General features: G+C 30.8%; 107 protein-coding genes and 1 tRNA gene (2 of these 108 cut by a window edge). 74 read left to right on the top strand and 34 right to left on the bottom strand.

Features of this window, described 5'->3' with window-relative positions:
• Positions 1-1,214: the 5' end (the start) of a hypothetical protein gene (locus tag LPB87_RS15175; protein WP_230728442.1), read on the bottom strand. 1,909 nt of this gene lie to the left of the window's left edge; only the first 1,214 of its 3,123 coding nucleotides appear in the window; its start codon is at positions 1,212-1,214; the stop codon falls past the left edge of the window.
• Between the two features lie 327 nt (positions 1,215-1,541).
• Here LPB87_RS15175 and LPB87_RS15170 point away from each other — a divergent pair, with 327 nt between their 5' ends.
• The 10 genes from LPB87_RS15170 to LPB87_RS15125 all read left to right on the top strand — a co-directional run bounded on the left by LPB87_RS15170 (position 1,542) and on the right by LPB87_RS15125 (position 8,460).
• Positions 1,542-1,766, top strand: a complete 225-nt coding sequence (locus tag LPB87_RS15170) for a hypothetical protein (protein ID WP_230728441.1) — start codon at positions 1,542-1,544, stop codon at positions 1,764-1,766.
• Positions 1,767-1,870: 104 nt separating this feature from the next.
• On the top strand, positions 1,871-2,062 hold the full coding sequence (locus tag LPB87_RS15165) for a hypothetical protein (RefSeq protein ID WP_230728440.1): 192 nt from the start codon (positions 1,871-1,873) through the stop codon (positions 2,060-2,062).
• A 459-nt stretch (positions 2,063-2,521) separates the two neighbouring features.
• Positions 2,522-2,716 carry a hypothetical protein gene (locus tag LPB87_RS15160; RefSeq protein ID WP_230728439.1) on the top strand — a complete coding sequence of 65 codons (195 nt, stop codon included), beginning with the start codon at positions 2,522-2,524 and terminating at the stop codon, positions 2,714-2,716.
• A 71-nt stretch (positions 2,717-2,787) separates the two neighbouring features.
• Positions 2,788-3,258 (top strand): hypothetical protein, encoded by a 471-nt coding sequence (locus LPB87_RS15155; RefSeq protein WP_230728438.1) that lies wholly within the window; start codon positions 2,788-2,790, stop codon positions 3,256-3,258.
• 18 nt (positions 3,259-3,276) lie between these two features.
• Positions 3,277-3,834 carry a DUF6046 domain-containing protein gene (locus tag LPB87_RS15150; RefSeq protein ID WP_230728437.1) on the top strand — a complete coding sequence of 186 codons (558 nt, stop codon included), beginning with the start codon at positions 3,277-3,279 and terminating at the stop codon, positions 3,832-3,834.
• A complete protein-coding gene (locus LPB87_RS15145) occupies positions 3,827-5,128 on the top strand; it encodes a hypothetical protein (RefSeq protein ID WP_230728436.1) in 1,302 nt (433 codons plus the stop codon). Before LPB87_RS15150 ends, LPB87_RS15145 begins: the two co-directional genes overlap by 8 nt.
• A gap of 9 nt (positions 5,129-5,137) precedes the next feature.
• Positions 5,138-6,136 (top strand): hypothetical protein, encoded by a 999-nt coding sequence (locus tag LPB87_RS15140; protein WP_207209604.1) that lies wholly within the window; start codon positions 5,138-5,140, stop codon positions 6,134-6,136.
• A gap of 3 nt (positions 6,137-6,139) precedes the next feature.
• Positions 6,140-6,772 carry a DUF4280 domain-containing protein gene (locus tag LPB87_RS15135; RefSeq protein WP_129540312.1) on the top strand — a complete coding sequence of 211 codons (633 nt, stop codon included), beginning with the start codon at positions 6,140-6,142 and terminating at the stop codon, positions 6,770-6,772.
• A 10-nt stretch (positions 6,773-6,782) separates the two neighbouring features.
• Complete coding sequence (locus tag LPB87_RS15130; RefSeq protein ID WP_129540313.1) at positions 6,783-7,739, top strand: hypothetical protein; 957 nt, start codon at positions 6,783-6,785, stop codon at positions 7,737-7,739.
• Complete coding sequence (locus tag LPB87_RS15125; protein ID WP_129540314.1) at positions 7,690-8,460, top strand: hypothetical protein; 771 nt, start codon at positions 7,690-7,692, stop codon at positions 8,458-8,460. The genes LPB87_RS15130 and LPB87_RS15125 overlap by 50 nt, the downstream gene beginning before the upstream one ends.
• Positions 8,461-8,559: 99 nt before the next feature.
• Here LPB87_RS15125 and LPB87_RS15120 read toward each other — a convergent pair whose 3' ends face one another.
• On the bottom strand, positions 8,560-9,360 hold the full coding sequence (locus LPB87_RS15120) for a S24 family peptidase (protein ID WP_230728435.1): 801 nt from the start codon (positions 9,358-9,360) through the stop codon (positions 8,560-8,562).
• 283 nt (positions 9,361-9,643) lie between these two features.
• Between LPB87_RS15120 and LPB87_RS15115 the strand changes: the two genes are divergently transcribed.
• The 21 genes from LPB87_RS15115 (at position 9,644) to LPB87_RS15015 (ending at position 31,290) form a co-directional block, all read left to right on the top strand.
• Positions 9,644-10,219, top strand: a complete 576-nt coding sequence (locus LPB87_RS15115) for a hypothetical protein (protein ID WP_129540316.1) — start codon at positions 9,644-9,646, stop codon at positions 10,217-10,219.
• Positions 10,220-10,332: 113 nt separating this feature from the next.
• Complete coding sequence (locus LPB87_RS15110) at positions 10,333-10,512, top strand: hypothetical protein (protein ID WP_129540317.1); 180 nt, start codon at positions 10,333-10,335, stop codon at positions 10,510-10,512.
• A gap of 299 nt (positions 10,513-10,811) precedes the next feature.
• Complete coding sequence (locus LPB87_RS15105) at positions 10,812-11,987, top strand: DUF2586 domain-containing protein (protein ID WP_230728434.1); 1,176 nt, start codon at positions 10,812-10,814, stop codon at positions 11,985-11,987.
• 126 nt (positions 11,988-12,113) lie between these two features.
• The gene (locus LPB87_RS15100) at positions 12,114-12,539 is read left to right on the top strand and encodes a hypothetical protein (protein ID WP_035684757.1); all 426 of its coding nucleotides are present in this window, start codon (positions 12,114-12,116) and stop codon (positions 12,537-12,539) included.
• Between the two features lie 421 nt (positions 12,540-12,960).
• Positions 12,961-13,305 (top strand): hypothetical protein, encoded by a 345-nt coding sequence (locus tag LPB87_RS15095; RefSeq protein ID WP_129540319.1) that lies wholly within the window; start codon positions 12,961-12,963, stop codon positions 13,303-13,305.
• 39 nt (positions 13,306-13,344) lie between these two features.
• Entirely contained in the window at positions 13,345-15,645 is a 2,301-nt protein-coding gene (locus tag LPB87_RS15090; RefSeq protein WP_230728433.1) for a nucleic acid/nucleotide deaminase domain-containing protein, read from the top strand.
• Positions 15,645-16,166, top strand: coding sequence for a hypothetical protein (locus tag LPB87_RS15085; protein WP_230728432.1), 522 nt, complete (start codon positions 15,645-15,647; stop codon positions 16,164-16,166). Before LPB87_RS15090 ends, LPB87_RS15085 begins: the two co-directional genes overlap by 1 nt.
• 435 nt (positions 16,167-16,601) lie before the next feature.
• A complete protein-coding gene (locus LPB87_RS15080) occupies positions 16,602-17,084 on the top strand; it encodes a M15 family metallopeptidase (protein ID WP_230728431.1) in 483 nt (160 codons plus the stop codon).
• Between the two features lie 3 nt (positions 17,085-17,087).
• On the top strand, positions 17,088-17,552 hold the full coding sequence (locus tag LPB87_RS15075; protein WP_230728430.1) for a hypothetical protein: 465 nt from the start codon (positions 17,088-17,090) through the stop codon (positions 17,550-17,552).
• A gap of 4 nt (positions 17,553-17,556) precedes the next feature.
• A complete protein-coding gene (locus LPB87_RS15070; RefSeq protein WP_230728429.1) occupies positions 17,557-17,889 on the top strand; it encodes a hypothetical protein in 333 nt (110 codons plus the stop codon).
• A gap of 225 nt (positions 17,890-18,114) precedes the next feature.
• The gene (locus LPB87_RS15065) at positions 18,115-18,402 is read left to right on the top strand and encodes a hypothetical protein (RefSeq protein WP_129540325.1); all 288 of its coding nucleotides are present in this window, start codon (positions 18,115-18,117) and stop codon (positions 18,400-18,402) included.
• Complete coding sequence (locus tag LPB87_RS15060; RefSeq protein ID WP_230728428.1) at positions 18,389-18,691, top strand: hypothetical protein; 303 nt, start codon at positions 18,389-18,391, stop codon at positions 18,689-18,691. Before LPB87_RS15065 ends, LPB87_RS15060 begins: the two co-directional genes overlap by 14 nt.
• 202 nt (positions 18,692-18,893) lie before the next feature.
• Positions 18,894-19,997, top strand: coding sequence for a hypothetical protein (locus LPB87_RS15055; RefSeq protein WP_230728427.1), 1,104 nt, complete (start codon positions 18,894-18,896; stop codon positions 19,995-19,997).
• 18 nt (positions 19,998-20,015) lie between these two features.
• Positions 20,016-20,663: a hypothetical protein gene (locus LPB87_RS15050; RefSeq protein ID WP_230728426.1), complete on the top strand. Its 648-nt coding sequence runs from the start codon at positions 20,016-20,018 to the stop codon at positions 20,661-20,663.
• A gap of 26 nt (positions 20,664-20,689) precedes the next feature.
• Positions 20,690-23,035 carry a fibronectin type III domain-containing protein gene (locus LPB87_RS15045; RefSeq protein ID WP_230728425.1) on the top strand — a complete coding sequence of 782 codons (2,346 nt, stop codon included), beginning with the start codon at positions 20,690-20,692 and terminating at the stop codon, positions 23,033-23,035.
• Positions 23,036-23,157: 122 nt separating this feature from the next.
• Positions 23,158-23,628, top strand: coding sequence for a phage holin family protein (locus LPB87_RS15040; protein ID WP_129540331.1), 471 nt, complete (start codon positions 23,158-23,160; stop codon positions 23,626-23,628).
• A 179-nt stretch (positions 23,629-23,807) separates the two neighbouring features.
• Positions 23,808-25,283: a hypothetical protein gene (locus LPB87_RS15035; RefSeq protein WP_230728424.1), complete on the top strand. Its 1,476-nt coding sequence runs from the start codon at positions 23,808-23,810 to the stop codon at positions 25,281-25,283.
• A 223-nt stretch (positions 25,284-25,506) separates the two neighbouring features.
• Entirely contained in the window at positions 25,507-25,893 is a 387-nt protein-coding gene (locus LPB87_RS15030) for a hypothetical protein (RefSeq protein WP_129540333.1), read from the top strand.
• 180 nt (positions 25,894-26,073) lie between these two features.
• A complete protein-coding gene (locus tag LPB87_RS15025) occupies positions 26,074-28,566 on the top strand; it encodes a hypothetical protein (protein ID WP_230728423.1) in 2,493 nt (830 codons plus the stop codon).
• Positions 28,567-28,571: 5 nt separating this feature from the next.
• Positions 28,572-28,808, top strand: coding sequence for a hypothetical protein (locus LPB87_RS15020; protein WP_230728422.1), 237 nt, complete (start codon positions 28,572-28,574; stop codon positions 28,806-28,808).
• Positions 28,809-29,838: 1,030 nt separating this feature from the next.
• Positions 29,839-31,290 carry a hypothetical protein gene (locus LPB87_RS15015; RefSeq protein ID WP_230728421.1) on the top strand — a complete coding sequence of 484 codons (1,452 nt, stop codon included), beginning with the start codon at positions 29,839-29,841 and terminating at the stop codon, positions 31,288-31,290.
• A 419-nt stretch (positions 31,291-31,709) separates the two neighbouring features.
• Here LPB87_RS15015 and LPB87_RS15010 read toward each other — a convergent pair whose 3' ends face one another.
• From LPB87_RS15010 to LPB87_RS14980, 7 genes are all read right to left on the bottom strand, one after another.
• The gene (locus LPB87_RS15010) at positions 31,710-33,977 is read right to left on the bottom strand and encodes a helix-turn-helix domain-containing protein (RefSeq protein ID WP_230728420.1); all 2,268 of its coding nucleotides are present in this window, start codon (positions 33,975-33,977) and stop codon (positions 31,710-31,712) included.
• A 161-nt stretch (positions 33,978-34,138) separates the two neighbouring features.
• Positions 34,139-34,726, bottom strand: coding sequence for an OmpH family outer membrane protein (locus tag LPB87_RS15005; RefSeq protein ID WP_129540337.1), 588 nt, complete (start codon positions 34,724-34,726; stop codon positions 34,139-34,141).
• 674 nt (positions 34,727-35,400) lie between these two features.
• Entirely contained in the window at positions 35,401-36,249 is an 849-nt protein-coding gene (locus tag LPB87_RS15000) for a class I SAM-dependent methyltransferase (RefSeq protein WP_129540338.1), read from the bottom strand.
• Positions 36,250-36,346: 97 nt separating this feature from the next.
• Complete coding sequence (locus tag LPB87_RS14995; protein WP_230728419.1) at positions 36,347-36,811, bottom strand: GNAT family N-acetyltransferase; 465 nt, start codon at positions 36,809-36,811, stop codon at positions 36,347-36,349.
• 588 nt (positions 36,812-37,399) lie between these two features.
• Positions 37,400-39,271, bottom strand: a complete 1,872-nt coding sequence (gene mnmG / locus LPB87_RS14990; RefSeq protein WP_230728418.1) for a tRNA uridine-5-carboxymethylaminomethyl(34) synthesis enzyme MnmG — start codon at positions 39,269-39,271, stop codon at positions 37,400-37,402.
• A gap of 185 nt (positions 39,272-39,456) precedes the next feature.
• Positions 39,457-39,876 (bottom strand): rRNA maturation RNase YbeY, encoded by a 420-nt coding sequence (gene ybeY / locus LPB87_RS14985; RefSeq protein ID WP_129540341.1) that lies wholly within the window; start codon positions 39,874-39,876, stop codon positions 39,457-39,459.
• Positions 39,873-43,184 (bottom strand): hypothetical protein, encoded by a 3,312-nt coding sequence (locus LPB87_RS14980; protein ID WP_230728417.1) that lies wholly within the window; start codon positions 43,182-43,184, stop codon positions 39,873-39,875. The genes ybeY and LPB87_RS14980 overlap by 4 nt, the downstream gene beginning before the upstream one ends.
• Positions 43,185-43,348: 164 nt before the next feature.
• On the opposite strand from LPB87_RS14980, the gene gltX reads away from it, so the two are divergent.
• Both gltX and LPB87_RS14970 read left to right on the top strand, forming a co-directional pair.
• Positions 43,349-44,854 (top strand): glutamate--tRNA ligase, encoded by a 1,506-nt coding sequence (gene gltX, locus LPB87_RS14975; RefSeq protein ID WP_129540343.1) that lies wholly within the window; start codon positions 43,349-43,351, stop codon positions 44,852-44,854.
• 147 nt (positions 44,855-45,001) lie between these two features.
• Positions 45,002-45,979: an SPFH domain-containing protein gene (locus tag LPB87_RS14970; RefSeq protein WP_129540344.1), complete on the top strand. Its 978-nt coding sequence runs from the start codon at positions 45,002-45,004 to the stop codon at positions 45,977-45,979.
• Between the two features lie 26 nt (positions 45,980-46,005).
• On the opposite strand, the gene LPB87_RS14965 is transcribed toward LPB87_RS14970, so the two are convergent.
• The 5 genes from LPB87_RS14965 to LPB87_RS14945 all read right to left on the bottom strand — a co-directional run bounded on the left by LPB87_RS14965 (position 46,006) and on the right by LPB87_RS14945 (position 51,216).
• Positions 46,006-46,260, bottom strand: coding sequence for a DUF6327 family protein (locus LPB87_RS14965; RefSeq protein WP_129540345.1), 255 nt, complete (start codon positions 46,258-46,260; stop codon positions 46,006-46,008).
• A 3-nt stretch (positions 46,261-46,263) separates the two neighbouring features.
• Positions 46,264-46,614, bottom strand: coding sequence for a competence protein (locus LPB87_RS14960; RefSeq protein WP_129540346.1), 351 nt, complete (start codon positions 46,612-46,614; stop codon positions 46,264-46,266).
• A 145-nt stretch (positions 46,615-46,759) separates the two neighbouring features.
• Positions 46,760-47,089, bottom strand: a complete 330-nt coding sequence (locus LPB87_RS14955; RefSeq protein ID WP_129540347.1) for a YtxH domain-containing protein — start codon at positions 47,087-47,089, stop codon at positions 46,760-46,762.
• Positions 47,090-47,171: 82 nt separating this feature from the next.
• Positions 47,172-47,651: a hypothetical protein gene (locus LPB87_RS14950; protein ID WP_230728416.1), complete on the bottom strand. Its 480-nt coding sequence runs from the start codon at positions 47,649-47,651 to the stop codon at positions 47,172-47,174.
• 1,447 nt (positions 47,652-49,098) lie between these two features.
• Positions 49,099-51,216 carry a glutamine--tRNA ligase/YqeY domain fusion protein gene (locus LPB87_RS14945; RefSeq protein ID WP_230728415.1) on the bottom strand — a complete coding sequence of 706 codons (2,118 nt, stop codon included), beginning with the start codon at positions 51,214-51,216 and terminating at the stop codon, positions 49,099-49,101.
• Between the two features lie 118 nt (positions 51,217-51,334).
• Between LPB87_RS14945 and folB the strand changes: the two genes are divergently transcribed.
• Together folB and LPB87_RS14935 are read left to right on the top strand one after the other, a co-directional pair.
• Complete coding sequence (folB, locus tag LPB87_RS14940) at positions 51,335-51,697, top strand: dihydroneopterin aldolase (RefSeq protein WP_230728414.1); 363 nt, start codon at positions 51,335-51,337, stop codon at positions 51,695-51,697.
• 102 nt (positions 51,698-51,799) lie between these two features.
• Positions 51,800-51,870 (top strand) — tRNA-Cys (locus tag LPB87_RS14935).
• A gap of 419 nt (positions 51,871-52,289) precedes the next feature.
• Here LPB87_RS14935 and LPB87_RS14930 read toward each other — a convergent pair.
• Genes LPB87_RS14930 through rnr form a run of 3 tightly spaced genes read right to left on the bottom strand, consistent with a single transcriptional unit; the run spans position 52,290 to position 55,860 of the window.
• Positions 52,290-52,967 (bottom strand): LysE family transporter, encoded by a 678-nt coding sequence (locus tag LPB87_RS14930; protein ID WP_129540351.1) that lies wholly within the window; start codon positions 52,965-52,967, stop codon positions 52,290-52,292.
• Positions 52,968-52,984: 17 nt separating this feature from the next.
• Positions 52,985-53,653, bottom strand: a complete 669-nt coding sequence (locus LPB87_RS14925; protein WP_129540352.1) for a head GIN domain-containing protein — start codon at positions 53,651-53,653, stop codon at positions 52,985-52,987.
• Positions 53,654-53,679: 26 nt separating this feature from the next.
• A complete protein-coding gene (gene rnr / locus LPB87_RS14920; RefSeq protein ID WP_230728413.1) occupies positions 53,680-55,860 on the bottom strand; it encodes a ribonuclease R in 2,181 nt (726 codons plus the stop codon).
• A gap of 197 nt (positions 55,861-56,057) precedes the next feature.
• Here rnr and LPB87_RS14915 point away from each other — a divergent pair, with 197 nt between their 5' ends.
• Both LPB87_RS14915 and rpiB read left to right on the top strand, forming a co-directional pair.
• On the top strand, positions 56,058-56,291 hold the full coding sequence (locus tag LPB87_RS14915) for a DUF2007 domain-containing protein (protein ID WP_129540354.1): 234 nt from the start codon (positions 56,058-56,060) through the stop codon (positions 56,289-56,291).
• 765 nt (positions 56,292-57,056) lie between these two features.
• Entirely contained in the window at positions 57,057-57,488 is a 432-nt protein-coding gene (gene rpiB / locus LPB87_RS14910; protein WP_129540355.1) for a ribose 5-phosphate isomerase B, read from the top strand.
• 1,139 nt (positions 57,489-58,627) lie between these two features.
• Here rpiB and LPB87_RS14905 read toward each other — a convergent pair.
• Positions 58,628-58,939 (bottom strand): DUF1294 domain-containing protein, encoded by a 312-nt coding sequence (locus LPB87_RS14905; protein WP_129540356.1) that lies wholly within the window; start codon positions 58,937-58,939, stop codon positions 58,628-58,630.
• A 116-nt stretch (positions 58,940-59,055) separates the two neighbouring features.
• On the opposite strand from LPB87_RS14905, the gene LPB87_RS14900 reads away from it, so the two are divergent.
• Positions 59,056-61,179, top strand: coding sequence for a Tex family protein (locus tag LPB87_RS14900; RefSeq protein ID WP_230728412.1), 2,124 nt, complete (start codon positions 59,056-59,058; stop codon positions 61,177-61,179).
• A gap of 74 nt (positions 61,180-61,253) precedes the next feature.
• On the opposite strand, the gene tatA is transcribed toward LPB87_RS14900, so the two are convergent.
• Positions 61,254-61,439: a twin-arginine translocase TatA/TatE family subunit gene (tatA, locus tag LPB87_RS14895; RefSeq protein WP_129540358.1), complete on the bottom strand. Its 186-nt coding sequence runs from the start codon at positions 61,437-61,439 to the stop codon at positions 61,254-61,256.
• Between the two features lie 208 nt (positions 61,440-61,647).
• Between tatA and LPB87_RS14890 the strand changes: the two genes are divergently transcribed.
• The 6 genes from LPB87_RS14890 (at position 61,648) to LPB87_RS14865 (ending at position 68,609) form a co-directional block, all read left to right on the top strand.
• On the top strand, positions 61,648-62,166 hold the full coding sequence (locus tag LPB87_RS14890; RefSeq protein ID WP_129540359.1) for a peptidase: 519 nt from the start codon (positions 61,648-61,650) through the stop codon (positions 62,164-62,166).
• Between the two features lie 3 nt (positions 62,167-62,169).
• Entirely contained in the window at positions 62,170-63,657 is a 1,488-nt protein-coding gene (locus LPB87_RS14885; protein WP_230728411.1) for a GH3 auxin-responsive promoter family protein, read from the top strand.
• A 29-nt stretch (positions 63,658-63,686) separates the two neighbouring features.
• Positions 63,687-65,363, top strand: coding sequence for a hypothetical protein (locus LPB87_RS14880; RefSeq protein ID WP_129540361.1), 1,677 nt, complete (start codon positions 63,687-63,689; stop codon positions 65,361-65,363).
• 145 nt (positions 65,364-65,508) lie between these two features.
• A complete protein-coding gene (locus LPB87_RS14875; protein ID WP_129540362.1) occupies positions 65,509-66,492 on the top strand; it encodes a UDP-glucuronic acid decarboxylase family protein in 984 nt (327 codons plus the stop codon).
• On the top strand, positions 66,493-67,845 hold the full coding sequence (locus tag LPB87_RS14870) for an exopolysaccharide biosynthesis polyprenyl glycosylphosphotransferase (protein WP_129540363.1): 1,353 nt from the start codon (positions 66,493-66,495) through the stop codon (positions 67,843-67,845).
• Positions 67,845-68,609, top strand: coding sequence for a glycosyltransferase family 2 protein (locus tag LPB87_RS14865; protein WP_230728410.1), 765 nt, complete (start codon positions 67,845-67,847; stop codon positions 68,607-68,609). The genes LPB87_RS14870 and LPB87_RS14865 overlap by 1 nt, the downstream gene beginning before the upstream one ends.
• 129 nt (positions 68,610-68,738) lie before the next feature.
• On the opposite strand, the gene LPB87_RS14860 is transcribed toward LPB87_RS14865, so the two are convergent.
• Together LPB87_RS14860 and LPB87_RS14855 are read right to left on the bottom strand one after the other, a co-directional pair.
• Positions 68,739-69,176: an ORF6N domain-containing protein gene (locus LPB87_RS14860; protein ID WP_255673256.1), complete on the bottom strand. Its 438-nt coding sequence runs from the start codon at positions 69,174-69,176 to the stop codon at positions 68,739-68,741.
• Between the two features lie 39 nt (positions 69,177-69,215).
• On the bottom strand, positions 69,216-70,526 hold the full coding sequence (locus LPB87_RS14855) for a phenylacetate--CoA ligase family protein (protein ID WP_230728409.1): 1,311 nt from the start codon (positions 70,524-70,526) through the stop codon (positions 69,216-69,218).
• Between the two features lie 133 nt (positions 70,527-70,659).
• Here LPB87_RS14855 and purD point away from each other — a divergent pair, with 133 nt between their 5' ends.
• Positions 70,660-71,934 (top strand): phosphoribosylamine--glycine ligase, encoded by a 1,275-nt coding sequence (gene purD, locus LPB87_RS14850; RefSeq protein WP_129540366.1) that lies wholly within the window; start codon positions 70,660-70,662, stop codon positions 71,932-71,934.
• Here the strand turns inward: purD and LPB87_RS14845 are convergent.
• The gene (locus LPB87_RS14845) at positions 71,926-72,156 is read right to left on the bottom strand and encodes a uracil phosphoribosyltransferase (protein ID WP_129540367.1); all 231 of its coding nucleotides are present in this window, start codon (positions 72,154-72,156) and stop codon (positions 71,926-71,928) included. The genes purD and LPB87_RS14845 overlap by 9 nt on opposite strands.
• A 143-nt stretch (positions 72,157-72,299) precedes the next feature.
• On the opposite strand from LPB87_RS14845, the gene LPB87_RS14840 reads away from it, so the two are divergent.
• Positions 72,300-73,229 (top strand): DUF6427 family protein, encoded by a 930-nt coding sequence (locus LPB87_RS14840; RefSeq protein WP_230728408.1) that lies wholly within the window; start codon positions 72,300-72,302, stop codon positions 73,227-73,229.
• Here the strand turns inward: LPB87_RS14840 and upp are convergent.
• Positions 73,224-73,877, bottom strand: a complete 654-nt coding sequence (gene upp / locus LPB87_RS14835) for a uracil phosphoribosyltransferase (RefSeq protein ID WP_129540368.1) — start codon at positions 73,875-73,877, stop codon at positions 73,224-73,226. The two genes, LPB87_RS14840 and upp, sit on opposite strands and share 6 nt — an antisense overlap.
• A gap of 112 nt (positions 73,878-73,989) precedes the next feature.
• Here upp and LPB87_RS14830 point away from each other — a divergent pair, with 112 nt between their 5' ends.
• Together LPB87_RS14830 and LPB87_RS14825 are read left to right on the top strand one after the other, a co-directional pair.
• Positions 73,990-74,595, top strand: coding sequence for a DUF4254 domain-containing protein (locus LPB87_RS14830; RefSeq protein ID WP_129540369.1), 606 nt, complete (start codon positions 73,990-73,992; stop codon positions 74,593-74,595).
• Positions 74,596-74,634: 39 nt separating this feature from the next.
• Complete coding sequence (locus LPB87_RS14825) at positions 74,635-75,642, top strand: glycosyltransferase family 9 protein (RefSeq protein WP_230728407.1); 1,008 nt, start codon at positions 74,635-74,637, stop codon at positions 75,640-75,642.
• 172 nt (positions 75,643-75,814) lie between these two features.
• Here the strand turns inward: LPB87_RS14825 and LPB87_RS14820 are convergent, their stop codons facing one another.
• A complete protein-coding gene (locus LPB87_RS14820; RefSeq protein WP_129540371.1) occupies positions 75,815-76,867 on the bottom strand; it encodes a ferredoxin--NADP reductase in 1,053 nt (350 codons plus the stop codon).
• A 125-nt stretch (positions 76,868-76,992) separates the two neighbouring features.
• On the opposite strand from LPB87_RS14820, the gene LPB87_RS14815 reads away from it, so the two are divergent.
• From LPB87_RS14815 to atpG, 13 genes are all read left to right on the top strand, one after another.
• The gene (locus LPB87_RS14815; protein ID WP_230728406.1) at positions 76,993-78,462 is read left to right on the top strand and encodes a DUF5687 family protein; all 1,470 of its coding nucleotides are present in this window, start codon (positions 76,993-76,995) and stop codon (positions 78,460-78,462) included.
• Positions 78,463-78,531: 69 nt separating this feature from the next.
• A complete protein-coding gene (locus LPB87_RS14810; protein WP_230728405.1) occupies positions 78,532-79,227 on the top strand; it encodes an ABC transporter ATP-binding protein in 696 nt (231 codons plus the stop codon).
• Positions 79,228-79,398: 171 nt separating this feature from the next.
• Positions 79,399-81,933 carry a gliding motility protein gene (locus LPB87_RS14805; RefSeq protein ID WP_347349799.1) on the top strand — a complete coding sequence of 845 codons (2,535 nt, stop codon included), beginning with the start codon at positions 79,399-79,401 and terminating at the stop codon, positions 81,931-81,933.
• Between the two features lie 2 nt (positions 81,934-81,935).
• Complete coding sequence (locus LPB87_RS14800) at positions 81,936-82,328, top strand: polymer-forming cytoskeletal protein (protein ID WP_230728403.1); 393 nt, start codon at positions 81,936-81,938, stop codon at positions 82,326-82,328.
• Positions 82,306-82,533 carry an AtpZ/AtpI family protein gene (locus LPB87_RS14795; RefSeq protein WP_129540376.1) on the top strand — a complete coding sequence of 76 codons (228 nt, stop codon included), beginning with the start codon at positions 82,306-82,308 and terminating at the stop codon, positions 82,531-82,533. Before LPB87_RS14800 ends, LPB87_RS14795 begins: the two co-directional genes overlap by 23 nt.
• Positions 82,533-82,916, top strand: coding sequence for a hypothetical protein (locus LPB87_RS14790; RefSeq protein WP_230728402.1), 384 nt, complete (start codon positions 82,533-82,535; stop codon positions 82,914-82,916). Before LPB87_RS14795 ends, LPB87_RS14790 begins: the two co-directional genes overlap by 1 nt.
• A 133-nt stretch (positions 82,917-83,049) precedes the next feature.
• Positions 83,050-84,213 carry a F0F1 ATP synthase subunit A gene (gene atpB, locus LPB87_RS14785; protein ID WP_230728401.1) on the top strand — a complete coding sequence of 388 codons (1,164 nt, stop codon included), beginning with the start codon at positions 83,050-83,052 and terminating at the stop codon, positions 84,211-84,213.
• A gap of 40 nt (positions 84,214-84,253) precedes the next feature.
• Entirely contained in the window at positions 84,254-84,457 is a 204-nt protein-coding gene (gene atpE / locus LPB87_RS14780) for an ATP synthase F0 subunit C (protein WP_039113322.1), read from the top strand.
• Positions 84,458-84,539: 82 nt separating this feature from the next.
• On the top strand, positions 84,540-85,031 hold the full coding sequence (locus LPB87_RS14775; protein WP_129540379.1) for a F0F1 ATP synthase subunit B: 492 nt from the start codon (positions 84,540-84,542) through the stop codon (positions 85,029-85,031).
• A 4-nt stretch (positions 85,032-85,035) separates the two neighbouring features.
• Complete coding sequence (gene atpH / locus LPB87_RS14770; RefSeq protein ID WP_230728400.1) at positions 85,036-85,572, top strand: ATP synthase F1 subunit delta; 537 nt, start codon at positions 85,036-85,038, stop codon at positions 85,570-85,572.
• A 9-nt stretch (positions 85,573-85,581) separates the two neighbouring features.
• Positions 85,582-87,111, top strand: coding sequence for a hypothetical protein (locus tag LPB87_RS14765; RefSeq protein WP_230728399.1), 1,530 nt, complete (start codon positions 85,582-85,584; stop codon positions 87,109-87,111).
• 28 nt (positions 87,112-87,139) lie between these two features.
• Entirely contained in the window at positions 87,140-88,717 is a 1,578-nt protein-coding gene (gene atpA / locus LPB87_RS14760; RefSeq protein ID WP_230728398.1) for a F0F1 ATP synthase subunit alpha, read from the top strand.
• Positions 88,718-88,808: 91 nt separating this feature from the next.
• Positions 88,809-89,669: an ATP synthase F1 subunit gamma gene (gene atpG, locus LPB87_RS14755; protein ID WP_129540383.1), complete on the top strand. Its 861-nt coding sequence runs from the start codon at positions 88,809-88,811 to the stop codon at positions 89,667-89,669.
• 139 nt (positions 89,670-89,808) lie between these two features.
• Here atpG and LPB87_RS14750 read toward each other — a convergent pair whose 3' ends face one another.
• The 4 genes from LPB87_RS14750 to LPB87_RS14735 form a co-directional block, all read right to left on the bottom strand.
• Positions 89,809-90,444 carry an ATP-binding cassette domain-containing protein gene (locus LPB87_RS14750; RefSeq protein ID WP_230728397.1) on the bottom strand — a complete coding sequence of 212 codons (636 nt, stop codon included), beginning with the start codon at positions 90,442-90,444 and terminating at the stop codon, positions 89,809-89,811.
• Positions 90,431-91,333, bottom strand: a complete 903-nt coding sequence (locus LPB87_RS14745; protein ID WP_230728396.1) for a hypothetical protein — start codon at positions 91,331-91,333, stop codon at positions 90,431-90,433. Before LPB87_RS14745 ends, LPB87_RS14750 begins: the two co-directional genes overlap by 14 nt.
• Before the next feature lie 175 nt (positions 91,334-91,508).
• Complete coding sequence (locus LPB87_RS14740; RefSeq protein ID WP_230728395.1) at positions 91,509-91,718, bottom strand: hypothetical protein; 210 nt, start codon at positions 91,716-91,718, stop codon at positions 91,509-91,511.
• 884 nt (positions 91,719-92,602) lie between these two features.
• Positions 92,603-92,992 (bottom strand): hypothetical protein, encoded by a 390-nt coding sequence (locus LPB87_RS14735; protein WP_230728394.1) that lies wholly within the window; start codon positions 92,990-92,992, stop codon positions 92,603-92,605.
• A 440-nt stretch (positions 92,993-93,432) separates the two neighbouring features.
• On the opposite strand from LPB87_RS14735, the gene LPB87_RS14730 reads away from it, so the two are divergent.
• From LPB87_RS14730 to LPB87_RS14695, 8 genes are all read left to right on the top strand, one after another.
• The gene (locus LPB87_RS14730) at positions 93,433-93,876 is read left to right on the top strand and encodes a GNAT family N-acetyltransferase (RefSeq protein ID WP_230728393.1); all 444 of its coding nucleotides are present in this window, start codon (positions 93,433-93,435) and stop codon (positions 93,874-93,876) included.
• 99 nt (positions 93,877-93,975) lie between these two features.
• Positions 93,976-95,436 carry an oligosaccharide flippase family protein gene (locus LPB87_RS14725; protein ID WP_230728392.1) on the top strand — a complete coding sequence of 487 codons (1,461 nt, stop codon included), beginning with the start codon at positions 93,976-93,978 and terminating at the stop codon, positions 95,434-95,436.
• Between the two features lie 38 nt (positions 95,437-95,474).
• Entirely contained in the window at positions 95,475-95,909 is a 435-nt protein-coding gene (dut, locus tag LPB87_RS14720; protein ID WP_129540394.1) for a dUTP diphosphatase, read from the top strand.
• 89 nt (positions 95,910-95,998) lie between these two features.
• The gene (locus LPB87_RS14715) at positions 95,999-96,361 is read left to right on the top strand and encodes a four helix bundle protein (protein WP_129540395.1); all 363 of its coding nucleotides are present in this window, start codon (positions 95,999-96,001) and stop codon (positions 96,359-96,361) included.
• 53 nt (positions 96,362-96,414) lie between these two features.
• The gene (locus LPB87_RS14710; RefSeq protein ID WP_230728391.1) at positions 96,415-97,431 is read left to right on the top strand and encodes a sugar phosphate nucleotidyltransferase; all 1,017 of its coding nucleotides are present in this window, start codon (positions 96,415-96,417) and stop codon (positions 97,429-97,431) included.
• Positions 97,432-97,478: 47 nt separating this feature from the next.
• Entirely contained in the window at positions 97,479-98,828 is a 1,350-nt protein-coding gene (locus LPB87_RS14705; protein ID WP_230728390.1) for a tetratricopeptide repeat protein, read from the top strand.
• A 6-nt stretch (positions 98,829-98,834) separates the two neighbouring features.
• On the top strand, positions 98,835-99,614 hold the full coding sequence (locus LPB87_RS14700) for a DUF4292 domain-containing protein (RefSeq protein WP_230728389.1): 780 nt from the start codon (positions 98,835-98,837) through the stop codon (positions 99,612-99,614).
• A 23-nt stretch (positions 99,615-99,637) separates the two neighbouring features.
• Positions 99,638-100,885, top strand: a complete 1,248-nt coding sequence (locus LPB87_RS14695; protein WP_129540399.1) for a peptidoglycan DD-metalloendopeptidase family protein — start codon at positions 99,638-99,640, stop codon at positions 100,883-100,885.
• Positions 100,886-100,930: 45 nt separating this feature from the next.
• Here the strand turns inward: LPB87_RS14695 and LPB87_RS14690 are convergent, their stop codons facing one another.
• The gene (locus LPB87_RS14690; RefSeq protein WP_230728388.1) at positions 100,931-101,350 is read right to left on the bottom strand and encodes a CBS domain-containing protein; all 420 of its coding nucleotides are present in this window, start codon (positions 101,348-101,350) and stop codon (positions 100,931-100,933) included.
• Between the two features lie 229 nt (positions 101,351-101,579).
• On the opposite strand from LPB87_RS14690, the gene rbfA reads away from it, so the two are divergent.
• From rbfA to LPB87_RS14665, 5 genes are all read left to right on the top strand, one after another.
• Positions 101,580-101,972 (top strand): 30S ribosome-binding factor RbfA, encoded by a 393-nt coding sequence (rbfA, locus tag LPB87_RS14685; protein ID WP_129540401.1) that lies wholly within the window; start codon positions 101,580-101,582, stop codon positions 101,970-101,972.
• 1 nt (position 101,973) lies between these two features.
• Positions 101,974-103,173: an FtsX-like permease family protein gene (locus tag LPB87_RS14680; protein ID WP_230728387.1), complete on the top strand. Its 1,200-nt coding sequence runs from the start codon at positions 101,974-101,976 to the stop codon at positions 103,171-103,173.
• Positions 103,174-103,546: 373 nt separating this feature from the next.
• Positions 103,547-104,554 (top strand): OmpA family protein, encoded by a 1,008-nt coding sequence (locus tag LPB87_RS14675; protein ID WP_230728386.1) that lies wholly within the window; start codon positions 103,547-103,549, stop codon positions 104,552-104,554.
• Between the two features lie 708 nt (positions 104,555-105,262).
• The gene (locus LPB87_RS14670) at positions 105,263-106,690 is read left to right on the top strand and encodes an MATE family efflux transporter (RefSeq protein WP_230728385.1); all 1,428 of its coding nucleotides are present in this window, start codon (positions 105,263-105,265) and stop codon (positions 106,688-106,690) included.
• Positions 106,691-106,760: 70 nt separating this feature from the next.
• Entirely contained in the window at positions 106,761-107,366 is a 606-nt protein-coding gene (locus tag LPB87_RS14665) for an N-acetylmuramoyl-L-alanine amidase (RefSeq protein WP_230728384.1), read from the top strand.
• Positions 107,367-107,462: 96 nt separating this feature from the next.
• Here the strand turns inward: LPB87_RS14665 and dusB are convergent, their stop codons facing one another.
• From dusB to LPB87_RS14640, 5 genes are all read right to left on the bottom strand, one after another.
• Entirely contained in the window at positions 107,463-108,455 is a 993-nt protein-coding gene (gene dusB / locus LPB87_RS14660; RefSeq protein ID WP_230728383.1) for a tRNA dihydrouridine synthase DusB, read from the bottom strand.
• Positions 108,456-108,604: 149 nt separating this feature from the next.
• Positions 108,605-109,897: an AMP-binding protein gene (locus LPB87_RS14655; protein WP_230728382.1), complete on the bottom strand. Its 1,293-nt coding sequence runs from the start codon at positions 109,895-109,897 to the stop codon at positions 108,605-108,607.
• On the bottom strand, positions 109,894-111,564 hold the full coding sequence (locus tag LPB87_RS14650; protein ID WP_230728381.1) for a C45 family peptidase: 1,671 nt from the start codon (positions 111,562-111,564) through the stop codon (positions 109,894-109,896). Before LPB87_RS14650 ends, LPB87_RS14655 begins: the two co-directional genes overlap by 4 nt.
• 8 nt (positions 111,565-111,572) lie before the next feature.
• Positions 111,573-113,090 carry an NAD(P)/FAD-dependent oxidoreductase gene (locus LPB87_RS14645; RefSeq protein ID WP_230728380.1) on the bottom strand — a complete coding sequence of 506 codons (1,518 nt, stop codon included), beginning with the start codon at positions 113,088-113,090 and terminating at the stop codon, positions 111,573-111,575.
• A gap of 1 nt (position 113,091) precedes the next feature.
• Positions 113,092-115,343, bottom strand: the 3' portion of a protein-coding gene (locus LPB87_RS14640; protein WP_230728379.1) for a 1-acyl-sn-glycerol-3-phosphate acyltransferase. It continues 1,432 nt past the right edge of the window; the window shows 2,252 of its 3,684 coding nt (coding positions 1,433-3,684); the start codon falls outside the window, past its right edge; its stop codon occupies positions 113,092-113,094.

The following is a 115,343-nucleotide window of genomic DNA, read 5'->3' as shown; positions in this document are numbered from 1 at the left end:
TTTAAATCACGATATTGACCGTTTTCGTCTTTTAGTATTTCTCCTTTACCATTTTTAATTACTACTTCATCTAATTGAGTTTCTGACCAAATAAAATACATGTTTTTTACTCCAAGGTCAGGATACATTTTTTGAGGACTTAGATCTGGATAACTTCCTTTTTGGGTTTGAATTGTTATCTTAGCTGGTAAATGGGGGAAAATTGACTTTAATAATAAAAATAACTCATCATGTTCTGAAAAGAGTTGTGGGATATTTATAGCCGGATTTCTAATTTCTTTAATCAATTTGTTATAATATCTAACTAGCCTATCTTCTTTTTCTTCTTTGGATAATTGCGATAATTTGAAGATCATTGACTCACTTACTTCTCCCCAATTTACGTTATTAATTGTAGTCTCATCAATTGTTGCCAAACGCCACTTTTGTAATCCAAAATACATTTCTGTAAAACGTTCTTGATCCTTTTTACCATCAAAATCCTGAGCTGTAGCTCCTTCATCAAAGGCGTTGGAAATACCTCTCCAATATTCAATCTCGACACTATTATTTACGGTAATGGCTAGATCTAATCTCTTTTTAATTCCTGCTTTGACAACTTCTATAGTTGGTTCACTGCTATTTTCCTGAAGCATTTGAGGCACCGTAAGCGTTTGTTGTGTTGCCACACTCGCGTACGTCTGAGTTGTTAGACCGTTGCTAAAGTTTAGCGTATTATTATCTGCTCCTATTATCGGAGGAGTAGTGTTGTCTGATACGGTAGAACTAACTATTGTTCTGCCATTGGTATCAGCAACGCCTCCTCCGATTAGAGCATTTGGAGTTCCTGTTTTCTCTGATGAAATAATACTTGTTAAGGCATTATGATTTGCTATTGATCCCTCAAAAACCGAAGAAATAGTACTCTCAGATAACCCAGTTTTTCTGATTGTTTCAATACTGGTATCTATAGCACCTCCTTCGGGTAAGACACTAGAATTGTTTGTAATAGTAGTATTTAAAGCATTTTGCTCCTGCCATACCTGTACTATATCTTTTTGCTGGCTCATTTCTTTTGAAACTTTGGCTAATTCTTTTATGACTGCTTCAGTTAAATCTTCAGAACTATTTATAGCAGTACTATTTTTGATTGAAAGATTGAAATTATGGATTGCATTTTTATTCATCGCTAGGGTATTTTTTCTTGGTGTAAAAGTAATTGCAAAAAGAATCATTTTAAAATTACAAATCACTTGTATTCAGTAGTTTCAGTAAGTTTTGTTTCTACTGAAACTACTGAATATAGTCCCTTTTTTTGTGGTTGTTTTCTATTCTTTGATACTACTTTTGCATCATTAAGAATCGAATAGTACTGGTCAAATTATAAATATCAATACGTCAACTTTCCGTTTTTTTTTCAAAAACTTCCACTTAAAAAACTGAGTCTATAAAAATTTAATTCACAATTTAATTTTATAATCAACCCCTATCTAATATTACAACAAATAGCAACCCTATTCTAATCTGGTTTAAAACTGGGAAAAACCAGCACAAGCGCAATTTTGGGCTTCCTGGCAGAGTTTTGGCACAAGAATGAAACAATACCTCAAGACAGCATAAATAGCCCTGTAAACACATTAAATACTAAAGCAGAGAAAGCTCAAAAAAGCGTTGCTGATGGGTATGCAAATAACATACTTGGACGAACTTTTACCGATGTTATAAAGCAGAATTTGAAATTAGTAACCACAAGCCCTTATTATGACATTGCAAATGCCAAGCATTAAGAAATACCTTTTACTTGGTTTTAACATTAATTCCTTTTCTTTTGGAGCTCATACTATCGATTACAAGTAACCTTTTATAAAAAAATTAATCAAAAATAAATTATATGAACAAACAAAAAATCGCAGTAATTACAAGTCTTTTTATTGCTTTAACAGCTTTAATTGACACAAAATTTGATCTTTTACAAGATGCAGGATTGTCATTGGTAACAATCAACAGAATCAAATTAATCGGATTGTTTTTGTCAGCAGCATTGACAAGTATTACTCCCTTCTTTACGAAAGAAGAAGATTAAATAGTAGAAATACAAAAGCATCCTCAAGTTAAAAACAAACTCTCAAAATTAATTTAAACTAACGCACCCAAAATTATTGGACAATATAAATATTCTGATGATTTTGGGTGTTTTTGGTGATAAATAAACAGAATGCTAACAGAGCTAAAAACCGATACTAACGAAGTTCTTATCCTTCGAATAATAATTCTAATAAATCTAACTTTTATAAACAACAAGTAATTAAAAAACAATACTTTAATCCGTATTTTAAATCTACTGAAACTACAGAAAAAGGGAGTTGATTTTTTATTTCATCACACCCTTCTGTACTATTTTTACATACTCTAATTTCAGCTATTACTATTACCAATAGCTACATAGAATCCTCAAAATTTAAGAATCATTCTAAAAGGTCAGTACCCCAACTTTAGCAATCATTTAGAATAATCATTTTAATAATTAAACATTCAACCTATCATGGATTATACACCAAGAGACTTAGGAGAAACACCTAAAACACCCGACATGAGTAACTTCAAAAATCCTTTAGGACAAACATCTGAAGGAAACATTTTTATAGAGCATTTTACGATTACACCTTTAAGTGCATCCGAAGAAAATGAAAACTTAGCCGAAGTCATAAAAAAAGAAAGCAGAGACAGTAGTATCTAAATATTCGAATAACCTTTTAAGCTTAATTCTGTATAACAACGAAAAGACAAATCCTCAAAAATCACAAAAAAATGCCAGACGAAATAACACTACAAAAATTAAAAGAAAAATACGGTACGGTATTAAAACTTACTTCAGATGATCAATTAACAACAGCATATTGCAAAAAACCATCATTCACTACATTTCTTAATTATCAAGATAAATACAAAGATAATCCGCATGAGGCAATCCTGTTTTTATTTGAAGAATGTGTATTGGATAAAGAAAATTATGATGACGAATTCATGCTTGCTGCAGGAAATTCTATTGTCGCTATAATTAAAAAGGATAGCGAATTTACAATCGATGTAACACCACAAAAAGATGAATTTAAAAAATCGGCTGCCCTAATTCGATATGCTTTTCAGATAGATCCTTATCAATTATCGATAGATGAGTTTTATAAATTACTCGAAGAAGCCCTTTGGCTACAAAAACACAATGAGAAAAGAATGGAAAATACACTCATGACAGCCTTTGCACAAACATTTTCAAATTAAAACAAAAAATAAATCATTATGAAATTCAATTTTAATGTAAACGAAATTTTAGATGCCAAAGAAACCGAATATACTGGCATTAACTATAACGAATCAGAATCGAAAGATTTTATTATTGATAAAACCGGAGGTGAGTTCAATCTAAGGGTCTTTGCGCCTTTAATTTTTGAACCATTAGTGAAAAACGACCTTAACCTGCCTAGTTTAAGAATAGACGCTGTTACGGTTAATTTAAATCGATCTAAAGTGATCAAAAAGGAAGGGATAGAAGGACGAGATTCAACAATCAAAGAACATATTACAAATGGCGATTTTAATATTTCAATCGAAGGCTTAATTGCCAATGAAACTGGAGATGAATATCCAAAGGAAAAACTTTTCTTATTGAAACAATTCCTAAATGCACCTTATGCTTTAAGAGTAACGCATGCTATTTTGAATCGTTTTGGAATTTATGAATTAGTAATAGATTCCTACTCTATTCCCTCAATTTCTGGAACAAAAAACATACAAAAATTTACTGCAAGTGCCACCTCAGATGAAACTGTAGAACTAATAATCAGAGACAATGCTTAAACTAAATGCTAAAATCAGAGTTTACGAAACGGTAAGACTTATCCCCACTCCTAAGTTTTATGAATTTACTTATGTAAAAAATGTAGCCATAAGCAGTTCGTACAAATCCCTTACCGATACAGCTACTATTGTAATGCCTCAAAAAGTATATACGGATACAAAAGGATTTGATCAGGGCTTGTTTACAAATGCAAGTGGAAAGGAAAAAACAATTCATGATTTTTTTAAACTTGAAAATTTTATAGAAATATTTTTAGGATATGATGGTGATTACAAACCTGCTTTTAGAGGTTATATTACTGGAGTGCAATCAGATATCAATGCTGTAATAACTTGCGAAGATGCAATGTATGCATTTAAAAAAGTAAAAGCAGTAAAAGATCATGATGTTCAGAACAAGAGTGACATCCTCAATATTGTGGCAACCAACCCAACAACAAATGTTGATAATTTTAATCCTAAAACTTTCTTTGAAAAAAGAATTAAAGAACTAAAATTACCTTTTAAAGTAAATGCACTTGATGAAGAATTAGGAAATATTGTGATTAACAGAAACCAAAGTTTGGCTCAGGTTTTTGAGATGTTGAAAGACAAGGGGATTTATACCTATTTTAAAACTGAAAATGCTGCGCCTGTGCTTACAATTACCAATAATCCACAACAGCATACCACAACTGAATTAGCTGGCTTTATAGATCGAAATTTCATTAAAAGTCCATTAGCAGGAGCCCTAGTAAAAAAGCTCATTAACCAAGGACTAACCCTGTTAAGCTCACAATTAAATAAAGCAACACAATCGCTTTCTGATCGCTTTTCAGGAAAAGTACGTTTCAGGTTTCGCTATAATATTATTGAAGATAAACTAATCGTAGTTAATGAATCTACAAAAAACACCCGTACACGAGTAGAAAAATATTTTAAAAATTCAAATACTCCAATTTATATTGAATTAGGTGATCCAAATGGACAGTTAATAAAAACTCATGTTTTGCATAATGATACCGATGATTTACCTATAGATCCTGCAGCTTTCAAAAAAGTAACAACAGAAATTGCCTCACAATTATATCAATATGCCGCTTTAAGGGCTATGGAATCTAAACCAAGCGGATTTGAAGGCTATTTTCTCACTTTTGGCGAACCGTTTGTACGGCCTACTGACAAAGTAATTCTCGAAAATGCAAAAGATAAAGAAAAAAACGGCACTTTTCAGGTCGAAAAAGTAGAACGAAGCTACGGTGAAAACGGGTATAGGCAAAAAATTTATATAGGACGAAGAGTAGAAATAGCATAAAAATAAAAAATGGGAAATATAACAGATCTAATCAAAGATGTTGCCAGTAAAAATCAAATCATTGAAACTTTTGCGGCAAAAGTCATCGAAATAAATAAGGAAACAGAATCACCTCATAATACAAATGATGCTTATACCGTAAATATTATGCGTGCCGATGGTGCCATACTTAAAAACGTGAGATTAAAAGCTTCAATCCTTGATGTAGAACAAGGAATTATAACCATTCCCAAAAAAGACAGTTGGGTTTTAGCCACAATTATTGACGGAGTAGAAACCAGAGCGTTTGTTTCGCAATTTTCAGAAGTCGACAGACTTATGGGGAGAATTCAATCTAAATTTGACTCTAATTTTTTTCTGGATTATAGTGCTGACGGCAATAAACTACATATTCGTTATATAAATACAGATACCGCAACTGAAACTGATGAAACTAAAATTATCGATGTCGCTAAAATAGAGTTTGATAAGGAACAACATTTTAAAATTAGTTACTTTGATAATGATGAAAAACCAGTGGCAATTACACATTTTACACCTGATAGTTTAACCACAACTTTTAATTCGATTGAAAACAAAGAAGTAAAAGAATCCTTAGTCTTGAGTGCTTCAAAAGAAAATGTTTCTTTCAAATTTAAGAACAACACAGGCAAAGAATTAAATTCAATGGTTGCAACTCCTGAGAATTATGCTATTTTATTAAAAAACGATGACGATAAAAAGCAAGCTTCTTTAGCTATTGAAAGAAGCAAAATAGCGGCATACTTATTCGAAGAAGATGAGCTTAAGAAACTATCATTTGAATTGAATGGAGAAAGCGATAGTATTCGATTAAAAAAAGATGATCAGAATTTAATTGAACTGAAAGGAAAAACAGCCATTAGTTTAAAAAGTGAAGGAGATATTAACATCGAAGCAAAAAATATAAATATTAAATCGACTGAAAAAATCAATATTAATGCCACAGGAGATACTATTATTAGCGGAGATAAAGTAAAAATCAATTAAATTATGGCTACCAAATATGTATGTAATGGTGCAATATGCGCCTGCGATCAAGGTACTGCCCCAAGAGCACTTGATGTGAAATCTCAAAGTAACATTTTTATTCAGGAAAAATTGATGGCTACGGATAGTGAGAAAACTTTTGAAAGTCTGTTTTTTGGAAATTGTAAATTACGACAAAATAATCTCTGTATCCCTGATATAAAAACGAAGTGGAAGGATCCTGCAAATAATGTATTCGAAGGAGATAAAAAAGCTCTTTTAGAAAACTCAACCCTAAAATGCGAAGTTGGAGGAAATATCAAAATTATAGATCCGCTTCAAACTGAACCTAAAATAGTCATCCTTGATAATTATTCACCGCCGGTGATAACACCTTTGACAAAGGAAATATTAAATGTTACCTGGAAAAATGGAAATTTAGATAGAGAAATAGATACTGCAAATATTGGAGACAAAGTAAGCTTGGTTGTAGAAACAAAAAACTACAAAGAAGGAGAAACAGTCGTTGTTATAATAGATGAGATAGACGGAAAAGACGTCAAAGAAAACACGAAACAAGTAAAATTTACTGGTGAAGTAAATACCGATGGATTTGCTATTTTAAAAGAGGAAATCGCGATTGAAAACGTAAACTAATAACTAAAAAATGGAAAGAACATTTAGAATAAAAGAAGTTAATGGTAATACTAGTTTTCAAGATAAAAAATTAGTTGTAGATAAAACGAAAATAAATCTTTTAATTGTTTTAGAACTTGGAGGTAACTTGCAATTTAACAGAGTCTATAATGACATCTGGAAAGTTGTAAAACTGGATAGCATAGCCGATCTTGAAGCAATAAATAAATTAAATGCAAAATACGAATATAAAAACATTTGTCTTGTTCATCACGGAAATATATTTTCCGACACCTCAAAGGGCAAAAAAAACTGGGCCATTTTATTTGCAAACAAAATTCGTGAAATTAAACTAGTGATTTCTAAACTAAGTGAAATTCCAAAAGAAATAAATCAGGCATATGTTACAAAAATTCTTGAAAAGTCTAAACTTACGTTTGCTAAAGATGGTCCTGATGAATTAAAAATTAAAACATTTTTGGGCTTAAAAATGTTAATAGGGGCCATACTAGATAGTGGAACGTTCATTTCGGTAGCATGTAATGAAGCCGATGATGCAGGTTTCTTAAAAGAACTTGCAGATTTTACAGATAAAAACATTAAAATATTTGGTAACACTAATTTTTCTTTTATCGATGACGGGAGAGACTCTACATATAACAACCTAACTATCAGCGAATATCATTCCATTTTAAACAGTTATTTATCTTCTGCATGGCGAGATAAAAATGGATGGTTGTATTACGATACTAACCTAAAGCAGATAATTATAACAAAAAAAGAACTTTGGTTACATAGTATGGGAAAAAAAATATATACTTTAGTAGACAGAGAAGCTAAATTAACAAAAAAACAAACTGATAAAGAACATTATGCTCAATTGTACTTTTCTAAAATATACGAGATCTTTCATAAAAAATACGTAACAACAATTAGCTATGATAATTGGAAAAAAGAGCAAGAAAAAAAATACCCCGATTTTAAATAAAAATATAAATATGACATCTAGAAAAATATTAATTTGTATCTTTTTATTCATAGCTTTAATAAACCGTGCCCAAGAAAAAAAATTAAAAGAATTGCGAGATAATAACTGTGGCGATAATTGTGAATTCTATCACGAAAATTTAAATTTTCGTAAAACTTTATTAAATCTACCGCCAGCTCCGCCAGAACCAAAAACAAAAGAAGACTCAATCGTTTTGTTTTTCAAAATTCCATTAGAAAAAACAAAGATATTATTTCCTTTTTCAACATACGATTCGGTTTATGTTGTAACGCCAAAATACTACGAAGATAAAGAACCACGAAACTACTTAAAATCAAAATTTCATGATTCTAAAACTTTAGTTACTGAAGAACAAATGAATAAAATTTCAGATATTCTCTTTAACTATTACCTAATAAAATATGATAACATAACTATTCGAAATTATAAAATAACAGGTTGCAGCGGTATAGAGGATACTTATCCTAAGATCATTTTGCTATTTATAAAAAACGGTAAAAACAAAGACTACATCGCATTTCCTAGCCAGATATTTCGAAGAACGAGTTTTACTAATAAAGAATTAGAAGGTTTAGATCTTTGTGCTGAAAAAGAAAGAATGATAATGGAAATGTTTGGCGTAAGTCTGGAAGAACCAAGTAGCGATGCAGTATTAGAAGACGAACCTGGCGTATTGCGTGATGAGCATAAAGAAAACTAATTACTCTTTTTATAATACACGAAGTATCAAATCATAATAAACTAAAAATGTATAATAAATAAAAAACTGCAACATAACGTTGCAGTTTTTTTGGTTTATCTAGTTTAGCTTCTTTTTCAAAGTCTCTTCCATTTCATAGAATTTACTTTCGAGATCATGAATTTTTTCATAAATATTGATTGGATCCGGCATTTGTTTAGAAGCATACATACTGGCGTACCAAACTTCCAGAATATCTTCAGCATAAATAGAATACATGGGGTAATTTCCGTCTCTGTTATCAGATTTCAGGATTAATTTTCCACTTTCCCTAATTCTGTTTAAAACCCTTTTAACCACTACTCCATCATTCTTACTGATAATCACATAAATTCTTCCATCTAATATATCATCAAAATTATCAACATATTTTCCAAAAAGATAATCGCCGTCATGAATCGTTGTAGACATCGAGTTTCCTTTTATTTCAAAACATCTGTAAGTTCCGTTCTTTAACATTGGCATGCTGAATGACGGAAGACTTTCCATATATTCTGGATCAGAATAACCATCTAAATAACCTGCTCTTGCTTTTACCCCAACAAAGTTAATATTCTCCTCACCGTCTTCATTTACAGTTATAATCTTGGGTAAATTTAAACCAACTTCAGTATTTGTTTTATTAGCAAAAATTTCATCACTATTTCCAAAAAAATAGTCTGGGTTTACATTACAGTGCGTGATGATACTTTGAAGCAAATCGAAACCTGGTTTTGTCCTTTTTCTTTCTCCATCAGATTGTAATCTACCAATAGTAATACTGTCTATTGTAGTACTAGTTACTCCTATTAACTTCGCAAATGAGTTATTGTTTAACTTCATCTCATCTATAATACGTTTTATCTTAGTATGTATTTCCATGTTCTATTACATTTGTTTTTATTGTGTAATATGTTTTAATAAACATTGTGCATTCCACTATATGTTGCAAAATTAAAAAATATATAATAAATAATAGCATTCTTTAGTGTTTTTTTTACGTAACATCTGAATTTAAAGACATTTAAAGCCTTTTTCCTACTGTATTACTCTAATATACAATCTAAATAATTAAATCATATTACTGAAATAACTGCATTTTTCAGCGTAATATGTTGTATAAATCAAAACATATGTTGTATATTTGTCAAAAATAATCCACCATATGATTTTAAAAGATTTTTATACCGAAAAAAAGAACGCAATCGAAATGGAGTTCACTTCTAATGCGCCAACAGTTCAACTTTATACTGATACTATCTTTAAAGATTCTATTGAAACCCCGGTAGTAATGTTTAAGTATGATATCGTAAACTGGGAAACATCTTCTGAAAAAAACTACAAAGCTGATGTATCATTTTGCCTGTATATTATATTACCTGTAGAAACTATTTCTTCAACAAGTTATGCAAATGCATTCGATATTGCTCAACGAATAGACAAAGCCATATTATCTAAAAACAATAGTAATGCTGATATAGACACCAATTCAACATTTAAAATAAGGGAAAAACAATGTACAAACGAGCACACTTACTGGAATAAAAATGATTATTTTATTTGGGAAATCACTTATAAAACAACATTAATAGAAAATATATTAAAAAAGAAATACATTCTTTTCAATAATGGTTTAAGTAATGAAGAACTAGAAGAGTTAGGATATAACTTAACTACTGGAGTAATAGAAATAAATCCAAATCAGGTTAAAGGAGATATCGATTTGAAAACTAGTACTTAATTTGAGCAGGCTACAAACTTAACAGTTGGTATTCACAAATAATTAAATAGAAAAAAACTAAACCACATCCCCACCAATCTTAACTAAACTGTACCCTATTTAAACCTAAAAGCATGAGAAGAAGCAAAACACTATTAGAAAAAAGAAGAGATTATGTTATCAGCTATCTAAATAGAAATCAAGCTAAACAGATGAAAGTTGTGGTTTCAGAACTTTCTGACACATTATTCCTGACTGAGCGCACAATTTATACTATTATAAATGAAGGTCTCTCTACAGCAACCAAAGCTTAAACCACTGAAACTACTGGTTTTGACAATCAAAATAATTGGAAAAAGCAACCTTGAGCCTTAAATTTGTACTCGATATCAAAAGCAAATTAATCTCTTTGCCAAGAGGAAAATCCAATTAAAAAAACCCGTTTTTACCAAACTGTCCAAAAGCACCAATTCTGCTTTTTGGATTCTAGTTTACAAATACCTTTTTACAGCATTAAATAATTAATAATAACAATTTTAGCAACTTGTTACAGCCCTTCTTTTGCTCTTTTTTGAGTGGAAACAAATTTTAAACAATTAAAACAATTTATATTATGAGTACATTAAACGATGTAGTGATTAACAAACTATCAGGCGGATTAGGAAGAAGAAATCCAGAACAGGATATGGTTTCAGGATTACTTTTTGATGAACCTTTAGAATTTTCAGATGAATTAAAATTAAAATTAGAATCAGACACAGTAAAGCGTTTAGCTTCGTTAGAAGATGCTGAAGCCATAGGAATTACAGCAAAATATGATGAAAAGGGTCAATCCATTTACTATCAGATTCAGCAATTTTTCAGAATGAATCCTTCTGGTGATTTGTACATTATGAAAACAGCAGCCACTTCTTATGAAGACATTGCCGCAAAAGCAATGGACATGCAGGAAAAAGCAAACGGAAACATTCGTCAATTAGCAATTATTTACTCTGGACCAACCACGTTTACACAAACTCAAGCCGCGGTTTTAGCGGCACAAAGCCAAGCTGATCTTGCTTATACTGACTATATGCCTTTTGAAGTCATTCTGGAAGGGAAAGGATTTACTGTTGACGCAACTTCTTTAGCTGGATCAGATGCAGAAAACGTATCTGTTGTAATTGCTATGGATGTAGAAAAAGCAAATAAATATAAAAACTCTGCTGCAGTTGGTTTAGTATTAGGCGCAATTTCTAAAGCAAAAGTATCTGAAAACATTGCCTGGATCGAAAAATTCAATCTTACTGGTGAAGGCTTTTCAAAAGCTGGTTTTATAGGAGGAAAAGAAATTAAGACTCTTGGAACTTTAAATGATTTAAACGAAAAAAGATTCATTTTTGCAAAAACACATACTGGCTTACCAGGTCTTTATTTTAATGACAGTCACACTTGTACTGCAGGTATATCTGACTTTGCTTATGTAGAAAACAACCGTACTATTAATAAAGCAACACGTTTATTGCGTACCGCTTTATTACCAAAATTAGCTTCTCCGGTTTTAGTAGATATTGACGGCAAATTGCCACAATCGGTTTCAAAAAACTTCGAAGGTTTATGCAGAAGTGCTTTAGAAGGAATGGTTGCAAATCAAGAAGTTTCTGATTTTGATGTGTATGTAGATCCTAAACAAAACATTTTAGCAACGTCTGAATTAAAAGTGAAAGCAGAAATTACTCCAATTGGAACTGCACGCAAAATTATCGTCGATTTAGGATTCAAAAATCCTTTCGGAATCGATAAAGCATAATTCTTTATCATTTAAAAACAATAAAATTCACAAATAATATTGCCTTAATTCAATTGTGATAAAACAAATGAAGAAAAGTAATAACCCGAACCTTATCGGAATTATCAAAAAAAAATCAAGATACATATGAATAAATTACCATTAATTAACGGACAACAACACAGCTGGTCATCAATTGAAGTAAGTATTGCAGGTAACATTGTTACTGGAATTACAGCTGTAAACTATAGCGACTCAGTATCTAAAGAAAACCATTACGGAGCTGGAGATATGCCAGTACACAGAGGTAGAGGAAAATATGAGGCGAAAGCTTCAATCACTTTATACAACTACGAAGTAGAAGCTATTTTAGCAGCTTTACCTAAAGGACAAAGATTACAAGATATTAACCCTTTTAGTATCATTGTAAGCTACCTCGACGATAGTAACGAAGTAATTACACATACGGTAAGAAACTGTGAGTTTAACTCAAACAGCAGAGGAATTAGCCAAGGAGATACAAAAATTGCAGTTTCTTTTGACTTAATCTGTTCTCATGTTGAGTGGAATTAATCACCTGGATAAATTCCTAAAATTATAATACCCTCTTCCCTATTTCTAAAACCGACTAAAAGGAGAAACCCAATATTAAATGCGTTACGCAAAAAAGAAGTTCAAAAGAAACATGATTTTTGTAAGCAAACTATTCTACTTGCTCTTTATTAGTCCGTTTTAGACAGGAAATCTTCCTCAAGAGGCTGCTTCGAGCTTATTTAACTTCAAAACAATAACTCAGGCGGCCTCTTTTTTTAAAATACAGTCATTACCTCTAATGACACTATAAAAAAGCATCTCCGCCCTTTATTATCATAAATATGGCTTTTATCATTCCTCTTGTTCTACTGTATTAATAACAACAGTTGTAAACAATCAAGAAATATCATTAAATCAGACATCAATTACCCAATCATAAAAACAAACAACCACTTTCTAAATGGAAAAAACAATCTCAAAAGCTGTCGATGTGCTTGACGGAAATATTACCCAAGCTCAATTAAACCAATGGAAATACAAGCATAAAAAAATAGTTAAACTCACCATTGCTGATGATGACGAAACGACTCTATTTGCTTATTTCAAAAAGCCAGATATCAGCATTCGTTCTGCTGTATTACAAGCCTCAAAAATGGACGAATTTAAAGCTCTCGAAGTATTATTCAAAAACTGCTATCTAGGTGGTGATGGAAAAATAGAACAAGAAGACGATTTACGCCTCAATATTACCACAGCATTTTCAGATCATATCCAACCAAAACCCGTTAAAGTAGAAATACTATAGCAACCACCTTTTTTGTCCTACCCATAAAATACTATCCTGATGATTATTAAAAACCATACTATAGAACTAAAAGACACCAGTGCTTCTGAAATGGCTCGGTTTAGGCAAATTATCCTGGGCATTTGGCGTCAGCAAATTGAGGATGATAAAAATTCTAATGAATGGGAAAAACTTCTTAAGGATCATTATGCGACAGCCAAAGAACTTGATGCTAAATATGCAAACAATTCTAAAAAACCAGACGAAATCACATTAAAAGGAGATCGCTATATACTAAATAATGAGGATCATTATCAATATACAAATGCAAGTGCTTTGGAGGAAGTAGTTGTAACGGCATCAATATCACCCTTAGTATCTATATTACTTTGGATTAAGAAAAATATCGGTAATAAAACGCAAAAATTGCAACTGGATTCTTTTCCTAAAAATGCTCCTCAAAATTTCAACGGAATTATTAAGGGATATAAAATTAGTTGTAATCGTCAATTGCTAGAAGCTATTGTTGATTTAAAAAACATTGAATTTAAAGTATCTTTTCCCGTAAAGACTTTCTTTCTTTTAAACATTTTCGATCTTAAAAAAAACCTCGCACTTAGATTTGAAACTGATAGTTATGAGGGACTAGAATATTTGGCTCAATTTATTGGCTATGATATAGAAACCTTTAAAGCAACAATTACCCAACAGTATAAAAAAGCAATTACCGAGGCAGGAAGCGACAAAGACAAATTAGATATTATCTATGAAGATATACCTGATTTTATTTTAGCATCTCTTAAAACAGACCAACAAATGTATGCTGATATCTGGACACTTTTAGATCAGAATGTTTCAGACATCGGAGGACGTAATGAAGATCAAGGTATTTTAAATATTTTGAAAACACTTCAAAAGAAAGATGCCAAAAAGCTATTCACAAAACTATACGAGCGTCCATTATGGGTTATGAGACTTTACGAAACATTCTCTGGAGAGCATAGGAGGTCTTTTGTTGCATTAATAATGGATTTATGCAGGTACAACAAAAATAAACCTGAAGCAAAGCAACAAATTTACCTTCCTAACGGGTATTGGCCTAGTAATCTTCAATTAACTGCCAATTGGAGCCAGAACAAAATTAAGTTTGAAAATACTACCACTATTTTAAACAATTTAGGGAAAAATTTAGCCTATCCAACAAGCGGTTTGTTTCCATCTGCTGTTAATGAGCACAAAAAAATATATGAGGGAGCTCCACTAAACCCAATGGATTTTATTACTGTAAAATCTATTATTGAAATAGATAACGATAAAAAAAGCACTACAGAAGTGGCTTCAAATCAAGTTGCTTTATTCATCAAATACAAAGTAGACGAACTATCACAAGAAGCATTTTGGGATGTAATTAACGTTGCCACAACATTAGCAGGAGGATATGGTGCGATAGAAGTTTTAACGACACAAGCAACTGGAAAACTATTAAAAACACTTGCAGTTATAGAGCTCACTAAAACAATTGCCGATTTAGTAATGTTGACGGATCGTGCAAAAAAAGCATTGAAAGAAGCAGGTTTAGGCATTCTCGTTGATAATTGGACAACAATTAGTATAAGCGCTGACTTAAGCTTTTTAAGTTTAAGCTTGTTAATCACTCTAGCCAAATACGGTCGAAAAGGTGCTAAAGTGCTTAATGACATAAATGAAACGGAGCATGCTACTCATTTAGAAAAACAAACTGAAAAAGCTTTTACCGAAATTGAAAAGCAAACGGGTGTTGATGTCTCTAAGATGAGTGAAAAGGAGTTTGAAAAGTTTTATAAAAAGATAGAGAAAAAAGAAAAAGGAAATCCAGAACAATATGGAGAATTTATAGATACTCCTGAAAATATTCCTGGGAAAAAATTGATTAATCAAACTAAATTTACAGAAACTCCCTTAGGAGAATCAAAAATGAGTAAATTAGCGATTGCGCATCGTAAATCTTTAAGCGTCCCAAAACACCGTGGAAATGTAGCAGTATTTGAGTTTATCGATAAAAATGGAGCCACACAATATAAGGCTATTTCTACAGAAATGGAAAGTACTAGACATGCGGAAATGTTAGGAATGAAATGGTTAAACGACAATAAAATACCTTTTGCAAAGGTAAAAAAAATATATTCAGAATTAGAGCCTTGCAGTTTGGGACAATCTAAATGCAAACAAGTTTTAGAAGAAAATTTTCCAAATATAGAGATTGAATATAGTTACAAATATAAAGGAACTGGTGGTGCTCAAGATACACCCGAAATAAAAGTATCTAGGGCAAATTCAAGAGAACAAAGAGCAAAAGACCTAAATAAATTAATCAAAGACTAATGAACTTAACAGAAATTCAAAAATATTTTTCAAGCAGTTTGGTACTATTTGAAAACAATGACATCATTAACCAATCATTATCAAAAGACACGGTAGATATTTTATACAAAATTGGCTTACCTAATCATAATACTTTTGGTGGAGACTATGAATTTTTCGGAAATGTCGAATTATTAGATGGAAAGTATTTAAAAATTGGTACAAAAAACACTTATATCAATGAACTATTTGGATTGTGCATTGACATTGAAACTCAACAAATAATTGGAAGAACACATTATCGAGAAGGAATAAGAACCTATACTATTAATAAAAATCTAAAAACTTATCTTGAATATATATATATATACACACGCTTTAGAAAGGAAGTAAAAATACCTCAAACGCTAGGAGAATATCATTTACATTATGAAAAATATGCGCAAGAATTAAAGAATAGATTAATGACAATAGATAAAGATGACGTTAATACAGATTTTTGGCATAGTTCTATTGAAGAAATGGAATCGGGAGTTATATAATTCAATTTTATAAGAAATATGCTTCAAGTTTGAATTATATAAATTCTTAAGAACCTGATAAAGATTAATTATACTTAAATCCTCGTTTTAATAAGAAACGGGGATTTTTTTATGCAATTATCTCAATTTAAACCTCCAAAATAAAATCAGAAAAAGTATAAAAATCACTACTGAAACTACTGATTTACAAGTTACTATTATTTTTTAAACAGGCTATTTCGGCGTATTTTTACAGTGTTCATAAAGACAGGTATTCCATCTCAAATAGAAACCAAAAAGAACCTTTTTTAAAATTTATTTACCTCTTTATTTAAACAGTAAATAAATTTAAAACACAAATAATCTTATCGAATATTAAAATTCCTAGTTGTCTTCAAACAATCAGAAAGGCTTTATATTTTCAAAATTTGAAATCTTTAATAAATAAATACAAATATGGATCAAACTACAAAAAATCGCATTGATTTACTACATCCCTCTGTTAGAGAAGAAGTTACCAAAATCATCGAAGAATGTGACTTGGCACTAACCGGAAAAGCAAAAGTACGCATTACACAAGGTCTTAGATCATTTCAGGAACAGGAAGATCTTTATGCTTTCGGCAGAACTAAACCTGGAAAAAAAGTAACGAATGCCAAAGGTGGCCAATCTATCCACAATTATGGATTTGCAGTAGATATCTGTCTGATTATCGATGGTAAAACGGCTTCTTGGGATACAGCGAAAGACTGGGATGGTGACCAAATTTCGGATTGGCAGGAATGTGTCCAAATTTTCAAGAAATACAACTGGAATTGGGGTGGTGATTGGAAAACTTTTAAAGACCTTCCGCATTTTGATAAAAAAGGCTATAGCGACTGGAAAGTGCTCAGCAAACTAAAACGTGACAAAAAAAACTATGTAATCTTATACAAGTAAACAATGAAACAATTAAAACACCTAACGCTTCTAATTGCTCTTTTTTTTGCAATTACCTCCTGTACTTCTACCAAAACTGCCCTATTCGACCACTATTCATATCAAAAAACGACAGAGCTAAAAGTTGAAACTTCTAAACTAATGAATAAAGCTATTACATCTTATAGTACTCATAAAGAAAAAGTTGAATCTTTAATGCTCAACATCGAAAAATTATCTGAATATGAAAAGAATAAGCCCAATAACGAAATCACTTTTGCCATGTGGAAACTTCTAACCAATAAAGAAAAAAACCTTTTAGCTGGCTTCTTCAAACGTTGGGAAACAAAAGGAATTGTATCTAAGGCTTTTCTAGAAGAATCTAAAAAACAAGTTTTAGATGCTTTGGATTTACTTATTCAATATGAAATTAAAAAAGACAGAGAATCAAAGGATGCGCTTTTAGACTTAATCAACGGAAACAACTAAAATTATGGACCATAATAAACTAATAGAAGAGTTAAAAAGTAAATCAAAAACAATTATAATCAACAGTTATAAAAGCAATAAATCTGAATTAGAGAAAGACCTAAACACATTTTTAGAAACATCTAAAGAAAAACTGGAACGCTGGATGATTCTTTTTTCTACTGGAGATTTAACTGAAGAAGAATTAGAATGGTTATTAAAAAGTCAGTTAGATTTAATGACATTACAAGCACTTCAAACTACCGGAATATCAAAAATAAAACTGAATGCTATTAAAAATAATATCATTAAAACAATTTTTAAAGTAATTATTGATATGATTATCCCAAGCATTTAGCAATCTTATCATTAACTCTCAAATATCCAATTCAACCAATTAATTACAAGCACTTTATAACATAAATTAACCTACTGAAACTACTGATTAGTACCCTGTAAAATCTTGGTTAAGGACAAAGCATAGCGTATTTTTACAGTGTCAAATAAAACAGCCTCCTTTCGATATGATGCGCAAATTCAAAAGGAAAAAATTAATTAACAAAACAACAAATAATAACAACATATGAAGGATTTTATCATAGATGAAGACTTATTAATTACAAATGGAGATTTTGCCATTAAAGAGGCAGATCAGCAAAACATAGAACATCTATTATTAAGTCAAAAAGGAAGTTATAAAGAGTTCCCTATTCTTGGAGTAGGAATAAAAAAATACATCAACAGCCCAGACGCAACCTCCAGGCTAAGACTAGAAAACGAAATAGACAAACAATTATCGTATGACAACTTTTATGTAAAAAAACTAGATGTCAATGATTTACAAAACATTAAAATCGATGGAAACTATTAAACCACAAGAAAACCAAAACATTTTTGACATCTCTTTGCAAGAATACGGAAGTATAGAAAAAGTATTCGATCTTTTAGAAGACAATGATCAATTTAATATTACAGAAGATATTTCTGTTTACAAAGATTTAAAAATAGGAAGAGAAGCTTTTAAAAAAGACATTGTTGAGTATTACAATTCCAGAAACTTAAAGCCTGCAACTTCTATTACAGACGAAGAGCAGTATTTACTGAATGATTACTCCGGAATTGATTATATGATTATTGAAGATGATTTTATAATTTATTAATACATAGCCTTCATTGTCATTAACTAAAACCTTGATTCAAAATATCATGAAAATATGGCAATTACACCTTAAAATTTCTGTTTTTAGAAATTTTTAAAAACTAAGCTACATTACCGTAGCATCCACAAAAAAAAACATAAATAACTATCTATAAGCATATTACATATGTCTTACAGGCTAAACTATATTAAAAAATTAAAATATGGCACGTACAATTGCTGAAATACAGAATGAGATTCTGATTGAAAAAGGGAAACAGCCCTCCCTGAATGGCTTAACAGATTCCAAGACTGCGATTTGGAAACTTTGGACTAACATAGTCGCTACTGCGATTTGGGTACACGAAAAAATAGTCGAAAAAAATGCCCTGATATCAAGGCCTCACACACTAAACTGGTATCGTGAACAGGCATTAAATTTTCATTACGGAAAGCCTTTAGGCCAAGATTCGAGTAACGGAATGCCTTTGGATCCCGATTCGAGTAACAGAATGGCACTGATATGGAAAGATGGTTCGTATCAATTTGACACCACAGATCTTTCGGAAACGGAAATTGAAAATGCTAAAATCATAAAGCATTGCGCTGTAAGTGAAATCGACCTAGGAACAGTTCTTGAACCAAATAAAAAAATAGAAGAAATTTTTTCTGATTATTTCCATAATAAGGTCGGGGTTGTTTTTATAAAAGTAGCCACTGTAAAAGAGGGCAAAATTTCGAGAATTGATGTGCCTAATGAACTTTTTGCCCTTAAAGAATATATCGCCAAGATAAAAGATGCTGGAAATCAAGTTCACATTACATCTGATCAAGGAGATAGACTAAAATTAAGCTTAAATGTTTATATCGACCCATTGAGCATTTTTATTAATCCAAAAGACATTGAATACTATCAGTTAAAAAGTTTAAGCAGGGCTTTAGAAGCAGATGAACAAGCCAAATTAACGAAATACGAAGAAGATTTATTAAAAAAGCCATTAGATCCAAGAAATGGTTCTTTAATCTTAGATGAAAAGACATTTCCAGTACTAGATGCCATCGAAGATCACTTAAAAAATATCGAGTTTAATGGTGCTTTCGTAAAAACATTTTTGGTTGATGCTATTCAGAAAGCACCAGGAATTAAAATTCCAATATTGACTAAAACCGAAACAGCCTGGGCAACAAATCCTAGTGATAAACCAGAAGATCTTACAGATGTAACCAAAATTGAATATTTTATTCCTAACGCGGGTTATTTTGATATGGATACGCTTCAAGTTGAGGTAAACTACATTCCGTACACATTTTACCGAGATAAACAATAGTCTAAATATATATATACAATGAATAAATACACCGTTTTAAAGTGGGAAAAACTATTACTATGGCTTATTCCACCTATTCTAAGAAAAAAAACTCATGTCGATTGGCTTAATCTTTTACTGACTCCTCTTCATACTCTTTATGGAGAGATTCTTTATAAAATGCAACATACAGGTCAGGTTATTTATCTGGAAAAAGTACTGAACGACGCCTATAATCCAACTAAAAATTACAATCCTAATTTAAGCACTGAGCAAAAACGATCAGATGAATTAATTTATATAGACGAATCAGTCAAACCTACTTTAGAATATGTATATCTACACAAAGAGTATTACGAGCCAGATGGAACATTACTGGTTCCACAGTTAAAAGTATATAAACACGATGAATATAATAAAAACAGAAACAATAAACCTGTTTATCTCGCTCATCGTAAAGATTATACTCAAATAAATTATGCCAATTTTAGAGTATTTATCCCAGAAAGTTTGATAGCAAACGGTACCATAATTATTCAACCAAATAATGACAAATTACAACAAACAGAGGCGATTATAGTAGCAAACATCGATTTTCAAAATCTACTTAATTTTTATAAACTGGCTGGTAAAAGTTATGAACTTTATTCGTATCACCAGAAGATTAAACTAAAAGAAGAAATATAAAACAACAGACATTTAAATAAATAAAAATGAAACAAATAAATTTTAGTCATCCAGGAGGATTTCCTCTCGAGCAAGAAACTTTAGAAAGACTTCAAACCGCCTACAGAACGGAGTTATTAGGAGCTTTGAAAAGTCATTTAGGCATCAATCCCGAAAATGATTATATAGTAGCTCCTGCAACAAGCAAAAAAAAAGGATGGGCAATTATTCGTCAGGAGGGAGAAGGAATTTTATATCCTATTCAAATAGGCACTCCAACTAATTTTTTAAAAACTACCAGAACAGGCACAAATTTAACATACGGAACCGGAAAATCCCAAACCGCGTATTTTGATTATGAAGCACAGTACATCACTCCGGAAGATTACGCAAATCGTCAAGCATCTCCAATCACTGATGCATTGGCTGTACATTATTATGATTTGAAAAATCCTGTTTTTATAGTCATTAAAGATATTAAGACAATTGAAGGGATTCTTGATTCAATTGAGGCAAAAATTAAAGCAATACAAGCAAATATTGGTACAATTGACGCAGAGATTAATTCAATCAAACAATCTTATCTCCCTCTTGACGGCTCAAAGGCCATGAAAGGTGATTTGAATTTAGACATTTATCAATTATCAAAATTAGATATAAAAGAAAGTACTACAGCCAAAGTAAGGGTAACCGATTTTAGATTGGGATCCGCTTTAGGCAGAGCATTGGTAGATGGTAGGAATCAATCTTCTAAAAGTCTTTCTCTAAATTATCAATCCGATTGGGAAAATACAAATATTGGCGGAAAAGTATTTTTAAATAATATTAATACATCTAATACTGGTTCTTTACTAGTAATAGACAATGCAAATCAGGTAACTAAAAGTAATACACTAATCGATTCTTTATTAAATCGTATTACAGCCTTAGAAAACAAACCTACAACAGCTGTACCCATTGGAATGATAGCTATTTGGGGAAAATCAGCTCCATTTCCAAAAGGCTGGGAAGAATATGTACCGTTGAGAGGAAGAATGCCAATAGGTTTGGATATAAATGATCAAGCATTTAATACACTATTAGGAATTGGTGGTAACAAAGAAAAAATATTGCAGAAAGAAAATATTCCTGCACTTGATGTAACGTTACCAACTTCTTCAAATGATAACAGCGGGGGTAATGCTTCATATGTTAATGCTACCGATGTAGATTACGCGTTTGATAAAAAATATTTAGATGTGGTAAATAAAGGTAATGTTATTAAAGCTATAAATATTCTTAATCCCTACAGAGTAGTACATTTCATAGAATATACGGGAAACATTACTGAGCCTGCTGATTCAATAGCACCAACAGGTTTAAAAGTCACAAATATTGGTACTACATCTGTAACTTTAAGCTGGAACGCATCTACCGATAATGTAGGTATTACTAATTATCTTGTTTATAAAGACAATGGTAATACCCCTTTAGCTGAATTAGGAAAAGACGTTCTAACTTATAATGTTTCTGGATTAACTGCTAGTACTGCTTATGATTTTTACGTCATAGCAAAAGATGCGGCTGGAAATTTATCCAAATCTAGTAATATTGTAAACGCAATTACAAAGGCAACAGATGAAATCCCACCAACATCACCAAAAAACATAAGAAGCTTCTTAAAAACCAATGATCAAATAACAATTGAATGGGATCCTTCAACAGATAATGTAGGTATAGCCGAATATCAGGTATGGAGGAAAATCCCTGATGAAGATTATAGATTATCGGCTAGAACTCTTGAAACCAATGCTACTTTCTATGGCGAACCTTATAAAACGTACTATTTTAAAGTAAGAGCTGTAGATGCTGCAGGAAATCTCTCTGATTTTACCAACGAGATTAGTGAAGCTACAATGCCTGTAGCCTGTTTCGATGTAGAATCCTTAGTAACAATGGCATCAGGTGAATCAAAAAAATTAAGGGATATTATAGTTGGAGATAAACTTCAAGGACTTACTTTCCCGAACGAGATCGATGAAGCTGAAGGAGACTATATGTTATGGAGTGGAAAGCTAAATGAAGGCACCAAAGCTGAGGTAACTGTAGTAAACAAAAAAACAAGTATTCAGCCCAATTACTACGAAATTAAAACGGCAGATGCAACGATTAAAGTTACTGGAGAACATCCTCTATTAATTAGTGAAGATCGTGAGAATGTACAATATGTATGTACAAAAAATATAACTCAAAATATGTTTTTGGTTGATAAAACTGGAGAAACAAAACCTATTGAATCGATCCTATTTAAAGAAGAGCCGTTGGAAGTGGCACTATTAGATGTTGAAAATGTAGACAATTATGTTATATCAGGAATTGTTGTTCACAACAGTAAACCTGTGGATCCAATATAAAATTATTTAACAATCTTTTGGGGGCATAGTACCCCAAAAGATTTACAAACTTACTAAGATTCGTAGATTTTGATCATACCAAAAAATCCATTGTATAAAGTCAATACATATAAAAAAGCACGATGATGCATAAATTTTCAGAATATTCAAACGAAATAAAATTATTGCTTTATGGAATTTTTATTTACTTAGAAATGGATGTAGAAATTGTTAAAGTGCTGTTTTACCTCATGGTTATGGATACTTTTTTAGGCATAATCAAAACCATAGTATTAAATAACACATTTAGCTTTAAAAAATTAGCCCTAGGATTTGTTTCCAAATTAGCGGTATTGTTGATTCCAACGGCTTTAGCATTAATGAGTAAAGGACTTAACTACAACTTTAAATGGTTTGTTACTATAGTAATGAACTTACTTATCGTAAGTGATGGTATTTCGATAATCAGCAATATTATTGCTATAAAGACAAAAAAAGAAGTAGAAAATTTCGACGCAATGACCTTGATTTTGAAATCAATACGAAATCGTTTAATACAACTATTTAAAAAAATTTTGTTCACCATCGATCCAAAATATCACATAGAGAAATAAACTTCATCAATACTAAACTATCTACAATAAAAAAAATCCCATAAGACCTCATAAATAGAGAAGTTTCATAATTAAAAAAGCGACATTATTGGCGATCCTTTTGAAGCTTCCATCCCTAAAATTGAGCTCTTTTCAGTCATTCCCCTTATCAAATAATTCATTTAATAAAAGATATAAAAATGGCAACAAATATAAATACAATTTTAAACTGGTTCAAAACAGGTTTCAAACCCACTCAAGCGCAATTTTGGGCTACCTGGGCTTCGTTTTGGCATAAAGACGAACAAATTCCACAGAATAACATTTCTGGTCTTGAGATCGCCTTAAATGACAAAACAGATAAAACGCAATTTGACGATCATTTGAGTAATAAAAAAGCACATGCCAATTTGTTTGATAAAAAAGCAAATAGCATACATACACATGAAATTGTTGATATTAAAGACTTAGAAAAGACTCTAGATGAAAAGGCTTTAATCAAACATAAACATGAGATTGGGGATATTCAAGGTTTAAGAAGTGCTTTAAATGAAAAAGCTTTAATCACGCATACACATGATATTTTGGATATTAAGGAATTAGAAACTACTCTGAATGGAAAAGCCTTGCTCTCACATAAACATGAAATTGTTGATATTCGAGGTTTAGAAAGTACACTAGATGAAAAGGCTTTAATCACGCATACACATCAGACAACTGACATTGAAGGTTTAAAAGACCAATTGAACACTAAACTAACAGCAACTTTAGCAACAGATGCCGAAACACAAATTGATACAAATGCATCTGAAGATAAAAAAGTAATAAGCCGATTAAAACTTTTTAATTGGTGGGAATGGATAAAAAAACAACCATTAACACTAAGTAATAAATTGGCTCTTGCTACTGGAAATACGACAACTCCAGCCTTAATTATCCCAAATGGAGTGTTAACAACAACCCCTCAAAACGGAGCGATAGAAAGAGACTCTGCGGGAAATTTATATCATGTAGCAGGATCTTCAAGATACAGATTACTGGATAATAGAGATTATAATAATTTTTTAATAGCAACTTGGAGATCTACAACCTCACAATCTGCATTTATGAATAGTTCTAAAAATGTGAATTTCACACTTACTAAGGAAGCTCCAATTTCTTCAAATGCACTGGGGAGCACAGAAAGAGGCACGTATTTATTTAAAACAACAGATGAATATCTGATTAAAAACGGAAGCCATGATACTGGAAAAATACCGCCAAAGGAAATACTTTTTGAAGTGTATTTAAAAGGGAATAACTGTACATTTTCAGGAAATCAATATGTAAGATTATATTCTATTTTACGAACAGATATAAATACATATATAAGTAGAAATAGTTATGAAATACCTTTAAGTACAGGGCTAAGCTTAAGTGGCGGTACCTGGTATTCGACCTTAAATTTTTCAGAAAAAAGTTATGATAATTTAGGAAATGTTTCATCTGATGCATATCGATCATATGGTTTAAGATCACTCGATAGTACAAAGAACAATTTGAAATTCTCTGACGCATCACTATCTCTTGAATATCGTGTCTCTCTAATCTTTTCTGATGCGACAAATAGCAATGAACTAAATTCAGGAGCTAAATCATCAAATACGAATGTATCAACGATGTTTTTAAAGCTCTAAACTAAAAAAATTAACCCTAATTTCAAAAATAAAAACATTGAAAACCAATAAACTTCTATTTATTAACATAAATATACTTGTTAAATAAAAAACTCATTAAACTAAATAGAAAAAAATTCAAGATTGATAGAGAATCCTATTTGAAATTTCCTTTACTAGAGTTGACTACATTTTTCATTTATACCCCCTTATCAAATAAATTACTTAATAAAAGACACAAAATATGGCAACAAACATAAATACAATTTTAAATTGGTTCAAAACGGGCTTAAAACCCACTCAAGCACAATTTTGGGCCACCTGGGCTTCGTTTTGGCACAAAGACGAACAAATACCGCAAAGCAGTATAAACAATCTTACAAACGTCTTAAATGCTAAAACGGAAAATGACCAATTTAACGCACATAAAACTGATACCAATGCTCACGCAAATATAATTTTAAAAGCTAGGATAATTCCAGTTGCAGGATTACTGGTTTTTAAAGTCGCACCAAACCATAATGAAGACAAAAAAGAGCAGGGCGACTATTGCATGGGAATTGTTGAAGGTCGTTTTATCAATGGCAATTGGAATGGCGGTGACGATCAGTTGAAATCTTCCTACTATTAACACTAATTAACTAATTATATGAAACTAAAAAAAACAAGTTCTCAGCCGCAGTGTTACAATCACTGATTCCTGTAATTCCAACTTAAAAGCAGTTATCAGTTAAATGAAGGTCCATTTACGATTGAAAAAATTACAACAACATCAAAACCTGAAATAATTTTTAAAGACAATAAATAATTTATGAAAAAATTACTCTTATTTTTAGTCCTGATCATTACAATTAATGTATCGGCACAATCAACAACCTGGTTTAGCAAACCATTAGAATTAGAAACAGTACCAGCGAGTACTTCAAAGTCAGACAGTGTTTTAGTACGTGGAACTGATAAAATTGTTAAATATCTTCCTATATCAAAAATCAAGTCAATTACTAATCTCGACTATTTGGCTACTCCAACTGGAGGTACAGTATTCTCAAGTTCTGGTAATGATGCAAGCGTGCCACTGGCAACTACTGTAAATGCTGGTTTACAATCTCCAGTTGATAAATCTAAAATAAATGGATTGGATGTGGCACTAGCCATTAAAGTCGATAAGGTAGCAGGCAAAGGACTTTCAACCGAAGATTATACAACTGTAGAAAAAAACAAACTTGCTGGGGTTCAAAATGGAGCTACAGCCAATAGTACAGATGCTCAATTACGCGATAGATCAACTCATACTGGTACACAAGCGATATCCACTGTTATTAGCTTACAAGCTGCCCTTGATGCAAAAATCAATCTTTCGATGGTCGGAGCAAACAATGGAGTTGCTCCTTTAGATGCTGGCGGGAAAATTCCTTTTGCCTATCTACCTGCATCACTTATGATTTACAAAGGTATGTGGAATCCAGCAACTAATACTCCTAACTTATCAGATGGTACCGGAGTAGCTGGATGGGTATATAAGGTAAATGTAGGTGGGACTATCAACTTAGGTTCAGGTAACATTACTCTAGTTGCAAGTGATTTCGTTATACATAATGGAACTAAATGGGAAGTATCTAAAGCAACTGATGCTGTTGTAAGTGTGAATGGGCAACAAGGTATTGTTACACTAAATAAAAATGATGTAGGATTAGGAAATGTAGATAATACTGCTGATTTAAGCAAGCCGATATCTACAGCAACGCAAACGGCTTTAAACTTAAAAGCTAATTTAGCTGGTGGGAACACGTTTACGGGCAATAATAGTTTTCATTTAGGCACTGTGTCAGTGGCAGAGCCTACGCTTTCTCACAATCCAACTACTAGAAACTATGTAGATTCTAATTTTCAGTTAAAAATATCAAATCCTATAACTGGAACTGGTACTACTAAATACTTCCCTGTTTTTAACGGTGCAAGCACTGTAATGAGTAGTTCTATGTTTGAAGAATCAAACAGAGTAGCCATAAGTGCAAAGCCTCTACTGGTTACTGCTGGTTATGGAATTGGCTTCCAGCTTGAAGACGGTTTTAAAATTACTAGGGAAATAGGGCACACTGCTTTTTCATACAACAATATTCCAGTAGTTAGACTCCATGATTATGGTTTTAATTTTCCTAATCTAGTAGGAAGCAGTAGGCAAGTAGCAGTAATAGAGCCAAGTGGTAAAATGTCTTCTAGTGCGTTATATGTTTCAGTAAGCACTGGGTTAATAAAGAACAGAATTGTAAAAACAAATTCAGAAACAGATAAAACAATATCTGTATCTCAAATATACGACGACGGTTTAAAAGTAGGGATAGGCACAGATGCACCCAATGCTAGGTTAGACATAAATGACACTAACGGAGGTACTTTTTTCGATGGTAGCAATGCTAATTATAATAGGTGGAAGTCTTACGGCGCTTCTGGAGCAGTAGGGAAACCGTTACTTATATCTGCTCAGTCGTCTGGGACAACTCCAGATATACACATTAAGGATTCTGGGGAGGTATCTATAGGTAGCACGCTAGCTACTGGTAAATTAAACGTTTTCACGGGGCTTAGTGGAAATTCTTTTGATTTAGCCAATCAGCAAAGCGGTGGGTTTTCATTTTCAAATGCGGCTTCGTCAACTTCAGCGCCTACAATGTCCGCTAAAACAGACACAAACGGGGGGTTATTTTTGATTAGCGGAACTCCAAACACTAACAACACCGCTGATATAAATTTTGGAGTGAGAAGAAGTGATAACACTGATTTTACAAACCTTACAAATACGGCTTTTAGATTCAATAGATTCAATACTGTTTTAGTAGATATTTTAAGAAACGGCGATGCTACATTTACAGGGTCTATAAAAGCTAAACCAGCAACACTGCCTACTGAATTAGTCACGTTGGGACAAGTTAGTGGTTATGTACCAGCATCTGGGACTTACACGCCTGTAACTTCTGCCCTAACTAATATAAGTTCTCAAACTATGAATGTTTCGACTTATACAAAGATAGGAAATATAGTAAATGTTAGTGTAGGAATGTTGCTTACACCTACTACTACAAATACTAATACCTCATTAGAAATTTCGCTACCTATAAACCGAATAACATTAACCTCGGCATTTATAGGATCAGGAGCGCTTAAATCTTTTAGTACTCCTAATTCATTAATGCCTGTAACTGTACAAACTTCGGGAACTGATAAAGTATTAATATATTTCGTATCACCTGCAACAGGCTCTTTAAATACTACAGGAGCTATTAACTTTCAATATTCAATTAATTAAACATCATGAGTAAAGATCTAAAAACAGCAATTAAATATTGGTTTTGGCTATTAATCGGAATATCCTTAATATCAATGCAGGTTTATAAGTATTTCACTAATACACTAGTGTACGACTGGACTGAGGCATTTATATTATTTCTAGGTTTAATGTTCATGATTAAGCCTACAGCGATACCCGATTATGTTTTAAAAACCTTTGGTAAAAAACAGCAATATGGGAAATCATTTACTAGACATTAAAGTGTATTTAATGAACAAATTTTTAAACCTTATTCTTGGTACAACAGATGTACCAACTTATTTAGCAGGGCTTTTGTTTGCCTTAATTGGACTGGCTTTTTATTAGACAGGAAATAATTATACTCTCTTTGTTTCATTAAATAATTAAACAAAGAGAGATAATGCCTCCCGATTACGTTATGGTCGATTACGGTTACCCTAGGTATGAAAAGGTGATGTAACACTTTCAGGGTAGTACACTTGAAAGTCCAGAGATTAATATAACTGCACCGCTTGCAATAGGTTTCTTAATGAATAATTTCATTATGAATGGTGAAGCGGTTGGTAATCAATTTACAATGAAGGTATAACGGAAACAGTTTTATCATTTGATTCGCTTGTTTTTGCGACATTATTATTTCCGTTGGAATTAGTGCTTACGTTTTTTATCAATCTAGATAAAAGTCGTTGAAAGTTGTCGTTTAGCCGTTTGAATGCCCAATTTTCTAGCATCATTACCAGTATAAATGCATCAGGTAATGTGATTTTTAAAGACTTGTTTAACCTCCCTTTAAAGAAAAAGGAGGCTATCAATTCGGAAAAAAAAGAAACTATTAACAGCGCATTGAGTAAAAATCAGCATGATTAAATACTCATTTTCAATTGTAAAAGAATTGATTTATACTGAACAAAATAAAGAAGGACAACTATTAAGAAAGCTTCAATTTGTCTATATACTTTTAGTAATACAAACTAAGGTTGTTATTTAAAGTAAGTCACGAACATCTAATTAAAACGGAAGTTATGGTACTAGAAAAACACCACTCATTATGTAACTATTAACACGTATAAAATAAAAATATAACAAAATTTTACTGGTTAAAATAATTAAAATTATGTTCGATAAGAAAGTTTTTATTGAGCTTAATATAGAAATTCAAAATTGACAAAATATTAAATACGATTTTTTGTCAATTTCTATTACTTAAATTCAAGTACACTTCTTGTCTATAAACCTTATCAAATAAATTACTTTTTAAACATACAAAAAATGGCAACAAACATAAATACAATTTTAAATTGGTTCAAAACGGGCTTAAAACCCACTCAAGAACAATTTTGGACCACCTGGGCTTCGTTTTGGCACAAAGACGAACAGATACCTCAATCAAGTATTTCTGGGCTTGAAAACACCTTAAATACTAAAGCAGAAAAATCCCAACTTGAGGCACATATAAACAATAAAAAAGCACATGCAGATTTGTTTGACAACAAAGCAGACATCATACATACACATAGAATTATTGATATTCAAGACCTAGAAAATACTCTAAATGAAAAGGCTTTAATCAAACATAAACATGAGATTACTGATATTCAAAATTTAGAAAGTGCTTTAGATGAAAAAGCTTTACTTTCACATACACATGAGATTACCAATATTCAAAATTTAGAAAGTGCTTTAGATGGAAAAGCTTTAATCACACACACACATGAGATTGTTGATATTGAAGACTTAGAAAAGACTCTAAATGAAAAGGCTTTACTTTCACATACACATGAAATTACTGAAATTGAAGGCTTAAAAGACCAATTGAACACAAAACTAACAGCAACATTAGCAACAGATAGCGAAACACAAATTGATACAAATATATCTGAAGACAACAAAGTAATAAGCCGATTAAAACTTTTTAATTGGTGGAACTGGATTAAATCACTACCCTTAAAGTGGAATAATACGATTACTACATTTAAAGGAAGTGTAACAAATCCACCTTTAATCATTCCAAATGGAACATTAACAACAGTTCCTGTAAATGGAGCTATAGAGCGTGATGAAAATGGGATATTATGGGAAACTCACGAAGATATCAGATCTGAGATAAGCCCTACCAGCAGTTGTAGAAATCTTGTCGGTGCATTTTTTGAGGGTAATAATACGTATAATAGTGACGTAGTATTTCATGGATATGCTCAGTCAGGTGAAACATTGTATATGTGGAAAGGCTATGGATATAGTGGAGATATTTTGAATGGAATCTATCCTTCTAGTTTTAATAGTCTAACACAAATGAAAAATGGGGATATCTTAGAAACTGAAATTATATTAGCCAGCGGTGAAGTAGGGATGGCGGCTGATTATCCTTATAACTTAAGCATTAACGTATATAACAATAATGATATAAAAAACACAACAGTTTATTCTTGGAATTTAGTTGATGTACCTTACTTAACTCTAAAAATTAACCTTTCTAAGGAGAAAAACTCACACAAGTATTTGATTTCAGTTAATGGAGTCATTATAGACTCGCTAACAAATATGGAATATACAGGTAAAGCAGATTGTAGATTGACAATTACACCAAATACAACTTACACACCAGAAATGCCTGAACAATCAGAAGTGTCATATTTTTCTGAAATATCAACTCTTAATAATCTTATTTATATAAGAAGGGTAAAAGCAACTAATTTATTTATTCCTGCATCATTAACTTAAATAAAAACTATGACTATTAAAGAAATAGAAAAGCAACTGACAATAATAAATAATGCACCAATTAATCTAGTTGAAATAATCTTGTCTAAGCACAAACTATCTCCTAATTTGGCAAGAAAACTATTGGTATCTTATTAGCTGTCAAATATCGTCTGCTTTAAAATCTATTAATTTAATAATTAGGAATGTCCATAGCTATGAAAACAACGTTGACAATACAAATACGTTATTTAATGATAATGTAATTGAATTTAATCAATGTTTAAATGATGTTTAAAATAGGTTGTCCGAAAATTACTTTTCAGACAGCCTATAGTTTTATTTAGATGATGTTTAAAATCGGTTAAAAACGTATATTTTACTATAAAATCGTGTTCATTTCAATTTTGCAATTATAAATGAATATTTAGCATCATTACTTAATTCAAACTTGCTTTAAACATTCGCAATTCATCCCAAGTAAATTTTTCTCCATGTTGTTCTTTCAAACCAGTAAGCGATTCTTCTTTGTAGAACTGAAAAGCTTCAGTTAATGCAGTAATTTTATCCGGAGATAAAACATCTTCAACCTTAATCTTTTTCTCTTGAATCAATTTTACAAAATGAGATTCAATTGTTTGAGTAGTCAGTTTACGAATAGTAGCAATTTCCGAAATAGAGTTTTTTTCAAGCCATAATTCATACGTCTCTTCTACAGTCGATTTTTTAACTGTTTTCTCTTTTGTTGTCTTAGCAGAATAGCGCCTAATCGGCTCATCATCATCAATTAAGTCACTATTTTTATTTTTAAAATTTTCTTGAATAGTTGTTGTTTTCTTTGACCTGTAATTTTTAATCTCTGGCGAAGTTAATTTCTCTTTAGATATAGTTTCACCTGCAACAACAGTTTCGATCAATAAACGGGCTTTAAATAGGCGTAAAACAGCTTTAGTCTGCAATTCTTCCAATAAATTTAATTCATCATAAAATGCTTTCATTTTTTTTGCACGCTGAATTTCTTCCATTTTATACAAAAGCTCATCAACCAATTCATCCATAGGTTTCATGAAATAACTGTAGGCTGCCTCTATCCGTTCAGAAACATGTATTAAATCAACCGTTTCATTATTAAAAATCCTGTTTAACTGAACGATGAATTTTTTTGCTGGATCAACAAGTGATTCAATTATCAAAGTTTGCTTTTTAGCCCAACTGGCATGTTTGGCTTTTTGAGAATTTTCAGATTTATCATTATAGCTGTATTGATGATTGCGCCATTCTTGAGCAAGATCAGCCCAATCAAAACTGTTAGCCAAATATTTATGAATAAAATTCTTAGTTTCAAAGTGCAGTGAGTTCTTCAATAATTCTTCCGAAGCTTTATTCAAAGCATAATCCATTACATCTTGATCGTTAGAAATACCATTCATACGCAGCGGAGAAAGTAAAATAAGCCCGTTTAAAGAACGTAAACGCGATAATGCGACATATGCCTGTCCGGGAAGAAAAACTTGCGATACATCGAGCGCAGCTTTGTCAAAAGTCAAACCTTGGCTCTTATGAACCGTAATTGCCCATGCAAGCTTGATCGGATATTGCACAAAAGTTCCCAGAACCTCCTCCTCTATTTCCTGAGTCATTTCGTCAACTTTGTAACGAATATTTTGCCATTCGTATTTTTCAACTTCAATGGTTTTATCTTCTTCTGGAAAATGAACCATGATTTCCTGGCTCGAAAGAGATTTAATTACACCCATTTTACCATTGAAGTAATTTTTATCAAAAGACAAATCATTCTTAACAAACATAACCTGAGCTCCAACTTTGAGTTGAAGATTAGGATCAAGTGGGTATATTTTCTCAGGAAAATCCCCTACGATATCAGGAAAATAATTATTCATTTTTCCTTTTAAATCATTGATTGCCTGATTATTAATTGTATCAGCTTTAGCATTATGCGTAGTAAGCGTTATATAACCTGGGTTGTTTTTTAAATCAAAATCAGGCTGAACATACTGATTCAAACTCTGAATGTCTTGGGGTGTAATCTGGTTGTTTCTCAGATTATTCAATACCGAAATAAACGAATCATCTGTCTGGCGGAAAATTTTAGATAATTCAATATACAATGGCGGGTTTTGTTGAATTACATGCGAATGAAAAAAGAATTTTCCACGGTAATACGTTCTCAAAGTTCTCCATTCTTCATCACGAATTACAGGAGGCAATTGTAATAAATCGCCAATAAATAAAACCTGAACACCGCCAAATGGATAACTATTCTTACGAACGGTTTGCATCATAAAGTCCATTGCATCAAGTAAATCGGCACGCAGCATACTTACTTCATCTATAACTAAAAGCTCCATATTTCTAATAACAGCACGCTTTACATTATTCATTTTAAAATGCCTGCGCAAAGTTGCTTTCGTTTCAAACTTAGTTGTTTCAGAAAATTGTGGAGAGGAATTATCCGGAATAAATCCAGCAAATGGTAACTGAAACATGGAGTGAATTGTCACACCTCCAGCATTTAACGCTGCAATTCCAGTGGGCGCAACAACAACGGTATTTTTGTGGGTAGTTTCAATAATTTCACGCAATAAAGTAGTTTTTCCAGTTCCAGCTTTACCTGTAAGAAAAACGGAACGTTGCGTTTGATTAATGAACTGTAATGTGTAAGCTGCGGCTTCGGAAATATTTTGCATTTGGCTTGTATTTTAGAACTAAAAAGAAACGAAATTCATATCAGAAAATCATTTTACAAAAATAGAAGAACATATTGAGTAAAAAGCCTACTTGTAAATATTTTATAATAAAAAAAGCCTATATCCAGAAAGATATAGGCTTTAAAAATAGTTTGTTTGAATTATTTTTTAACTGCTGCTGAGTCTTTTGCTTTAGCGTCAGTTTTAGTATCTAGTTTTGTACCAGCTTTGTAGTTATCGTTCAAAGCTTTAACAATCTCTTTTGTGATATCAAATTTGTCTTCTGCATATAAAATCGATGCAGCATCTCCAGTACCGTAAATATAAGCGTACCCTTTTTCTTTACCGTAATTCTTGATGAATTTTTTAACTCCTGTAACTAAAGAATCCATTTCTGCACCACTTTCTTGTTGCAATTGTTGAGCTAATGCTTGTTGAGCATATCCCAATTGTTGTTCTCTTTTTTGTAACTCAGCACCTCTTTGTTGCGCCCATGCTTGACCATTGGCTTGTGCTTGGCTTTGAAAATTAGCAGCATCTTGTTTGAAACGAGTAATCTCCGCTTGAAGCTGTCTACCTTTTTCCTCTGCTTGTGCTTTGTATTTAGCTTCTAAATCTTTTGCTTCAGTGTACTCTTTCATTAAAACTGAAGTATCAACGTAAGCTGTTTTTACTTCCTTAACTTCTGCTGGTTTATTACAAGCAACTACTGAAATCGAAAGTGCGATAATTACTAATGCTTTTTTCATTTTGTTAATTTCTATTTTTTTAAAGTATGAATGACAAAAATATAAAAAAATCAATAGCATCGACATAAAGTTTAAAAAATGCTCAATTTTTCTAGCAATCAATTTTTGTTATTAAACTTAGATTATTTATAATTTACTGCTATTAATAATGGATTTACCAGCCTTTATTTAAGCGATTTTCTAAAAAAAGGAATACAAATACATATTTACCATCTAAAAAGCGCTTTAAAACAACTAAAAATGCGTTTTACTTGTTTTTTAAGACATAAATATGAGATGAATATTCTAAAGTTCGTTTTGCTTTCAAATCTGACTCTAATCCGATAAAAAACGCCAATAGATAATTCATTTTCGCAGTTTTTCATTTTTAAGAAAATAGACTCGCATAAAACGCGTCAAATTTCATGACAAGAATTTTTTCTAAATGCTTAGCTGTTTTTAAAAAAAAAGAATCGATTTTAAAAAAAATGAATTGACACATCAAAAGTGGCTAAAAATGTTTGAAAATGCTCAATTTTTCTAGTATCAATTTTTATTATCAAACTCTATTTATTTATAATTTACTGCTATTAATAGTGGATTCACCAGCCTTTATTTAAGCGATTTTCTAAAAAAAGGAATACAAATACATGTTTACCACCTAAAAAGCGCTTTAAAACAACTATAAATGCGTTTTACTTGTTTTTTAAGACATAAATGTGAGATGAATATTCTAAAGTTCGCTTTGCTTTCCAATTTGACTTTAATCCGATAAAAAACGCCGATAGATAATTCATTTTTCCGGTTTTGTATTTTTCCGAAAGTAAGCTCACATAAAATGAATCAAATTTCATTGGAAGAATTTTTTCCAGGCGCATATCTACTTTTTCAAAAAGAGACTGAATTGCTTTTTTTGAGAAATGCCAAAAATGAATTGGCACATCATAAGCTGCCCAAAAAGTTTTATAATGATTTGCATCAAAAGATTTAAAATTTGGAACTGCTACAATTAACGTTCCAGTTGGTTTTAGTAATCGCTTCAATTCTTGAATTTGCAATTCTAAATTTGGAACATGTTCCAAAACATGCCACATCGTAATTACATCAAAAGAGTTATTTTCTAACTCCGAAATTTTTTCAACAAAAGAAATTCCTTTTTTGATTGCAATAGATTTAGCTCTATCGCTCGGTTCTACTCCAACTGTATCCCATCCATTCTCTTTTGCCGTTAATAAAAAATCTCCGGTTCCAGCACCAATATCCAAAATTCTTCCCTTTTGTGGGTTTTCAGAATTAATCAAATTTAATTTATTCTTCAGTGCAATATTTTTTACAATGTGATATGCTTTTTCAAATAATGAACGTTTGTTGTCTGTGTGCGAAATATAATCTTCACTTTCGTAATATTTCCCCAAATCATTTTCATTGGGTTGTGGAGATGTAATTAGCATGTCCAAAGTTTCATCATAATACAATTCAAAAATTTCTTTAGAAACTGAGTGATCTTTTACAGTAAGAAAATGTTTTTTATTTAAAACGTCCATTTTATAATTATTGGTATTTTGGTTTATTTTTATAGTAAACCCTAAAAACGAAATCTTTCATTTTTAGGGTTTTTTATTCATATTATTTTATTTTTCTTTAACGCTTCCAGTTTATTTTGACAGCCGATATTTTTTCATTTTCCATTCTTATTTCTGAACAAACAGTAAAACCGTTTTTTACATAAAACAACAATAGCGATTTATATGGCGTTGCATTATTTTTAATTTCATTCTCATGGTCAATAACCCAACCATTCAAATTATCATTGCTCTTTTTTAATTCTTTAATCAATAACGAGCCTTTACCTCTTCCTTGAATTTGACTATCGATAATTATTGCAAACCAAACTTCATTTTCTCTCAAAAAAGTAAACGCCCATGCTTTAATTTTATTCTCATCATCAATTAAAAAATAATGTTTTTCATTTGACAAACTTTTCAAATACAAATCAAAATCATGAATTGCTTCATGGTTTAAACTCGTGGGATATTCATTGTTCCAAAGTTGCAATAAGGATTCTTTTAGCTCCGACGATAAAACTTCTTCTTTAATAATTTTCATAATCTAAAAAATTAAAAACTTATTATTCTCTGTAAAATCAAGACTTCACAAAGTAGTTTCACGTGGAACAAATAATTTAAGATTACAAAATCAGTATTAATAAAAATCAATAATTCTCAAAACAGTTTTCAATCTAGTTAATTTCAGATGATGATTTTATAATTTCAATAAAAAAAACCAAAACGAACATCCAACGAATATTGATTCTGATTATACAGCACATTCATAAACTAAAACACAATCAGATCAAATCAAATTTTTATAATCAAAATCAGTTAAATAAATATTCTGGAAAACAAATTAGTAAAACAAACTCCACTCCGTCTATTTAAAAAATGAACTAACAAAAAAATTCAAATGAAACAGAATCATTTCTAATTTACAAATAAATTAAAAACTAAAAGTTCTTGTAAAACTAAGGCTTTACAAAATAGTTTCACGTGGAACAATTTTCAAGTTTACAGTCTCAGTAATCACTTTAAAATATATTAGCTAATCATCTACACTATTCAGATGACAACTTATTAATTTAATTTTCACAAATTGAGTTTAATCTAAAAACTGAGACTAAAAACTTGAAGCAAAATTTTATCTTCCCATGTAAATTAGCAACACCGAAATATCACTTGGAGAAACTCCGCTAATTCTTGAAGCTTGAGAAATCGTCACAGGACGAATTTTTGCTAATTTTTGTTTTGCTTCAATCGACATTGATTTTATTTTATTGTAATCGAAATTTTCAGGGATTTTCACTTCTTCTAATCTAGTTAGCTTATCAGCGTTATTTCTTTCTTTCTCGATATAACCAGAATATTTAACTTGAATTTCGGCTTGTTCTAAAATTTCCTGATCCAAATCATTTAGTTCAACATATTCCTTTACCTTCTCAAATTTCATAATATCTTCCAGATCAATTTGAGGGCGAGAAAAAACCTTGAACATTTTATCACCCTGAGAAATCAAAGCTGTTCCCTTAGATTCCAAAATAGGATTTGCTTCAGCAACAGAAACACTTGTTTCTTTAAAGAAGGCAACCATTTTTTCTGATTCTTTTAATTTATGCTCCATTCTACGTAATCGCTTCTCCGAAGCCAAACCAATTTCATATGACATTGGCGTTAATCTGAAATCGGCATTATCTTGACGCAACAAAGTTCTATATTCAGCACGTGACGTAAACATACGATAAGGCTCTTCTGTTCCTTTCGTAATTAAGTCATCAATTAAAACACCAATATACGCTTCATCACGTTTTAAAATTAATGGTGCTTTTTCGTGAACTTTTAAATGCGCATTTATCCCCGCCATTAAACCTTGCGAAGCTGCCTCTTCATATCCAGTCGTTCCGTTTATTTGTCCAGCAAAATATAAACCTTCTACTAATTTAGTTTCAAGTGTATGTTTCAATTGCGTTGGTGGAAAATAATCATATTCGATTGCGTAACCAGGACGGAAAAATTTCACATTCTCAAAACCTACTACAGTGCGCAACGCTTTAAACTGAATATCCTCTGGCAAGGAAGTAGAAAATCCATTTACATAAACCTCACAAGTGTTCCAACCTTCTGGCTCAACAAATAACTGATGACGCTCTTTATCTGCAAAACGATTAATTTTATCTTCAATAGACGGGCAATATCTTGGGCCGATACTTTTTATTCTTCCATTAAACATTGGCGAACGATCAAAACCTGATCTCAAAATATCATGCACATCCAAAGAAGTGTATGTCATATGGCAAGACCTTTGGTGAACCAAAGGCGTAGTAACATCCGAATATGAAAACTTATCCGGTTTAGCATCTCCCTTTTCTTCATTCATTTTAGAATAATCCAAAGAACGTCCATCCACGCGCGGAGGCGTTCCTGTTTTCATTCTTCCAGATTCAAAACCTGCTTGAACTAAATCTTCGGTGATTCCGTATGCAGCACTTTCTCCTGCTCTACCTCCTCCGAATTGTTTATCACCAATATGAATCAAACCATTCAAGAAAGTTCCGTTTGTCAGAACAACCGACTTGGAGCGAATTTCGATTCCAAGCGAAGTTCGAACACCTTTTATCTTTCCATTCTCAATAATCAGACCTTTCACCATTTCTTGGTAAAAGTCAAGATTAGGAGTTCCTTCAAGCATCATTCTCCATTCTTCTGCAAAACGCATTCTGTCGCTCTGAACCCTTGGCGACCACATTGCAGGTCCTTTTGATTTGTTCAACATTTTAAATTGAATCGCTGTGCGGTCAGAAACAATTCCTGAATACCCACCTAGCGCATCAATCTCACGCACAATTTGCCCTTTTGCAATTCCTCCCATTGCTGGGTTGCATGACATCTGTGCTATGTTTTGCAAGCTCATTGTTACAAGCAAAGTTTTAGATCCAAGATTCGCGGCCGCTGCCGCGGCCTCTGAGCCAGCATGTCCTGCGCCAACTACAATAACGTCGTATTCTTCTAAAAACATTTTATTTTATTATTCTCCAGAAACAGTTTAAGGCACTTTCCAGAATTAACTTTATTAATTTGTTCCACGTGGAACTCTCTAAAAAACTATAAATAAAATGTTCCACGTGAAACACTTTATTTTTTTTTTGCAGTAAAATTAAACCATGTTCCACGTGGAACATGTGTAAAAAAGAAGTTATTGAATTATAGTTCCACGTGGAACATTGCAATTTTTTCTTCCTCTTTTGAACGCATTAATACTGCTTCAGTTTCAGACTTATCTTTATATCCGCAGTAATGTAAGATACCGTGAGCTAACACACGCTTCAATTCATTATCAAAAGGAACATTAAAATCTAGAGCGTTATCACGAACCCTCTCAACAGAAACAAAAATATCTCCGTTTAATTCGTTACCTACAGTATAATCAAAACTGATAATATCAGTAAGTGTATCATGATTAAGATACTCTACATTTATTTTATGAAGATATTCATCATCACAAAAAATGTAACTTATCTCCCCTTCTTTTTTATTCTCTGATAGAATGACAGCAGATAGCCATCCTTCAAACGCTTCTTCATTCTCTAAAACGAAGTCTGTTTCGTAATTAAAATTGATCATTTAGTATTAAAATATTCTTGAACCTTTTGATTAAAATTCGATCGCAAAGGTAATGATTGTCTGTTTAAAATCTCTATGCTATTTAAATAATCTGATAATGACGCAGGCAACGCATTAGATTGATTATTAAATTCTTTCCTATTTGTTTCTGATTGTCGCTTGTTCTCTTGGCCTTGTTCTTGAACAGCTGTATCTAACTTTAATAATTCTTGCTGAATATTCAATATACGTTGCAAGTTTTCATTCTTAAAACCTTTATTCAAAAGTTGTTTTTCTAACTGTTTCATTTGTTCCAATGTCTTTTGCCCATTTGACCCGAGTCCTTGTTTTTCTAATTCCTTTTGTAATGCTTCTCTAAGACGGACTTGCTCTTTGTAAATTTCCATTATTTCTTGAGCATTACCTTCTCCATCATCACCATTCTCACCAGAGTTTCCTTTACCACCAGACTTATCATCCTTTCCATTTTTACCATTTTTTCCTTGTCCTTGCCCCTGCCCTTTTTCCATTCCTTCTTTCATTTTCTTACCAAGTCCCTCTTGTTTTTTTATTATATCTGGCAATTGCATGCCTTCTCCTTGACCAGGTTTGGGTTGTCCTGAACTAGGACTAGCCATAGACATTTGCATATTACTCAATAAATCACTTAGGAAATCAGCCAATTTATTAGCTGATGAAACAGCATATTGTTGGTGAGAAACACCTTTACGGATCTGAACATCCGTTAAAGTTTCAAGCGCTTTATCCATATTGTATTGAACGTTTCCTATTTCTTTTGTAACATCTTCAGCTATTTTTGGGTTACGCAAAGACAAAGCAAACAAACTATCATCAATATGCTTGAACTGTAATTTTAAGTTTTGCTGAATCTTAATATTCTTGTTGAATACAGACGAACCTAACTTAAGTGATTTAAACTGTAACATAACGGCTTCCTCAGATAGTGAAAAAGCTAAAAGATTATCTAAAATCTGACGCAACATTTTAACATCTTCTTCCAATTGTTCTTGCTCAGAAGACTGCATTCCTTCCTTCATTTTCTGAGCCATCTCTTTCATTTTCTTTGCAGCATTTTTCTGTTTAGGCTTAGCTCCTGCACTGTTGTTATTCTTTAACTCTTCTGAAGCTTTCTTTAAATCATTATCAATATCTTTTTCTTTATTAGTATCAGCTGGTATTTCTATTGGAGCTTTTAAAGACTTATTCTCCTCCTTTAAATCTTTTAAATCTTCCTGAAGTTTATCAAATGCTTTATTAATTTCATCTTGCTTCTCTGAAGTGTTTTCTTTTTCTTTATTAGAAAGCTGATCTTGTTTATCTGCTAACTTATCCAATTTATCTTTTAACTGTTCAGCTTTTTTAGTTACATAATATCTCTTTGTAAGCTCAACTAATTGCTCTAAATTCTTAGATTGGTTTTTAGAAATTTGTTTAAATTTATCTATCTTATCAAACAATTCATCACTCTTGATTTTATCATTTAGGTCTTTAAGTTCATCTAATAGCTTTTGATTTTTCTCTAAATCCTTATCCGCATTATCTAAACGCTTTTGTAAATCTTCAATAGTTTGATCTTTCTTTTCAGTCTTGAATTTATCAAGATTCTGATTCATCTTCTCAGCAAATTCTTTCATCATTTGGTCTTGCTGTTTCTGACGCTTGATAAAATCATTTACTTTTTGTTGGTCTTTAAACTCTAAATTATTCTTTTCCTTACCTACTTTTTGAAGTTTTTCTAATTCAGAAATTTGCTTATCCTGACTTTTTAAAGATTTAGAAAGGGCATTAATATTACTATTTTGCTGTTCTAAATCTAGCTCGTGTAACTCATCATTAGTTGCAACACGGTCTGAGAAAACGGAAGACTTTGCACTCTTGAAATTATGAGGAGCATCGTTATCAAAAACTTCAAAATAATATTCATAAGATACACCTTGCACAACAGGAAGATTACTAGGAAATGAAAAAACAAATTGATCAAAGACATTGTTCTTAACAGCAATTGTTCCACGTTTGGCAGTGTTAGGTTTGTTGCGCTCATAATACACTATTTGCAATTTTGACAAACCATAATCATCGGATAATTGCCCTAACATATAATCCTTTCCTAGCTTTAAACTATCAGGAGCAACGCTTACATTGATAGTAGGATACTGATCTTTGATTACTGAGAGCTGATAATTGAGTTTTTCGTAGTTTTTAATCTTATTATTAGATGTAAGGATTTGATATTCTGTATTTTGAGCAATATTTTTAGATAAAATAAAGCTATTATCTCCTTTTACAAAGGGAATTAATGTGCTCCCTTCTTTCCAATCCACATTTTGAGTAGATTTAGTATTCATTTTCCAAGTTACACGAGTTCCTTCAGGTAAAATCGCATTACCAGTGCCACTTATAGTTTCACTTTTTTTATTTAAATAAGATGGATAATTTAATTGCATTTCGAAGTTTGCAATAGAAGGAACTGTAATAACTTTCAGTTCATAAGATGGAGAAGTTACCTGATTAGCCTCTACATAAAACTCAACGTTACTATTCGGCTTTTCGATTTTAAATTCAAATACTCCAGGTTTAGTTGATTCCATAAAATAACTTTCGTTTTCAATATGAATCATAACATTCTCAGGAATAACATTCCCTTCAGATTGTACTTGAAGGATGAAATCTTTATTCTGTTCAGTTTGTAAATTTGAATTTAGAACTACAAATTTAAAAGGAGCAGGTGGTAAAAAAGCAGCATTAAAGTGCACTACCCTATTTAAACTTTGAGAAAGGATACCACTATTTCCAGAAATATAAAAAACTAAAAAGAATAAAATTGGTATTAAAGCTAAGGGTAAATATTTCTTGTTAGCACTAAAATTAATTGCATTGCTAAACGGAATCAATTGTAATGAATTTGCTTTTTGTTCAATAGAAGCCAACATTAATTCTGATTTTTCAATCTCATTAGTAGTAGATGATAGTTGTAAAAAATTAGTTAATTTATCATTTACTTCTGTGAAATGATTTCCAATGATTCTTGAAGCTTCCTTATAATCTATCCCTTTTTGAATCTTAAATAATTTAAAAAGTGGAAACATAATAAAACGAAACAACAGAAACACTTCTACACATACAAAAGCACAAAACAAAAGAGTTCTTCCTAATGGCTTTAACCAAAGAAAATATTCAATGAAAATGGTAAATAAAAAATATAATAAACCAAATCCAGTAAAAAGAAGTAAACCTCTAATCAACTCATTGGTGTAATATTTTTTTATAAAATCTTCAAGCTTTTGATATATAAATGGAACTGTTTTCAAAATAGTATTCTGTTTTGCTTATAACCTATAAAAGTAATAATTTTAATTAGATAATGATCTATTAGATAATTAGTCAATTGAACTGCAAACAACACATTATCACATTAAAACTCATATTCAAATTCTCTAATTAGAATCGTATCTTTGCATCAAAATTTAAACAAATGTCAAAGCAAGTTCGTGTGCGTTTTGCACCAAGTCCGACTGGACCATTACATATTGGTGGTGTTCGTACTGCCCTATTTAATTATTTATTTGCAAAAAAACATAACGGTGTTTTTTATCTTAGAATTGAAGATACAGATCAAACCCGTTTTGTTCCTGGAGCCGAAGCTTATATTATGGAAGCTTTAGAATGGTTAGGAATTGCTCCAGATGAAACTGTTGGAAAAAATGAAAAATTTGGTCCATACAGACAAAGTGATCGTAAACATTTATACCAACAATATGCTGATCAATTGATCAATTCAGGTTGGGCGTATTATGCATTTGATACTCCGGAATCATTAGATGCTCTAAGAAAACAACACGAAGCAGAAGGAAAAACTTTTATATACAATCATCATAACCGTGAAAAGCTGGATACTTCTCTAGTAATTTCTGCTGATGAAACTGCTAAGAGAATTACTAATGGCGAACATTATGTAATCCGTTTTAAAACTCCGGTTAACGAAACATTGCATTTACAAGATATTATTCGTGGCGAAGTTAAGTTTGAAACTAATCTTTTAGATGATAAAGTTTTATTTAAAAGTGACGGAATGCCTACTTACCATTTAGCAAATATTGTAGATGATCATTTGATGGAAACATCTCATGTAATTCGTGGTGAAGAGTGGTTACCATCTATGCCTTTACATGTTTTACTATACAGAGCTTTTGGTTGGGATGCACCAGAATTTGCGCACTTGCCATTAATTCTAAAACCAATTGGTAACGGAAAATTATCTAAAAGAGATGGTGATAAACTAGGTTTCCCAGTATTTCCATTAGAATGGAAAACGGAAGAAGGTGTTTCATCTGGATACAGAGAGAAAGGATTTTTCCCAGAAGCTGTTATTAACTTTCTAGCTTTATTAGGCTGGAACGATGGAACTGACAAAGAAATCTTTTCATTAAATGAATTAGTAGAAGCATTTGATCTGAACAGAGTACACAAATCAGGAGCAAAATTTGATCCAGAGAAAAACAAATGGTTTAATCACCAACATTTGATTAAACAAAATAATGAAGATTTAGCTAAGGACTTCTCTCCTATTCTTGAAGAAAAAGGGTTCTCGACTCCGCTAGAACTGACAACAAAAATAGTTTCTCTGATAAAAGAACGTGCTCATTTTGTTTCAGAATTTTGGGAATTAAGTGATTTCTTTTTTCAAGCTCCTACATCATATGATGAAAAAGCAAGTAAAAACTGGAAGGAAGAAACTCCTGCATTAATGCAAGAACTTACATCTGTTCTAGAAAATATTGAAGATTTTACTTCTGTAAATATTGAAACTATAGTAAAAGATTGGATGACTAAAAATGAAATTGGAATGGGTAAAGTTATGCAACCTTTCCGTTTGAGTTTGGTTGGAGCTTTAAAAGGTCCTCACCTATTTGACATTGTTGAAATCATAGGAAAAGAAGAAACAATCTCAAGAATACAAAAAGCAATAGTAGCTTTGTAAACAAATAAATACTATAATTAATAAAAGCGTTAAGAATACCAATAGAGGCTATTCTTAACGCTTTTTTATTTTAATGAAAACATAACGTATTAAAATGGAAGAAATTTCGTAATTTGACCGTTAATATTTAAACTAAATTTATCAGTTATGAACATTCCAATTATTATTCTTTTAATCTTCGGATTATTTATTTTCTTATCGTCATTCTTTACAGTAAAGCAACAAACATCTGTAATTATAGAACGTTTCGGAAAATTTCTAAGTGTAAGAACATCAGGTTTACAATTAAAAATACCTATGATTGATAGAATTGCTGGGCGAGTAAATCTTAAAATCCAACAGCTAGATGTAATCATTGAAACAAAAACTAAAGACAACGTTTTTGTAAAACTTAAAGTTTCAGTTCAATTTATGGTTATTAAAGAAACTGTGTATGATGCATTTTATAAATTAGAATATCCACACGATCAAATTACCTCTTATGTATTTGATGTTGTTCGTGCCGAAGTTCCTAAATTGAAATTAGATGATGTTTTTGAAAGAAAAGATGATATCGCAATTGCAGTAAAAAGAGAATTAAATGAAGCAATGACTACTTATGGATATACAATTATCAATACATTAGTAACTGATATTGATCCAGACATCCAGGTTAAAAATGCAATGAATAGAATTAATGCTGCTGATAGAGAAAAAACTGTAGCAGAATTTGAAGCAGAAGCATCTAGAATTAGAATTGTTGCTAAGGCAAAAGCGGAAGCTGAAAGTAAGAGATTACAAGGTCAAGGTATAGCAGATCAAAGAAGAGAAATTGCGAGAGGTCTTGTAGAAAGTGTTGATGTTTTAAATAAAGTGGGGATTAATTCACAAGAAGCTTCTGCTTTAATTGTAGTTACTCAACATTATGATACATTACAAGCTATTGGTGCTGATGCAAATTCTAACTTAATCTTGTTACCAAATTCACCACAAGCAGGAAGCGACATGCTAAATAATATGGTAGCTTCTTTTAGTGCATCGAACCAAGTTGGCGAAATGATGAAGAGAACGAATAAAAAAGTAAAACCAAAGACAGAAGTAAAACCAGATTATGAAGCACCTGAAGCTCCAGAAACAGAAGAATAATTTATATGTAAAATTTAAAAAGAGGCTTAATGGCCTCTTTTTTTGTTTATAAACCATCCTATTAAATAAGGAATCGCCGCTTGTATTATTTTTATATATGAATTAGAAAGTATTGTTTTGTATGAACCTAAAAATCCGTTTACTATATTTTGAGGTTCTAAAGATTCTTTAGTTTTTTGAACACTTAAAACTAACTTCTGATAATTAATTTGCTTCTCAATTTTTAGAATTTCCAATTCTCTTTCAATTTCAGCATATGATGAGTATTTTTTAGTTTCCATAATTTAGTCGTTAAAAAAGATTTCTGAAAATTTCTCTAAAATTGGTCCTTCTACCATTTTATCTTTTATGAAGAAAATGAGTATCGTTGCTAGTAAATAGATCCCTCCTACTATCAGAAATCCAAAAGTGTAACTGCCTAAAGCAGCACTAATAGCAAAAGCAGCCGCAACAGATCCGAACAACATAACCATACTAAAACACAGTAAAATCAAAATAAATTTAAAAATTACTGTTGTAGATTTCATTGCAACTTTAAAACCCCACAATTTATAATAAGCAAGGTGACTATCAACATAGGCTTTTGCCTGATCTTGAATATTTTCGGTATGTTCTTTAAACTCTTCAAAAGCCATAAATAACTATTTTAGTTGATTTGATAAAAAATACAAAGTACACAATGAAACCAATCTATTGCAATTCTTAAAATTAATTAAATTTTTTGAAACAATAACAATTAAAGTCCAATGTGTACTTCGCTAATGCCTAAAAAAAGGCTATTTATTTCTGAAGTTTAGCATTTTGAGTTTTCAAATCTGCTAATTTAGTTTCAAGAAAAGAAATTACTTCTTCTGTTTTGTGACTCATATTCGAAAGCAAATTCTCATATGTACCATCTAAATCTTCTTTAGCATTTAAAAACTTATCACGTAAACCTTCTGTTGATGTTTCTAATTTGTGCTTCAAATTATGTTTTGCATCATCAATTCCATGTTTAATACGTCCTCTTGTTTTTGAACCTTTATCTGGTGCAAACAAAATTCCAATTCCTGCTCCAATTGCTGCTCCAGTAAGAAGTGCTAATATTGTGTTTCCTGTGTTGTTTGACATAACTATAAATTTTAAAAGTTGATACTAAAGATAATCAATTTTATATAGATAAAATTCTTATAAATAAATGTTTAATATAATTTTAATATACATAAGCAATTGCTTGATACTTACCATCTGGTTTTTCGACTATTGCTACAAATGGATATCCATTATCTGCAGACTTAGTTTTAATACGTCTTTCAGTATGTTCCTTTAAAGCCAAAGGAGATTCCCCTTTTGTTTTTGTAGACAATCCTGAAAAAGTTTCAACTTCTTTGAGTCCGATAGTTTGACTAGGTTTTAAAACTTTTACCAAACTATAATCCTTCTTGTCTATTACTAGAATTTTAGGAGAAATAGATTCTGATTTAGAACTTGCTTTTTCTTTAAGAGAAGAAACTGCATATTTACTAATTGCAAATTGTTCCTGACTACCATTCAATGAATAGTAAATAAGATCATTATCTTGTTTTATATAATTGACATCTATTTTTTCTCCGTTATGTTTGAGAATTTCATGAGTTTGAGAGAAAGCAAAACTCGTAAATAATAATCCTAATATTAAAAATTTGATTTTCATAATTTCTGATTTTAAGTTCAACTTAATAAAGTAAACCTCGATAAGCAGATTTTGAAACGAAATAAACAATTTTGAAAATAATCAAAAAATCAATTTCGTTGATTTTGATATTTATGAAATAAAATCAAAAAACACTTTGTAAAAAAAAGTATTATCAAAACTAAACCATAAACAAAATACAAACGATAAATTAATTTTAATAATTCCATCTAAAACTATTCAAAAACTAAAATTTACATAAAATCAAATTTTAAGATTTAAGAAATAATTCTATAATCATAGCCCATTCCATTTTTATCTTAAAATGAATAAATCCACTTTATAAAAATTTGCTTAATTGGCTTTTCATAAAAATAATACATTTATTAGCATTTGTATGTTAAAAACGCGTTAAACCATCTTAAATTTGATTAAAAACTAAAATAAAGAACGCTAATCAATCCTTTTTATAAAACCAATATTAGAGTTATCTATTTTTATAAAACGTCTTAAAAACAATGTATAGAAGCTGTTTTTAATATATAAAAACTATAACAAAATATAAAACCATAATATATATAAATAATATTAAAAACTATAAATAATTATATTTTGTATAATTAAAATTGATACTTAGTTTTTATCCTATTTTTAAAATAAAATTTTCATACTGGACAAATTTCTATTATTTCAGGAAACGAGATAATCTTAAGATTTCATTTTGAAAAATATAAAAGAAAATATAGACAGAGCAAAAAATTGAATTGAAAATCAGTAAAATCTATCAAAATGGGAAAAATACTGTATTTATAAACATTTCAATGTCAATTAGGACAAAATCAAGCTTAAATTAAGTCTAAAACTAAAATAAAGAGCGCTAATCAATCATTTTTACAAAACCAATAATAGAGTCGTTATAATTATAAAAACGCCTTAAAAACAATATATAAAAGCTGTTTTTAATCTAAAAAAACTATATAAATTACAAAAATAATAATTAATATTAATAATAGATAAAACTATAAATAATACATAGTTTACATAAATAAAACTGATTACTGGTTTTCATTCCATTTTAACAAAACGTTTTCTCTCTTACTAGAAATTTTTTTTTGAGGAATTAAAATGATTTTAAAATCAAAAAATGTAAAACTGTCGCTAAGTAAAAAATTTGAATTGAAATCTGATAAAAGCACCAGAATTGTAAAGATTTTGTACTTATAAACATTTCGATGTTAACAACGACAAAATCATCTTAAAATTTAGTCTAAAATTAAAATAAAGAACGCTAATTAATTATTTTTATAAAAACGATAATTACATTGACTGATTATTAAAAACGTCTTAAAATCAATTTATGGAGGTTTATTTTAATATAATAAAACTATCAATTTTTACATTTTAATAGAAATTATAAATAATAAAAAAAGCGCTTATAAAAAGCGCTTTTTGATAACTAAAACTGATATTATTTTTTTAACATTTCTTCCAAAATTTCTTTTTCTCTATCAGAAGCATTTTTTGGAGGGTTTGAATTTAATTTTTGAATTTCTTCTTCAAACTGATTTCTAAAATTTTCTGTTTCCAAATCTCTTAAATTCAAAAGTGCTTTCGAACGAACATAAGTCGATTCACTTCTTAGTGACATGGTATATAATTTTTTTATTTCTTCTTCTTCAAAATCAGATGATTTTAAATTTGAATATTTCAGAATGAATTGAGCAAATAATAACGAACTCTTATTATTGTTAATATTCTTCTTTAATGAATTTTGTAATAATGAAAAACTTGAAATAGCAGCTATACTCTCCCCTATTGCATTTTCAATTACCAAACGTTCAGCTTTAGTTTCAACTTTAAAATATTTATTGATGTCTTTTAAAGAATTATTAATGCTATTTTCTTCCTTTTTACCTTTTTCTTCCCAAGCATCTTTTAATCCTACTGTCTTATTAAATACTAGTTTAGAAGCAGTTGAATCTTTATCAACAGTAAAATACCCTAAACGTTGAAATTGAAATTTATCTTCATTTTGAGCTGTAGCTAAACTTGGTTCAACAAATCCAGTAACAATTTCTAGCGAATTTGGATTTACAAAATCTAAGAAATTTTTATCTTTATAACTGTCTGGAGCTTCATCTATAAATAAACGATCATACAAACGAACTTCAGCTTCTATAGCATGTGCAATCGAAACCCAATGTAAGGTTCCTGATACTTTACGTTGGCTAGCTTCACTTCCACTTCCACTTAAAGAATCTGTATCATAAGTAACATGAATTTCAGTAATATTACCTGCTGAATCTTTTATAACACTTTCTCCTTTAATGATATAAGCATTTTTAAGACGCACTTCTTTTCCTAATGTTAAACGGAAAAACTTAGCTGGAGCTTCTTCTAAAAAGTCTTCTCTTTCTATATATAACTCTCTCGAAAATGGGACTTTTCTAAATCCTGCAGTATCATCTTCCTGGTTATTTTCTGCATCAAGTAACTCTTCTTTTCCTTCTGGATAATTAGTAATTACCAATTTTACCGGATCTAAAACAGCCATTACACGTGGTGCTATTTTGTTCAAATCTTCACGAATACAAAACTCTAAAACCGATACACTTATTAAATTATCTCGTTTTGCAATTCCTGTTGAATTAGCAAAATTACGTAATGAAGCTGCAGTATATCCTCTTCTTCGTAATCCGGAAATAGTTGACATTCTTGGATCATCCCAACCATTAACATGTTGTTCTTTAACTAATTGTTGTAATTTTCTTTTACTTACAACTGTATGCGAAAGATTACGTCTTGCAAATTCTCTTTGCTTAGGACGCAACTTATTATCATCTATAATTTGATCTAAAAACCAATCGTATAATTCACGGTGAGGCAAAAATTCAAGCGTACAAAATGAATGTGAAATACTTTCTAAATAATCACTTTGTCCATGTGCCCAATCGTACATTGGGTAAATTTTCCAGGCATCTCCAGTTCTATGATGATGCTTGTGTAAAATTCTATACATGATAGGATCACGCATCAACATATTAGTAGATTTCATATCTATTTTTGCACGTAAAATATGAGTTCCAGCCTCAAATTCTCCGTTTCTCATTCTTTCAAATAAGTCTAAATTTTCTTCTACAGAACGATTTCTAAATGGACTATCTGTACCTGTTGTTGATGGAGTTCCTTTTTGAATAGCCATTTCTTCAGAAGACTGACTATCAACATATGCTTTATCTTTTTTAATTAATAAAACTGCCCAATCATATAATTGCTGAAAATAATCAGATGCATAACGTTCCTCTGACCAAGTATATCCTAGCCATTCTACGTCTTTTTTAATTGCATCGACAAACTCTTGTTCTTCCTTTTCTGGATTGGTATCATCAAAACGTAAATTTACAGGTGACTGATAATCAATTCCTAATCCAAAATTTAAAGCAATAGAACTTGCATGACCAATATGTAAATAACCATTTGGTTCTGGTGGAAAACGAAAATGAAGCTTATCTTTTGATAAACCTGATTTTAAATCTTCTTCTATGATTTGTTCAATAAAATTGAGTGATTTTTCTTCTGATGCCATTATTTATAGTAATTTTAGCAAAGATAAAAAAGTTTATAGTTTTCGGTTTACAGTTTACAGTTTTCTTTGGAAACTTCTCAGTAAATCTGAAACTTAGAGCAAGAAATTAAATTAAAAAATGGGAATTATTAAACTAAAAAATATCCGTACTTTTTCTTACCACGGATGTTTAATTGAAGAAGGAAAAATTGGATCTGATTATGAAGTGAATTTAGAAATTCATGCCAATTTAAGAAAATCTGCCGAGTCTGATCATCTTGCTGACACGGTTGATTATGTACATTTAAACAAAATTGTAGCCGAAGAAATGACCATTAGATCTAAATTATTGGAACATGTTGCCAAAAGAATCATTACAAGGGTTCTTGATGAGATTCCAATGATCACAAAAACAATTGTTGAAGTTTCAAAGATTAACCCTCCTATTGGTGGTGATGTTGAGTCGGTTACAATTAGAATGAAAGAAACTAGAAAGAAATAATTAGAATGAAATTTTATTTCTTTTAAAAAATTTAAAAAATAGTTGGCTTTAAGTTTTTAAAATTTAAAGATTATGGTTACTTTTGCCATCCGTTCAAGTAATGGCGTCGTGGCCGAGCGGCTAGGCTGGGCTCTGCAAAAGCTCCTACTCCGGTTCGAATCCGGACGATGCCTCAAGAAGAGATACAGAAATGTATCTCTTTTTTTTATGCTTAATTTTTCCTCAATATTTTCAAAATCAGCGGAGTCGAAGTCTTATTAAACAGTGTTATTACCTTTGTCAAAATTTTAAGCTTTGACTGTAAGAAGCTTTAATAAAAACTTAAGTTTAAAGTTAGTCTGCGCACTTTTGTCATTTCGAGGAACGAGAAATCTTCGCAAGAAGCTAACTCACAGTTTTTCTCTTAAATTTTCGAGCTACTCGTGGAGATTTCTCGTTCCTCGAAATGACAAGATTGAGGATTATTTTGCGTAAAACTTAAGTTCCTCCCTACCCTTGGTTTAGAACTTTTACAAAGAATTTTTAAATTTTTAAACATAAAAAAACCTCTCGTAATGAGAGGTTTAAAACTATATTTTGCAGTTATTAACAACTACTTTTCTATCTTTTCAAAAGCATGTTTTACCATTTCTTTTTCTTTTGGAAACCATCCTTGAACTATTAAAACAAATCCAAAAATCATTAAAACTATACTAATTCCTTTTTTAATTTTAAGAATATTAGATGGTGTCATTTTAGATTTTAATTGCTTTGCTAAAACAATTTTTATACAGTCAATAATCAAATAAGTTAATACAACTGTTACAAAAAATGTCATCATTCTTGATGTTTGCATTTCTAATTTTGGTCCAATAGAAATAATTATTGCAACCCAAAAACCAAGTACTCCGATATTAATAACATTTAGGAAAAAGCCTTTTGCAAAAAGACTTCCATAGTTTCTTTTGATGATATCACGGTCTATTTCTTCATCGTTTATTTTAGCTTCTTTCTTGAGTTGTATAAACGAAATAATACCGTAAGCCAACATGATTATACCTCCAAAAATAAAAAGGGCGGGTTTATCTTGTAAACTTTTAATTAATCTATAACTTCCTAAATAAGCAATCGCTATAAAGAAAATATCTCCTAGAATTACTCCTAGATCAAAAACTAATGCGGCTCTAAAACCTTTGGTAATACTAGTTTCTAGTAATATAAAAAATACCGGGCCTACCATAAAGCTTAAAAATACTCCCCATGGAATCCCTGCTATAATATCATTTATCATTAAAATACAATTTCGTTTTATTCTTTTTCTTCAATCCTACCGCCAAGAACAGTTTTTTGGTTAATTTGTTTTGGTTTACCATAGATGTAAATATAGCCACCAGCATTCACTTTTGCATCAACTAAGGTAGTAGCATAGATTTCGGCATTTCCTCCCGCAGAAACGCTTATTGTCGTTTGTGAGGTATGTAATCCCTTAGCTCGTAAAATTCCTCCTGAACCTAAATTAGCAACTTGATTGCTTGCTTCTCCAGATACTTTGATTGTTCCTCCAGAAACTGCTCTTACTTTAGCATTATCAACATCCAAAATTACATTGATTTCTCCTCCTTCTTTAGAATTTAAATCGATAGTTGTTTGTTTGAATGTTTCTTTACTTGAAACTATACTTCCTTCGCTTACATCAATGCTTTCAATACGTTTGTAATATAACTGTATTGATATATCATCTCCAGATAAAAGTTTTGGAAATGGCATTCTTAATTTCAATTCTCCATTTTTATTAACAACTTCAACTTCACTCTCTCTGCTTCCTTTTATAACTATCTTATTTTCTGAAGAATGAATTAATGTAATACTCAATTTATCGAATACTTTAACTTTATCAAAATCTCCTAAGTTTTTAGTTACCTGACCAAATGATACTTGTACAAATAAAATTGCAACTCCTATTAATAACTTTTTCATGTTTTTCTTTTTTAAATTTTTACTTCTTACTCTGCTCTTCTTAAAAAATGAAAATCTAATTGTTTTTTAACTAAATCGGCATTTTTTACTTTAACGTAAATCTCATCGCCTAATTGTAATATCTTATCAGAAGTAGCACCTACAAGTGCATATTGTTTTTCATCGAAAGTATAATAATCATCTTTTATCTCTCTGATTCTTACCATTCCTTCACATTTATTTGATACTATTTCTACATAAATTCCCCACTCAGTAACTCCTGAAATAACTCCCAAGAACTCTTCATCTTTATGATCCTGCATGTATTTAACCTGCATGTATTTAATACTATCACGTTCTGCATTTGTTGCTAAACCTTCCATGTTTGAACAATGTAAACACTTGGTTTCATATGTTTCTTCATCTACAGATTTTCCTCCATCTAGATAATATTGCAATAATCTATGTACCATAACATCTGGATAACGACGAATTGGCGATGTAAAATGGCTATAATAATCAAAAGCCAAACCATAATGTCCGATATTATCTGTCGAATATTTGGCTTTACTCATACTTCTTATTGCAAGAGTATCAATTAAATTTTGCTCTTTTTTACCATTAACTTCTTCCATTAAAGCATTTAATGATTTTGATATATCTCCTTTATTTCGGAAATCTATCTTGTAACCAAACTTAGCAATTACCGATTGCATTGCAATTAATTTGTCTTCATTTGGTTCATCGTGAATTCTATAAACAAATGTTTTCTTTTGTTTACCAATATATTCAGCAACTTTTCTGTTGGCCAAAAGCATGAATTCTTCGATTAAATGATTGGCATCTTTTGATACTTTAAAATAAACTCCTTCAGGTTCTCCTTCAGCATTCAAATCAAATTTAACTTCAACTTTATCAAAAGAAATAGCCCCATTAGCCATTCTTTTCTTTCTCAAAATCTTAGCTAATTCATCAAGTTTTAAAGTAGCATTTGTAATTTCATCTGAAACAACATATGAACTTCCTGTAATAGAAGTTTCTGCTGGAATTGTATTGTCTTTTGTTTCAATGATATATTGTGCTTCTTCATAAGCAAATCGCTGATCCGAATATATTACTGTTCTACCAAACCATTGGTTAATAACTTGTGCATTCTCTGATACTTCAAAAACTGCTGAAAAAGTATATTTCTCTTCATTAGGACGCAATGAACATGCAAAGTTAGATAACACTTCTGGAAGCATTGGTACTACCCTATCGACTAAATATACCGAAGTTGCACGTTGATATGCTTCATCATCCAAAATTGTTCCCTCTTCTAGATAATACGAAACATCAGCAATGTGAATTCCTATTTCGTAATTTCCATTTTCTAACTTCTTGAATGATAATGCATCATCAAAATCTTTTGCATCTTTTGGATCTATTGTAAACGTAAGCGTATCTCGCATATCGCGACGCTTAGCTATTTCACTTTCTTGTATAGAAGTATCTATCTTTTGTGCATAAACCTCTACTTCTACTGGAAAATCTGATGGTAAACCATATTCAGCTAAAATAGCATGAATTTCGGTATCGTGTTCTCCTGGTTTACCTAAAACTTTTACTACTGAACCAAATGGACTATCTGCACGTTTTGGCCAATCTTCTATCGTAACTAAAACTACATCACCGTTTTGAGCCTCTCCTATTTTATCCTTTGGAATAAAAATATCAGTGTACATTTTAGGATTTGCAGTAGAAACAAAAGCAAAGTTATTCTGAATGTCAATAACTCCAACAAAGTCAGTTTTATTTCTTTCTATTACTTCAATTACCTCTCCTTCAGGACGTTTCCCTTTTCTTCTGTTATAAACGTAAACTTTTACTTTATCTTTATCTAGTGCACGATTTAAATTATTTGTGGGAATAAAAACATCTTCGGTAAAATCTGGACAAATAAAGTAAGCTGTTTTACGACTTGTCATATCAATCGTACCTTCGTAATAATCCTGACTAACAGCTTTAATTAAATATTTTCCTGGTTCTGATTCAACAATCTTATTTTGAGAAGCCAGAATTTTTAAATCTTTTATAATTTGGTTACGACTTTTAGTATCGTCTAGTTCGAGCTTCGCTCCTATTTGTTTGTAATTAAATGGTTTATTAGCATGTTGCGATAAAATTTTTATAATCTTACTAGAGAAATCTTTCTCATTCTTTATCGGTTTTCTAATTTTCTTACTCATATATCTTTTCTTATAAGGTTTAAAATTACAAAGAAGATATCAGATAATGCTTTTTAGGTTCCATTTTATTAAAAATATAACTTTCAAACACTGCTACCTATTGATTTTCAGAGGTATTTTCCAATCTGTATATTTAAATTAATTGCATCTACTAATTTTTCGTAATGTTCATTTCGTATCTTTACAGAAAGACCTTTATGCAAAGCTTTAAAACCATTGCTATATTCAATTATCTGCACGAAACAGTCGTTCTAAAGCACTTACTAGAACAAGAAGACATTCCATACTATCTAGAGAACGAAATGACCTTATCGGTGGCTCCTTTCTATTCTGCAGCTTTGGGCGGAATCAAACTCAACGTTCATCCAGAGGATTTCGAAAGAGTTCAGGAAATTCTTGACAATCTCAATAGTCCACTTTCAATCGTTTAAATCTAAAATTTCAATTTTTTTTCTTTTTCAATTTTCAAAGTTGTCAACATATATTATATATTAAAAAAAGAAAAATTTAAATTTAATTAATTTTTGGTTGTTATTATAGTGTGTTAATATGTCATATAAATTTATTTTTAAAAGCATTGAAATGAAGTTTCTCTTAGTTATATAGAGTTATCAACATACTTATATTTTGTTAAAGGATTAGTTTCTAAGAGTTTTTAGATTTTAATTAACATTGGTTAACAACCTAAAATGAATTCATTTTGTAGATAACTTCATATGTTGATTTTTGTTGAAAATGCACTTTTTGATATTGATAACTTTTCCAAAAAATCTCCAAACTTTATTAGGTTATTAAGTTCCAATTTTGGATTAGGTTTTTTTATGACACAACCAAAAAAAACTTCTAATTTTCTTTCTGTAGTTATTAACAAAAGTTGTTAATTTAAAGTTAACTGAATATCAAGCAATTGCGTTTTGCTATTAACATTATAAAAAATTAACAAAAAAGATGTTTATCTTTCATTGATTACTAGGTACTTATGGAGTTATTAATAATGTTAATAAGTGTTAATATTTTGATACTAAATGAGTTATATTTTTAAGTTTTTATACTACGAATTTCACCAATATCTATGAGTTATAAAAACTATGTTTTTAAAAGTTATTAAGTAAAAAATAAATGAAAATTATAGAAATTGATAGCAGTCATTTATTAATTGGCTAAATTTGCAGGACACAACTTAATATAACTTAATAATGAAAATTTCAATAGGAAACGATCACGCAGGGCCAGAATATAAAAAAGCAATTGTTGCTATGCTTAAAGCAAAAGGACATGAAGTAACTAACTATGGTACAGATTCTGAGGATTCTGTAGATTATCCAGATTTTGGTCATCCAGTTGCTACAGATATCACTGAAGGTAAGGCTGATTTTGGAATTGTTATTTGCGGAAGCGGAAATGGAATTGCAATGACTGTTAATAAACATCCGAAAGTGAGAGCTGGTTTATGTTGGACTAAAGAAATTGCGGTTTTAACACGTTTGCACAATGATGCTAACATTATTAGTATTCCAGCGCGTTTTACATCGATTCCACAAGCTGTAGAAATGGTTGAAGCATTTTTAAATACTGAATTTGAAGGTGGAAGACACCAAAATAGAGTAAATAAGATTGCTTGTCAGTAAATAAGTCAAAAAAATGGGTGCTTCGCACCTATAAAATAGTAAGCCGGGTGAATTTTTTCAATTCATCCGGCTTTTTTAAAATTTAATTAGTTGATAAATAAGTATTTGTAGAGTTGTTAACAACATAAAAACAACTCATTTATTAATCAATTCTATAGCAAAACAACGCTTTTTAGATTGTAATTACCAAGGGCAGTTCTACTATTTTTTTATAATGACAATGTTAATGATAAATATAGCAGAATTAATATAAGCAAATATTTAAAAATGTTAGATTTAATTATTTGATAAATAAGTGTTTATATAGTTATTAACAACATAAAAACAACTCATTTATTAATTGACTCTATAGGCAAAACAACGCTTTTTAGATTGTAATTACCAAGGGCAGTTCTACTATTTTTTATAATGACAATGTTAATGATAAATATAACAGAATTAATATAAGCAAATATTTAAAAATGTTATATTTAATTGTTTGATAAATAAGTATTTGCATAGTTATTAACAACATAAAAACAAACCCATTTATTATTTGATTGTATAGGCAAAACAACGCTTTTTAGATAGTAATTATCAAGGACAGTTCTACTATTTTTTATAATGACAATGTTAATGATAAATATAACAGAATTAATATAAGCAAATATTTAAAAATGTTATATTTAATTGTTTGATAAATAAGTATTTGCAGAGTTGTTAACAACATAAAAACAAACTCATTTATTATTTGATTCTATAAGCAAAACAATGCTTTTTAGATAGTAATTACCAAGGACAGTTCTATTATCTTGTTATAAAAGAGTATTTAGTTGTTTTATGTCTTTATAATAACAATGTTAACAATGAATATACCAGAAACAATATAAGCAAATATTTAAAAATGTTAGATTTAATTATATGATAAATAAGTATTTATGGAGTTATTAACAACATAAAAACAAACTCATTTATTATTTGATTGTATAGGTAAAACAGCGTTTTTTAGATTGTAATTATCAAGGGAAGTGCTACTATTTTTTTAAATGAGAATCTTAATGATAAATATACCAGCAATAGTATAATCAAATCTTTTAATGTTAGATTTAATTATTTGATAAATAAGTATTTGTGTAGTTATTAACAATATAAAAACAGCACTATTTATTGGCACTTACTATAAACCAAGCAAGAGTTTCAGTATCATTGTAATAAATAAACATAAGGACAGCAATTGCTATCTGAAGGAAAATAATTCCTGTATATTTTATAATAAAAGAAGGTTTACTCGTTTTATGTTTAAACAATAGCATTGCTAGTAACAATCCTAATGAACCACCAAGAGCAGTTATTGCAAACAATGTATTTTCGGAGATTCTACGTTTATGTTTGATTGCCAAATATTTATCATATCCAGCTAAAATAAAGGCAATACTATTTACGATAAAAAAATACGGTAATAAAACTTTCATTGGCTTAAAATTAAGAACAAAGATATTATTTTAGCAGAATTATTGATTAATTTGCTATTTCATTTTAATAAGTAAATTATATCAATTTATAATTAAGAAATTATTTCATTAAAAGCATGACTAATATTCAATTCATTGCAAAGTCTGTTCAAACAGCAGCAATAAACATTCAAAACACGGTTAAATTACTTGAGGAAGATTGCACTATTCCGTTTATTTCTAGATATCGAAAAGATACCACTGGAAATCTTGACGAAGTTGTAATTGAGCAAATTGCAAAACTTCAGAAAGATTATGAAGTTATTGTAAAACGTAAAGAAGCAGTTTTAAAATCGATAGAAGAACAAAAGTTACTTACTCCTGAATTAAAGCAAAAAATTGAACAAAGTTTTGATTTACAAGAGATAGAAGATTTTTATCTTCCGTTTAAAAAGAAAAAGAAAACAAAAGCCGATGTAGCGCGTGAAAATGGACTTGAGCCGTTGGCTAAGATTATCATGTCGCAAGGCAATGACGATGTTGATTTTATTTCGACACGATATATTAATGATAATGTTATTAATGAAGAAGCCGCTTTACAAGGTGCTCGTGATATCATTGCGGAATGGATCAACGAAAATATATATGTTCGTAAGCAATTACGAAGATTATACCAACGTAAATCGACAATTGCAACTAAGGTTGTAAAAACAAAAAAAGATGATGAGAATGCGCAAAAGTTCAATCAGTATTTCGATTGGTCAGAGCCATTAACAAAAGCGCCATCACACCGATTATTAGCAATGCTTCGTGCTGAAAACGAAGGATTTGTAAAAATGAAAGTAGAGGTTGATATTGATGAAGCGTATGATGTTATTGATGAACTGGTTATAAAAGGACAAAATAATACAACACCACATATACAATTAGCAATTGAAGATAGTTATAAACGGTTGTTGAATCCTGCTATAGGAAATGAAACCTTGCAAGAAGCCAAAGCTAAAGCTGATGCTAATTCTATTCAGGTTTTTGCTAATAATTTAGGACAGTTATTATTGGCCCCACCATTGGGTGAAAAACGTATTCTAGCCATTGATCCTGGATTTAGAAGTGGTTGTAAAGTGGTTTGTCTGGACGAAAAAGGAGATTTGTTATACAATGAAACCATTTATCCGCATGCACCACAACATGAAGATGCTATGGCGATGAAAAAAATCCGCTCTATGGTAAATTCTTATAAAATAGATGCAATTTCTATTGGAAACGGAACGGCATCTAGAGAAACGGAGTTTTTTATTAAAAAAATTGCATTTGACAAACCAGTTCAGGTTTTTATAGTTTCTGAGGCAGGAGCTTCGGTATATTCAGCATCTAAAATCGCTCGTGATGAGTTTCCTAATTATGATGTTACTGTGCGAGGATCAGTTTCTATAGGAAGACGACTTTCGGATCCGTTGGCCGAATTGGTAAAAATCGATCCAAAAGCTATTGGAGTAGGACAATACCAACATGATGTAGATCAGTCAAAATTAAAAGAAGAGCTGGATAATACCGTAATTCGTTGCGTAAACTCGGTAGGTATTAATATTAATACAGCGAGTAAACATTTATTGAGTTATGTTAGTGGAATAGGAGAGAAGCTTGCCGAAAACATAGTACAATATCGCTCAGAAAATGGCCCCTTTGAAGATCGTAAACAATTAAAAAAAGTGCCTCGTTTAGGTGATAAGGCATATCAGCAAGGAGCTGCTTTTATTAGAATTACTAATGCTAAAAATCCGTTGGATAATTCGGCAGTACATCCTGAAGCATATGGAATTGTTGAAAAAATGGCGAAAGATTTAAAACTAACGGTTAATGATCTTATTGCCAATAAAGAACGCACAGCTTTAATTAAACCAGAGAATTATATTACGCCAGAAATTGGTTTATTGACTTTAAAGGATATTATCAAAGAATTAGAAAAACCAGGTTTAGATCCGAGAAAATCGGCTAAGGTTTTTGAATTTGATCCGAATGTAAAAAGCATAAAAGATGTAAAAACCGGTATGATTTTACCAGGAATTGTTAATAACATCACCAACTTTGGTTGTTTTGTTGACATCGGTGTTAAAGAAAGCGGTTTGGTTCATATTTCCCAGCTTAAAGCAGGTTTTGTAAGCGACGTAAACGAAGTGGTAAAATTGCATCAACATGTTGATGTAAAAGTAACTGAGGTTGACGAAGAGAGAAAACGTATTCAGTTGACGATGATATTATAAAACAAGAAATTCCAAATCCCAATAATATTTTACTGGGATTTGGAATTTATAAGACCTATAATTTATTAAATAAATTAAGCCGGTTTATCTTCTTCTTTTTCTTTCTTATCAGCTGGCTGATCATTGTCTTTAGCAGCGTTTTTGAATTCTTTAATTCCACTACCTAAACCTTTCATTAATTCTGGAATTTTTTTACCTCCAAAAAGTAATAAAACAACTGCTAATATAACAAGGATTTCTGTAACACCTAATCTTCCCATGATTCAATAGTTAATTGCCGGAGCAAATTTGTATATAATAAAGGCAAAGGTATACAGAATTAGTTAATTTGAATTAGTTTTACTATAAAATATTTTTTTCTAGTCACGTTAAATATTTTATAAAATGCTATTTTAAAGCCTATCGTATTCTGTTTTGACCGTTTTATCAATACTATTAATTATTATATTTGTCAATTAAAGTACCACAATGACAGAAAAAAGATTAAAACGAATTAAATTCAGAAACAGATTATTTGTCAAAAACAGATTAGTTATTTTGAATGAGGATACATTTGAAGAGATTTTTTCTTTTAAGTTAAATCTTATGAATGTTTTTGTAGTTGCAACTTTAGGTGCTATTTTTTTGATATTAATTACCACATTTATAATCGCTTTTACACCATTACGAGAATTTATTCCGGGATATTCATCGACTGAATTAAAAAGAAATGCAACAGAATTGGCTTTAAAATCTGACTCATTAACAGTTGCATTAAAGAAAAATGAAGCGTATATTAAATCTATCCAAAAAGTGCTGACAGGTCAATTAGAATATGCTAAATTTAATAAAGATTCTATCTTGTCAAGTGTTGATCTAAAAGAGGAAGATGTGAATTTAGCTCCTTCTAAAGAAGAATTAAAATTGCGTGAAGAAGTGGCAAACGAAGAAAAAAAAGAAAACACTAGTTCTGTAAAAAAGGATAAAAGTGATAAAAAACAAAAATAAAGAATGTCTATAAAATCAGTCGCTGCAAAATTATTTGCCAGCAAAATTTATAATAATACGCAGACTTGGGCTAAGAAACCTATTGAAACTCAACAGAAAGTTTTTAAGAGTTTAATAAAAGCTGCAAAAGATACTGAGTTTGGAAAAGACCACCATTTTGATAAAATAAAGACGTTTGAAGATTTTAAAAAGCAAGTACCTGTAAGAGATTATGAAGATTTAAGATTGTATATAGATAAAGTGCAATTAGGTCAGAAAGATATTCTTTGGAAAGGGAAACCACTTTATTTTGCTAAAACATCTGGAACCACTTCGGGAGCAAAATATATTCCGCTTACCAAAGAATCAATGCCTTATCATATTGAAGCTTCTCGAAATGCTATTTTACATTACATACATGAAACTGGAAAAACAGACTTTGTAGATGGAAAAATGATTTTTTTACAAGGTAGTCCAGAATTGATTGAGAAAAATGGAATAAAACTAGGACGATTATCTGGAATTGCAGCTCATTTTGTTCCAAAATATCTTCAAAAGAACCGTATGCCATCTTGGGAAACCAATTGTATTGAGGATTGGGAAACTAAGATTAATGCAATTGTTGATGAAACAATAGATCAGGATATGACTATTATTTCGGGTATTCCATCTTGGGTACAAATGTATTTTGAACGTCTAGAAGAAAGAAGTGGTAAGAAAGTAGGGGATTTATTCAAAAATTTTAATCTCTTTATTTACGGTGGAGTTAATTACGAACCCTATCGCGCAAAGTTTGAAAACCTGATAGGAAGAAAAGTAGATAGTATTGAGTTGTTTCCTGCTTCTGAAGGTTTCTTTGCTTATCAGGATTCTCAAAAATCAAAAGGAATGCTCTTATTATTGAATTCTGGGATCTTTTATGAGTTTATAAAAGCAGAGGAGTTCTTTAGCGAGAACCCAAAACGATTAACAATTGGAGAAGTAGAGTTAGGTGTAAATTATGTTTTGATTATATCAACAAATGCTGGGCTTTGGGGTTATAATATTGGAGATACGGTACAATTCACCTCTTTATATCCGCATCGTGTAATTGTTTCTGGAAGGATTAAGCATTATATATCGGCATTTGGAGAGCATGTTATTGCTAATGAGGTCGAAAATGCAATGAAAACTGCTATGGAAAATACCAATGTTAGAATTAATGAGTTTACTGTTGCGCCACAAATTAATCCAACAGAAGGATTACCATATCATGAATGGCTTGTAGAATTTGAAAATGAACCAGAAAATATAGTAACTTTCGCAGAAGCAATAGATGATGCCATGCGTAAACAAAACATTTATTACGACGATTTGATTACAGGAAACATTTTGCAAAAAGTAGTAATAACTAGAGTTGCCAAAAATGGTTTTCAAGATTATATGAAATCACAAGGAAAATTAGGAGGACAAAATAAGATCCCGCGACTGTCTAATAATAGAGATATTGCAGACGTATTAAAAAAACAATAAAACTTAAAAGTTTAAAAAATATATTTAGAATGAAAGAATCAAAAAACATTTCGAGATCAAGAGCACAGGAATCATCAGCTGCAATTGAAAAAATGTACATTACAATGCGCCATTTGTTTAACAGAGGTTTTTACAAACCAATGGGAATTTCGGGCGATACATTACGTGAAGCATTATTAGCTTTGCGACCAGAAATTTATGGAAATATTGCCGAAGAAAAAGTAGAGCTTAATGGGCTTTTGTATGTTATAGAACGACTTCCGATAGGAATTGAGGAATGCCGTTATATTAATCTAACTTCTGACGAAGGATACTCGAAGTCCCATTTTCAAGCAATTGTTCCTCCAAAAAGAAGAAGAAATTGTTATAGAATTGATGAGGAACAAATGAACGTAGAAATTACTCGTGGACGTTCAGATATCTATGATATTTTGACCCACTTGACTTTTATTTTCATTGAATCTCATAAAATTAGAAATAGAGTTTTATTAGATGATGGAGGCGAAGTTTCACGTGATTGGTTAAAATTGGAGTTAGCAGTAATGCAAACAAAAAAGTTACCACTTATAGAAAAAGAAAAGGCAATATCGCATGTTGCAAATATCTTAGGAAGAACATTTGAAGAAGTTCTAAATATCTATGACGCTTTTGGTTCTGAAGCTGAGCCAGATCGTTTTTTACATATTATCTATTGGTTAGGTAAACTAGCGATTGAAGAAGTTGTTGAAAATAATAAACGTACAATTACATTTAGTCCTATTTTACGAGAGCGTTTAGGACACCATATTCACGGAGAAATATGGGCAACGAATATCAAGGAGGTTTTAAAAGCAAATTCGCTTTTAGATCGTCCTATACACGTAATAAGTGCTAATATGCATAGTGTGATGAATTCAATTTTTGCAACGCCTTTATTAAAAACTAAATTCAAAGACAAATCGGATTTCTTTATTTATGAAGAACTAAGTAAATCGGGAGCAACAATACGTAAAGACGTTGAAGCGCTTGCATTGAAAAATGGAATGATTTCTTTACCTGATGCTTCAGGTACTAATATTGACGTACAAATTTTTGATACTGCTAAGATTGATTGGGCTAAAACGGCATTTCCTAAAGCTGATTTAGACGAAAAGAAACCAGTAATCATTGTTATGGATTATGCGTTTGGAGAGCAAGCTTATGAAACCATTGATGAGTTATTAAAACCATTTAAAAAAGAAACACTTCTTAATGTAAAATCGGTTTCGATTATGGGTAAAGCAGGGATTCTAGAAGGAGGAAAAGGAGATATCATGATTCCGACAGCGCATATAAATGAAGGAACGGCTGATAACTATTATTTCGAAAATGAATTAACAGGAGCAATGTTTGAAGGAAATGATATTGCCGTTTTTGAGGGTGCAATGGTTACCGTATTAGGAACTTCGTTGCAGAACCGTGATCTTTTAAAATTCTTCCATGAATCTACTTGGGGTGTTATTGGTCTTGAAATGGAAGGGTCGTATTATCAAAAAGCGATTCAATCGGCTTCAAAAATCAGAAAAAGTGTTCCGCACGATATAAAGGTTAGATATGCTTATTATGCATCAGATAATCCATTAGAAACAGGAAGTACATTGGCTTCAGGCGGATTAGGAACAACAGGGGTAAAGCCAACTTATTTAATTACAATTAAAATTCTTGAACAGATTTTTAACGTAAAATAATAGCATTAGTATTCAAGGGCACATAAGTGTCCTTGATAAAATAAAAATAGATTTGCGATTAATTTTATCGCAAATATTTAGATCACAATATTTTAAAGAATGTAATTAATAAATTGAATTACATTTGGCACATACAAAAAATACAATGAAGAGAATTCTTATTACAGGAGCTGCAGGATTTTTAGGTTCACATCTTTGCGACCGTTTTATAAAAGAAGGTTATTATGTTATCGGAATGGATAATTTAATTACTGGTGATTTAAAAAACATCGAGCATTTGTTTAAACTTGAAAGTTTCGAATTTTATCATCATGATATCACAAAATTTGTGCATGTTCCTGGAGATTTAGATTATATACTACATTTTGCTTCACCAGCTAGTCCGATTGATTATTTAAAAATTCCAATCCAAACATTAAAAGTTGGTTCATTGGGTACTCATAATTTATTAGGTTTAGCACGAGTAAAGCAAGCAAGAATTTTGATAGCTTCAACATCCGAAGTTTATGGAGATCCTTTGGTACATCCACAAACAGAAGAATATTATGGAAATGTAAATACAATAGGGCCACGTGGAGTTTATGATGAAGCAAAACGTTTTCAAGAATCTATCACAATGGCATATCATACTTTTCATGGTGTAGAAACCAGAATAGTGCGTATTTTTAATACCTATGGGCCAAGAATGCGACTTAATGATGGTCGCGTAATTCCGGCTTTTATTGGTCAGGCACTTCGTGGAGAAGATTTAACTATTTTTGGAGATGGTATGCAAACACGCTCATTTTGTTATGTAGATGATCAGGTAGAAGGTATTTTCCGATTGTTACATTCTGATTATGTTTATCCAGTTAATATTGGAAATCCAGATGAAATTACTATAAAAGATTTCGCAGAAGAAATTATAAAACTTACGGGAACAAATCAAAAAGTAGTTTATCACCCATTACCGATTAATGATCCATTACAACGACAGCCAGATACTACAAAGGCAAAGGAATTGCTTGGTTGGGAAGCAAAAGTTAATCGTGCAGAGGGTATGAAAATTACATATGATTATTTTAAGTCCCTTTCTAAAGAAGAGCTATCGAAAGAAGAGCATAAAGATTTTTCAAATTACATAAGGTAGATGCGTACAAAAACAGGAAGATATTCAGGTTATATTAGGCCTTTTTCATATTTGATAGATTTAATTATCATTAATCTATTTGCGGTTTATATAATTGATTTTCCTGTTCACAAAATTGTATTTCCTTTAGCTTTAAGCTTTGCTTGGGTTTCTATTGCTGTACATTTAGGTTTTTATGAAGTATATCGATATACTAAAGTAATTGCAATTTTAAACTGTGCACTTAAGCAATATGTTTTGTTTAGTTTAGTAGTTTTTGCATTAGCTTTTTTTTATTCGAAAAGAATAAGTTTACCTTCAGTAATTGTGTTTATTAGTTCATCCTTTTTGGTGATATTGACCATTAAATTTTCTATTTATTTTTTCCTAAAAAAATTCAGGGTACTATATGGAGGTAATTTCAGACGAGTAGTATTAATTGGGAATAGCAAGAGCGTTGCTCCATTGCAAAATTTTTTTACTGATAATTTAGATTATGGATATAAGCTGATGCATATATTTGATATTGGGAGTGAGAAAAAATGCCAAATTAATCAAATGAAAGATTTTGTTTTATTAAATAGAATAGATGAAATGTATTGTTCTATGATTGATTTATCGCAACAACAAATGAGAGATCTTATTTATTTTGCAGATAATAATTTGAAGACATTAAAGTTTATTCCAGACGATAAACAAATATTTTTCAGAAATTTTATGTTCGAATATTATGATTATATACCTGTTCTTAAGTTAAGGAATATCCGGCTAGATGATAATTTTAATAAAGTAGTTAAGCGTATTTTTGATATAGTTTTTTCTACTATAATTATACTTGGAATACTTTCGTGGTTAATACCAATTATAGGAATTTTAATAAAATCAGAAACAAAAGGCCCCATTTTTTTTAAGCAAAAAAGGAATGGATTGAATAATAAAGAGTTTTATTGTTATAAGTTTCGATCGATGAAATTAAATGATGGAGCACATATAAATTTGGCTTCTAAAAACGATGAGAGAATAACAAAAATAGGTAAGTTTATTCGTAAGACGAGTATTGATGAGCTGCCACAATTTTTCAACGTTTTAATGGGAAATATGTCAGTAGTAGGACCAAGACCTCATATGTTAAGCGTAACGGAGGTTTATGCGCTTAAAATCAATAAATTTATGGTAAGGCATTTTGTCAAGCCAGGTATTACAGGATTAGCTCAAACGAGCGGGTTTCGTGGCGAAGTTGAATCGGATAAGGATATTATTAATCGAGTTAAATATGATATTTTTTATATGGAAAATTGGTCTATTTTATTGGATATAAAAATAATTTTTGATACGATTCGTAATACGCTAAAAGGCGATGATAAAGCATATTAATGGATTTAGTTTCTATTATAATTCCAACGTATAATTGCGAAAAATTTATTCATCAAACGGTGCAATCTGTACAAAACCAGAGTTATCCTAACTGGGAAATTATTTTGGTAGACGATGCCTCGACAGATAATACAGTAACAATAATAAATGAATTTGCTCAAGTCGATAATCGAATAAAGATTATAGAATTAGAAAAAAATTCAGGAAATGGTTTTGCTAGAAATGTAGCTTTGGATAAAGCAAATGGGAGGTATATAGCATTTCTTGATGCTGACGATCTATGGTTTCCCTTAAAATTAGAAAAACAAATAAAGTTCTTAAAAGATAAGAATCTGCCTTTTACGTTTAGTTTTTACGAGTGGATTGATGAAGAAGGGAATGTTTTAAACAAAAAGATAGAAGCTCCACTAAAATTGACTTATCAGGAATTGTTTTTTTGTAACTATATAGGCAATTTAACTGCAATCTACGATGTTGATTTTTTTGGAAAAATTACTACCGAAGCGACTCAAAAAAGACAAGATTGGCGCTTGTGGCTTACGATTTTAAAGCAAATTAAAGAAGCAAAACCTGTTCCTGAATCTTTGGCTTATTATAGGATAAGAAAAGATTCAATTTCATCTTCAAAGTTTAAATTGATAAAGCATAATTTTGGCGTTTACAGGCGATTTCATGGATTTAATTTTATGGTTTCATGCATTTATACGACTCGATTTTTGTTCACACAATTGATTATTAAGCCAAGATATATAAAGAAAGTTTAGTATTCTTTAAGGTCGAAAATTGCGACCTTAAAGAATTATTTCTTATATCCAATTTTTACTCTTTCGCTTTCGTCTTCTTTTTTCTCAGTGAGTTCATCTAAATAAGAAAAGACCAATTCAATATTTTTATCATGATTCTCTAATTTCTTTTTGAATCTGCAGAATATCAACTTTAATTTCGGTTGTGTCCAGAAGCATTTGTCTTACTTTCGTGAAAATACGCATGATTTGGATATTAGTTTGAATTGCTTTATCACTTTTTAGGACACTTGATAGCATCAAAACACCATGTTCTGTGAAAGCAAAAGGTAAATATTTTAAGTTAAATCCTCTGCCATTCTTCAAGGTCGCAAATTGCGACCTTGAAGAATTATACTCAACTTCAGTTAGTTGAAACATAAAATCTTCGGGAAATCTAGAGATATTTCTTTTTACTTGTTCGTTTAATCGTTTTGTTTCTATTCCATAAAGGATTGCTAAATCACTATCCAACATTACTTTTTGGTTACGGATAAAATATATTTTGTTTGAAATAGTTTCTTCAGAAAGCAGAGATTGATCGTCCATGAGTTTTAATTAAAAAACAAATGTAAGATTTTATTTATATTAAGGATAAGAATTAAACTGTTTTAGTTTGCCTCGATTGGTTCTTTCTAAAACTGTTTTTCGGGTAAAAGTAAAGTTTAAATTAGGCTCTAAATAATGAACAATTGCAGTTTTAATTTCATCAATTTGGTTAGTATTTAATTCTTTTTCAGATACATATTCAATTTCAAAAGTATCGATTTGAGTTTGTTTGATGATAAACTCTTTTATATTTCCATCGTCTTCGATAATACTTTTGGTAACATAATAAAAGGTTAAGCCAGGTGATTTTTTCCCACTAGGTAATAACGCAATATCATTGGTTCTGCCAATAAGTTTTTTAAGGATTGGTTTTTGTGATGTACTTTTTTTATCCAGAATCCCCATGTCGCCAATATCATATCTAATAAATGGATGCGCTTTGTTAAACAAAGAAGTAATTACAATCTTGCCTTCAGTTCCATTGGGAACAGGTTGATTATTTTCATCTAGAATCTCGACAAAAAGAGTTTCTGTATTTATTTGCCATTCTCCTTCAGGGTTTTCAAAAGCAATTAAATCAAGTTCGGAGGCTCCATATTCATTAACAACAGGAATCCCCAATTGCTTCTTCAAAAGAATTTTATCAGATTCAAAAAGCATTTCTGAAGTAACAAAACAAGTTTTTAATGTTGGACAGATATCTTTTAAGACGATATTTTTCTTTTCTAAAAACTTAGCAAACAAAACAATCGAACTTGTGTAACCGTTGAGGTAATCGAATTTTTTTGTTTGAAATTTTTGTAAAAACCGTTCCAAAACAATATCTGATAAATTAAAAATTGGAAAGCGATAGCGGTTACTAAAAAAATCTTTTAAACGTTCTTTTCTGTTTCCAATAAAATCCATTGGAATTCCATAAAAACGCGCCTGATACGAAGTATTAAAATTTATTCCGTGCCAACCAAAACGCATACTATTTGAAGCCCAGGTTAAGGCATGACAATATTTATCTTTGGCAAAAACAAAAGGAGTTCCGCTTGATCCAGAGGTTTTGTTGAGGTAAACGTTTTTTATAGAATAACCTTTAGATAGCCTATCAGAAAGAGGTTTTTGTAAATTCTGTTTGTTCAAAACAGGTAAATCATTCCAGTTTTTGGTATTTATAGAACCAACCAATGATTTGTAAAACGGATTGTTTTGCAAATGATAAACAACGATCTCCTCTTTTTTATGCTGAATAAATAGAGCATGTTCTTCTTCAGAAAATTGAATAATGGCTTCCAATTCAGCTTTTGCTTCCTTAATTGGAAATCCATTTATAAGAAGAGAAAGATCAAAAAGTCGAAGCATTTGGAGCATAAATTTTATCAAAAATAAGACTTACCAACAACTAAAAATCAAGAACCAACAACTTTTTAAAAATTAATTCTGTTTTAAGGTTAAAAGCAATTATTTTTGCACCACAACTAAATACAACTATACAATGACAATTTTACTATTGGGTTCAGGAGGAAGAGAGCATGCATTTGCATGGAAAATGATTCAAAGTCCGCTTTGCGATAAACTTTTTGTGGCACCAGGAAATGCTGGAACAGCAGGTATTGCTCACAATGTAAACATTAGTCCAACCGATTTTGAAGCAATAAAAACCTTAGTGCTTCAGGAAAACATAGGTATGGTTGTTGTTGGACCCGAAGATCCATTGGTAAAAGGAATTTACGATTACTTTAAAAATGACGAAAGTTTAAAACATATTCCGGTTATCGGGCCATCAAAATTAGGTGCACAACTTGAAGGAAGTAAAGAGTTTGCTAAAGAATTTTTGATGAAACATAAAATTCCAACAGCGGCTTACGATAGTTTTACTGCAGCAACTGTAGAAAAAGGATGTGAGTTTCTAGCAACATTGCAACCTCCATATGTTTTAAAAGCAGATGGTTTGGCAGCAGGAAAAGGAGTTTTGATTATTCAAGATTTAGAAGAAGCTAAAACGGAATTAAGAAACATGCTTGTTCATGAAAAATTTGGTGCAGCGAGTTCAAAAGTTGTTATCGAAGAATTCTTAGATGGTATCGAGCTAAGTTGTTTTGTATTAACGGATGGTAAAAGCTATAAAATACTTCCTACTGCAAAAGATTACAAACGTATTGGAGAAGGTGATACAGGATTAAATACAGGCGGAATGGGAGCAGTTTCTCCAGTTCCTTATGTTGATGCTGTTTTAATGGAAAAAATCGAAACACGCATCGTTAAACCTACAATCGAAGGTTTCCAGAAAGACGGAATCGAATATAAAGGTTTTGTATTTATTGGATTGATAAATGTTAATAATGAGCCAATCGTTATAGAATACAATGTAAGAATGGGTGATCCAGAAACTGAAGTGGTCGTTCCGAGATTAAAAACTGATTTAGTAGAATTGTTCTTGGCTGTAGCCAATGAAAAACTAGATACAATTTCTCTAGAGGTAGACCCAAGAAGCGCTACAACAATTATGGTTGTTTCAGGAGGTTACCCAGAGGATTTTGAAAAAGGAAAAGTAATTTCTGGATTAGAAAATATTTCAGATTCTATTGTTTTCCATGCAGGAACAAAGTTGGATAACAACAATGTGTTAAGTAATGGAGGAAGAGTTTTGGCTGTGACTTCGTATGGAGACAACTTCCAAGAGGCCATAAAAAAATCTTATCAAAACATAGACAAGCTAAATTTTGATAAGATGTATTTTAGAAAAGATATTGGCTTCGACTTACTTTAAAAAAGAGTGAGCCGTAGTATCTTGATTTTCTGTTCCGGCTGCATCAAAAATGCGTAATTGTTTAATCCAATATACCATTGCAGCTGTACAGATAATCATGAAAATCCAATTAATTGTATTAGCACCAAACCATGATACAAGTTCTAATGAACGTAAAAAATCAAGTGGAGCAAATAAAATGTTTACGAATAAGTACTGTATTCCTTCAAAAAAAGTTGTCATAATTTATAAAATTATTTTGTTATTTATTGTTTTGTAACGCATTGAAGTTATAAATCCCGATAATCAGAATCTTTATTTCAAGTTGTTGGTTTCCTTTTTAAACAAGTATTATATTTACAGTCACAAAAGTATAAAATATCCTTATGATAACAAGTGTTTTTAAAAAATCTACACCATTAAATTATTCATTGGTTGTAATTTTGATGCTGGTTTTCTTTTTCATCTTTCAATTTCAAGATATTTCTTGGACTAAATCGCTTATTTCAATTTCAGAAAAAATAAGTTTATTGATCGTTGTATTAGGATCGATGTTGATAACAAATTTTGTTGTCAAGAAGAACGGACTTAGTAAAGACAATGGTTACACGATATTTTTTTATTTATTATTAACTTTATTTTTCCCTTCTGCATTTAATAATCCGAACATTTTACTAGCTAATTTCTTTGTTTTATTGGCTCTTCGTAGATTGTTGTCATTGCAATCTCTTAAAGCATCAAAAGAAAAGATATTCGATGCTTCATTATGGATATTACTGGCTTCATTATTCCAGTTTTGGAGTATTTTATTTATGGTATTGGTATTTATATCAATTATTTTTCACGTTGCAGGCGATTATAGAAACTGGATTTTACCATTTATAGCTCTTTTTGCTATAGCTACACTTTTTTTATTAGTTGCTTTATTATTTAATATTGATGTACTTGCATTTTTCCATGATCGTGTAGCTGTAGATTTTAGAATTAATTATTTCACCAATAATTACCAAAATGGAGCTTTATCTATCTACGTTGCAGTCGCTTTATTCTTTGTAGTCTCATTGTTAATGACTTTATCAAATAGACCGTTGTTACTACATTCCTCTTATAAGAAAATTGTAGCTTATTTTTTTATTGGAGTTATTATATTTTTAGTGTCTCCTAATAAAAGCAACGATTTATTATTGTTTACAGTTGCGCCTTTGGCTATTATGGGGTCAAGTCATATAGAGTTTTCGCAAAATAAATTAAACAATGAAATCGTTTTTGGAGTCTTGATTTTGTGTAGTTTATTTACCTTTTTCTCTCAGTTATAATTTATTTCCATACGCTAAATCGCCAGCATCCCCTAATCCAGGAACTATATAATTTTTCTCATTTAAGTTACTATCTAGGGCAGCAATCCATAAATGACAAGAATCTGGCAGGTGTTTTTCTAGATAAGCAACACCTTCTGGAGCAGCAATTACAACAGCGAGATGCATTTCTTTTGGAGCACCATTTTGTATTAATTTCTCATAAACAGCAACGATAGATTGGCCAGTTGCCAACATTGGATCTATTAATAAAACGGTTTTATTATTGATACTAGATAAGGCCTGATATTCGACCAAAATTACAAATTCATCATCATTGTTTGGATGATGTCTACATGCAGAAACAAAACCATTTTCGGCTTCATCAAAGTAGTTTAAAAAACCAATATGTAATGGTAAACCGGCACGTAAAATAGAACATAAAATAAGTTTATCATCTATTTCGGTAGTGTTTTTAATGCCAAGCGGGGTTTCTATTTCTACGTTTTTGTATGATAGATCTTTACTTATCTCATAAGCCATAATTTCACCAATCCGTTCAATATTTCTTCGAAAACGCATACTGTCGTTTTGCACTTTTATATTTCGTATCTGACCTAAAAAATGGTTCAATACGCTGTTGTTTTCGGATAAATAATGAATCTGCATGATGGTATTTTTTAATTTATTTTAAAATCTGATTTATGATAAATAGATTTATGATTTGATATTTTTTTATAAAAGTATAAAAAGTATCTTTGTATCTATAAAAATTAAAGACATGTTTTCAAAATTAGCATATTCTGTATTCGAACAAAGCATCAAAGATTATCATAAATTTGATAATGTTGATCAGCCAATAAACAATCCATATCCTAAAGATAAATTTGAACATTTATTATATTTAAAAAACTGGATAGATACTGTACAATGGCATTTTGAAGATATTATTCGTGACCCGAATATTGACCCAGTTGCTGCACTTGCTTTAAAAAGAAGGATTGATGCCTCTAATCAGGAACGTACTGATATGGTGGAATATATCGATAGCTATTTTTTACAAAAATTTAGCAATGTAAAAGTAAAAGACGGTGCCAAAATCAATTCAGAAAGTCCAGCATGGGCATTTGATAGACTATCAATCTTGGCTTTAAAAATTTATCATATGAATGAAGAAGCTACTCGTGCAGAAGCGACTCAAGAGCATAGAGATAAATGTCAGGAAAAATTAAATATACTTTTAGAGCAAAGAAGTGATTTGTCTACAGCAATTGATGATTTGTTAACAGATATTGAAAATGGGGATAAATTCATGAAAGTGTACAAACAAATGAAAATGTACAATGATGATGATTTGAATCCTGTTTTATACCAAAATAAAAAATAATTGGCTGAATTGTCCAATAAAATTAAGCATATAGCCGTCATGAGACTTTCCGCAATGGGAGATGTCGCTATGACGGTTCCTGTTTTACGCGCATTTGTAAAACAGCACCCTGAGGTTCAATTAACCGTAATTTCACGCCCATTTTTTAAACCATTTTTTGATGGTATTCCTAACTTGACTTTTTTCGTTTTTGATGATAAAGAGCGTCATAAAGGCTTTGTCGGATTACTGCGTCTATATAAAGATTTAAAAAAGTTGGATATTGATGCTTTTGCCGATTTACACAATGTTTTACGATCTAAAGTTGTTCGTACTTTATTCGCTTTAAGCGGAAAAAAAACAGCTTTTGTTGATAAAGCAAGAGAGGATAAAAAGGCATTAATGCGAGCAGAAAATAAGATATTCAAGCAATTACCAACGATGTTTGAACGACATAGAAAAGTGTTTGAAGAACTAGGTTTTTCGGTGGATTTATCTAATCCTACATTTCCTAAAAAAGCGGTTTTAAGTGCAGAAATTACAGATCTGATTGGAGAAAACTATCAGAAATTATTAGGGATTGCACCTTTTGCTCAATATGAATCTAAGGTATATCCTTTGGATTTAATGCAGGAAGTAATCGCAAAATTAGCTGAAAATAAAGAGCATACAATTTTACTTTTTGGTGGAGGAAAAAAAGAAATCGAAATTTTAGAATCGCTTTCTAAGCCTTTTAAAAATGTAATAAATGTAGCAGGAAAAATTAAGTTTCAGCAAGAACTAAAATTGATAAGTAATCTTGATGTAATGCTTTCTATGGACTCAGGAAATGCTCATATTGCTGCAATGCTAGGTGTAAAAGTAATTACACTTTGGGGAGCAACACATCCATACGCAGGATTCTTACCATTTAATCAAAAGATAGAAGAAGCATTGGTATCAGATAGAACTAAATTTCCTTTATTACCAACATCGGTGTATGGAAACAAAATAGTTCCTGGTTATGAAGATGTAATGCGAACTATTTCGCCAGATAAAGTAGTATCTAGTATTCAGTCGCAGTTGTAATAAATTAGTATTTAGTCACAATTTTTAGTATTCAGGAATCTTGTTATACATAAAAATAAGCTTATAAAACCAAAAAAGAGTTTGCATTGCAAACTCTTTTTTTATGGATTTATATTTTATATTCAATAAATGTCTCAAAACTGTGACTGCTACTGAATATTGATATTAAATACTAAACGTCATCGTAGTCTACATAAATAGACTCAGATGTTGGATGTGCCTGGCAAGTAAGAATTAATCCGTCTGCGATTTCTTTATCAGTTAAGATTGAGTTCTTTTTCATCTCTGCAGAACCAGAAGTTACACGAGCAAGACAGCTGCTGCAAATTCCGCCTTGGCAAGAATAAGGAGCATCTATTCCTTGTTTTAAAGCTGCATCAAGAATGGTCTGTTTTTGAGACATTTCGAAAGAAACTTCTTCATCATCAACAAGAACAGTAATTTTTGAATGCCCTTCTAATGAAGTATCAATTTTATTTTCTTGCGTAGAAGAAGTAAATAATTCAAATTTTATAGCAGATTCTTTGACATTTTTCTCTTTTAAAATCCCTGAAACGGTATTGATCATTTCTTCAGGACCACATAAATAGAATTTATCAAATTGTAATTCTTTGTGCTTGTTGTTCAACACATAATTTACCGCTGATTTATCAATTCTGCCAAATAATGCATTTTCTACTTTAGCCTGACTAAAAACATAATGTACAAATAAACGCCCCACATATTGCAATTGTAAATCGTGTAGTTCTTGGTGAAATATAGTGTCTTCCACCGTTTTATTTCCGTAAACCAATACAAATGAGCTTTTTGGTTCACTTTTTAAAACAGATTTTAGAATAGAGAGAACAGGAGTTATTCCGCTTCCCGCAACAAATGCAGCATAGTTCTTTTGTCTTTCTGGATCAGGTTCAAATGTAAATTTACCCTCTGGTTTACCAACTTCAAGGACATCCCCAGCTTTGAGTTTTGTTGTTGCAAATTGAGAAAAAACACCATTTTTCACAGCTTTTACAGCAATTCGTAATTCACCACTTTCTGGAGAAGAACAAATAGAATAAGCACGACGAAGTTCTTTGTTGTCTAGTGTTAATCGTAAATTGATATATTGTCCTGCAACAAAAGTATAGTTTGATTTTAGTTCTTCAGGAACATTAAAAAGTATCGATACTGCGGCTGCAGTTTCGCGTTTTACTTCTTTTATTATTAGTTTTAGGAATGAAGGCATGATATTATTTTTTTGCAAAAGTAGCAAACCGCTATTAAATGATTGGTATTTAAAAGTAATATTTTATTTTGTTTGTAACGTTTTCTTACATTTACATACTTACCGTCTGACTAAACCAAAAAAAAATGATTAAAAAATTTATTTATCTCGAATGGAAAGCCTTTTCTAGGTCTGCCTCTTTTGGTGCCAATGTAGCATTAAAAATTATAATAGGTTTTCTGGCAGTTTATTTCTCACTTATTTTCATAGCTGCTGGGGCTGGAGTCTTTTATGTACTCAAAAAGTTGAATCTTGATCCTTTACTAACTATTAATAAATTCTTAGTTTATTATTTTTTATTCGATTTAGCCATTAGACTATTGATGCAAGCCATTCCAGTGCTTAACATAAGACCTTTGTTAACATTAAGAATCCAGAAGAAAACGATAGTTCATTTTTCACTTGGAAAAACAGCTTTATCATTTTTTAATATCATTCATGCTTTCTTTTTTCTTCCTTTTACAATAGTATTATTAATAGAAGGATACGATATATTGGGCGTAATCTGTTGGCATTTAGCGATTATATCTTTAATTTATATCAATAATTACTTGAATATTTTATTAAGTAATATTGATAAATTGTTTGCCCTTTTTCTTGGAATAATAGCCATTCTGGGAGGATTACAATATTATAATCTTTTTGATATTACAAATTATACTGTTTTGTTTTTTGATGGATTATATGCAATAAAAGGATTTTTTCTTATTCCGATTTTGGTTTTGATAGGATTGTATTATGTAACGTTTAATTATTTTAAAAGCAATTTATATCTTGATGCAGGGCTTTCGAATAAACATGATATTGCTAAAACCGAAAATCTGACATGGCTTAATCAATTTGGTACATTAGGAACGTTTCTTAAAAATGATATTAAACTTATAAAGAGAAATAAAAGGTCTAAGATGACTATCATGATGAGTATTCTCTTCTTGTTTTATGGTTTATTGTTTTTTTCTGGAGGGGTCAAATCATATAATAGTCCTGTTATGCACATTTTTGCGGGTATCTTTGTTTCAGGTGGTTTCCTGTTTACTTTCGGACAATTTGTACCAAGCTGGGATAGTTCGTATTACCAACTTATGATGACACAAAATATCCCGTACAAAGGATATATTACATCAAAATGGTGGCTAATAGTTATTGCAACAATTGTATCAACAATAATAGCGTCATTTTATCTTTATTTTGGATGGCAAGTGTACCTTACAATTGTAGTTGGAGCAATTTATAATATTGGTGTTAATTCCCATTTAGTACTTTTAGGAGGGGCATTTACTAAAACGCCAATTGATTTAACATCGACTAGTGGTGCTTTTGGAGATAAAAAAGCGTTCAATGTAAATGCAATGCTACTTACGCTTCCTAAATTATTACTGCCAGTGGGATTGTACTGGATTGGTTTCTCTCTAGGAAATCCTAATATCGGTTTAGCATTAGTTGCTTTAGCAGGAATAATAGGTTTTGTATTTAGAGACAAGGTTTTTCTTTTAATTGAAAAAAGATATAAAATCGAAAAATATAAAACCATAAGTGCATACAAACAAAAGAGTTAGTTCATCAATTTCAAAATGTGTCAATTAGAAAATTAACTTCAATTGATGTAATCAAAAATCAAAATTATCATGATACAAGTAAATCAACTTTCAAAAACATATAACGGAACAACAGTTTTAAAAATAGAAAATCTTGAGATTCCAAAAGGACAAAGTTTTGGATTAGTAGGAAACAATGGGGCTGGAAAGACTACTTTTTTTAGTTTATTATTAGATTTGATTCAACCCTCTACAGGAAATATAATTAATAATACTATACAAGTAAACAATGATGAGGGATGGAAATCTTTTACCGGTTCTTTTTTAGACGAAAGTTTTTTGATAGGATACCTAACTCCTGAAGAATATTTTTACTTTGTAGGAGATTTACGGGAACAAAATAAAGCAGATGTTGATGCATTGTTATTAAAACACGAAGAATTTTTTAATGGTGAAATTCTAAATAATAAAAAATACCTACGTGATTTATCAAAAGGAAATCAAAAGAAAGTAGGAATTATAGCTACACTTATTGGTAGTCCTGAAGTGATTGTTTTAGATGAGCCATTTGCTAATTTAGATCCAACAACTGTGAGTCGATTAAAAAAAATAATTAAAGAACTAGCTGATAATCCGAATGTTACTGTTCTAGTTTCGAGTCATGATTTACAACATACAGTTGAAGTTTGCGATAGAATTGTTGCCTTAAATAAAGGAGAAATTGTAAAAGATATTCAAACTTCTAGAGAAACACTTCAAGAACTCGAGGCGTTTTTTGCCGTTTAGATATAAATATTTCAAAAAGAAGCGTATTTTTACCAGTCATTATACTAAAAAACTTTTTTAGATGTTAAATGTTAAAAGTGTTTCCCATTGAAAAACAATCTATTTAAATACATTTTTCTGTTCTTATTTATCTCCTTTTTGATAGCTTGTTCTACAAAAAGAGACACGTTTTTGGCAAGAAACTCTCATGCTTTGAGTACAAAGTATAATATTTTGTATAATGGACAATTGGGTTTTGATAAAGGTATGAAAGCGATAGAAGCTAATTATACTGATAATTTTTGGAAATTATTGCCTATTGAAAGAATGCAAATTGATGAAGGTAATTCGGATGAAGCTAAAGCTAAAAATCCAGATTTTCAACTTGCAGAGACAAAAGCAACCAAAGCCATCCAGAAACACTCGATGAATATTGGGGGACGAGAAAAAAACAGTCAGATAGACGAAGCATATTTAATGCTTGGTCAGGCTCGTTATTATGACCAGAGATTTTTACCTGCTCTGGAAGCATTTAATTATATTTTATATAAATATCCAACAAGTAGTAATATCAATACTGCAAGAATTTGGCGTGAAAAAACCAATATGCGTTTAGGTAATGATGAGTTGGTTATAAAAAACATCTATAAATTAATTAAAGGAGTTGCACTAAAGAAACAAGTATATTCCGATGCAAATGCGTTATTGGCAGAAGCTTTTATCAATTTGGAACAAAAAGACAGTGCAATTACAAAACTTAAAATTGCAGAAGAATTTACCAAAAGAAATCCACAAAGATCGAGATACCGTTTTATTTTAGGACAATTGTATCAGGAAACAAATAAGAGAGATAGTGCACTTTATTTTTATCAATCGGTAATTGATATGAACAGAAGAGCGGAACGAAAGTATGTAATTCATGCTTACGCAAAAAAGGCTCAGTTATTTGATTATCAAAATGGAGATAATGAACTTTTCATCAAAACATATAATAAATTAGTTAAAGATAGAGAAAACAGACCATTCTTAGATGTAATATTTTATGAGATGGGAGTCTTTTTTGATAAAAATAAAGACGAAAAAGCTGCATTAGAGTTTTATAATTCTTCTTTAAAAAGAAAATCTAAAGATCCATATTTAGTAGCATCAGCTTATCGAAACATTGGGAATATGTACTTTAAAAAAGCTAGTTATACATTGGCAGCAAAGTATTATGATAGTACTTTGGTAAAAATGGATCCTAAAACTAGAGAGTATGTTTATATCCAGAAAACTAGAAAAAATTTAGATGATGTTATAAAATATGAAGGTATTGCACAACGTAATGATAGTATTATAAATGTCGTTGGACTTTCGGACTCTGCCAGAGTAAAATATTTTGGTGAGTATATCGCTAAGTTAAAAACTGCCGATGAAGCAAAACGAATTCTTGAAGAAAAACAAAAGGAGAAAATTGCCAATATCGAACGAAATACAAACGGAGGAGGCTTAGAAACAATAACTGCAAAAGGAGCTTTACCAGGTAATTCTGAGAAAAGTGGAATTCCAAGTCCGCCAACAGGAAATGAAGTTGCAAGTGTTTTTTATTTTTATAATCCTTCTACAGTTGCTTATGGGAAATTACAGTTTAAAAAACTGTGGGGAAATAGAGAATTAAATAGCAACTGGAGGTTACCAGCTAGCAAGTCAAATTCAAATTCTGATGATGATAAATCGACAACTATTGTTGAAAATGACTCAATTAAAACAGATGTGATAGTTGAAAAATATACTACAGATTTTTATTTGAAACAACTTCCAAAAGACAAAAAAGCAATAGACAGTATTGTTCAGGAACGAAATTTTTCTTACTACCAGTTAGGACTTATTTATAAGGAGAAATTCAAAGAATATGAATTGGCAAGCAATAAGTTAGAGCAATTATTAAAGAATAATCCTGAAGAAAAATTGATTTTGCCATCGATGTATAATCTGTATAAAATTTACGAGATTACAAATCCTGCAAAAGCGGTATCGATGAAACTGGATATAACTACTCGTTATCCAGATTCACGCTATGCACAAATCATAAATAATAATGGTTTAGATGAAGGAGCAGGAATAAAGGCGCCAGAAAAAGAATATCAAAAGTGGTATAAATTATTCCAAGAAGAAAAATATGCAACAGTTTTAAATAATATTGATGAACTAATTAATCAATATTCGGGAGATGAAATTGTATCTAAGTTTGAATTATTAAAAGCCAATACGTTAGGAAAAGCCAAAGGATTAGTTGCGTATAAAAAAGCAATAGAAAATGTTGCAGAAAACTATCCTAATAGTGAAGAAGGTAAAAAAGCACAAGATGTTTTAGTTAATCAGATTCCTTATTTAGAGAAACGAGTATTCACAACGACAGACAGCAATAACTGGAAAATACTCTATAAAATTGGGATCGAGGATGAGAAAGCAAGAAAAACAATTGAGGATATTATTAAAAAATTCTTAGTTGATGAGAACTTCCAAAAACTGACTTATTCTTTTGATAAATATGATTTGGATTCAGGATTTGTTACCATTCACGGTATAAAATCAGAAATTTATGCAAATGATGTTGCCAAAGTATTAAAGGAAAACAAAAAATATAATCTGGTATTATATCCTGCAGTAATAATATCAAGTGATAATTATAGTATAGTACAAATTAATAAAAATTTAGAAGCGTATTTAGCTCCTAAAACACCTTAAACATGTTTAATAAAGCCCCAAAATTTACCACAGAACACTTAGGAAAAACCAACAGAATAGTCGAAGGAACTATCATAACAGGAGACATTACATCTCTAGCCGATTTTAGATTAGATGGCGAATTAATAGGCAATTTCACCTCAAAAGGGAAAATTGTACTTGGTCCAGCAAGTAAAGTTAAAGGTGACATCATTTGCCAGAATGCTGATATTGAAGGAGAATTCACAGGAAAAATTAAAGTTGCTGAGCTTTTAAATGTAAAAGCAACTGCAAAAATTAATGGAGAAGTAACAACAAGTAAATTATCAGTAGAGCCAGGTGCCGATTTTACCGCAACATGTATTATGGCAACAGATTTTAAAAGTGTAATAAATGACGGACAAAGAGCCAAATGAAAACCAGAAAAATAATAAATGGTTAGTTTTTATTAACATTCCAATACAGATGGGAGTAATTATATTTTTATTCTCCTATCTCGGTATTTGGTTAGATGAAAAGTATTCAAATGGAGGTTCATTATGGACAATTATCTTGTCTTTATTTTCTGTCTTCCTAGCACTTTATAATGTCATCCGACAAGTTAAAAATTTAAATAAATAATGAATAGAGTTGTAGATTTCCTTAAGTATTTTGTTCCCTTTTCGATTGTATTGTTTGTCGCACAATATTTTATAATACAATCATTATCAGATAAATTAGTTTTTTTTTACTCCACATGGAGTATTTACACATTTAATATTATAGCTACTTTTTTAGTGTACTTGTTTTTAATTTATGTGCATAAAATTTTCCCAACTTATACTGGGTTTGCTTTTCTAGGAGCAAGCTTTTTAAGAATGATGGCAGCTATTGTTTTCTTGATTCCGTTAATAAAAGCGCATGTTAAAGATCCAATAATTGATCTTGGAGCATTTTTTATCCCTTATTTTTTATTTTTACTATTTGAAACCTATTTTACAGTACGTCTTATAAATAAAAGCTAACAACTTCATTATTAGATGAATTGATAAAATAAAATGTAATTTTAAAAATTATATATATAAATTTTCAATTTTCAATTTAAAATGTACCTTTGCAAAAAATTTTTGGAACCTAAAATTAGATAAAGATTTAATAATGATATTTTCAAATAAACCAGTTCAGTACTTATTAGTTACTTTATTAGCATTTACTTCGTCAATAAATTACGCATCAACTACTGTTGATAGTGTTTCTGTTAAACAAGAAAATGCTGTTGAAACAGTAGAAGTAAGCGGTCACGGAGAAAGTGTAGGTCACGAAATAGAAAAAGAATTTAATGCAAGTGAATTAATTAATTCACACATTGGAGATGCTCACGATTTTCATATCGCTGACTGGAATGGCCATGCTATTTCTCTTAATCTACCAGTTATTTTATGGACCAATAACGGATTAGAAATTTTTTCATCTGAAAAATTTCACCATGACAATGCAGGAGAACATGTTGTAGATATCAATGGTCAAAAAGTAGTTCGTTATAAAGAAGTAATTTTTTATGCTGACAAATTTGAGCAAATGACACAAGAAGAAAGAGATAATGGAGCTTTTGCTTTTGATGCAAGACCTTTAGATTTTTCTATCACAAAGAATGTTTTTTCTATGTTGATGTCAGCAATACTTTTGTTTTTCTTATTCTTCGCTGTTGCGAAATCATATAAAAAGAATCCAAATGCACCTAAAGGATTAGCTGGATTTTTAGAGCCACTAGTTACTTATGTTAGAGACGAAATTGCAATTCCAAATATTGGAGCAAAAAAATCTGGTAAATACATGCCATATCTTTTAACTATATTTTTCTTTATCTGGATAAATAACCTTATTGGATTAATTCCTTTCTTTCCATTTAGTTCTAACTTAACAGGTAATATCTATTTTACATTTGTAATGGCATTTATCACTTTTATCGTTACAACTTTAAGTGCAAACAAAAATTATTGGGGACACATTTTCAACACGCCAGGAGTTCCTGTGTGGTTGGCTCCAATTATGATTCCTGTAGAGATTATAGGAATGCTTACTAAACCATTTGCATTGATGATTCGTTTGTTCGCAAACATCACTGCTGGTCACATCATCATTTTAAGTTTAGTTTCTTTGATTTTCATTTTCAAAAGTATTGCTATCGGACCAGTTGCTGGAGCATTCGTATTGTTCATGAGTGTATTAGAGATGTTGGTTGCTGCTTTGCAAGCGTATGTATTTACATTGCTTTCAGCATTATTTATTGGTCAGGCTGTTGAAGAGCACGATCATCATTAATCAGAGTTTTATTAATTATTAACTATATAAATTTATTATTATGGTATTAGCTGGAATCGGAGCTGGATTAGCTGTAATTGGTGCAGGTCTTGGAATTGGAAAAATTGGTGGATCTGCAATGGACGCTATCGCTCGTCAACCAGAAGCTGCTGGAAAAATCCAGACTGCTATGATTATTGCTGCTGCACTTATTGAAGGTGTTGCACTTTTTGCAGTAGTTGTTGCGTTAATTACAAACGCATAATTAAAATCTAAAACTTCCTGTAGCGGTTGGCTTCAGGAAGTTTTTTTAAAAAAAGACAAACAAATTTTAAATATATAATGTTATGCAATTAACTTCACCAGAAAGTTTAATTTTTTGGACAACAACTATCTTTATTGTTTTCTTCATTCTTATGGCAAAATTTGCTTGGAAACCTATATTAGGTGCAGTAAAAAGCCGTGAAGAATCTATAAATAATGCATTAGCAGCTGCAGAAGCAGCTCGAAGAGAAATGCAAAATTTAACTGCTGATAACGAGCGTATCTTAAAAGAAGCTCGTGCTGAACGTGACGCGATGTTAAAAGAAGCTCGCGAAATGAAAGAGCAAATTATAGCTGAATCTAAAAATGAAGCACAAGAGCAAGGACAAAAATTAATTGCCCAAGCTAAAGCGGCTATCGAAAATGAAAAGAATGCAGCTATGGCTGAATTGAAATCTCAAGTTTCAACTTTATCATTAAACATTGCTGAAAAATTATTGAAGGATGAATTATCTAACAAAGAATCTCAAACTAAATTAGTTGAGAAAATGTTAGGTGACGTAAAGCTAAACTAATATTATGGCAAGTACAAGAGCAGCAATTCGTTATGCAAAAGCAATTCTAGACTTAGCAAACTCTAAAGGTGTTGCCGAAGCTGTCAATAACGATATGAAATCAATTGCTTCAACAATTGAAGTAAATGAAGAATTGAGTACATTCATTCAAAGTCCAACTATAAAAGTTGAAGTTAAAGAAAGTGCTCTTTTAGAAGTTTTCGCAGCTGTAAATGGTGTAACCAAAGGGTTGTTCCATTTATTGTTTGAAAATAAAAGATTTGAAATTCTAGAAGCAATTGCTCTAGAATATGTTAAATTATTTGATGAAAATAATGGAGTTGAAGTAGCTACGGTTACTACAGCAATTCCTATGGATGCAGCTTTAGAAGCTAAAGTTTTAGCTAAAATTGCAACATTCTCAGATAAGAAAATTACAATCGTAAATAATGTAGATGCTTCAATTATTGGAGGATTTATTTTAAGAATAGGTGATAAGCAATATAATGCTTCTGTTGCAAACAGATTACAAGTTTTAAAAAGAGAGTTAGCCCAAAATTAAATTTTATTTATGAAGAATTTTATAATTTTATTTGTTTTCTGTACATCTTTTGTTTCTTTCGGTCAAAAAATCAAAGAAGATAAAAATCAAATATTTTTCGACGGTACTGCTATTGCAAAAGTTGAAAAAGATAAAACAGGTACACAGTTTACGTATACTTCATTAAATGATTCAAATGGTATTATTGCTAATTTGAAAACACATAAAATTGATGCTCAAAATTCTAAAAGTTGGCTTGTTGTAACCAATTTAGATGGTTCTAAAAAAACAGAAGTAAATTTTGAATTATTATCATTTACTTTAAATTATAAAAAAGCAATCGCTGAACTTCTTGCTAAAAAATACAATGTATTTACAGCAAATGGATTAGAGAATCTTGATACTTTTTTTGCTGAAGAGCGTCCAAGTATTACTGCAGAAGTTGATAAATTGAAAGAAGCTGGTAAAGTTGATGAAAAACAACTTTCAGCACTTAATTACCAAGTTCATTCTACTGAAAAATTAATTTTTTCAGGATTTGTTCCAGAGGATGCTTTTACACCAAAGTACAATGATGCAGAGCGTAAAGAATTTATGTCTAAAGTTGTTGCTAAATATGACATCTCTATGAAGCAAAACAATTCTCCAACACCTGTTTTAAATGTTGATATATCATCTTTGAGTGGAAGAGTTCTTGTAAAAGCTGTAGAAAGAGGTGGAAAATTTGTAGTTGCTTTAACTGAATCAAATACTACATTTACTTATGTACCATCTGTAAAGTTTGTAGCTAATGATGTAAATTCGACTAAAAGCTTTATTAAAGAGTTAGTTGATAAGACCTATTTAAACGGTCAAAAGTATATGACATTAAGTGAAGCAGAAGTACTTTTAAGTGCTAGACGCGATGATAAAATTGCTAAAACAAATGAAGCAAAATTAAACTCATGTAACATTTATGATCAAAAAGGATATGTAATTGATAATAAAGGTGTAAAGTTAGAAGGTTTGCTTTCTATTGATTTTGAAAATATCACTCCAAAATCAAGTAGTAGTGGAATGATTGATTTAGATGCTACTGGTGACGGAAAAGGTTTAAAGGTTAGTGCTAAAAATGAAAAAGGTAATTTTAGAATCTATAATTACAAAGCAAAAGAAAATGTGATGTTTAGTATTGTTAATGACGATAATACAGAAACAAAATTTAAAGCTCTTTTAGTAAAAATTGAAACTATTGCTCCAAAAGATAATACTGCTCTTGATTTAGGTGCATTAGCTGGAATGTCTTTAGCTTCAGCTTCTTGGAAATATTTTAAAGAAGTAGAATCAACAGATAAAATGAGTATTTATCAAGATTTACCTTCAAACAGTTATGTAATTAAAATTCCAACACAGGAAAAAGGATTTCAAGTTTTGGTAAAAAAGGGTAAAGAAGATAAATTCTTAAGTAAGTTAAAAGAATATGTAGGTGCTTCTATTGATAGTAATGATTTAGAAAAAATTGATTACAGCAATTTAGAAGGCTTAAAAAATCTAAGTGATTTATATTCTAATTTTAAATAAAAAATAAAAGTAGGTAAAAAAAATAATTATGGCGGAAATCAAACCTGCTGAAATTTCAGCAATATTAAGAAAGCAAGTAGAAGGTTTTGAATCTGGTGCTACGCTAGAAGAAGTAGGAACAGTACTTCAAGTTGGAGATGGTATTGCTCGTATTTATGGGCTATCAAATGTACAATACGGTGAGTTAGTTGAATTTGAAAACGGACTTGAAGCTATTGTATTGAATCTTGAAGAAGATAACGTTGGTGTTGTACTTTTAGGACCATCAACAGGAATCAAAGAAGGATCAACTGCAAAAAGAACACAACGTATTGCTTCTCTTAAAGTAGGTGAGCAAATGGTAGGACGTGTAGTGAATACCCTTGGTTTTCCAATTGATGGAAAAGGACCAATTGGTGGAACTTTATACGAAATGCCTTTAGAAAGAAAAGCACCAGGAGTTATCTTCCGTCAGCCAGTAACAGAACCATTACAAACAGGTATTAAAGCTGTTGATGCTATGATTCCAGTTGGACGTGGACAACGTGAGCTTGTAATTGGTGACCGTCAAACAGGGAAATCTACTGTTTGTTTGGATACTATCTTAAACCAAAAAGAATTTTACGATGCAGGAAAACCTGTATTTTGTATATATGTTGCAATTGGACAAAAAGCTTCAACTGTAGCAGGAATTGCTAAAATGTTAGAAGAAAAAGGTGCAATGGCTTATACAGTTATTGTTGCTGCAAATGCTTCTGATCCTGCTCCAATGCAAGTTTATGCTCCTTTCGCAGGTGCTGCAATTGGAGAGTATTTTAGAGATTCAGGTCGTCCAGCACTTATTGTGTATGATGATTTATCTAAACAAGCTGTTGCTTACCGTGAGGTTTCTCTTTTGTTAAGAAGACCACCGGGACGTGAGGCATATCCTGGAGACGTTTTCTACTTACACAGTAGATTATTAGAGCGTGCTTGTAAAGTAATTGCAGATAATGGAATTGCTAAAAACATGAACGATTTACCAGATTCTATTAAGTCAATCGTAAAAGGAGGTGGTTCATTAACTGCTTTACCAATTATCGAAACTCAAGCTGGTGACGTTTCTGCATATATCCCAACAAACGTAATCTCGATTACAGATGGTCAAATTTTCCTTGATGGAGATTTGTTCAACTCTGGAGTTCGTCCTGCGATTAACGTAGGTATCTCAGTATCTCGTGTTGGAGGTAATGCACAGATTAAATCAATGAAAAAAGTATCAGGTACTTTAAAATTAGATCAAGCACAATTCCGTGAATTGGAAGCTTTTGCTAAATTTGGTTCTGATCTTGATGCTGTTACTTTAAACGTAATTGAAAAAGGAAAAAGAAACGTTGAAATCTTGAAACAAGGTTTAAATGATCCTTATACAGTTGAAAATCAAGTAGCTATTATTTATGCAGGTTCTAAAAACTTATTAAGAAACGTTCCTGTAAATAAAGTAAAAGAATTTGAAGCAGATTTCTTAGCATACCTTAACAGCAAGCATAAAGATACTCTTAATGCACTTAAAGCTGGTAAGTTAGATGACAACATTACAGATGTTATCGAAAAAGTAGCAAAAGAAATTTCAGCAAAATATAACTAATAAGACAATTAGGCAATTAGATAATTAGAAGAATCAAAGTGTTTTTTTAATTATCTAGTTAACTGATTATCAAATTTTCTAATTAGAAAAAATGGCAAATTTAAAGGAAATCCGTAATAGAATTACTTCCGTTTCATCTACGATGCAGATTACATCGGCAATGAAAATGGTTTCTGCAGCAAAGCTTAAGAAAGCACAAGATGCAATCACAGCGATGCGTCCTTATGCCGAGAAATTAACGGAATTATTACAAAACCTTTCAGCAACACTAGATGGTGATGTTGGAGGAGATTTTACTACACAACGTGAAGTGAAAAAAGTATTACTTGTAGCAATAACTTCAAACAGAGGTTTATGTGGAGCATTTAATACTAATGTAATAAAGGAAGCAAAAGCACGTACTGAATTCTACGCTGGAAAACAAGTTGATATTTTTCCAATAGGTAAAAAAGGAAACGACGTTTTAGGTAAAACTCATAAAGTTCACGGTCATCATAATGCAATTTTTGACCATTTGACTTTTGATAATGTTGCGGCTATTGCTGATAATTTAACTGAGAAATTCTTGTCAGGAGAGTATGATAGAATTGAATTGATTTACAATCAATTTAAAAACGCTGCTACTCAAATTGTTCAAGTAGAACAGTTTTTACCATTAGCTCCAATTAAATCAGATGTGCCTGTTTCAACAGGAGATTATATCTTTGAACCTTCAAAAGAAGAAATCGTGTTAACTTTGATTCCTAAATCATTAAAAACACAATTATACAAAGGTATTCGTGATTCATTTGCTTCAGAGCATGGTGCTCGTATGACTGCAATGCACAAAGCAACTGATAATGCTACTGAGTTGAGAAATCAATTGAAATTAACTTACAATAAAGCACGTCAAGCCGCTATTACAAACGAAATCTTAGAAATCGTTGGTGGAGCGGAAGCTTTGAAAGGATAAGAAAAATTTTTAATTTTTCAAATCTTCAAAATCGCGAAGCTTTGAAAGGATAAGAAAAATTAAAAGGATATATAAAGAGCCGACAAGTAATTGTTGGCTCTTTTTTTGTGAATAATTTTGATGCTTTAGAGAAACAAACTTATTTTATGAAAAGTTCTTCTTCTATTTTTATGAATTGTTGTTTTTCAAATTCTCTAATAGCAGTATTCTTTACTAGAAAAATTTTATCACAATCTTTATATAGAATTTCCAGGATATGTGAAGAGATAAAAACAATGCTGTCTTTTGACAATTCTCTAATGTAATTCATCAACAAATAATTAGACTCTAAATCAAGACCATTAAAGGGTTCATCAAAAATATAAATTTGATATTCTTTTTGGAATACCGCATTCATATATGCTTTTTTCTTCATTCCAGTTGAAAACGACTTTATGAGCTTATCCTGAGGAACATCAAATAGATTGGTTTTGTTTATTGTTTTTATATTTAGTAATTCTTTATAAAAATCTGAAAACTCAGTTGCTGTGAGTTCATCATAAACAGGTACTTCAGTAGGAAAAAAAGCTATTTCGTTATGCTTTATAGGGGAATTATGGAAGGATATTGTTCCCTTAAAATCTATAAGTGATGTAATGATTTTAAATAAAGTTGTTTTCCCTTCTCCGTTTTTACCAACGACTCCATAGATGCCATTTCTCGGAATTGAAAGATTAACATCTTGCAAAACTGTTTTGCTTCCAAATGCTTTCTTCAAGATATTAATCTGTAACATATTTCAAATTGTTTATGGTTTTTATAGACTTATAATACAAATAGGGTAAGATTAAAAAAGGCAAGCCTATCTGAATATTTATAATAAATAATGCCAAAAATAGCTGTTGTAATAATTCATTAGAAAAAAAAGAGTACTTAAATAAGATACTTATTATTGGAAGTAAAAAAATAAGAGGAACAAATAGTAATAAATCCCATTTCTTAAATATCAATAAGCATAAAATTAAAATAATGCTCATTATTAAGGTATTGTATAAGGCTATTTGAATTTGTTTTAAAAGATATTTTTTGGCATCAAAGTAGCTCATTTTTATATGAATTATATTTTCTCTTTTTAAGGAAGGAAGACAACCAATAAAAGACACGATAAATAAGCTTGCTATATTTAGATTGTCATTATGGTATTGGTTTCCCATTACGTTTAAAAAGATAATCAATGGAATAAAAAGAATGAGTTTGTTTTTTCTAAAACTAATATGCCAGAAAGGGTCAAATAATCTGAAAGGGTATCTGATAATTTTGATTCCTATTTTACTTATTAGAATCAAGAAATATAGTATTACAAAATGAATTATAAGAATGTCCCATCTTTGGTTTATTACATAAATGAATATAAATGGGGAGCTATAAATTAGATATTCTAAGAACAATAAAAGACGATAGTTTTTATTGACTTTTAATAACTCAATATCTTTTCTGTTTTGGTGGTAAAATGCTAATTCCAAAGTTGTTATTAAAAAGTAATAACTGTATTTTGGAAACACTTGATTTAAAAAGTAAATTACAATTGTATAAAAGGCTAAAAATAAAGCGATTGCTAAATAATCATCCTTTGGTAATATCTTCCTAAATCGTATTACAATTAAGTACTTTAATATTTTTATCATGTGTTAATTTAAATCAAGAATAAATTTTATACTTAAGTGGTTTTAAATTTACTATTTCTATAGAGATAAGCTACCATTTTTAGTATTTTATAACAATCCCTGTTTATTCCTTAGATCAAAATACTCTCCTTTTGTGCAATAGCATTGTTTTTAAGCGATAACTAGGTAACGTGGGCTACATACACATAGTTGCAACAGGAACATTATCGGTAGTACTACGAATAATACCACGACTCTGGCGCTTAATGTCGACTTTAATTATTGGTAATAATGCCAAGAAAAAAATAATTGCTGAAACCAGAACCTGGTAAATGGAAATGTTCTTTGTTTTGTTTTTTGCAATAAGATTTTCAAGGGTGTTTATCGGGTCTGAACTGAATTTCATGATTTTCAGCACTACCTATCTTATAGGTTCTACCAATTATCTTGTACGATTAGATTTTTTTCTAAGATTCGGAATAATTAAATCAAAAATTATTAAAGTAACTATCAGAAAGTAAAGGATAGGCTTTTTGTATACAAAATCTATATGTAAAAATACAATTGATAATCCATAGAGTATAGTAATTACATAAAGTACGATTCTAATTTTTTTCATTTGATGTAACATTAAGGTTTTAAATAATTTGATTTTTTTCATTCTTGTATTTATCAAAATACAATTTGATAAATACAAGTGCAATTAACAATCGGCAACCTCTATAAACCCATAGATCAACATCCCAAAAGAATAATTCACGAGTGTCTCTTGTATCAAATAATGAATAAAAGAAGCTTATTGAGAATAACAGACTTAAAACAAGATAAAAGTTTTTTGATAAGTTCATTAAAAATTAATTTATTTTATAAATGAACCTATAGCATATCCTAATAAATAAAGAAATGAGGATAGTAAGATTACAATTCGGATTCGCTTTAATAATTTTGATGATTTCATAAATAAAATTTTAATAATTTAGTAGATTTCTTTTAAGATTAAAGAGCTTTAAAATCTAGTGCGTATAATTGTAATATGCTTTTCCACATAATGTTCCTATAAAATAGATGAAATAGGTAACTATTATGCATACATAGATTGCTTTTATTAGATTTTTTTCCTTTGTTCCAAATAAAAGAGTTGATAGCGATAATTTCTTTTTCATAATTTTTTGTTAGATGTTATATATATTTCACGAACTTATTTTACATGATTAGATTTTTTTTGATGTAAGAATATTTATTTAATCTTTTGTCATTTTTTAGAATATTGCAAGACTTCTTCAAAAATAATCAATTAGATTCTTTCTTTAATATATTAATTTTTGATTGAATTTCAAATGAATATGTTAAAGACATCTTTTCATATACCTGATATAATTCAAGTATTTTTTTAGATTGTTGTAATCGTTTTGATACATCTTTTTCAAGTGAAAATCTAAAAAACAATAAATTGGTAAAATCTTTAATGTTATCCAAATTTGTGCTTCCAATTATTTCTAATATTTCAGAAGATTCTTTTTCTAAAAGGGATTGTGTAGAATGATTAAAAGTTTTTAAGTTGAATTCATTTATATAGTCAACAATGTTTTCTATTTCTGATGGTTTTTGCTTTGTCAATGCCATTAAAAAGTCAGAAAATTTTTTAATGTTTCTGAGAATTAAGTCTTTATTCGTTTGCATTATGTATTTTTTTAATCCGTTCTATTTGTTTGATAAAATTCATAGTTAGTATTAATTAAAAAATGATGAACCAATAGACATTATATAAGTTTAAACAACTTTTGAGAAAATCCCTATTTATAAAAACGAAATCTAGTTCATATTTAATGATTAAACCATCATAATAAATTAAAAAAATACAACAATAAGTTATTTATGAGTTCAATCTGAGATTAGAGTTAGAATGATAAAAAGAAGTTAACATTTATTAATTCTTTTTTACCAGAAATACTTCTCAATTACATTTAAAAGAAATAAGTATAAATGTATTTACGATCATCTATGTCGGTATTATAAAACAATAGCTTATCGGCAATCAGCTCCAATTGAGTTTTGATTACAGTACTCCTAAACATTAATCGTTTTTTTTGATTAATTTTGGCTTCTATTTTTATAGTACTATGCAATTTATAATTAAAGAACTTACTACAATTGCCGAAATGGTTGCTCAAATTGATACCATGCAGTATTTGTATCCTAATTTAGGTTTGGATAAATACGAACAATACCTTTCGGAAATGGTCCCTCATAATTACACTCAAATTGCTGTTTTTGAAAATGATGTTTGTTTAGGAATTACGGGTTGCTGGTCTTCTACGAAATTGTGGTCGGGAAAATATCTTGAGATTGATAATTTTGTTGTGCATCCTGATCATCGTTCAAAAGGGATCGGAAAATTATTGACAGATTATGTTGAGAAAAAAGCACTTGATTTAGGGTGTTCTAATATTGTTTTAGATGCTTTTACGGCTAATTTTGCAGCACATCGTTTTTATTATAATCAAGGATATGGGCCAAAGGGGTTTCATTTTGTAAAAATTCTAGATGAAAATAAGTTGACTTAATATAAAAGAGCACAACATTTTCTTAATGAATCAACAAAAACGATATTAAACAAAAGAATTGGTTATTTTTGTTTTATAAATTTTATCACTACAATTATTTTGGGATTATATAAAAATCTTTTTAAACAGACAGCTATTTACGGGCTTGCAACAGTATTGCCTCGAATGCTTAGTTTTTTATTAGTACGACTATACACGGGCATTTTGCCAACTGCCGAATACGGAGAAGTTTCTATTGTGTTGTCGTGGATGGTTTTCTTTAACGTAGTTCTTTCTTACGGAATGGAAACAGCCTTTTTTAGGTTTTATAATTCTGAACCAGATAAGAAAAACGTAATTGCTACTTCTACAATTTCTATTTTTTGGTCATCGATTATTTTTCTTTTTGCAGCATTAATTTTTAGAAATACACTAGCAACTCTAGCTGAAGTTGATGTACAGTTTGTTACCTATTCCGTTTGGATTTTAGTTTTAGATGCATTGGTTTTAGTGCCCTTTTCAAAACTTCGTGCCAATCAGCGTCCAATGGTTTATGCAGCAATAAAAATTGGGAATGTAATAGTTAATCTTGTTCTGAATATCTTCTTTTTGATGTACTTACCTACACTTGCAGCAGAACACCCTAACTCAGTTTGGGATAATTTATATGTTGAAAATTTCCAAATCGCTTATATTTTCATTGCAAACTTGCTTGCAAGTTTAGCTACTTTTATAGTATTATCTCCAAATTACCTTTCGCTTGGACGAAAATTCGACCCAGTGTTATGGAAAAAAATGATGAAGTATGGTTTACCAATTTTGGTAGCAGGACTTGCTTTTGCGGTTAATGAGCATTTCGATAAAATATTATTGGGGTATTTATTACCAGAAAATATTGCAAAGTCAGAGGTTGGAGCATATTCAGCCTGTTACAAATTGGGATTGTTCATGGTGCTATTTGCAACAGCATTTAGACTAGGGATTGAGCCATTCTTCTTTAGTCATGCCAAAAATGAAAATGCACCTCAAACATATGCTGTCATTACAAAGTATTTTGTGATTCTAGGTTCTTTGATTTTGTTAGGGGTAATTGTTTTTGCAGATATTTTAAAATTACTTCTACTAGATAATAAATCATATTGGGAAGCTATGAAAGTGGTTCCCTTGATTATTTTGGCCAATTTCTTTTTAGGAATTTATAATAATTTATCAGTATGGTACAAGCTAACGGATAAAACAAAAATTGGTGCATATATATCGATAATCGGAGCAATACTGACTTTAGTTTTAAACTATCTATTGATCCCAAAATACAGTTACTACGGATCAGCAATTGCAACAATTTCTGCTTACGGAAGTATGATGCTTATTTCATATGTTTTAGGAAACAAGTATTATCCAATACCTTACGATATGAAAAAAATCGGATCCTATTTAGGAATTTCGATTGTATTCTCTGTTATTTCATTTTATGGATTCAGAGAAAATTACTTTATAGGGATTCCTTTACTCCTTTTGTTTATTTATTTCGTTTATCATAACGAAAAAGATACGATAAAGGGAATACTTAGTAAAAAATAATAATTTCAAGATTTACAATTAGAATTAAAAATATAAAAATGACGATTAATATTATCAACAAATCACAACACGCTTTACCTAACTACGAAACAATAGCTTCGGCAGGAATGGATTTACGTGCTAATTTATCTGAATCAATAACATTAAACCCATTAGAAAGAACAATAGTTAAAACAGGACTTTTTATTGAATTACCAATTGGTTATGAAGCACAAGTACGACCTAGAAGCGGATTGGCAGCAAAAAAAGGAGTAACGGTATTAAACTCACCTGGAACTGTTGATGCTGATTATAGAGGTGAGATAGGAGTAATTTTAGTAAATTTATCCAATGAAGCTTTTGTGATTGAAAATGGAGAAAGAATAGCACAGCTTATTATTGCCAAGCATGAAAGAGCTGAATGGGTTGAAGTTAACGAACTTTCTGAAACCTCAAGAGGAGAAGGTGGTTTTGGTAGTACAGGAGTGAAGTAGTTATCTGTTGCAGTTTTTAGAATTCAAAATTCAAAATTCCAAGTTGAAAATTCAAAATTTTTTAATTTCAACTTTAAAATTTATAAGTTGTGAAAAAATTTGATTTACATGAAAGGCTAATTGATTTTGCAGTTCAAATTATAAAAATAACGGATAATTTAAAAGCAACAAAGGCAGGAAATCATCTGTCAGGTCAAATTGTACGTTCAGGAACTTCACCATCATTAAATTATAGTGAAGCTCAGAGTGCCGAATCTAGAAATGATTTTATTCATAAGATGTCTATTGTGTTAAAAGAACTTCGAGAGACTCATTCTTGTTTAAAAATCATTTTAAGAGCGGAGTTATATTCAAAAGAAGAATTAGATTTAAACGTCGCAATAAAAGAAAATGATGAGCTAATTTCAATATTTGTAAAAAGTTTGGAAACATCAAGAAATAAAAATAAGTAAAATAATAAGTTTGAATATTCAACTAGGAATATTCAATTTTGAAATTATAGAATATGAAAATAATCGTTCCAATGGCGGGTCGCGGGTCAAGATTAAGACCACATACTTTAACTATTCCTAAACCATTAATTCCAGTTGCAGGGAAATCAATCGTGCACCGTTTGGTAGAGGATATAGCAAAAATACTTAAGGAGCCCATTGAAGAGGTCGCATTTATATTAGGAGACGAAGCTTTTTTTGGTGAAGATGTTGTGTTAAGCTTACAAGAATTAGCACAAAGTTTGGGTGCTAAAGCATCTATATATCGTCAGGATATGCCATTGGGAACAGGACATGCAATTATGTGTGCCAAAGAATCTTTATCAGGACCAGCAGTAATTGCTTATGCAGATACTTTAATTAGAGCTGATTTTGAATTAGATCCAGAAGCCGATGCTGTAATTTGGGTAAAACAAGTGGAACAGCCAGAAGCATTTGGAGTTGTTAAGTTAAATGCTAATAATGAAATTACAGAATTGGTTGAAAAACCAAAAGAGTTTGTAAGTGATTTGGCAGTTATTGGAATATATTACTTTAAGGAAATAGAGATTCTTAAAAATGAACTGCAAACAGTTTTAGATAATAACATTCAAAACGGTGGAGAATATCAAATCAATGATGGTATTAAAGCCATGATGGCTAACGGAAAAGTTTTTAAAACTGGTAGCGTAGACGAATGGATGGATTGTGGTAATAAAGATGTTACAGTTGAAACGAACTCTAGAATGTTAGGGTTTTTACACAATGATGGGGAACATTTAGTTGATTATGATGTAAAATTGGAAAATGCTACAATTATTCCGCCATGTTATATTGGTGAAAATGTAGTCTTGAAAAATGCAACTGTAGGTCCAAATGTATCTTTAGGAAAAGGATGTCATGTAATTGACAGCACTATTAAAAATAGTTTGGTGCAAACCTATACTCAAATAAAAAATGCTGATTTAGATAATGCGATGATAGGAAATCACGTTAGTTATAACGGTAAGTTTACAAGCATTAGCATTGGTGATTATTCGGTTTTAGAATAAATAGCAGGTCAAAAAGGGTTCGTTTTTACTTAAAATCAATAATAAAAATGAAAAAGAGAGTTTTAATAATTGTATTTATGGCATTGATTGGAAATCAGGCTTCGATAATGGCTCAAACCGAACCAGAAGATATTGCTATGGCTACCAATGAATTTCAGGACTCTTTTTATGAATCGTTATTACAAAAAGGCATCGAAAATTATGATAAAGCAATTACTGCTTTGCAAAAGTGTGAGAAGCTTCAACCTAATGATGCAACAGTTTATTTTGAACTGGGTAAGAACTACCTGTCTTTAAAAGATTATAGAAATGCTCAAAGTTCGTTTGAAAAAGCAACTCAGTTAAATCCAAATAATAAATGGTTTTGGTTGGGTATTTATGATGTTTGTTATCAAACAAAGAATTATCCTTTGGCAATAGAAACCATTCAGAAAATTATTCCTTTTGATGAGGAGTATAAAGATGATTTGATTTCGTTGTACATGATTACAAATCAATTTGACAAAGCACTTTCGTTGATTAATGAAATGAATGAGAAGTTTGGAAAATCAGATGAACGAGAATTATATAAGGCACAGATTTTGTCACAAGGAAAATATCAAAATGTTGAAATAGAAAACCTTCTTGATCAGATTAAGAAAAATCCAAAAGAAGAGTCTAATTATATCGCTTTGATTACATTGTACGCAAAGAATAATGATGCTGACAAAGTACTGCAGATTACGCAACAATTAGAAAAAGCAATTCCTACATCAGAGTGGGCGCAAGTAAGTTCTTTTAAAAGTTATTTAGATCAAAACCAACCAGAAAAAGCAATTCAGGCGATGAATGTCGTTTTAGCAAATTCTAAAATAGACTCGAAAATAAAACATCGAATTTTAAATGAGTTTTTGATTTTCGTAGGTAAGAATCCGCAATTTGCACCAGATTTGGATAAGGCAATTGTTTATTTTAAGGATGATGCAAATGTAGATGTTGCAAAAGAAATTGGAAAGTTTTATCACAGTAAGAATCAATTTGCTCAGGCGGTAAAATATTATGAGTTGTCGGTAAATTCAGCTTCGCAGGTAGATATCGAAACTAATTTACTTTTGCTTCAAGCATATACCGAGACCAAACAATACGAACCAATGGCTAAACGTTCGGTGGTAATGATAGAGACATTCCCAACGCAACCACAATTTTATTTTTATTCAGGTTTGGCTAATAATCAACAGCAACAATTTAAAAAGGCAAAAGACGTTTTAGAAATGGGACTTGATTATGTTGTAGATGATCTAACTTTAGAAGCAAATTTTAACATTCAGTTAGGAGAAGCTTATAATGGTTTAGGGGATATGAAGAAAAAAGAAGCGTATTTTGCGAAGGCAAATCAATTATTAAGACAAAAAAAGTAAATTCTGATGAAGAAATATTTAATGATCTTGTTACTCGTTTTTATCGTTTCGTGTAAATCGAAATCAGGTGCAGTGCAAGGGAATAACAATAAAGAAGAGGTAAATCTTATTTCTGCGAATAAAATTATTGACGGACATTACAATAATAAATTACAGTTTTCGACTTTATATATTAAAGCCAGTGCCAAATATTCAGATGATAAACAAAGTCAGAATGTTACAGCCGAGATAAAAATTAAGAAAGACGAACAGATTTTGGTAAGTATTCGTTTTCTGGGTATTACAATGGCTAAAGCTTTAATTACGCCAAATTCAGTGAGCTATTATGAAAAAATAGGAAGCTCTTATTATGAAGGAGACTTTAGTAGTTTAAGTAAATGGTTAGGAACAGATTTAGATTTTAATAAAGTTCAAAACCTTTTATTAGGTGCTGCAATCGATGACTTGAAGAAAGGTAAATATATTGAAACGTTGGTTGATAGAGTATATCGATTAGATGAAGCGAAGGAGACAGATATCAAAAAATCATTTTTCTTTGAAGCCGATACGTTTTTGTTAGAGAAAGAACAAATTTCGCAAACGTCAAAGAATATCATGATGCAAATTGCATATGGAGATAATAAAACTTTTGATCAAGGGACGCTTCCTAGATCTATTGCTATAGAAGCAATCCAGCCAAAAGGGAAGACAGAAATCAATTTAAATTACAATACGATTACTTTTAATGAGGAACTTTCTTTTCCTTATAGTGTTCCAAATGGATATAAAAAAATTATAATTAAGTAAGTTTGCAAAAATATATTTTAAAGATGCCAAAATTTCTCCTAAGCCTAATTTTTATTTGCACCACTTCATTGATGTGGGCACAAGATTCGCAACAAGAAAAACTGGAACAACGTAAAGCTCAGATTCAACAAGAAATTAGAGACAACGAGAAAATGTTACAATCAGTAAAGAAGAAAGAAAAATCTGCAGTGAATGTTTTTATCGTTCAGTCTAATAAAATTAAACTTAAAGAAAAGCTAATCAATACTACCGAAAAGCAAACCAAGCTTTTGAGTAATGATATGTATATTAATCAAACAAAAATTAATAAACTTAAGAAAGAGTTAGAGGTATTAAAAGAAGATTATGCCAAGATGATTCTTAAGTCATATAAAAGCCGTTCAGAGCAGAGTAGAGCAATGTTTTTATTGTCTTCAGAAAACTTTCTGCAAGCTTATAAGCGTGCACAGTATATGAAACAATATACAAATTTCAGAAAAAATCAAGGAGAAGAAATTAAATCAAAATCACTTCAATTAGCAGATTATAATGCAAAACTTGATGGGCAAAGACAGGTCAAGAAAAAGATTATTGCTGAAAACGAAAAAGAAAAAATAACTTTAGAGCAAGAAAAGAAAGAACAGCAAAAGCTGGTGAATTCGCTTAAAAAAGATAAGAACAAAATTATTGCTGACACGAAAAGTAAACAGCAAGAATCGAAAAGAATCGACAGACAAATTGATCGTTTAATTCGTGAAGCTATTGCTGCGGCTAACCGTAAAGCTGCTGCTGAAAAAGAAAAAGCAACAGGAACAAAATCGGTTGCTGTAGTATCAGACACAAAAATTGCATTAACAGCTGAAGCAAAAATACTTGCGGCTGATTTTAAAGCCAATCGAGGGAAATTACCTTGGCCTGTAGAAAAAGGATTTGTATCATTGGGTTATGGAGATCAACCACATCCTATTTATAATACATTGGTAATTCATAATAGTGGTGTCGAAATCACAACTGAGTCGGGTTCTAATGCAAGAGCTGTTTTTGAAGGAGTTGTATCTAGTGTAATGGTACTATCGCCAATAAACAAAGCAGTAATGATTCAGCATGGTGATTATTTTACAGTATACCAAAACTTAAGTTCGGTATCTGTGAGTAAAGGAGATAAAGTAAGCATTAAACAAAATATTGGTAAAATTAGAACTAGTGGAGAAACAGGAAAAACGACTATTAAGTTCCTAATACTTCAAAACACAACGTATAATAATCCGCAGAGCTGGTTGTATAATATGTAATATAAAACGGGACTTATGTCCCGTTTTTTTATGCTTGTATTTGATTTAATCGTATTGTTCTAAAAAATATCTCACAACATCGGTTGTTGTAACGATACCCTTGAGTTCACCATTGTCAACTACAGGTAAGGCGTGAAATTCTTCTTTTACAAAAATTTCAGCTAAATCTCTTATAATTGTATCCGATGATACTGTCATGGGTTTTGCTGTCATTACTTGAGAAATCGAAAGCATATCCAGGATGGCTTCATCAGCTCCTTCCTGCCCTTCAAATAAAGCACCAAAAGTTAATCGGTTTATATCTGTTCGGCTTATAATACCAATGACTTCTTTACCTCGAACGATAGGAATGTGTCTAATAGTGTTTTTTCTAAGTTTTTCAACGACTTCTCTTAATCCATCATTTTCATTTGCAGTTACTACTGTTTTAGTCATTATGTGACTGATTGGTTCTCTCTTTTTCATAATAAATTGTGTTGTTATTTCTTTATTAAAGATGTAGAATATTTCTGATAAAAAACATGATTTTTGTCACCTTTACAAAAAGAAGAAATGAGGGAATAATTATCTCAATTTTGGGTTTTTATTAAAAAAGAGTACCGAAATTTGTGCTAAAGGAAATAAGAATATAAAAATGACCGTATTGTTCATTTGAAAATGTATCGATTGAAATTTAAAATAGTATTTTTGCATTATGGAAACAAATAGACAGAAAAAAATAGGCGGTGTCATCCAAAAGGATTTGGTTGATATTTTGCAAGGTGAAGTGAGAAAAAATGGAATTAATAATTTGATAATTTCAGTATCCAAAGTTAGCGTAACTACAGATTTATCTGTGGCAACAGTATATTTAAGTATTTTTCCTCAGGAGAAAGCCAAAGAAACATTGGAAGCAATTAAGTCAAATTCGACTTTGATTAAACATGATTTATCACAACGAGTACGTTTGCAATTACGTAAAGTACCCAATTTAGTGTTTTTTATAGATGACTCATTAGACTATATTGAGAAAATAGATAATGCTTTAGCAAATAGAGATAACCCTATAGAGAATCGTGATCTTTTAGAAAAAAGAAGAAAATCATAGCTTGAACTTTCCCCTTTACATAGCCAAAAGGTATATTTTTAGCAAGAGTAAAAACAATGCTATCAATATCATAAATCGTATTGCCAGCCTTGGAATAATTGTTGGTACAATGGCTTTGTTTGTGGTTTTATCCGTTTTTAGCGGATTAAAAGTATTCAGTCTTTCTTTCACAAATGAAATAGATCCGGATTTAAAAATTGAAAGCACTTATGGAAAATCATTTATGGTTACTCCAGATCAGGATAGTCAAATTAAAAAAATCGATGGGATTGCTTCGTATACTAAAATAATCGAAGAACGGGTTTTGTTTATTTTTAATGGAAAACAACAGGTAACTTATTTAAAAGGAGTTGATCGTAATTATCCTATTGTAAATGATATTAGAAAAAAACTCTTTAATGGTCAATGGTTAAAACCGGATACGTATCAGGTTGTTGTTGGTTATGGGATTTCGAAGAACTTTTCAATGGGAATATTAGATTTTGAGAATCCATTGCAGGTATTTGCACCAAAACCAGGAAAAGGAACTATAGAAAACCCAGAAGAAGCATTTAGTAAAACAGATGTATTGCCAGTAGGCATATATTCGATAAGCGAAGATTTGGATTCTAAATATGTTTTTGCTGATATAGGTTTGGTTCAGGAGCTATTGGAGTATAAACCCAATCAGATTTCAGGAATCGAGTTTAAGTTAAAACCAAATACAGACGAATCAAAAATTGATTCACAATTACAAGCAATTTTCAATAATAAAGTTACCACAAAAAACAGAGCACAACTTAATGCGTCTTTGTATAAAATGCTTAATACCGAAAACATTGCAGTTTATTTAATATTTACACTGGTAATTATTGTAGCCCTTTTTAATTTGATTGGAGCATTAATTATGATGATTTTGGATAAAAAAAGCAACTTGAAAACGCTATTTAATCTTGGAACAGAAATTAAAGATTTACGAAAAATATTCTTGTTACAAGGAACTTTACTTAGTGTCTTTGGAGGTTTAATAGGTCTTGTGCTGGGTGTTATTTTAGTTTTGTTACAACAGCAGTATGAGCTTATAATGATTACTTCAACACTAGCTTTCCCAGTTGTTTTTACTCTTGAAAACGTATTTATTGTTTTAGGAACTATTTTTTCACTTGGATTTATAGCTTCATTAATAGCAAGTACACGCGTTAGTGTAAAATTGCTAGATTAGATTTTTTTTTATAAATTTTCAGGAAAAATACATCAAAGAATAAAAGCAGGTAAAACAGTCGTAAATAAAAGCTTTACAATTATTTTTTTGATTTTTTGATAATGAGGTAAAAGCAGTAAAAAGCGAGGTTTGTCAAAAGTAAAATTACTAAAAGATTACTTTTGGATATTGAAAACACACAAGATATTGCCATGTTAACAGGCAAGTGTAGAAGTTTTTTCATTTTTACGGAGCGAATAAAAATATTTCTATTACGACAAATAAACAAGCAGCGGCAGATGTTGAATTTAATTTTGATGGCGTAAAGCAATAAATTAAGTACTTTTTTTAACAAGTAAAATGTTTATCTTTAGCCTATCAAAAAAAATAAAAAATGAAGAAAACAGCCATTATCCTTGGATTATCAGCATTGGTTGCATCTTGTAATCAGTCAAACAAACAGCAAGAAAGTACTCAACAGGCAACAGAAACTATCGTTGAATTAAACGATGTGAAAACAGAAAAAACAAAAGCCTCTACCGATTTTAATATAGAAGATATCCCTTTTTCTACTGCTGATATTGGTAGTTTTCCTTTTTTTACACTTCCCAAAGGTTTAAAATCAATGAATAAACCTTTTGAAAGAAAATTTGATGTTTGTTTTTTTCCAATCAATGGTGTAATGACTCCTTTTGAAGGTAAACTGTATAAAATATTCGTTACTAATGAAAAAGGCGAAGAATATTCTCAACGTTACTTTGAAAAAAGTATGGAAGATTATTTAACTTCCGTAGGAGCGGTTAAGGTTTTTGAGGGTGAAATAACTAAAGAAGAATATGACCGTTATCATAAACAAGATCCTAATAAAGGAGGAGAAGGTGATATTGGGTATTGGGATCAAAATATGAAGTTTTGGGTATTAAGAACGAAAGATAATGGAACTGTTTTTATACAGTACACTTCTGATAATGCAAGTGGAAGATTAAACATTTTACAGCAAGCTGCTTTTAAACAAACCATCACTAAAGTAACAGCTGATGATATTGCTAAGGATTTAAGCAAAAAAGGAAAGTCGATTTTGTATATTAATTTCGATTTAGATAAATCAGACTTAACCGCTCAAGGAAAGGAAGTGGTAACACAAATTTCAAAAGCACTACAAAAAGACAAAAGCTTACAAATTGCTATTGAAGGTCATACCGATAACAGTGGTGATGTAGCACGCAACAAAAAGCTGTCAAACGATCGTGCGAATTCTGTAATGAATAATCTAATAGCAAACGGAATTGATAAATCTCGATTGACTGCAAAAGGTTTTGGTTCTGAAAAACCTTTAGTAGCAAACGATTCGGAAGATAATAAAGCTAAAAACCGTAGAGTAGAATTAATAAAAGTTAAATAATATTAAAAAGCTGCTTCTTCATAAAAAAAACAGTTTTTTTAATTTATAAACAATGAAAAAATGCGTCATAAGTATTTTATTATCTGTGTTTTTTCTGGTTATTTTTAGCTCTTCAGATGAAGTCAAACTAACTCATGATGACAATAATGAAGTCATCAGAAAATCTTTTACAGAAGGTATCTATTTTTTATTTTGATAATTTTGAGTTATGCAAATGCTCAGCCCCCACAAATTCTCGAAAGACATTATCATTGGAATAGATGCAAAACATTTTTTTGTCTGTACAACCTCCTATTTATATTTTTTGAGTAAAGTAAAATGCTAAATGTTTATAAATATAGAAGTTAAAAAATATATACAACATATCGATTCTTAAATTTGATGCGTCGTATTTGTTAAGTTTTGTATATTTGCCATGAGCTAACGGAAACATACTTAAGAGCAAAGCAATAAGGACTATTACCAAATCGTTTCCTGACTTCTTTGGTGATTTTTATAAAGGCTTAGTATTCAGTTAATACAGCTTTTCTCTGAAAACTTTAAAATAAAAAAGAATAATACTTATATTTATCATCTCAAAAAAACACTACGCTATGATAGTTTCTGCCTAGTCCTATTTTTATTTTCGAATAATTAGGATGTCTTCAATTTTTTAAAGTCCAGCCAGCATATGGTTTTGGACAATTTTATCATTTATCCTTAATTATCATGACAGAAACAACAATACAGAAAAGTGTATTCTCACGAATTTTTTCAACAATAAAACAAGCAATCAAAGGAGATGAATCTTTTGATTATACTTCAGGTAGTATAAAAAAAGCAGTTATCCTTCTAGCTATTCCAATGGTATTGGAGATGCTTATGGAATCGGTTTTTGCATTAGTCGATTTATATTTTGTTGGCCATTTGGAGCATAGCAGTTTTGCTATTCAGGCAGTTGGACTAACAGAGTCGGTTATTACCATTGTTTACTCTATAGCAATCGGTATAAGTATGGCCGCAACAGCTGTTGTTGCTCGCCGTATAGGGGAGAAAGACCCAGTTGCCGCCGCAAAAGCAGGAATGCAAGCCATTATTATTGCTTTTGCAATCAATAGTGTAATTAGTGTTTTTGGTTTTATTTATGCCAAAGAGATCTTGTTACTTATGGGGGCTTCTGTAGAAGCTGCCGAATACGGTTATAGATTTACTCAAATTATGATAGGCGGAAGTTTATGTGTGATGCTTTTGTTTCTTATCAACGGTATTTTCCGTGGGGCAGGAAATGCTGCTATAGCTATGAAAAGCCTTTGGATTGCTAATATTTGTAATATCATTTTGTGTCCTATTTTGATTAATGGATTTGGCCCAATCCCAGCTTTTGGGTTGGTAGGTGCAGCAATAGCAACAACTTCAGGAAGAAGTATTGGTGTGTTGTATCAATTGTACCACTTATTTAACGGAAAAGGCGTTTTAAAGATTATTTCATCTTATTTTATTCCTGACTTTAAGCAAATTAAAGCTTTGGTAAAAATTGCTGCACCAGGAGTATTACAATTTGTTATTGCATCATGTAGTTGGATTTTTCTTGCACAATTAGTTGCTACAACAGGAGGAGACCACGGTTCTGCAGGGTATCAAACCGCATTGCGTATCATGATGTTTTTTATTCTCCCAGCATGGGGATTAAGTAATGCCGCAGCAACTTTGGTTGGTCAAAATTTAGGTGCCGAACAAATTGAACGTGCCGAGAAATCTGTTTTAACGACTGCAAAATACAATGTTATTTTTATGGCAACAATAATGCTTATAACATTCTTTTTTGCAAAATATATAGTTTCATTTTTCACCTATGATATTCTAATACAAAATATAGCTGTTGAAGCTTTACAGATTATGAGTTCTGGATATATTTTCTACGGAATCGGAATGGTATTAATAAATACCTTTAATGGGGCTGGAGATACCTGGACGCCTACATTGGTTAATTTTGTTGGATTCTGGTTGTTACAGATTCCATTAGCATATGTATTAGCGAAGCATTTTAAAATGGGACCAACAGGTGTATTTATTGCTATTCCAGTTGCAGAAACGGCTATCACTTTGGCAAGCATAGTATTGTACAAAAAAGGAAAATGGAAACGTATTCAAGTGTAAAATATAATTTGTACAATATTTCTTAAATATTCTCGTTGGAATAGACTAATCAAATCAAAACTAAATTAGTATGAAAACCAACATCAAAATTTCTGGAATTCTTAGTGCAATAGTATTATTTTGTCTTTTTGCATTTAAGCCATTTGAAGAGAAAAAAGTAATTGTAATTGACGCTGGTCACGGTGGTCATGATTTTGGAGTAAACATGCACGGTTTTCAGGAAAAAAACATTTCTGAAGCGATTGCTAAGAAAATCAAAGAATTTAATAAAGATAGTAATCTAGAAATTGTGCTACTTCGTGATGGAGATCATTTTATGGAATTGAGCGAAAGAGTTTCAATAATAAATAATCATAATCCTGATTTGGTAATTTCATTACATGTTAATGCTTCAAAAAATGCCGATACAAATGGAGTTGAAGCCTATATTGCATCAAAGAAAATTTTTTATAAAAAATCGAAAGAAACTGCAGAGAAGATAGTTAATGAGATTTCAGGAGAAAACCTTTTAAAAAGAAGAATAGGAGAAGCACCTTTTTATATTTTGAAAAATACCAATTGCCCAGCCTTAGTATTAGAAATGGGATTTTTATCGAATAACAATGATAGAGAGTACCTTATTAGTGAGAATGGACAAAATGAAATTGCAACTAAAATTTTAGAGTCAGTAAAATAAACAATAATCATACAGCATAAAAAAGACCGTCTATTGACGGTCTTTTTTTATACTATATTGAAAAGAAAACATCTTTGTCAAAGATTAATCTATAGTTTAAACAAATTCATATCCAGCATATACATCCTGGATTTCGTTCATTACATTAAACAGTTCTTGAGGATCATCAATTGTAACTAGTTTTTGTTTGTATTCTTTAAAAGAGTGTATTCCTTTAAAGTAATTGGTATAATGACGACGCATTTCTACAATTCCTAAGCGTTCTCCTTTCCATTCCATCGACCACGTAAGATGGTTTCTTGCGGCTTCTACGCGATCACCAACAGTTGGTGCGGGTAAATGCTCACCCGTTTCGAAAAAGTGCTTTATTTCGTTAAAAATCCAAGGATATCCAATTGCAGCACGACCAATCATAATACCGTCGATACCGTATTCATTTTTAAATTTCAATGCTTTTTCTGGACTATCGATATCTCCATTTCCGAAGATAGGCATCGTAATTCTCGGGTTGTTTTTTACACGGGCAATATGTGACCAGTCTGAATGGCCTTTGTACATTTGAGCACGGGTTCTTGCATGAATCGTTAACGCTTGTACGCCAATATCCTGTAGACGTTCTGCTACTTCATCGATGTTTATCGAGTTATCATCCCAACCTAAGCGGGTTTTTACAGTAACAGGTAAATTAGTACTATCAATAACCACTTTGGTTAAACGTACCATTAAATCAACGTCTTTTAGAACTCCTGCACCAGCACCTTTACAAACTACTTTTTTTACAGGACAACCAAAGTTGATATCGATTAAATCAGGATTTACGGTAGTAACAATTTTTGATGACATTGCCATCGCTTCTTCATCTCCACCAAAAATCTGAATTCCAACAGGACGTTCGTAATCAAAAATATCCAACTTCATTCTGCTTTTAATTGCGTCACGAATTAATCCTTCCGAAGAAATAAATTCCGAATACATTAAATCTGCTCCATGTGCTTTACACAATCTACGGAACGGTGGATCACTCACATCTTCCATAGGAGCGAGTAGTAAAGGAAATTCAGGTAATTCTATGTTGCCAATCTTGACCATCTTCAATATTTTTTGCAAAATTACAACATTTAGTTCAATTTGTACCAAATTGAGGTTCAAAGGTTCACAGATACAAAGGTTCACAGGTTTTTGACTTCCATATGTAAACCTTTGTCCCTCTGAACCTTTGAACCTTCTTTAAACCTTTCTTAAGAATCTCTGTTGTCAAAAAAACGAATTGGTTTACGACTCAATGGATTAAAAACCAATGAATTTAATATTTCTCTAGAAGTATATTCTATTTTTGGAGTTACTCTTAATTTGGCTCTAAAGTGATCTTTGATTGCATGTAATAATTCATCCGATTGATTTTTTACAGCAATCTTAATCAGGATTTCGTCAGTTCCTAAGTCATTGGTGGATATCTCAATGATGTGATTTTCGATAGCATCAAAATCACTTAAAACATCATTCATTGCAGGTGGATAAAGGGTTGTTCCTTTGTATTTTATCATTTGCTTTTTGCGCCCGATAACTGGACCTACACGCAACGTGTTTCTTCCACAAGCGCAAGGAGTGTCGTGTAATTGAACAATATCACCAGTTTTAAAACGTAATAAAGGCATGGCTTCGATTCCTAAAGTGGTAAAGGTAAGTTCACCAACTTCGCCATTCTTTACTCGATTGTTGTTTTCATCTAGAACTTCTACAATAATTAATTCGGGATGATGATGTCCTCCATTTCCATGTTCACATTCGGTAAAAGCAGTGCTCATTTCGGTTGAAGCATAAGTTGAGAACAATTTGATGTTCCATTTGTCAGTGATTTTTTTAGACAAAATATTCATCGAAAAATCCTGATTTCTTAATGATTCACCAATACAGATTGCACCTTTTATGCTCGAATTATTATAATCGATATTATGATTTTCGGCATATTCGATTAGTTTTAACAAAAATGAAGGAACGGTTATTAAATAAGACGGATTGTATTTTAAGATGGAGTCCCATTGTAATTCGGGGATTCCTGCCCCAACACGAATTACACCCACTTTTAATTTTCGCAATCCCAAAAAGTAAGCTAATCCAGCCATGAACTTACGGTCAATTGTGGTCATGAGCTGTACAATATCGCCTTCTTTAATTCCTGCACAATCAAAAGAAATAGCCTCATTATAAGCCAATCTGTCTAAATCGGCATCGGTTAAACCAAAAGTAACAGGATCACCTAAAGTCCCTGAAGTAGATGAAAAATCGATAATTTTAGAGATCGGTACGCAAAGAAAATCATCATTATTGTTTTGAAGGTCTTCTTTAGTGGTAACTGGTAAAAGCTGAAGATCTTCTAGAGTTTTAATAGCAGAAATATCAATTTTTTTCTTTTCGAATAGATCTTTATAAAAAGGAGATTTCTGACTGATGTAAGTCAAAAGTTCAGTTAATTTTTTCTCTTGAAAAATTTTAATTTCTTCTAAAGAACCTTTTTCTATTTCTGGGATCATCTTAACTTGCTTTTGATTTTTTTAATATATTTTTCGACTTTCTGTTTCTCAGGAAGTGTTGTAATTTCTTTTGTTAGTGCTTTTTGAAAGTGCTTTTGTGCCAAAGCATATTCTTTTTTCTGATAAAAATACAATCCCACTTTATAATAAACTATCCAGTAATCAGGGTTTAAGGATTGATATTCCTGAATAAATTCAGTAGAAATTGTGGACTTATTTTTTAGATAAACATCTATTTCATGGTCCTCAATTCTGAATTTTTGATAATTTTTAAATTCGGTTGTTGATAAAAAAGGATCTTTAGAAATATTTAATTTACTTTCAGACAAAGATACAATTGTATCGGTTTGTTCACGATTTTTAAATATTTTATTCAAGTCATAACAAACGAATTCGCCCAGTTGATAAGGATTGGCAGATATCCAAACTAATTTTTCTTCGGGTTTAAAAATTATACCGTGATGAGCCATTAATTGATTTAGAGATTTTTCGTTACCATAGCCCAATTTTATATTCTCTAAACCTTCTTTATTTCTAAGTATTTCAGATGCTTTTTCAGGGTTTATTTTTGGAGTTTCTTCAAAAAGTTCAAGCATTCTATCATATCTATATTTTGAATGACTGCTGAGAATCTGTTTTTTATTTCGGTTGTCATCTTTTAAAGCTTCACTTTGGAAATGATTTGAACAAATAAGCTGATTGTTATTTGGGACCTCATACACTCCAAATTTGTTTGGAGATACTTCTATTAAAATGGCTTTATTGTCGTTGGCACTTCCCACCATTATTGATTCTGAAACAAAAACAGTTGTTTTTTTTGCAATAGCAATAGCTTCATCGATATTGGTTGCATATTGCAGAATTTGGCGAGTGAGAATAGAAATTGGAGTTTTTGCAATCAGTGGAATTTTAGATTTTCCAGCGTTTATGGTTACTGTTAATCCTTCCTGATTCATTCCTGAAACAGCTCCAATCATTCCTGGCCAGGTTACCATCATAAACGGATGACCTGTTTCTGGTTTTATAAAAGCTACTATTTTGTCTTTCGCGAAAGCATCATTTACATAAAAATCAAAATTGCGTCCAAGGATTAAATTTCCATCTTCTGATTTTTCTCCCCATGCTGCAAATGAAGAACAGCCTACCAATGCCAAATCTTGTAGTGCATGTCCGATATCATGTGCTGCATGTAAATACAAATTGCGTAAATATTGTGATGCGATTGCATCGTAATCATGAGATGTATATTGAGAAACACCATAAATTTCGGTTTGATATTCTTCGGGAACATTGAGATATAACTTCCTGTTGTACCATTTTAAAAAGTTTCGAAGTATATTTTGTTTAAACTTTGATGGGACTATATCTTTAATTTTAGAGAAAAATATACGTTCCTGTTTTTTTAAGAGAGAGTCGGTTAATGCTCCTGAATTAAGGCCAATCTGATAAGCATCTCCTTCTACATAGAGCTCCCAAAGACCTTGTTTATTTTTTAAGAAGAAATTGTTTCCTGATGAAAATACTGAATCGGATTGTTTTTTTACAATAGGTAAAATAGTATCATAATCTGAAATTTTGGGCTGATGATGCATTGATTTTGAAGTACCACATGATAGGCACACCAACAAAAAACCGATTAGTAAGACAACCAGAATTCGTTTTTTCATAATCAAATTTATTCAGAGGCCTGATTGATTTTAGTTACTAGATATTCTTTTCCAACTATTTCTGAGCATGTAATAACAGCGCCTATAGTAACTCCTAACACACCATGCATATTAATACTTTGTCCCGTTAAATATAGGTTATTAAGTTTAGTTTTGGAAGGAATAAATGACTTCATCGGATTATTGGAGTCTTTTATATAACCATACATATTGCCATTATGACCACCAATATAATCACGATAAGAGAGTGGACTCGATGTATACATTGATTGAATACAATCTTTTATTCCAGGGAATTTTATCTCTATCTCATTTAAAAATTTAGTTGCTTTACGAGTTTTAAATTCATCATAACTTTCACCACGATTATTTTTTTCTGCAGTGGTATTAAATGTATTCACCCATGGTAATAAATCATCGAATTTCATGTAGGTAATAAAAGTCATTCCATCAGCCCATTCTTCTTCTTCCTTGGATGCATTCATTGAAGCCATATATGTTTTTGGCCATGTATTTTCATCATATTCATGTGCAGTCCAAACTTCATTACTGTTTTTAAAATGGTAGTAGTTATGATTGATATATTTGAATGTTTTTGGTTTAAAAACCAAGTACAGACTAAACGCTGATAGTACTCCTTCGAGATTTTGAATGCGATTGTAAAATGATTTTCTAAAATTTTCCTCACCAACCATTTTTAAAGTGGTTTTGGGTTCAATGTTAGAAATGAAATAAGTTGCTGAAACTTCGCTTCCATCTTTCATTTTAACTGAGGTTACATCATTATTTTTGGTGTTAAAATGAATTACTTCTTTGTATTTATGAACCTCTCCACCGTGTTTTTTTAATTGTTTGATGAGTTGTTTTGTAATTTGGCTTCCTCCATTTATACATCGCCAAGAGCTTTCTATATAGGAGTTTACAACTAAGGCATGTACATAAAAAGGAGATTTGTCTTCTATACCAGCATATAAAAAATTAGAACCTGCAAGTACAGCTCTTAATTGTTTATTCTCAGTTATGGAATCAATAGTTTGTTTGGCATTTAAAGTTAAGATATCGGTATCATATTTTCCTTCCCAGCACAAATTGTATAAGGGAAACAAATCGCAGGTTTCTTTTACTTTTTTGCAATAATTTTCTATTGCTTCTTTTTCTTCTGGAAAATGTTTTAATAATTGATTAACGAAGTTTTTATATCCCTGTGCATGTGGATATTCTTTGTTTTCATTTTCAAAAGATATGATATCAAAACCATCTTCATCCATTTTTTTTAATTTCAAATGATCTATAATTCCTAGATATTTGAAATATTTATGCAAGTTTTGTCCTTCACTCAATCCTCCTATATAATGGATTCCTGTGTCAAAAATAGTTTTATCTCTTACAAAAGTCTGAAGGTTTCCGCCAAACTGATTATTTTTTTCAAGTACACAAACGCTATATCCTTCTTTAGCAAGAATGATAGCCGAAACGAGACCACCTAAACCGCTCCCAACGATGACAACATCATAACGTTCTTTCATGCTATTCTTTATTTAAGACTAAAATTTTGTCTTCTTTATTTGTACAAGTATAACCAAAATTAAGCAATGAGTCTTTTAAACTCGAGCTGTTTATTAAAATTATGCAAGAAGATACAGTAACTATTTCTTCGATTATAGAACTATAATTTTCATTAGAAATTAGAACTACATCATATTGCTTTAGTAACGCAGGATTCAGATTTTCCAGATGGTGGATGGCCCTTTTCTTAACGATATAATTTGTTTTTGCAACTGCATGTTTTTCTTCATCGGTTGTATAGGAATCAACTTTTCGTTGAGGTTCTTGCAATGTTAATAGTAAATCAAGTTGACCATAATCATTGTTTAAATGTAAAATCTTGGCTTTTGAATTGATGTATTTGTTTAACGAATAATAGGCTTCTAAATTGGTATTTAGATTCTTTTTTACATTATTTATTATTTCTAATTCTTTGTAATCAAAACTAGTAAGAATCATTTTTTTGAAATAATCTGAACCCTCAAGTTGTTCGCGTATTTTTTTGAATTCGGATCTAAAGTAGGTGCTTATCTGTTTCGTTCTTTCGGTATAATTCTTTCCAAAAGAAAGATTTTCAGAGGTAATTCGGTCAAGAATAGAAACGGTTATTGAGCCGTCGTATATAATGAAATCCCCTTTTGGTAAGACTTCGGAAGTACCATGAATTACAATCGGAACAATGTCCAGATTAAAATGCTCGGCAAGATAAAATGCTCCTTTATGAAATCTTTTTATTTGATTGCTTTCAGATCTTGTTCCTTCTGGAAATACCATTAATGAATATCCTTCATCTATTTTTTTGCGCAAATGTTCGAGACCTCCTTCTAGTCCTTCTGATACTGGATAAAATCCAGCTTTTTTTACAGTTGCTCCAAAAACAGGAGAGTTATAAACCCAGTCGCTTACCAGATAGATGATTTTTGGACTTAACATTCCAACTGCCAGAATATCCAAAAAAGAAGAGTGGTTGGCAATGATTACAGCAGGTTTTTTGAAGTCCTCGTTATGAATATTAATTACTTTTTTACGTACAAAAGGATTGGTATATAAAACAGATTTCATGAATTTTGAAATCAGATATCTAAAACCGTTCATTTTTGTTTCTTCTTTTAAAGGAAGAATTTTCATGATTGTCAAGCAAAAACCAGATATTAAAGCACCGCCAAGACCGTAATATAAAAATGATAATATTCCATTTATGAAAGAACGAAGCTCAAATGGTGCTTTTCCATTTTTAGGGCGATTAGACAAAAATAGTTTGAATAAAATGGGGTAAAAGATGAACGTAATGATTAGTGCTGCAAATACTCCAATTAATGAGATTGACGAAATAGATTGTAACGCTGGATGTTTGGCAAATATTAATGCGCCAATTCCTAGAATAGTTGTTATTACAGCTAGGATAATTGATGTTCTATAAATTGCAATTTCATTTTTTCCAGTTGTATATTCTTTCTGTAATGCACTAGTCATGAAAATACTAAAATCGACACCATGCCCGAAAATTAAGGTGCATACAATCATACTGAAAATGTTCAGTTCGATATTAAAAAGCCCCATAATACCAGCAGTTACAATTCCGGTTAATGCAATTGGGATGCAACTTATGATAACTAATTCGACTCTTCTGAAAAAGAAAAACAGAATAAGAATTACAGCAACAAAAGAATAATTTACAAGAGAATTGAAGTCGCTGTTAAGCGTACTAAAAAAAGTTTCATTCATCTGTTGGCGGTCAATAGCCAATAAACCATCTTTGGCAGAAGTTGATTTTACAAAAGGATCACGTTGTTCGGGTGCGACTTTTACTAATGTCGAAATAGTGAAAAATCCATTTTTCTCACTAATAAACTCCTGTAATTGCAATGCACTTATCTTTAAATAATCCTGATAGGAGATAGGTTTAAAGTTAGCATCAAGATGGTCAAAAAATGCGGTGTATGTAGTGGGTTTAAATCCAAGTTTGGCACCTTCGCTTATTAATTTAGATTTTAAAAGCTGTTTTTTATTGGCATCCCAAAACGAATTCCATTTGTCTATTTTTTGTTTTTGCTCCTTTTGCGAAAGCATAATTCCTCCTACAGAACTATAATTTAGTATTTTATTTTGTTGTTTGTCTTTTGCGAGAGCATCAAAAAGCTGACTGTTTTTTTGCAAAACGTCTTCCATACTATTTCCGTATGAAGCCAGATAAATTGTTTTAGAAGTTAAACTTGTTGTGCTTTCTTCAAGAT

The sequence above is a fragment of the Flavobacterium sp. EDS genome, assembly GCF_020991525.1.
Lineage (GTDB): Bacteria > Bacteroidota > Bacteroidia > Flavobacteriales > Flavobacteriaceae > Flavobacterium.
The sequence above is the reverse complement of the archived record's forward strand: the minus strand, read 5'-3'. Positions and strand labels throughout refer to the sequence as shown.

Bases quoted from the DNA above. Each gene is read 5' to 3' on its own strand.
- LPB87_RS15100 (WP_035684757.1), top strand. From the start codon at position 12,114: ATGAATAAATTACCATTAATTAACGGACAACAACACAGCTGGTCATCA.
- LPB87_RS14645 (WP_230728380.1), bottom strand. From the start codon at position 113,090: ATGAAAGAACGTTATGATGTTGTCATCGTTGGGAGCGGTTTAGGTGGT.
- LPB87_RS14845 (WP_129540367.1), bottom strand. From the start codon at position 72,156: ATGACAACTTTTTTTGAAGGAATACAGTACTTATTCGTAAACATTTTA.
- LPB87_RS15060 (WP_230728428.1), top strand. From the start codon at position 18,389: ATGGAAACTATTAAACCACAAGAAAACCAAAACATTTTTGACATCTCT.
- LPB87_RS14650 (WP_230728381.1), bottom strand. From the start codon at position 111,564: ATGAAAAAACGAATTCTGGTTGTCTTACTAATCGGTTTTTTGTTGGTG.
- LPB87_RS14800 (WP_230728403.1), top strand. From the start codon at position 81,936: ATGTTTAATAAAGCCCCAAAATTTACCACAGAACACTTAGGAAAAACC.
- dut (WP_129540394.1), top strand. From the start codon at position 95,475: ATGACGATTAATATTATCAACAAATCACAACACGCTTTACCTAACTAC.
- LPB87_RS14965 (WP_129540345.1), bottom strand. From the start codon at position 46,260: ATGGAAACTAAAAAATACTCATCATATGCTGAAATTGAAAGAGAATTG.
- LPB87_RS15015 (WP_230728421.1), top strand. From the start codon at position 29,839: ATGGCAACAAACATAAATACAATTTTAAATTGGTTCAAAACGGGCTTA.
- LPB87_RS14710 (WP_230728391.1), top strand. From the start codon at position 96,415: ATGAAAATAATCGTTCCAATGGCGGGTCGCGGGTCAAGATTAAGACCA.
- LPB87_RS14820 (WP_129540371.1), bottom strand. From the start codon at position 76,867: ATGCCTTCATTCCTAAAACTAATAATAAAAGAAGTAAAACGCGAAACT.
- LPB87_RS14745 (WP_230728396.1), bottom strand. From the start codon at position 91,333: ATGATAAAAATATTAAAGTACTTAATTGTAATACGATTTAGGAAGATA.
- LPB87_RS15145 (WP_230728436.1), top strand. From the start codon at position 3,827: ATGCTTAAACTAAATGCTAAAATCAGAGTTTACGAAACGGTAAGACTT.
- LPB87_RS15070 (WP_230728429.1), top strand. From the start codon at position 17,557: ATGGACCATAATAAACTAATAGAAGAGTTAAAAAGTAAATCAAAAACA.
- LPB87_RS15050 (WP_230728426.1), top strand. From the start codon at position 20,016: ATGAATAAATACACCGTTTTAAAGTGGGAAAAACTATTACTATGGCTT.
- LPB87_RS15075 (WP_230728430.1), top strand. From the start codon at position 17,088: ATGAAACAATTAAAACACCTAACGCTTCTAATTGCTCTTTTTTTTGCA.
- LPB87_RS15150 (WP_230728437.1), top strand. From the start codon at position 3,277: ATGAAATTCAATTTTAATGTAAACGAAATTTTAGATGCCAAAGAAACC.
- atpE (WP_039113322.1), top strand. From the start codon at position 84,254: ATGGTATTAGCTGGAATCGGAGCTGGATTAGCTGTAATTGGTGCAGGT.
- LPB87_RS14815 (WP_230728406.1), top strand. From the start codon at position 76,993: ATGATTAAAAAATTTATTTATCTCGAATGGAAAGCCTTTTCTAGGTCT.
- LPB87_RS14900 (WP_230728412.1), top strand. From the start codon at position 59,056: ATGACTAATATTCAATTCATTGCAAAGTCTGTTCAAACAGCAGCAATA.
- LPB87_RS15165 (WP_230728440.1), top strand. From the start codon at position 1,871: ATGAACAAACAAAAAATCGCAGTAATTACAAGTCTTTTTATTGCTTTA.
- tatA (WP_129540358.1), bottom strand. From the start codon at position 61,439: ATGGGAAGATTAGGTGTTACAGAAATCCTTGTTATATTAGCAGTTGTT.
- LPB87_RS14765 (WP_230728399.1), top strand. From the start codon at position 85,582: ATGAAGAATTTTATAATTTTATTTGTTTTCTGTACATCTTTTGTTTCT.
- LPB87_RS14945 (WP_230728415.1), bottom strand. From the start codon at position 51,216: ATGGCATCAGAAGAAAAATCACTCAATTTTATTGAACAAATCATAGAA.
- LPB87_RS15085 (WP_230728432.1), top strand. From the start codon at position 15,645: ATGAACTTAACAGAAATTCAAAAATATTTTTCAAGCAGTTTGGTACTA.
- LPB87_RS14740 (WP_230728395.1), bottom strand. From the start codon at position 91,718: ATGAAATTCAGTTCAGACCCGATAAACACCCTTGAAAATCTTATTGCA.
- LPB87_RS15120 (WP_230728435.1), bottom strand. From the start codon at position 9,360: ATGGAAATACATACTAAGATAAAACGTATTATAGATGAGATGAAGTTA.
- folB (WP_230728414.1), top strand. From the start codon at position 51,335: ATGGGAATTATTAAACTAAAAAATATCCGTACTTTTTCTTACCACGGA.
- LPB87_RS14675 (WP_230728386.1), top strand. From the start codon at position 103,547: ATGAAGAAAACAGCCATTATCCTTGGATTATCAGCATTGGTTGCATCT.
- LPB87_RS14905 (WP_129540356.1), bottom strand. From the start codon at position 58,939: ATGAAAGTTTTATTACCGTATTTTTTTATCGTAAATAGTATTGCCTTT.
- LPB87_RS14695 (WP_129540399.1), top strand. From the start codon at position 99,638: ATGCCAAAATTTCTCCTAAGCCTAATTTTTATTTGCACCACTTCATTG.
- LPB87_RS15105 (WP_230728434.1), top strand. From the start codon at position 10,812: ATGAGTACATTAAACGATGTAGTGATTAACAAACTATCAGGCGGATTA.
- mnmG (WP_230728418.1), bottom strand. From the start codon at position 39,271: ATGTTTTTAGAAGAATACGACGTTATTGTAGTTGGCGCAGGACATGCT.
- atpG (WP_129540383.1), top strand. From the start codon at position 88,809: ATGGCAAATTTAAAGGAAATCCGTAATAGAATTACTTCCGTTTCATCT.
- LPB87_RS15010 (WP_230728420.1), bottom strand. From the start codon at position 33,977: ATGCAAAATATTTCCGAAGCCGCAGCTTACACATTACAGTTCATTAAT.
- LPB87_RS14870 (WP_129540363.1), top strand. From the start codon at position 66,493: ATGCGTACAAAAACAGGAAGATATTCAGGTTATATTAGGCCTTTTTCA.
- LPB87_RS14930 (WP_129540351.1), bottom strand. From the start codon at position 52,967: ATGATAAATGATATTATAGCAGGGATTCCATGGGGAGTATTTTTAAGC.
- LPB87_RS15020 (WP_230728422.1), top strand. From the start codon at position 28,572: ATGAGTAAAGATCTAAAAACAGCAATTAAATATTGGTTTTGGCTATTA.
- dusB (WP_230728383.1), bottom strand. From the start codon at position 108,455: ATGGTCAAGATTGGCAACATAGAATTACCTGAATTTCCTTTACTACTC.
- LPB87_RS14690 (WP_230728388.1), bottom strand. From the start codon at position 101,350: ATGAAAAAGAGAGAACCAATCAGTCACATAATGACTAAAACAGTAGTA.
- LPB87_RS14925 (WP_129540352.1), bottom strand. From the start codon at position 53,653: ATGAAAAAGTTATTAATAGGAGTTGCAATTTTATTTGTACAAGTATCA.
- rbfA (WP_129540401.1), top strand. From the start codon at position 101,580: ATGGAAACAAATAGACAGAAAAAAATAGGCGGTGTCATCCAAAAGGAT.
- LPB87_RS15140 (WP_207209604.1), top strand. From the start codon at position 5,138: ATGGGAAATATAACAGATCTAATCAAAGATGTTGCCAGTAAAAATCAA.
- LPB87_RS14705 (WP_230728390.1), top strand. From the start codon at position 97,479: ATGAAAAAGAGAGTTTTAATAATTGTATTTATGGCATTGATTGGAAAT.
- LPB87_RS14795 (WP_129540376.1), top strand. From the start codon at position 82,306: ATGACGGACAAAGAGCCAAATGAAAACCAGAAAAATAATAAATGGTTA.
- atpA (WP_230728398.1), top strand. From the start codon at position 87,140: ATGGCGGAAATCAAACCTGCTGAAATTTCAGCAATATTAAGAAAGCAA.
- LPB87_RS14885 (WP_230728411.1), top strand. From the start codon at position 62,170: ATGTCTATAAAATCAGTCGCTGCAAAATTATTTGCCAGCAAAATTTAT.
- rpiB (WP_129540355.1), top strand. From the start codon at position 57,057: ATGAAAATTTCAATAGGAAACGATCACGCAGGGCCAGAATATAAAAAA.
- LPB87_RS15130 (WP_129540313.1), top strand. From the start codon at position 6,783: ATGGAAAGAACATTTAGAATAAAAGAAGTTAATGGTAATACTAGTTTT.
- LPB87_RS15005 (WP_129540337.1), bottom strand. From the start codon at position 34,726: ATGAAAAAAGCATTAGTAATTATCGCACTTTCGATTTCAGTAGTTGCT.
- LPB87_RS14825 (WP_230728407.1), top strand. From the start codon at position 74,635: ATGAGACTTTCCGCAATGGGAGATGTCGCTATGACGGTTCCTGTTTTA.
- LPB87_RS14995 (WP_230728419.1), bottom strand. From the start codon at position 36,811: ATGAAAATTATTAAAGAAGAAGTTTTATCGTCGGAGCTAAAAGAATCC.
- atpB (WP_230728401.1), top strand. From the start codon at position 83,050: ATGATATTTTCAAATAAACCAGTTCAGTACTTATTAGTTACTTTATTA.
- LPB87_RS15040 (WP_129540331.1), top strand. From the start codon at position 23,158: ATGATGCATAAATTTTCAGAATATTCAAACGAAATAAAATTATTGCTT.
- LPB87_RS14855 (WP_230728409.1), bottom strand. From the start codon at position 70,526: ATGCTTCGACTTTTTGATCTTTCTCTTCTTATAAATGGATTTCCAATT.
- LPB87_RS14830 (WP_129540369.1), top strand. From the start codon at position 73,990: ATGTTTTCAAAATTAGCATATTCTGTATTCGAACAAAGCATCAAAGAT.
- LPB87_RS14730 (WP_230728393.1), top strand. From the start codon at position 93,433: ATGCAATTTATAATTAAAGAACTTACTACAATTGCCGAAATGGTTGCT.
- LPB87_RS14950 (WP_230728416.1), bottom strand. From the start codon at position 47,651: ATGAAAATCAAATTTTTAATATTAGGATTATTATTTACGAGTTTTGCT.
- LPB87_RS15045 (WP_230728425.1), top strand. From the start codon at position 20,690: ATGAAACAAATAAATTTTAGTCATCCAGGAGGATTTCCTCTCGAGCAA.
- LPB87_RS14790 (WP_230728402.1), top strand. From the start codon at position 82,533: ATGAATAGAGTTGTAGATTTCCTTAAGTATTTTGTTCCCTTTTCGATT.
- LPB87_RS14890 (WP_129540359.1), top strand. From the start codon at position 61,648: ATGACAGAAAAAAGATTAAAACGAATTAAATTCAGAAACAGATTATTT.
- LPB87_RS14670 (WP_230728385.1), top strand. From the start codon at position 105,263: ATGACAGAAACAACAATACAGAAAAGTGTATTCTCACGAATTTTTTCA.
- LPB87_RS14875 (WP_129540362.1), top strand. From the start codon at position 65,509: ATGAAGAGAATTCTTATTACAGGAGCTGCAGGATTTTTAGGTTCACAT.
- LPB87_RS14665 (WP_230728384.1), top strand. From the start codon at position 106,761: ATGAAAACCAACATCAAAATTTCTGGAATTCTTAGTGCAATAGTATTA.
- LPB87_RS14955 (WP_129540347.1), bottom strand. From the start codon at position 47,089: ATGTCAAACAACACAGGAAACACAATATTAGCACTTCTTACTGGAGCA.
- LPB87_RS15115 (WP_129540316.1), top strand. From the start codon at position 9,644: ATGATTTTAAAAGATTTTTATACCGAAAAAAAGAACGCAATCGAAATG.
- LPB87_RS14655 (WP_230728382.1), bottom strand. From the start codon at position 109,897: ATGATCCCAGAAATAGAAAAAGGTTCTTTAGAAGAAATTAAAATTTTT.
- LPB87_RS14915 (WP_129540354.1), top strand. From the start codon at position 56,058: ATGCAAAGCTTTAAAACCATTGCTATATTCAATTATCTGCACGAAACA.
- LPB87_RS14880 (WP_129540361.1), top strand. From the start codon at position 63,687: ATGAAAGAATCAAAAAACATTTCGAGATCAAGAGCACAGGAATCATCA.
- LPB87_RS14970 (WP_129540344.1), top strand. From the start codon at position 45,002: ATGAACATTCCAATTATTATTCTTTTAATCTTCGGATTATTTATTTTC.
- purD (WP_129540366.1), top strand. From the start codon at position 70,660: ATGACAATTTTACTATTGGGTTCAGGAGGAAGAGAGCATGCATTTGCA.
- LPB87_RS15135 (WP_129540312.1), top strand. From the start codon at position 6,140: ATGGCTACCAAATATGTATGTAATGGTGCAATATGCGCCTGCGATCAA.
- LPB87_RS14735 (WP_230728394.1), bottom strand. From the start codon at position 92,992: ATGCAAACGAATAAAGACTTAATTCTCAGAAACATTAAAAAATTTTCT.
- LPB87_RS15160 (WP_230728439.1), top strand. From the start codon at position 2,522: ATGGATTATACACCAAGAGACTTAGGAGAAACACCTAAAACACCCGAC.
- LPB87_RS15095 (WP_129540319.1), top strand. From the start codon at position 12,961: ATGGAAAAAACAATCTCAAAAGCTGTCGATGTGCTTGACGGAAATATT.
- LPB87_RS14750 (WP_230728397.1), bottom strand. From the start codon at position 90,444: ATGTTACAGATTAATATCTTGAAGAAAGCATTTGGAAGCAAAACAGTT.
- LPB87_RS14810 (WP_230728405.1), top strand. From the start codon at position 78,532: ATGATACAAGTAAATCAACTTTCAAAAACATATAACGGAACAACAGTT.
- LPB87_RS15110 (WP_129540317.1), top strand. From the start codon at position 10,333: ATGAGAAGAAGCAAAACACTATTAGAAAAAAGAAGAGATTATGTTATC.
- LPB87_RS15090 (WP_230728433.1), top strand. From the start codon at position 13,345: ATGATTATTAAAAACCATACTATAGAACTAAAAGACACCAGTGCTTCT.
- ybeY (WP_129540341.1), bottom strand. From the start codon at position 39,876: ATGATCAATTTTAATTACGAAACAGACTTCGTTTTAGAGAATGAAGAA.
- LPB87_RS15065 (WP_129540325.1), top strand. From the start codon at position 18,115: ATGAAGGATTTTATCATAGATGAAGACTTATTAATTACAAATGGAGAT.
- atpH (WP_230728400.1), top strand. From the start codon at position 85,036: ATGGCAAGTACAAGAGCAGCAATTCGTTATGCAAAAGCAATTCTAGAC.
- LPB87_RS14960 (WP_129540346.1), bottom strand. From the start codon at position 46,614: ATGGCTTTTGAAGAGTTTAAAGAACATACCGAAAATATTCAAGATCAG.
- rnr (WP_230728413.1), bottom strand. From the start codon at position 55,860: ATGAGTAAGAAAATTAGAAAACCGATAAAGAATGAGAAAGATTTCTCT.
- LPB87_RS15055 (WP_230728427.1), top strand. From the start codon at position 18,894: ATGGCACGTACAATTGCTGAAATACAGAATGAGATTCTGATTGAAAAA.
- upp (WP_129540368.1), bottom strand. From the start codon at position 73,877: ATGCAGATTCATTATTTATCCGAAAACAACAGCGTATTGAACCATTTT.
- LPB87_RS15000 (WP_129540338.1), bottom strand. From the start codon at position 36,249: ATGGACGTTTTAAATAAAAAACATTTTCTTACTGTAAAAGATCACTCA.
- LPB87_RS15155 (WP_230728438.1), top strand. From the start codon at position 2,788: ATGCCAGACGAAATAACACTACAAAAATTAAAAGAAAAATACGGTACG.
- LPB87_RS14700 (WP_230728389.1), top strand. From the start codon at position 98,835: ATGAAGAAATATTTAATGATCTTGTTACTCGTTTTTATCGTTTCGTGT.
- LPB87_RS14840 (WP_230728408.1), top strand. From the start codon at position 72,300: ATGATAACAAGTGTTTTTAAAAAATCTACACCATTAAATTATTCATTG.
- LPB87_RS15125 (WP_129540314.1), top strand. From the start codon at position 7,690: ATGATAATTGGAAAAAAGAGCAAGAAAAAAAATACCCCGATTTTAAAT.
- LPB87_RS15030 (WP_129540333.1), top strand. From the start codon at position 25,507: ATGGCAACAAACATAAATACAATTTTAAATTGGTTCAAAACGGGCTTA.
- LPB87_RS14865 (WP_230728410.1), top strand. From the start codon at position 67,845: ATGGATTTAGTTTCTATTATAATTCCAACGTATAATTGCGAAAAATTT.
- LPB87_RS14860 (WP_255673256.1), bottom strand. From the start codon at position 69,176: ATGGACGATCAATCTCTGCTTTCTGAAGAAACTATTTCAAACAAAATA.
- LPB87_RS15035 (WP_230728424.1), top strand. From the start codon at position 23,808: ATGGCAACAAATATAAATACAATTTTAAACTGGTTCAAAACAGGTTTC.
- LPB87_RS14775 (WP_129540379.1), top strand. From the start codon at position 84,540: ATGCAATTAACTTCACCAGAAAGTTTAATTTTTTGGACAACAACTATC.
- LPB87_RS15080 (WP_230728431.1), top strand. From the start codon at position 16,602: ATGGATCAAACTACAAAAAATCGCATTGATTTACTACATCCCTCTGTT.
- gltX (WP_129540343.1), top strand. From the start codon at position 43,349: ATGTCAAAGCAAGTTCGTGTGCGTTTTGCACCAAGTCCGACTGGACCA.
- LPB87_RS15025 (WP_230728423.1), top strand. From the start codon at position 26,074: ATGAAAAAATTACTCTTATTTTTAGTCCTGATCATTACAATTAATGTA.